Source organism: Pseudomonas sp. GM17 (assembly GCF_000282175.2).
Taxonomy (GTDB): domain Bacteria; phylum Pseudomonadota; class Gammaproteobacteria; order Pseudomonadales; family Pseudomonadaceae; genus Aquipseudomonas; species Aquipseudomonas chlororaphis.
The window spans coordinates 1,137,180-1,252,522 of record NZ_CP124732.1 but is presented as its reverse complement, the minus strand read 5'-3'; the positions used below and the strand labels follow the sequence as shown (position 1 = coordinate 1,252,522).

The window sequence follows — 115,343 nt, the reverse complement described above, 5'->3', positions numbered from 1 at the left end:
TCGGCTTCTTCGGCGCCCACTCGGTCGCCAGCAGCTGGATCGGCCGGCGCGCCCTCAAGGCCAAGGGCCAGGCCTCATCGCTGTACCTGTTCAGCTATTACGCCGGATCGAGCATCGCCGGGACGGCGGGCGGGGTGTTCTGGCACATGGCCGGGTGGAACGGCATCGGCCTGTTTATCAGCGCCCTGCTGTTGGTGGCGCTGCTGGTGGCGTTGAAGCTGGCCAAACTGCCGCCACTGGCCACTCGGTAGTTGCTAAACGAACATGCCGGCGACCACCCCCCGCGATCCATACGCAGGGGCCGGTCGCCGGCATGGCGATAGCTGAAGACTGTCGATCGGCTTACTTGACGATCTCCACCAGGTCGACGTCGATCTCACGCTTCATCAACCCCTTCTCGACCTCACCGGTCAGCCTGACCTGGGTCTTCTCGTTGAACGCCACTGGCGGCAGGTCTTCGTCGTCGATCTCGACAGTGATGGTGCCGCTGGCATCCTTGAATTCGTACTTGTCGTCATTGTTCAGCTTCTTGACCACATGGCCCTGCAACACCACCGGCGTATCGTCCGCGGCATCGTTGGCCGCCGCGACGCTGGTGACGGCCTGGGCGCCAGGACCGGTGTAGCCGACAGCCAGGGCGGCGGTGCTGAACAGCGGAGCGAGCAACAGAACGAGGTAACGGGTTTTCATGGCAGTGATCCAATGTGGGTTTCGATAGCGCCAGATTAACCAGTCAGGCTGAATTGAAACTTAATCCGCCAGGCCGTTTCCCGGGCGCAAAAAAAAGGCCCGGCGAATGCCGGGCCTGGTTATCGGGTCGCGATCACTGGTGATACTGCGCCGACAATTCGTGCACCGCGCGCAGGAAAGCGCCGGCGTGCTCCGGGTCGACTTCCGGGGTGATGCCGTGGCCAAGGTTGAACACATGGCCGCTGCCCTTGCCGTAGCTGGCGAGGATACGCCCGACTTCGGCACGGATCGCTTCCGGCTTGGCGTAGAGCACCGTCGGGTCCATGTTGCCTTGCAAGGCGACTTTGTTGCCGACCCGCCGGCGCGCTTCGCCGAGGTCGCAGGTCCAGTCCAGGCCCAGGGCGTCGGCACCGGCGTCGGCAATGCTTTCCAGCCACAGGCCGCCGTTCTTGGTGAACAGGATCACCGGCACCTTGCGCCCTTCATGCTCGCGGATCAGGCCGCTGACGATCTTGCGCATGTAGGCCAGGGAGAACTCCTGGTAGGCCGCCGCCGACAGGTTGCCGCCCCAGGTGTCGAAGATCTGCACCGCTTGCGCGCCGGCCTTGATCTGGCCGTTGAGGTAGCTGACGACCGACTGCGCCAGCTTGTCCAGCAGCAGGTGCATGGCTTGCGGGTTGTCGTAGAGCATCGCCTTGGTCTTGCGGAAGTCCTTCGACGAGCCGCCTTCGACCATGTAGGTGGCCAGGGTCCAGGGGCTGCCGGAGAAGCCGATCAGCGGCACGCGGCCGTTAAGCTCGCGGCGGATGGTGCTGACCGCGTCCATCACGTAACCCAGGTCCTTGTGCGGATCCGGGATCGGCAGGGCCTCGATATCGGCCAGGGTACTGACGACCTTCTTGAAACGTGGGCCTTCGCCGGTTTCGAAGTACAGGCCCTGCCCCATGGCGTCGGGGATGGTCAGGATGTCGGAGAAGAGGATGGCCGCATCCAGTTGTGGATAACGGTCCAGCGGTTGCAGCGTGACTTCGCAGGCGAACTCCGGGTTCATGCACAGGCTCATGAAGTCACCGGCGTTGGCACGGCTGGCGCGGTATTCAGGCAGGTAGCGCCCAGCCTGACGCATCATCCACACCGGGGTGACGTCTACGGGTTGCTTGAGCAGGGCACGAAGGAAACGGTCGTTCTTCAGGGCAGTCATGTCGGCATCCGGAAAAAAAGTGCGGGCATTTTCTCAGAGCGCGACGCAAAAGGCACGGCGAGAGCCGTGCCTTTTATCTATCGGGTCAATTTGTCGCGGACTACATCGGCTAATTCTGCGTTGATTCGGCCGGCCTCTTCGCAGGCAAGCCTCGCTCCTACAGGTCCGGTGGCATTCCTGTAGGAGCGAGGCTTGCCCGCGAATGGAGCGACGCCGATCAAGCAGATTTACACGCCCAGGTAGTCGAGGATCCCTTCGGCGGCGTTGCGGCCTTCGAAGATCGCCGTCACCACCAGGTCGGAACCGCGCACCATGTCGCCACCGGCGAAGATCTTCGGGTTGCTGGTCTGGTGCTTGTACTGGCCCTGTTCCGGCGCCACGACGCGGCCCTGGCTGTCGGTCTGGATGCTGAACTGCTCGAACCACGGCGCCGGGCTCGGACGGAAACCGAAAGCGATGACCACGGCGTCGGCCGGGATGACCTCTTCGGAACCCGGGATCGGCTCGGGGCTGCGACGGCCACGGGCGTCCGGCTCGCCGAGACGGGTCTCGACCACCTTCACGCCTTCGACCTTGTCTTCGCCGACGATGGCGATCGGCTGGCGGTTGTAGAGGAACTTCACGCCTTCTTCCTTGGCGTTCTTCACCTCTTTGCGCGAGCCCGGCATGTTCGCTTCGTCGCGACGATAGGCACAGGTCACCGCCTTGGCGCCCTGGCGGATCGACGTGCGATTGCAGTCCATCGCCGTGTCGCCGCCACCGAGGACCACGACCTTCTTGCCCTTCATGTCGACGAAGTCTTCCGGCGACTTTTCAAAGCCCAGGTTGCGGTTGACGTTGGCGATCAGGAAGTCCAGCGCGTCGTGCACGCCCGGCAGGTCCTCACCGGCAAAGCCGCCCTTCATGTAGGTGTAGGTGCCCATGCCCATGAATACCGCATCGTATTCTTCGAGCAGTTGCTCCATGGTCACGTCCTTGCCCACCTCGGTGTTGAGGCGGAACTCGATGCCCATGCCGCTGAAGACTTCGCGACGATTGCTCAGCACGGTCTTTTCCAGCTTGAACTCGGGGATGCCGAAGGTCAGCAGGCCACCGATTTCCGGGTTCTTGTCGAACACCACCGGGGTCACGCCACCGCGTACCAGCACGTCGGCGCAGCCCAGGCCCGCCGGGCCCGCGCCGATCACCGCGACCCGCTTGCCGGTCGGCTTGACCTTGGACATGTCCGGGCGCCAGCCCATGGCGAAGGCGGTGTCGGTGATGTACTTCTCCACCGAACCGATGGTCACCGCGCCGAAGCCGTCGTTGAGGGTACAAGCACCCTCGCACAGGCGATCCTGCGGGCACACCCGGCCGCAGACTTCCGGCAGGGTGTTGGTCTGGTGAGACAGCTCAGCGGCGGCGAGGATGTTGCCCTCGGCCACCAGCTTGAGCCAGTTGGGAATGAAGTTGTGCACCGGGCACTTCCATTCGCAGTACGGGTTACCGCAACCCAGGCAGCGGTGGGCCTGGTCGGCCGACTGCTGGGGTTTGAAGGGCTCGTAGATCTCCACGAACTCTTTCTTGCGTTGACGCAACAGTTTCTTCTTCGGATCCTTGCGCCCGACCTCGATGAACTGGAAGTCATTATTCAGACGTTCAGCCATAGTTAAAACCTCATCAAACTCTTCAGGCGCATATCACTGCGGGTTGGCACGGGTGCTGGAAAGCAACGATTTCAAGCTGGCAGCCTTCGGCTTGACCAACCAGAAGCGACGCAGGTAGTCATCGAGGTTCTCGGCCAGGTTACGGCCCCACTCGCTACCGGTTTCCTCGACGTATTCGTCCAGCACGCGCTGCAGGTGGCTGCGATAGGCTTCCATCGCTTCGCCGCTGATCCGCTGGATTTCCACCAGCTCGTGGTTGACCCGGTCAACGAAGGTGTTGTCCTGGTCGAGCACGTAGGCGAAACCGCCGGTCATGCCTGAGCCGAAGTTGTAACCGGTCTTGCCCAGCACGCAGACAAAACCACCGGTCATGTATTCGCAGCAGTGATCGCCAGTGCCTTCCACCACGGTGTGGGCACCGGAGTTGCGCACGGCGAAACGCTCGCCCGCGGTGCCGGCGGCGAACAGCTTGCCGCCGGTGGCGCCGTACAGGCAGGTGTTGCCGATAATCGCGCTGTCCTGAGTCTTGTAGGCGCTGCCTTGCGGCGGAACAATCACCAGCTTGCCGCCGGTCATGCCCTTGCCGACGTAGTCGTTGGCGTCGCCTTCGAGGTAGAGGTTCAGGCCGCCGGCGTTCCACACGCCGAAGCTCTGACCGGCAGTGCCCTTGAAGCGGAAGGTGATCGGCGCCTTGGCCATGCCTTGGTTGCCGTGGACCTTGGCGATTTCGCCGGAGATCCGCGCACCGATGGAACGGTCGCAGTTGCAGATGTCGAGCGCGAACTCGGCACCGCTGAGGTCGGCGATCGCAGGCTTGGCCATGGCGACCATTTTCTCGGCCAGCAGGCCCTGGTCGAACGGTGGGTTGCGGTCGACCTGGCAGAACTGCGGCTTGTCCGCCGGGATATGGTCGCTGCCCAGCAGCGGGGTCAGGTCCAGGTGATGCTGCTTGGCGGTCTGGCCTTCGAGGATTTCCAGCAGATCGGTACGACCGATCAGCTCTTCCAGCGAACGCACGCCCAGCTTGGCCAGCCACTCACGGGTTTCCTCGGCGACGTAGGTGAAGAAGTTCACCACCATCTCCACGGTACCGATGTAGTGGTCCTTGCGCAGCTTCTCATTCTGAGTCGCGACGCCGGTGGCGCAGTTGTTCAGGTGGCAGATACGCAGGTACTTGCAACCCAGGGCGATCATCGGCGCGGTGCCGAAGCCGAAGCTTTCGGCGCCGAGGATCGCCGCCTTGATCACGTCGAGGCCGGTTTTCAGGCCACCGTCGGTCTGCACCCGGACCTTGCCGCGCAGGTCGTTGCCGCGCAGGGTCTGGTGGGTTTCCGCCAGGCCCAGTTCCCACGGCGCACCGGCGTACTTGATCGAGGTCAGCGGCGAGGCGCCGGTGCCACCGTCGTAGCCGGAGATGGTGATCAAGTCGGCGTAGGCCTTGGCCACGCCAGCGGCGATGGTGCCGACGCCGGCTTCCGCCACCAGCTTCACCGAAACCAGCGCCTGCGGGTTGACCTGCTTCAAGTCGAAGATCAACTGCGACAAGTCTTCGATGGAATAGATGTCGTGGTGCGGCGGTGGCGAAATCAGGGTCACGCCCGGTACCGCGTAACGCAGCTTGGCGATCAGGCCGTTGACCTTGCCGCCCGGCAGCTGGCCGCCTTCGCCGGGCTTGGCGCCCTGGGCCACCTTGATCTGCAGCACTTCGGCATTGACCAGGTATTCCGGGGTCACGCCGAAACGGCCGGTGGCCACCTGCTTGATCTTCGAGCTCTTGATGGTGCCGTAGCGCGCCGGGTCTTCGCCGCCTTCACCGGAGTTGGAACGCGCACCCAGGCGGTTCATGGCTTCGGCCAGGGCTTCGTGGGCCTCCGGCGACAGCGCGCCCAGGGAGATGCCGGCGGAGTCGAAACGCTTGAGGATCGATTCCAGCGGCTCGACTTCGCTGATGTCCATCGGCGTGTCCAGGGTCTTCACCTTGAACAGGTCGCGGATCATCGATACCGGGCGGTTGTCCACCAGCGCGGTGTATTCCTTGAACTTGGCGTAGTCGCCCTGCTGCACGGCGGCTTGCAGGGTGTTGACCACATCCGGGTTGTAGGCGTGGTATTCGCCACCGTGGACGAACTTCAGCAGGCCGCCTTGCTGGATCGGCTTGCGCGGGCTCCAGGCTTCGGTAGCCAGGGCTTTCTGCTCGGCTTCGATGTCGACGAAACGCGCGCCCTTGATGCGGCTCGGCACGCCACGGAAGCTCAGCTCGCAGACTTCCTCGGACAGGCCGATGGCCTCGAACAGCTGCGCACCGCGGTAGGACGCGATGGTCGAGATACCCATCTTCGACAGGATCTTCAGCAGGCCCTTGGTGATGCCCTTGCGGTAGTTCTTGAACACCTCGTAGAGGTCGCCCAGCACTTCACCGGTACGGATCAGGTCGCCCAGCACTTCGTAGGCCAGGAACGGATAGACCGCCGAGGCGCCGAAACCGATCAGCACCGCGAAATGGTGCGGATCGCGCGCGGTGGCGGTTTCCACCAGGATGTTGGAGTCGCAGCGCAGGCCCTTCTCGGTCAGGCGGTGGTGCACCGCGCCGGTGGCCAGGGACGCGTGGATCGGCAACTTGCCCGGAGCGATATGGCGGTCGCTGAGGACGATCTGGGTACGACCGGCGCACACGGCTTCTTCGGCCTGGTCGGCGACGTTGCGGATCGCCGCTTCCAGGCCGAGGCTTTCCTCGTAGTTCAGGTCGATGACCTGACGCTCGAAGCCCGGACGGTCGAGGTTCATCAGCGAGCGCCACTTGGCGGGCGAGATCACCGGCGAGCTGAGAATCACGCGGGAAGCGTGCTCAGGCGATTCCTGGAAGATGTTGCGCTCGGCACCGAGGCAGATCTCCAGGGACATGACGATGGCTTCGCGCAGCGGGTCGATCGGCGGGTTGGTGACCTGGGCGAACTGCTGGCGGAAGTAGTCGTACGGCGTGCGCACACGCTGGGACAGCACGGCCATCGGCGTGTCGTCGCCCATGGAGCCGACCGCCTCGTAGCCTTGCTCGCCCAAGGGACGCAGCACCTGATCACGCTCCTCGAAGGTGACCTGGTACATCTTCATGTACTGCTTGAGCTGGTCGACGTCGTAGAACGCCGAACCGTGGTCGTTGTCTTCCATGGTCGCCTGGATGCGCAGGGCGTTCTTGCGCAGCCATTGCTTGTACGGATGGCGGGACTTCAGGCGGTTGTCGATGGCGTCGGTGTCGAGGATCTGCCCGGTTTCGGTGTCCACGGCGAAGATCTGGCCCGGGCCGACACGGCCCTTGGCGATCACGTCTTCAGGCTGGTAGTTCCAGACGCCGATTTCCGATGCCAGGGTGATGAAACCGTTCTTGGTGGTAACCCAGCGCGCCGGACGCAGGCCGTTACGGTCGAGCAGGCAGACGGCGTAGCGGCCGTCGGTCATGACCACGCCCGCGGGGCCGTCCCACGGTTCCATGTGCATGGAGTTGTATTCGTAGAACGCACGCAGGTCGGCGTCCATGGTCTCGACATTCTGCCACGCTGGCGGAATGATCATCCGCACGCCACGGAACAGGTCGATGCCGCCGGTGACCATCAGCTCGAGCATGTTGTCCATGCTCGAGGAGTCGGAACCCACGCGGTTGACCAGCGGGCCGAGTTCTTCCAGATCCATCAGGTCGTTGGTGAACTTGGTGCGCCGGGCCTGGGCCCAGTTGCGGTTGCCGGTGATGGTGTTGATCTCGCCGTTGTGGGCGAGGAAGCGGAACGGCTGCGCCAGCGGCCATTTCGGCAGGGTGTTGGTGGAGAAGCGCTGGTGGAACACGCAGATCGCGGTTTGCAGGCGCGGGTCACCCAGGTCCGGATAGAAGGCGGCGAGGTCCGCCGGCATCATCAGGCCTTTATAGATGATGGTCTTGTGGGAAAAGCTGCAGATGTAGTGGTCGGTATCGGCGGCGTTGGCTACCGACGAACGACGACGGGCACTGAACAGCTTGACTGCCATGTCCTGGTCGCTCAGGCCTTCGCCGCCGATGTAGACCTGTTCGATCTGCGGCAGGCGCTCCAGGGCCAGGCGGCCGAGAACGCTGGTATCGATCGGCACTTTGCGCCAGCCGATCAGTTGCAGGCCTTCGGCCAGGATCTCGCGGTTCATGTTCTCGCGAGCGGCTTCGGCCTTGGCCGGATCCTGGTTGAAGAAGACCATGCCCACGGCATATTGCTTGGGCAATTCGACACTGAAGGTTTCCTGGGCAATGGCTCGCAGGAACGCGTCAGGCTTCTGAATCAGCAGACCGCAACCGTCGCCGGTCTTGCCGTCCGCGTTGATCCCACCGCGGTGGGTCATGCAGGTCAGGGCCTCGATGGCCGTTTGCAAAAGGGTATGACTGGGTTCGCCCTGCATATGGGCTATCAGACCGAAACCGCAGTTATCCTTGAATTCATCTGGTTGGTACAGACCTGCTTTCATAGACACTTTCTCACCAGGCTGCCTCTTGTCGAGACAAATTTCTTTTCAATTCAACCAGTTACCATCCACGCCGAACGTACGCCGGCTTTGCGGGGGCAAAAGGGAGGTCATTGTACACACCGACACAGACGCTCACAAATTTGGCGACGAAATGTCGCAAATCTATGTCGCATTTATGAAAGGTTTAAAGCGATATGCTGTGCTAGTCAAAACTTTTTTAGTTCGGACCGCGACGACTCAAAAGCTACTGTGACGCAGACACCACAAGGCACGCGGCCTTGAAGGCAGCATGCGCATGCGGATTTTTTTGAGGTGCTGGGAGAGGCGGCCTGGGTAAGGCCGCCGAATCTTCAGCGAGTTGCTGCCAGTTCCTGTTGGACGCTGGCGACAGTGCGAGGCCAAGGTTTACCAGCCTGAACCTTCGCTGGCAAGGCCTTGATAGCGGTAACGGCTGCATCACGGCTGCTGAAGCTGCCGTAAGTGATCACATACAGCGGTTTGCCGTTGAGGACTTTCTTGAAATAACGGTACTGAGCGCCCTGCTCCTTGACGAAGCTCTGCGCCGCGGCTTCGGAACTGGTGCCCAGGATCTGCACGACGTAGTTACCTGGCGCCTGACCGGCGTACCAGCTACCGCCGGTAGCAGCCTTGGCTACGGTGACAGGTTTCTCGGCTGGCTTGGCAGCCGGTGCAGCCGCCGGCTTGCTGACCGGAGCAGGCGCAGGCTTGACCACTGGAGCCGGCTTGGCGGCAGCGACCTGGGTCGGCGCCGGGGTCGGACGGGCTTCAGGCGTCGGCGCCGGACCGGCCGGCACGCCGGCTGGCGGTGCAATGGTGGTCACGGTCGGCGGCGTGGCGCTGGAGCCTTCCACCGGCACGCCATCGTCACCCTCGGTGATCCCGCCGGCGGCTTCGGCCAGAGGGCCGCGCATCACCGGTTGCGACTGGCCGACCAATGGCAGCGGCATTGGCTGGGAAGAACCGGCGAACTCGACAGCCGGGCTGCCATTGCTGTTCGGTTGCGGTGTCTGGCCCAGCGGCAGCTGCGCCTGTTCGTTGGCTGGCGCACCGGTACTTGGTGCCTTGCTGCGACCCGGCATCAGCCAGGCAGCGGCAACGGCCACCACTACGACTGCGGATATCGCCAATACGTGTTTCTTCGGCATGTTGAACCCCATACTTGGACGCTTGACCGCTGAGCGGCTGGCAATCATGGCTTCGATCATTGCATCCCGGGCGACCTGGTTGATGTTGCCAGGCCAGCCATCGGAGCCTTCGTGAATATCACTGATCTGATCCGCGGAGAAAAGTTCGATACCCCGTCCTGCGCCTTCGAGACGCTGCGCCAGGTATTCGCGGGTTTCCTCTTCGGTGTAAGGCTGCAGTTCGATGACATGGAAGCGCTCTTCTTCCGCACTCAGCTGCTCCAGGCCGGCAATCAGCGACGACTCGCCGAACAGGAACACATGCGGGCGACCTTCCGGAGCACCGGCGGCAAGCGCCAGCAGCGCCTCGAGCGCCGACTCGTCGAGCTGCTCGGCGTCATCCACCAGCAGATAGACTTCCTGGCCGGTCAGGGCCAGTTGCACCACTTGCGCCAGGATCGGGCCGATTTCGGCCTGCTCGACATTCAGCGCCTGGGCCACCTGCCGCAGCACGCCCGCCGCGTCGCCGGCACCGCGGGCGGAAACCACCACGCTCTGTACCGACTGCTTGTTGGTACTGGCTACCAGCGCCTGACGCAGCAGCGTCTTGCCGCTGCCCTGCGGGCCGGTCACGACCAGCAGCAGCTGGCTGTAGCGCGCCAGGTGATGCAGTTGCCCCAGCACCGGCTTGCGCTGGGCGGGGAAAAACTTGAAGCCAGGCACCCGTGGAGCGAAAGGGTCATGGCTCAATTGATAGTGGCCGAGGAAAGCCTCGTCGGCATGCAAACTAGTCATGGGGATCTTATTAACCTTTAAGCTGAGCCAGGGCGCGGTAATCCGCTCCCAGCGTGGCCTGTAAAACCTCTTTCGGATAATCGTCGGTCACTACGGCTTCGCCCATGCGGCGCAACAGCACCAGACGCAAACGACCATCGATCACTTTCTTGTCAATTGCCATGTGTTCGAGAAAATCCGCTTCGGTCATTTCCTCGGGCGGAATGACCGGCAAGCCTGCGCGCTGGAACAGGCGAATGCCGCGGTCACGCTCCTCGGCGCTAATCCAGCCAAGGCGTGCGGACATCTCCAGTGCCATTACGGTGCCAGCGGCAACCGCTTCACCATGCAGCCAGACACCATAGCCCATGTGGGTTTCGATGGCGTGGCCGAAGGTATGCCCCAGGTTCAGCGTGGCGCGCACACCGGACTCACGCTCGTCAGCGCCCACCACGGCCGCCTTAGCCGCGCAGGAGCGTTCGATGGCATAGGTCAGCGCCTGCTGGTCCAGGGCTCGCAAGCGGTCGACGTTGTCTTCGAGCCAGGTAAGGAAGGGCTCGTCGCAGATCAGACCGTATTTGATGACTTCCGCCAGGCCGGCCGACAGCTCGCGAGGCGGCAGGGTATTGAGCGAGGCGGTATCGATCAGCACCACGTTCGGCTGATAGAAGGCACCGACCATGTTCTTGCCCAGCGGATGGTTGATACCGGTCTTGCCGCCCACCGACGAATCGACCTGGGACAACAAGGTGGTAGGAATCTGGATGAAATCGACGCCACGCTGGTAGCAGGCGGCGGCAAAGCCGGCCATGTCGCCGATCACCCCGCCGCCAAGGGCGATGATCGTGGTGCGGCGATCGTGGCGTGCGGTCAGCAGGCCATCGAAAATAAGCTGCAGGGTTTCCCAGTTCTTGAACGCTTCGCCGTCGGGAAGAACCACCGAGATCACCGAGAACTGGGCGAGGCTGCGTTTCAGACGCTCAAGGTACAGCGGCGCTACGGTTTCATTGGAAACGATCGCCACTTGTCGCCCGGCGATGTGCGGAGCCAGCAACTCGGGCCGGTCCAACAAACCTTCGCCAATATGAATCGGGTAGCTGCGCTCGCCTAGATCGACCTTAAGTGTCTGCATGTGTCCCCACAGTGAAGATGGAAGCTGGTGTCCTGCCTTGCATTAACGACTGGCATCGCCTGGCTTTCTGACGCCGCGCAATAGCCATGCGCCACAACCGCGAGCGATCATGGCAAGGCGCCGAGGATAGCGCATTTCCCGCTGCGCATTAACGGGGAGGCAGTTGCTGCAGGCGGTCCAGTATGTCCAGCACCACCATGCGCGGTGGCCGTTCATCGGTTTCAACCACCAGGTCGGCGATTTCCCGATAAAGCGGATCGCGAATTGCCAACAGGTCCCGCAGGGTCTTCGCCGGATCGGCCGTGCGCAGCAGCGGTCGATTGCGATCCCGTGCGGTGCGACCGACCTGCTGCTCCACCGAAGCATGCAGATAGACCACACGCCCCCCGGCATGCAGCGCCAGACGGTTGGCTTCGCGCATCACCGCGCCGCCGCCGGTCGCCAGGACCACGCCATCGGCGGAGCACAGCTCGGCGATCATGGCCTGTTCCCGATCACGAAAGCCCGGCTCACCTTCTTTATCGAAGATCCACGGGATATTGGCACCCGTGCGCAACTCAATTTCCTTATCGGAATCTTTGAATGGCAGGCGCAGCTCTTTGGCCAGCAAGCGACCAATGGTGCTTTTTCCAGCCCCCATTGGCCCAACAAGAATCAAATTTCGCACAGAATCAACGACTCACAGCAATCGCCTGGTTGTTCATGATACGCGGAGTGAGAAATACCAGCAGCTCGGATTTTTTCTCCGACACCACGTCACGCCGGAAAAGGCGGCCAAGATACGGCACATCGCCGAGAAATGGCACCTTATCTACAACCTTGCTTTGCGTATTGGAGAAAACTCCACCGATGACGATGGTCTCTCCATCGTTGATCAGGACCTTGGCGTTGACCTCGTTCTTCTTGATCGGCGGCACGTCCTGGACTTTGTTCAGGTAGTCCGGCTCGTCCTTGGTGACCTTGACCTCCATGATGATGCGGTTATCCGGGGTGATCTGTGGCGTCACCTCCAGGGACAGCGAGGCCTCCTTGAACGACACCGAGGTCGCCCCGCTGGAGGCGGCTTCCTGATAGGGGATTTCCGTGCCCTTGAGGATCTTCGCCGTCTCCTTGTCGGACGTGACGACCTTGGGCTGGGAGACGATTTCCCCGTTACCGGTCTTTTCCATGGCTGTGAGCTCAAGGTCCAGCAACACATTGTCGGTGATGAAGGCGATACCCAGGCCGGAGGTATTGGCGGTAGTGCCCAGGTCGACGAACGGTGAGTTGCTGCTGGTACTGCCCGGCGTGCCTATGGTGGAGGAACCGTTGGTGCCGTTGCTGACCCCCGAGACATTCCAGTTGCCCTGGTTCTGGATCGAGCCGCCCCAGCGCACGCCCAGGCTTTTGTCGTAGTCGACGTTGGCCTCGACGATCCGCGCTTCGATCATCACCTGGCGCACCGGGATATCCAGCTGGCTGACGATCCGCCGCAGCTCGTCCAGACGCTCCCGGGTCTGGTAGGCGATGATGTTGTTGGTCCGCTCATCGACAGTGATCGACCCGCGTTCGTCGGACCTGTCCTCGGCGCGGGTGACCGACTGGAACAGCTTGGCGATCTCCGCGGCCTTGGCGTAGTTGACCTGCAGCAGTTCGCGCCGCAATGGTTCCAGGTCGGCGATCTGCTTCTGCGACTCCAGTTCCTGGCGTTCGCGGGCAGCGATTTCATCGGCCGGCGCCACCAGCAACACGTTGCCCACCTTGCGCTTGTCCAGCCCCTTGGTCTTGAGCACCAGATCGAGGGCCTGGTCCCACGGCACATTCTGCAGGCGCAAGGTAATGCCGCCCTGCACCGTATCGCTGGCCACCAGGTTGAGGTTGGTGAAATCGGCGATCAGTTGCAGCACCGAGCGGACCTCGATGTCCTGGAAGTTCAGCGAGAGCTTTTCGCCGTTGTAGGCCGAGCGCTCGGCGTTGCGCTTCTGCAGGTCGCCCGAGGTCATCGGCCTGACGCTCACCGTGAGTTTGTTGTCCGTCTGGTAGGTCGAGTAATCGAAAGTGCCGCCGGGCTCGATGGTGACGATGGCCTTGCCGGACTCCGCCCGGGCGCTGACGAACTGCACGGGGGTGGCGAAATCCTTGACGTCCAGCCTGACCCGCAGGGGCTCGGGCAGGCGGGCCTTGGCGAAGGTGAGGACGAGCTTGCCGCCGCGCTCCTGTATATCCGGGCTCATTCCCGAGTCGGAGAGGTCGATCAGTACATTACCTTCGCCTTGCTCGCCGCGCTGGAAATCCACGCTGCGAATCGACCGCCCCACGGAAGCCACGGCCTTGGCCCGCCCGGACGCGACAGCCGGCTGCCCCGGCGCACTCAGCGCCGCCGTCGCCCCCTGGCCGATCACCACAAACAGCTGATTGCCGGCGACCCGAGTGCTGTAGGGCGCCAGCGCGACCAGATTGACGACGACCCGGGTACGCTGCCCCGATTCGACCACCGTCACGCTGCGCGCATTGCCATTGCCCAGGTCACGGCTCTTGTCTGCCAGCTGGCTGATAACACCGGGCAGATCGAGGGCGATCCGCGCCGGCTGGTCGGTGGTATAGCCGCGCGGCTCGGGCACCGGCCCATCGAAGGTGAGTTTCAACTCCAGGCGATCCCCCGGCAGCGCCGCGACATCCAGGGCCTTGAGGCTGGCCGCCATGGCCATCGGTGAAAGCAGCGCCATCCATAGCGCAATACCGAAGGCTGAAAAGATCCTGTTCATGATGCGAGTTCCACTATGAGTGTTCTTTTAATGGAATGGTCCGTGGTCGCTCCAGCCACGCTCCCGCTCCATCGGGAACAATCTCGACCACCTCGACCTGTGAATCGCTGATCGCGACAATCCGCCCGTCGTTACGCCCCAGGTAATCGCCGACCTTCAGCCGATGCACGCCACCGGCGCCACGCAACAGCGCAAAGAAGCCGGAAGCATTGGAAAGGGTGCCCACCATCTCGAACTGTTCGATGCTGAAGCCCTCGAGATACTGCTTGCTGCGGTTCGGATCCGGCTTGACCGCAGGCGAGCCTGCCCGACGTGCCGCCAGGTCCACCCTGACCGCAGGCTGAAACGGGCTGCGCAAGGGTGCGGCGTTATAGGTGATCGTTGGGTAAGACCCAAATGCCGGCATTGGTTCAATCTCGCCGGGCGACTGCAACCGCGCCTCGTTCATGTAGGCATCCAGATCACTGAAGTCGTCATCGTTGCCACAACCAGCCAGCCCGACAAATGCCAGCACCAGCAACAAGCCGTGAGCGCGCTTCATGGGCGTGGCACCTTGTAGCGGTAAGTCCTGGCCAGAATGTTCATGCGCAGGTTCGAACCGACCTGCGGCGTGACCGGTTTGATCTCGAAATCATGCAGGGTGACGATTCGCGGCAAACCGGCCACGCCGCTGACGAAAGTCGCCAGTGCGTGATAGCCGCCGGTAACCCTGATCTGGATTGGCAATTCGACGTAAAACGGCTGGACCACCTCCGGCAACAGCTTGATCTCTTCGAACTCCAGCCCGCTGCCAAGCCCGGTGCGGCTGATGTCTTCAAGCAGGCCCGGCACCTCGGTATCGCTGGGCAACTGGCGCAGCATGAGGTCAAAGGCGGTTTCCATGGCCTTCATCTGTTCGGTGTAAGGCCCGAGGTTGGCCACCAGGCGCGCCTTGCTGGCGAACTGCTGTTTCAGCACGGCCTCGTCCGCCCGGCGCTGGTCGAGTTGCAGCAACAGGTCCTTGAGGTACAGGTTGTATCCGAGGGCCAGTACCAGCAGCATGACCAGCGCCACGACCACGCCTTTGACCAGCGCCGGCCACGCCCCCATGTTGCTCATTTCCAGCTCGCCGAGATCGATCCGGCGCATCTGCGCCCACCCGCCGGACAGGTTCATTGCCCTTCCTCGCCCAGGGCGGGCCGGGTTTGATGGACGGTCAGCTGAAACACATTGACCTGGTCGGCGTTATCCGTCCCGGCGGCCTTGACCTCTGTCAGGCTCGGCGCATCGAACCAGTCCGAGGCGTCCAGGTTGCGCATCAGGTCCGAAACACGATGGTTCGATTCGGCCGCCCCGGTGATGGAAAGAGTCTGCCCGCTCATCCTGACATCGGTGAAATACACCCCGTCCGGCAGGGTGCGGGCCAATTGGTCGAACACCCGCGCGCTGGTGGAGCGATTGCCTTGCAGGTCCTGGATGATCTTCATCCGCTCCACCAGTTGCTCGCGATGCAGCTTCAGCTCGCCGATCTTGGCGATCCGCTGATCGAGCAAGGTGATTTGAGCGCCTACGTGATTGTTGCGCGCCAGTTGCCTGTCGATCGCCCGGTCGATGATCCTGTCGCCCGCGAACAACACACCCAGGGCCACCGCCACAGCCGCTGCCAGGGCCAGGAAAAAGTGGCGACGCCGCTGTTCGCGCCGCGCCTCGCGCCAGGGAAGAAGATTGATCCGCGCCATCAGTCGAAACTCCGCAAGGCCAGCCCGCAGGCGACCATCAAGGACGGGGCTTCGCTGACCAGGGCCGCGGCGTCGACCTTGGCGCCGATGCTCATGCCAGCGAAGGGGTTGGCGATCAGCGCAGGCAAGCCCAAGCGCTGCTCGATCAACGGGACAAGCCCCGGAACCGAGGCGCTGCCACCCGCCAACAGGATGGAGTCGACCTGGTGTTGCGGGGCGGAGGCCTGGAAAAACTGCAACGAGCGCGAAACCTGTTGCACAACCGCCTCCTGAAAAGGTTGCAGCACCTCACTGGCGTAATCGTCCGGCAGGCCACCCTGCTTCTTCGCCAGGCCGGCCTCTTCTTTCGACAGCCCGTAGCGACGCTGGATGTGTTCGGTCAGTTGGTGTCCGCCGAACAACTGCTCACGGGAATAGACGATCTGCCCTTCATGCACGATGCTCAGGGTGGTCAGGGTGGCGCCGATATCGACCAGCGCCACGGTCCGGGCAGCCGGCGAGCCGGCCGCCAGGGCGAACGAACGCTCCAGCGCGCAGACTTCCAGGTCCACCACTCGGGCCGCCAGCCCGGCGAGCTCGAGCGCCGCCTCGCGAACTTCGATGTGCTCCTTGCGGCAGGCCGCCAACAGCACATCGACGCGCTCGGGATTGCGGGCCGAATAGCCGAGGACGTCGAAATCGATGGCGGCCTCGTCCAGCGGATAGGGAATGTACTGGTCGGCGTCGACCTTGAGCTGGCTTTCCCGATCGTCGTCGGACAGCCCGGCCTCCATCTCGATGACCTTGCTGATCACCGCCGAGCCGGCCATCGCCAGCGCCGCGTGCTTCGCACCCGGCCGGGCCCTGGCCAGCAGGCGAGACAGGGCATGCCCGACCCCTTCAGGCTCGACGATGTTTTTTTCGACCACGGCGTTGGCCGGCAACGGCTCCACGCCATAGGCCTCGACCCGAAAACGGCCACCGACACGGCTCAATTCAAGAAGCTTGACCGAGGTGGAGCTGATATCGATCCCCAGAAGGGAACTCGCCTTTTTACTGAAGAGTCCTAGCACTACCAATTCCCTATGACTATCCGTGACTTACGGACTCTGGAATGTCCATTGCGTTCAATCACCACGTCTTGACAGACGGGCAAATGACGCCCTTGGCGGAAAAATGCTTATAATGCCCAGCGATTTTTCCGCGATTTATCTGCTGCGTGAGCCGATTCCTGACTGTGAATACCTGACGCCCAATTCATTCCTTTCTCTGGAAATCCAAAAGCCTTGATTCGTCTGCTGAAGTTTTTCGGGTGGTCCATCGTCGCTGTGTTCTGCGGGCTGCTCCTCGCTCTCTCCGGCGCGTTTCTCTATCTTAGTCCTGGGTTACCGTCGGTAGAGGCGCTCAGAAGTATCCAGTTGCAGATTCCCCTGCGGGTGTACAGCAGCGACGGCAAGTTGATTGCAGAATTCGGCGAAATGCGCCGCACTCCAATCCGTTTCGCCGACATTCCCCCCAACTTCATTAATGCGTTACTAAGTGCTGAAGACGACAATTTCGCCAACCACTACGGCGTCGATCCCAGCAGCCTGATGCGTGCCGCGACCCAACTGGTCAAGAGCGGGCACATCCAGTCCGGCGGCAGCACCATCACCATGCAGGTGGCAAAGAACTTCTTCCTGAGCAGCGAACGCAGCTTCTCGCGCAAGACCACCGAGATCCTCCTGGCCCTGCAAATCGAGCGCCAACTGACCAAGGACGAGATCCTCGAGCTGTACGTCAACAAGATCTACCTGGGTAACCGCGCCTACGGCATCGAGGCCGCGGCCCAGGTGTATTACGGCAAGTCGATTCGCGATGTCAGCCTGGCGCAGATGGCGATGATCGCCGGCCTGCCCAAGGCACCGTCGCGCTTCAACCCACTGGCCAACCCGGCGCGCAGTAAAGAGCGCCGCGACTGGATCCTCGGGCGGATGTACAAGCTCGGCAAGATCAGCGAGGCGGACTACACCGCGGCGATCAACGAGCCGCTGAACGCCAGCTATCACGTGCCGACGCCGGAAGTGAACGCACCGTACATCGCCGAGATGGCCCGCGCCGAGATGGTCGGTCGTTACGGCAGCGACGCCTATACCGAAGGTTTCCGCGTCACCACCACGGTACCGAGCGACCTGCAGGAACTGGCCAACACCGCCGTCCATGAAGGCCTGATCACCTACGACCAGCGCCATGGCTATCGCGGCCCCGAGTCGCGCCTGCCCGGCAAGACCCACGCTGCCTGGGCCCAGGAACTGACCAAGCAACGCAGCATCAGCGGCCTGGAACCGGCGATCGTCACCCAGGTCGACAAGAACGGCCTGCAGGTACTGACCCGCACCGGCGAAGAGCACGTAGGTTGGGACAGCATGAAATGGGCTCGCCCGTTCCTGAACACCAACAGCATGGGCGCCGCTCCCAAGCAGCCGAGCGATGTCGCCCAGGTCGGCGACCTGATTCGCGTGCAGCGCCAGGCAGACAACTCGCTCAAGTTCCGCCAGATCCCGGTCGTTCAGGGCGCACTGGTGTCCCTCGATCCGCAAAACGGCGCCATTCGCTCGCTGGTGGGCGGCTTCGCCTTCGAGCAGAGCAACTACAACCGGGCGCTGCAGGCCAAGCGCCAACCCGGTTCCAGCTTCAAGCCATTCGTCTATAGCGCCGCGCTGGACAATGGCTACACCGCCGCCAGCCTGGTGAACGATGCGCCGATCGTGTTCGTCGACGAGTACCTGGACAAGGTCTGGCGTCCGAAAAACGACACCAACACCTTCCTCGGCCCGATCCGCATGCGCGAGGCGCTGTACAAGTCGCGCAACCTGGTTTCGATCCGCCTCCTGCAAAGCCTGGGCGTGGACCGCACCATCGACTACATCAGCAAGTTCGGCTTCAACAAACAGGACCTGCCGCGCAACCTGTCGCTGGCCCTGGGCACCGCGACCCTGACCCCGATGGAGATCGCCACCGGCTGGAGCGTGTTCGCCAACGGCGGCTACAAGGTCACGCCGTACATCATCGACAAGATCGAAAGTCGCAACGGCGAAACCCTGTTCACCGCCAACCCGCCGAGCGTACCGGCTGGCGACACGGCCAGCAGCGGGATCGCGGCACCGGCGCAGCAGGGCTTCACGGTGGACAACGTCCCTGGCGAAACCCCGAGCCAGGCCCCTGTACAGGCACCCGCGGTGGCCGAACGCATCATCGATGGCCGCACCACCTACATCCTCAACAGCATGCTGGAAGACGTGATCAAGCTCGGCACCGGGCGGCGCGCCCTGGCCCTGGGCCGCACCGACCTGGCCGGCAAGACCGGGACCACCAACGAATCCAAGGACGCCTGGTTCTCCGGCTACAACGCCGACTACGTGACCACGGTCTGGACCGGTTTCGACCAGCCGGAAAGCCTGGGACGCCGCGAGTATGGCGGCACCGTGGCCCTGCCGATCTGGATGAACTACATGGGCGCCGCCCTCAAGGACAAGCCGGCCCATACCCAGGCCGAGCCGGAAGGCATTCTCAGCCTGCGGGTCGATCCGGTCAGCGGCCGCGCCGCGACACCGGGCACGCCGAACGCCTACTTCGAACTGTTCAAGAGCGAAGACACGCCGCCTTCGGTCAACGAACTGGGCAATGGCTACGCCCCTGGCAGCCCGCTGCCGGCGGACGAGTCGGCGCCGATCGATCTGTTCTAGAGAGCAGTCGCAAGCTGCAAGCTTCAAGCGGCAAGAAAGAGCAGAGCGGCGCCGCCTTTCTCTTGCAGCTTGAGGCTTGAAACTTCCCCATAAAAAAACCCGGCTCGAAGGCCGGGTTTTTTTATGGGCTGCTATTTAGCCGTTGAACACGTCATCCACGCTTTTGAGCGGGTAGTTCTTCGGATACGGCAGGGTCGCCACGCCGGTCTCGATCGCGGCCTTGGCCACGGCATCGGAGATCACGGTGATCAGACGGGCATCCATAGGCTTCGGAATGATGTACTCACGACCGAATTCCAGCTTGATGCCGCCGTAGGCGTCGCACACTTCCTGAGGCACCGGCAGCTTGGCCAGTTCGCGCAGGGCGTTGGCCGCGGCCACTTTCATTTCTTCGTTGATGCGCTTGGCGCGAACGTCCAGGGCACCACGGAAGATGAACGGGAAGCCCAGCACGTTGTTGACCTGGTTCGGGTAGTCCGAACGGCCGGTGGCCATGATCACGTCGCTACGGGTGGCGTGCGCCAGTTCCGGGGCGATTTCCGGATCAGGGTTCGAGCAGGCGAACACGATCGGGTTGGCAGCCATGGAGCTCAGGCCTTCGGCGCTCAGCAGGTTCGGGCCGGACAGGCCAACGAACACGTCGGCACCTTTGAGGGCGTCAGCCAGGGTGCGCTTGTCGGTCGTGTGGGCGAAGACCGCCTTGTACTGGTTCAGGTCGTCGCGCTCGGAGTGGATCACGCCGGTACGGTCGACCATGAAGATGTTTTCGATCTGGGCGCCCATGCTCACCAGCAGCTTCATGCAGGAGATGGCGGCGGCACCGGCGCCCAGGCAGACGATCTTCGCGTCCGACAGGGTTTTGCCAGCGATTTCCAGGGCGTTGATCATGCCGGCCGCGGTCACGATAGCGGTGCCGTGCTGGTCATCGTGGAATACCGGAATGTCGCACTGCTCGATCAGGGCGCGCTCGATCTCGAAGCACTCTGGCGCCTTGATGTCTTCCAGGTTGATGCCACCGAAAGTGATGGAGATGCGCTTGACGGTGTCGATGAAGGCTTGCGGGCTTTCGGAGTCGACTTCGATGTCGAATACGTCGATGCCGGCGAAGCGCTTGAACAGCACGCCCTTGCCTTCCATCACCGGCTTGGAAGCCAGTGGGCCGAGGTTACCCAGGCCGAGAATCGCGGTGCCATCGGAAATGACTGCAACCAGGTTGCCCTTGCCGGTGTATTTGTAGGCCAGTTCAGGATCGCGGGCGATTTCGCGTACTGGTTCGGCTACGCCGGGGCTGTAGGCCAGCGACAGGTCGCGGGCGGTAGCGGTGGCCTTGGTGAGCTCGACACTCAGTTTCCCTGGACGGGGATTGGCGTGATATTCGAGAGCGGCAGTTTTCAAATCAGACATGTGGGCATTCCGCTTTTTACTGTTGGACAGACGGACCGCCGAGGATACGCGTGTCGCAAAGTCCCTACAAGACTGACCAGTCACCCCTGTCAAGGCCCGCAGGCTACGACTTTGGGCCAAGAGCCACGGAACACAAGGGGTAGACTGTTCACAATCGAAATAAAAAATGTCTACAATTTTTTATTTATTGAACCAGCTGGAACATTCCGGGATGGGTCAACGGCAACATCCAGCGCGCCTGACCCGATTTCAAACCACCCTTGCGTGAACGGTCGAGCACCCAGCCGCGCGCCTCGATCTGCCGCCCCGGCAGGCGATCCAGCTGCACGCCATCGAATTGGCCAAGCAGATTGGGTGCAATGCGCAATACAACCGAATCCTGCAATTCGATCCAGACACCGCCCCGATTGCGTTGCACCTTGCTCACCCGACCACTGAGCAGCGCAAATCCGGAGGCCTTTATCTGATCCGCTTTCAGTACAGACGATTGCCGCCACAGCCCCAGCCGGGCCTGCCGGGCGCTACGCTCGGCGGCTTGCTGGCAGTTGAACAAATCGACGTTCGGCGCGACCGCCACCTGGTAACCCAGGCCCTCGGCAAGCAATTGCGCCTCAAGGTTGGCGCCATCGGCACCATAGACATGGGCCAGGGTCCGCCCATAGTGATCCCTGCTTTCCCGACCGGGAAGCAGGCCGACCCGACCGTTGCTGGCCTTCACCAGCGCCTGCAGGCGCTGACGGGCGGCAACCGCGAAGGGCTCGTCGGTGCGGCCTTTCTTGCCCAGTTCCGGCGCATTGAGGCCGATCATGCGCACGCTGCGGCCATCGACGAGACGCAAGGTGTCGCCATCGACCACCCGCTGGACCTGCACAGAGGCCAGCCCGGCCGGCGCCGGGCAGAACGCCTGGGCGCTGGAGAGCCAAATCGCGGACACAAAAAAGGCGCCCGCAAGGGACGCCTTTTTCATCAGCGAGGAGAAGCTGAAACAGCTTTCCAGACCGATCAGCCTTAGGCCTTTTTCGCGCCGAAAGCGCCGAAACGGTCGGCGAACTTCTGAACGCGGCCGCCGGTATCCAGAGTCTTCTGCTTACCGGTGTAGAACGGGTGGCATTCGTTGCAAACGTCGATCGCCAGCGGCTTAGCGAAGGTCGAACGAGTTTCGAACTTGTTGCCGCAGCTGCAGGTTACGGCAACTGCTGGGTATTCTGGATGGATATCGGCTTTCATGGTGTCTTCCTCAGGCTAGCGTGCCGCCACCCAACACTATTGTTGAATACCGCACGTAATTAGGCCGCGGATTCTACCAGACCTTTGCGATCACGCAAGCTGTCCCTTGCACCGACCGTCTGCTAGGCTCCGGGCCTTCTTCACCGCCCGTTCAATGAGATTTCCCCGCGTGCCCGACGCCATTTTGCGCCTCGCCCTGCCCTCCCCCCTGCGCCGCCTGTTCGATTACCGGGCCCCTGCCGGCGTACTGCGCACCCAGCTGCATCCGGGCATGCGCCTGCGAGTGCCATTCGGTCGCCGGGAAATGATCGGCATCCTGGTCGAGGTCACGGACAGCAGCGAAGTCCCGGCCGATAAACTCAAACCGGCACTGGCCCTGCTGGACGCCACCCCGCCGCTGCCGCCCGCGCTGTTCAAGCTGTGCCTGTGGACCGCGCAGTACTACCAGCACAGCCTCGGCGATACCCTGAGCTGGGCGCTGCCGGTCCTGCTGCGCCAGGGCGAGCCGGCCGAGGCCCGGCAGGAACGCTTCTGGTCGGTCAGCCCCGGCGCCAGTCTCGACGACCCTCGCATCGCCCGCGCCCCACGCCAGCGCGAAGCCCTGGCGACCCTGGCCCAGCACCCTCACGGCGTCGCCCATCAGTTACTGAGCAAGCTGATGCTGAGCAAGGACAGCCTGGACCTGTTGCTGGCCAAGGATCTGGTGCAGGTGGAAGTCCGCCGGCACGCTCCGGGCGAACGCCACGAACATTGGCTGGCCCAGCCGGAACTGCCGCTCAACAGCGAACAGCGCGCCGCCTATGAGGCCATCCGCTCCGGTTTCGACAGCTATCACGCCTTCCTGCTGGCCGGGGTCACCGGCAGCGGCAAGACCGAAGTCTATCTGCAGCTGATCCGCGAAACCCTGGAAGCCGGCAAGCAAGCGCTGGTGCTGATCCCGGAAATCAACCTCGGCCCGCAGACCCTGGCGCGCTTCGAACAACGTTTCAACGCCCGCATCGCCCTGCTGCACTCGGCGGTCAACGACCGCGAGCGCCTGGATGCCTGGCTGGCAGCCCGCGACGGTGAGGCCGACATTATTATCGGCACCCGCTCGGCGCTGTTCACGCCGATGAAGAACCCCGGGCTGATCATCATCGATGAAGAACACGACGGCTCCTATAAACAGCAGGAAGGCCTGCGCTACCACGCCCGCGACCTGGCCCTGGTCCGCGCCCGCCAGGAAAACATCCCTATCGTGCTGGGCTCCGCCACCCCGTCGATGGAAAGCCTGCACAACGCCTACACCGGCCGTTATGGCCTGTTGCGGCTGAACGAGCGGGCCGGTGGCGCCAAGCAGCCGCGCTTCCTGCGCCTGGATGTGAAGAGCCGGCCGCTGGACAGCGGCATTTCCGGCCCCATGCAACAAGCCATCGGCCAGACCCTGGCGGCAGGCCAGCAGGTGCTGGTGTTCCTCAATCGCCGTGGTTTCGCGCCGACCCTGCTGTGCCACGACTGCGGCTGGATGTCCGAGTGCGAACGCTGCGACGCGCGGATGACCGTGCACCAGCGCTACGGCGAGTTGCGCTGCCACCATTGCGGTCACTCCGAGCGCGTGCCGCGGCATTGCCCGAAATGCGGCAAGGTCGACCTGCGCCCGGTCGGCGCCGGCACCGAGCGCGCCGAGGAGCGGCTGGCAATCCTGTTCCCGGACTACCCGGTGCTGCGGGTCGATCGCGACAGCACCTCGCGCAAGGACGCGATGAACCAGTTGTTCGCCACCATCCAGAAGGGCCAGCCCTGCATCCTCGTTGGCACCCAGATGCTCGCCAAGGGACACCACTTCCCGCGGGTGACCCTGGTCTCGATCCTCGATGCCGACGGCGGCCTGTTCTCCGGCGACTTCCGCGCCAGCGAGCGCATGGCGCAGCTGATCGTCCAGGTGGCTGGCCGCGCCGGGCGGGCCGAAGAGCCAGGCAAGGTGATCATCCAGACCCACCTGGCCGACCACCCGCTGCTGGTGCAGCTGACCGAGCAGGGTTACTTCGCCTTTGCCGAACAGGCCTTGAGCGAACGCCGCGCCGCCGGCCTGCCGCCGTTCGCCCATCTGGCGCTGTTGCGCGCCGAGGCGCACAAGCCGGGACAGGCCGAAGGCTTCCTCGACGAAGCCTGCGGCGAGGCCGAGCGCTTGCTGGCCGAGATGAACCTGGGCGGTATCGAATTGCTGGGGCCGGTACCGGCGCCCATGGAGCGCCGCGCCGGGCGTTATCGCGCGCAACTGCTGTTACAGGCCAATGCCCGGGCTCCGCTGCACAAGCTGCTGAGTCACTGGCTGCTGGTGCTGGAACAGATGCCCAGCGGGCGCCAGGTACGCTGGTCGCTGGATGTTGACCCTGTGGACCTGTATTGATAGAAAAACCGCCATCTTGGGCAAGCACGCTTCTGTAGGAGCGAGCGGGCGGCGATCCGACTTGTACGCGATAAGGCCCGAACAGCCACCGCACAGCCGGCTATAGTTGGCAAGCCCGTCTTCGCAACGGATAATGCCCAGTTTTTCCACCTGCGCATCGAAGCGCCGCCGCGCCAGCGGTTGAAAGAGAAGACCATGAAAGACACCATTCGCCAGCTCATCCAGCAAGCCATCACCCAACTCGTCACCGAAGGTGTGTTGCCAGAAGGCCTGACGCCGGCGATCCAGGTAGAAAACTCCCGCGACAAGACCCACGGCGACTTCGCCAGCAACATCGCCATGATGCTGGCCAAGCCGGCCGGCATGAAACCACGCGACCTGGCGGAAAAGATCATCGCCGCCCTGCCCGCCGACGAACAGGTCAGCAAGGCCGAGATCGCTGGCCCCGGCTTCATCAACTTCTTCCAGAACACCCAGGCCCTGGCCACCCGCCTGGATGCCGCCTTGGCCGACGCCCACCTCGGCGTGCGCAAGGCCGGCGCATTGCAGCGCACCGTGGTCGACCTGTCGGCACCGAACCTGGCCAAAGAGATGCACGTCGGCCACCTGCGCTCGACCATCATTGGCGACGGGGTGGCGCGGGTCCTGGAGTTTCTCGGCGATACCGTGATCCGCCAGAACCATGTGGGCGACTGGGGTACCCAGTTCGGCATGCTGATGGCCTACCTGCAGGAAAACCCGATCACTAGCGACGAGCTGTCGGACCTGGAAAACTTCTACCGCGCCGCCAAGCAGCGCTTCGACGAATCCGAAGAGTTCGCCGACCGTGCCCGCGGCCTGGTGGTCAAGCTGCAGGCCGGTGACGCGGACTGCCTGGAACTGTGGACCAAGTTCAAGGACATCTCCCTGTCCCACTGCCAGAAGATCTACGAACTGCTGAACGTCAAACTGACCATGGCCGACGTGATGGGCGAAAGCGCCTACAACGACGACCTGATCAACGTGGTCAACGACCTCAAGGCCAAGGGCATGCTGGTCGAGAGCAACGGCGCCCAGTGCGTGTTCCTCGACGAGTTCAAGAACGCCGAAGGCGAGCCTCTGCCGGTGATCATCGTCAAGGCCGACGGCGGCTACCTGTACGCCACCACCGACCTGGCCGCCGTGCGCTACCGCAGCGGCAAGCTCAAGGCCGACCGCGCGCTGTACTTCGTCGACCAGCGCCAAGCCCTGCACTTCCAGCAAGTGTTCGCGGTGGCCCGCAAGGCCGGCTTCGTGACCCACCCGATGGACATGGAGCACATGGGCTTCGGCACCATGAACGGCGCCGACGGCCGTCCGTTCAAGACCCGCGATGGCGGTACAGTGAAGCTGATCGACTTGCTGACCGAAGCCGAAGAGCGCGCCTACAGCCTGGTCAAGGAAAAGAACCCGGAGCTGGCCGAGGCCGATCTGCGCAACATCGCCAAGGTGGTGGGCATCGACTCGGTGAAATACGCCGACCTGTCCAAGCACCGCACCAGCGACTACAGCTTCAACTTCGACCTGATGCTGAACTTCGAAGGCAACACCGCGCCTTACCTGCTGTACGCCTACACCCGCGCCGCCGGTGTGTTCCGCAAGCTGGGCAAGGACTTCAGCGAAGTGCAGGGGCAGATCACCCTCGAAGCCGCCCATGAGCTGGAGCTGGCGGCCAAGCTGGCGCAGTTCGGCGAAGTGCTGAACGGCGTGGCCGACAAGGGTACACCGCATATCCTGTGCACCTACCTGTACGACGTGGCCGGGCTGTTCTCCAGCTTCTACGAGAACTGCCCGATCCTCAGTGCCGAATCGCCGACGCAGATGCAGAGCCGCTTGCGCCTCACCGAGCTGACCCGTCGTACCCTCAAGCAAGGTCTGGAATTGCTGGGCCTGAAAGTTCTGGAGCAAATGTAAGTTGGCTGCCAAGAAAAAACCTGCACCCAAGCGTGGCGCCAGCCGTTACCAAGCTCCTGCGAAGCAACCGATTCCGGGTTGGTTGTGGATGGCCATCGGCCTGGCCGTGGGCGCCTTCATCGTGTTCCTGATGAAGCTGGAGCCAGGCAAGGGCGGTGACAGCGTCAAGCGCGAGCGGCTGGAGCAACAGAAAACCACCAAGATCGCCGAGGCCAACAAGACCCCGCCGAGCCCGCAGCAACCGGTGAAGCCGAAGTACGACTTCTATACCCTGCTGCCGGAATCGGAGGTGATAGTGCCGCCGGAAGCCGTGCCGGAAAAAACCCTGCCGACGCCGCAGACTGCGCCAGTGGTTCCGACCACCCCGGTGACCCCGGCGGAAGCGGCGAAGATCGATACCGCGCGAGCCCAGGCGGCCCTGGCCGGCATCACCCCGCCGCCCGCACCACCGGTGGCGCAGGTGGCGAAGGCCGCGCCGGTGACCAGGTTCTTCCTGCAGGCCGGTTCGTTCCGCAAGCAGACCGATGCCGACAAGGTCCGCGCGCAGATCATCCTGCTGGGGCAATCGGTGTCCGTCGAGTCCGGCACCGTCAAGGACGAGACCTGGTACCGCGTACTGGTCGGCCCGTTCAGCAACCGCGAACAGCTGACCACCGCGCAGAAGCAATTGGCCGGCGCCGGCTTCAGCAACCTGCTGTTACAACAGCGCCAGAGCCGCTAAAGCGGCTGATCGCGAGCAAGTCCGCTCCGCATCCCCTGCAGGAGCGGACTTGCCCGCGATGGCGTCCTCCCCCCGGCTTCCACTCTCCCGCCAAGAAATACCGCTCGTCCCACAACCCCCAGCGCAGTTGAAAAACCCCACGTCACCCCCATATGAGTTCCCATCAGGGCATTTTCGCCCCGCAGCGTGGAGACTCTCCCCTTGACCACCATCGTTTCAGTCCGCCGCTTCGGCAAAGTCGTCATGGGCGGCGACGGCCAGGTTTCCCTCGGCAACACCGTGATGAAAGGCAACGCGAAAAAAGTTCGCCGCCTGTATCACGGCCAGGTCATCGCCGGCTTTGCCGGGGCCACCGCTGACGCCTTCACCCTGTTCGAACGCTTCGAAGGCCAGCTTGAAAAGCATCAGGGGCATCTGGTACGCGCCGCCGTCGAACTGGCCAAGGAATGGCGTACCGATCGCTCCCTCAGCCGCCTCGAAGCCATGCTCGCGGTCGCCAACAAGGACGCCTCCTTGATCATCACCGGCAACGGTGACGTGGTCGAGCCGGAAGACGGCCTGATCGCCATGGGCTCCGGCGGCGCCTACGCCCAGGCCGCGGCCAGCGCCCTGCTGAAGAAAACCGACCTGTCGGCCCGCGAAATCGTCGAAACCGCCTTGGGCATCGCCGGCGACATCTGCGTATTCACCAACCACACCCAGACCATTGAGGAGCAGGATCTCGCGGAATAAGCCTGTTTCGGCCATCGCGCCACGGCATTCATTCTTGCTTGAGGACCGCCAATTACTATGCCCATGACTCCCCGCGAAATCGTCCACGAACTCAACCGCCATATCATCGGCCAGGACGATGCCAAGCGCGCCGTCGCCATCGCGCTGCGTAACCGCTGGCGCCGCATGCAACTGCCTGAAGAGCTGCGTGTCGAAGTGACCCCGAAGAACATCCTGATGATCGGCCCGACCGGCGTCGGCAAGACCGAGATCGCCCGGCGCCTGGCCAAGCTGGCCAACGCTCCGTTCATCAAGGTCGAAGCGACCAAGTTCACTGAAGTCGGTTATGTCGGCCGCGACGTTGAATCGATCATCCGCGACCTGGCCGATGCCGCGATCAAACTGTTCCGCGAACAGGAAATGACTCGCGTGCGCCACCGCGCCGAAGACGCCGCCGAAGAACGCATCCTCGATGCCCTGCTGCCGCCGGCGCGCATGGGTTTCAGCAACGAGGACGCCGCCCCGGCCCAGGACTCCAACACCCGCCAGCTGTTCCGCAAGCGCCTGCGCGAAGGCCAGCTGGACGACAAGGAAATCGAGATCGAAGTGGCTGAAGTCAGCGGCGTCGACATTTCCGCGCCACCGGGCATGGAAGAGATGACCAACCAGCTGCAGAGCCTCTTCGCCAACATGGGCAAGGGCCAGCGCAAGAACCGCAAGCTCAAGATCAAGGACGCGCTCAAGCTGATCCGCGACGAAGAAGCCAGCCGCCTGGTCAACGATGAAGAACTCAAGGCCAAGGCCCTGGAAGCGGTCGAACAGCACGGCATCGTGTTCATCGACGAAATCGACAAGGTTGCCAAGCGCGGTAACTCCGGTGGCGTCGACGTATCCCGCGAAGGCGTCCAGCGCGACCTGCTGCCACTGATCGAGGGCTGCACCGTCAACACCAAGCTGGGCATGGTCAAGACCGACCACATCCTGTTCATCGCTTCCGGCGCGTTCCACCTGAGCAAGCCAAGCGACCTGGTGCCCGAGTTGCAAGGCCGCCTGCCGATCCGCGTCGAGCTCAAGGCGCTGTCGCCGGAAGACTTCGAGCGGATTCTCAGCGAGCCTCACGCCTCCCTGACCGAGCAATACCGCGAGCTGCTGAAAACCGAAGGCTTGGTCATCGAGTTCCAGGCGGACGGTATCAAGCGCCTGGCGGAGATCGCCTGGCAGGTCAACGAGAAGACCGAGAACATCGGTGCCCGTCGCCTGCACACCCTGCTCGAGCGCTTGCTCGAAGAGGTGTCGTTCAGCGCCGGCGACCTGGCCAGCGCCCACAACGAAGAGCCGATCCGCATCGACGCCGCCTACGTCAACAGCCACCTGGGCGAATTGGCGCAGAACGAAGACCTGTCCCGCTACATCCTCTAAGCGGCAAGCCATAAGCTTCAAGCTGCAAGTTGACCGCCGTCATCTTGTAGCTTGCGGCTTGCAGCTTTAAGCTGCCCCCATGACCAGACTTCCCACCGCCATCAACCTGCACAAAGCCTCGAAGACCCTGACGCTGACCTACGCGCCAGACGAGGTCTATCACCTGCCCGCCGAATTCCTGCGGGTGCACTCCCCCTCCGCCGAGGTCCAGGGCCACGGCAAACCCATCCTGCAATTTGGCAAGATCGGCGTCGGCCTGACCAAGGTCGAACCGGCCGGTCAGTACGCACTGAAATTGACCTTCGACGACGGGCATGACAGCGGCCTGTTCACCTGGGACTACCTGTACCAGTTGGCGGTGCGTCAGGACGATCTGTGGAAGGATTATCTTGCCGAACTTCAAGCAGCCGGAAAGTCCCGCGATCCAAATGAGTCTATCGTCAAGCTGATGCTCTAGATCAGACCTCTGAAGCTTTAGAGGGCATTTTCTAGATTCATCTGTTTGAATGCTGGGCTGCATGGCCAATGATTGGCCTGCTTGCGAAAAAAATTAAACTCGGGTAACCAATGGAGCTGGCAAGTTCCCTGCAGTGTTCTCTGAACAAAAAAGCAGTAATGCAGAATCAACGGTCACCCGAGCAGTAGTACCTGGCATCTTTGCTGTGTGACTACACAGCAGGTCCGGTACTCGTCTCAGGACAATGGAGCGTCGTAGATGAGTAACAAGAATAACGATGACCTGAAACGCCAAGCCTCGGAAAACACTCTGGGCCTGAATCCGGTCATCGGTTTACGTCGGAAAGATCTGCTTACCTCTGCTCGTATGGTGCTGACCCAGGCCATCAGACAACCGCTGCACAGCGCCAAACATGTGGCCCATTTCGGTGTCGAATTGAAGAACGTGATGTTCGGAAAATCGACGCTGCAGCCGGAGAGCGATGACCGTCGCTTCAACGATCCGGCCTGGAGCCAGAACCCACTGTACAAGCGTTATCTGCAAACCTACCTGGCGTGGCGCAAGGAGCTTCACGACTGGATCGGCCAGAGCAACCTCTCCGAACAGGACATCAGTCGCGGCCACTTCGTCATCAACCTGATGACCGAAGCCATGGCGCCGACCAACACCGCCGCCAACCCCGCGGCGGTCAAACGCTTCTTCGAAACCGGCGGTAAAAGCCTGCTCGATGGCCTCTCCCATCTGGCCAAGGACCTGGTGCACAACGGCGGCATGCCGAGCCAGGTCAATATGGACGCCTTCGAGATCGGCAAGAACCTGGGCACCAGTGAAGGCGCAGTGGTGTTTCGCAACGACGTGCTGGAACTGATCCAGTACCGCCCGGTGACCGAACAGGTGCACGAGCGCCCGCTGCTGGTGGTGCCGCCACAGATCAACAAGTTCTATGTCTTCGACCTCAGCCCGGACAAGAGCCTGGCGCGCTTCTGCCTGCGCAACGGCTTGCAGACCTTTATCGTCAGTTGGCGCAACCCGACCAAGGCGCAGCGCGAGTGGGGCCTGTCGACCTACATCGAAGCGCTGAAAGAAGCGGTCGACGTGGTCACCGCCATCACCGGCAGCAAGGACGTGAACATGCTCGGTGCCTGCTCCGGCGGCATCACCTGCACCGCGCTGCTGGGGCACTACGCAGCCCTGGGCGAAAAGAAGGTCAATGCCCTGACCCTGCTGGTCAGCGTGCTCGATACCACCCTCGATACCCAGGTGGCGCTGTTCGTCGACGAGCAGACCCTGGAGGCCGCCAAGCGTCACTCCTATCAGGCCGGCGTGCTGGAAGGCCGCGACATGGCCAAGGTCTTCGCCTGGATGCGGCCCAACGACTTGATCTGGAACTACTGGGTGAACAACTACCTGCTGGGCAACGAGCCGCCGGTGTTCGACATCCTGTTCTGGAACAACGACACCACCCGGTTGCCCGCGGCCTTCCACGGCGACCTGATCGAAATGTTCAAAAACAATCCGCTGATCCGCCCCAACGCACTGGAAGTGTGCGGCACGCCGATCGACCTGAAGCAGGTCACCGCCGACATCTTCTCCCTGGCCGGCACCAACGACCACATCACCCCGTGGAAGTCCTGCTACAAGTCGGCCCAGCTGTTCGGCGGCAAGGTCGAATTCGTCCTCTCCAGCAGCGGGCATATCCAGAGCATCCTCAACCCGCCAGGCAACCCCAAGTCGCGCTACATGACCAGCGAAGAGATGCCGGCCAGCGCCGACCTCTGGCAGGAAAACTCGACCAAGCACACCGACTCCTGGTGGCTGCACTGGCAGGCCTGGCAGGCGGAGCGTTCGGGCAAACTGAAAAAGACGCCGAGCATTCTCGGCAACAAGGCGTATCCAGCGGCCGAGGCGGCGCCGGGTACTTATGTTCATGAACGTTAGCCGATAGCAAGCCTGTAGGATCGGGCCGCTTGCGAGCATGCTGCTGCGCAAGCGACTCTCTCCTACAGGCAACGATTCCACCAACAGGGCCAAGGCATGCCTCAACCGTTCATCTTTCGCACCGTCGACCTGGATGGCCAGACCATCCGCACCGCGGTACGCCCAGGCAAGCCTCACTTGACACCCTTGCTGATCTTCAATGGTATCGGCGCCAACCTGGAGCTGGTGTTTCCATTCGTCCAGGCTTTGGACCCGGACCTGGAAGTCATCGCCTTCGACGTACCGGGCGTGGGTGGCTCCTCGACGCCGAGCCGCCCCTACCGGTTTCCCGGCCTGGCCAAGTTGACCGCGCGCATGCTCGATTACCTCGACTACGGGCAGGTCAATGTGGTCGGGGTGTCCTGGGGCGGGGCACTGGCCCAGCAGTTCGCCTACGACTACCCCGAACGCTGCAAGAAACTGGTGCTGGCCGCCACCGCCGCAGGCGCCTTCATGGTGCCGGGCAAACCCAAGGTGCTGTGGATGATGGCCAGCCCGCGGCGCTACATCCAGCCCTCCCATGTGATCCGCATCGCCCCCCTGATCTACGGCGGCTCGTTCCGCCGTGATCCCAACCTCGCCGCCGAACATGCCAGCAAGGTCCGCTCGGCGGGCAAGCTGGGCTACTACTGGCAATTGTTCGCCGGCCTCGGCTGGACCAGCATCCACTGGCTGCACAAGATCCACCAGCCGACCCTGGTGCTGGCCGGCGACGACGACCCGCTGATCCCGCTGATCAACATGCGCATGCTGGCGTGGCGAATTCCCAATGCCCAGCTACACATCATCGACGACGGGCATCTGTTCCTGATTACCCGGGCCGAGGCCGTGGCGCCGATCATCATGAAATTCCTCGAGGAGGAACGGCAACGGGCAGTGATGCACCCGCATCCGACGCCGTTCAGCGGTACGTAGCAAAAAGCGTCTGCCGACAGGATCATCGCGCGCAGGATGGTTCAGGACCGACTATGGTGTTTGTCTTGGTGTGCTTGTTGATGGCTTGACGAAGGAGTGTTGAAGCATGCGAGACAAACCAACGGCGGGCTCGTTGCCCACGCCCGCCACCTACATCACTGCCCAGAGTGCCATCACCGGCCTGCGTGGCCGTGACTTGTTGTCGACTCTGCGCAGCGTGGCCACTTATGGCCTGCGCAACCCGGTGCACAGCGCCCGCCATGCCTTGGCGCTAGGTGGCCAATTGGGCCGTGTACTACTGGGCGAAACACTGCACAAACCCAACCCCCAGGACAGCCGGTTCGCCGATCCGACCTGGAGCCTGAACCCGTTTTACCGACGCGGCCTGCAGGCCTATCTCAGTTGGCAGAAGCAAATCAAAAGCTGGATCGACGACAGCGGCATGAGCACGGACGACCGGGCCCGCGCGCACTTTGCCTTCAACCTGCTCAACGATGCGGTGGCACCGTCCAACACCCTGCTCAATCCGCTGGCGATCAAGGAAATCTTCAACTCCGGCGGCAACAGCGTGATCCGCGGCATCGGTCATCTGGTCGACGACGTGCTGCATAACAACGGCCTGCCCAGCCAGGTCACCAAACAGGCCTTCGAGGTCGGCAGGAGCCTGGCCACCACCCCCGGTTCGGTGGTGTTTCGCAACGAGCTGCTGGAACTGATCCAGTACAAGCCGATGAGCGAAAAACAGTACGCCCGGCCCTTGCTGATAGTGCCGCCGCAGATCAACAAGTTCTATATCTTCGACCTCAGCCCCACCAACAGCTTCGTGCAGTTCGCCCTGAAAAACGGCCTGCAGACCTTCATCATCAGCTGGCGCAACCCCGATGTCCGGCATCGTGAATGGGGCCTGTCGAGCTATGTCGAGGCCGTGGAGGAAGCCATGAATGCCTGCCGGGCGATCACCGGCAGCCGTGACGTGAACCTGATGGGTGCCTGTGCCGGCGGCCTGACCATTGCCGCCCTGCAAGGCCACCTGCAAGCCAAGCGACAACTGCGTCGGGTCTCCAGCTCCACCTACCTGGTCAGCCTGCTGGATAGCCAGCTGGACAGCCCGGCGACCCTGTTCGCCGACGAACAGACCCTGGAGGCAGCCAAGCGCCGCTCCTATCAACGCGGCGTGCTTGACGGTCGCGACATGGCCAAGGTGTTCGCCTGGATGCGGCCCAACGACCTGATCTGGAATTACTGGGTCAACAACTACTTGCTGGGCAAAGAGCCGCCGGCATTCGACATCCTCTACTGGAACAACGACAACACCCGGCTGCCGGCTGCCTTTCATGGCGATCTGCTGGACTTCTTCAAGCACAACCCGATGAGTCATCCCGGGGCCTGGAAGTGTGCGGCACGCCAATCGACCTGCAAAAGGTCACGGTCGACAGCTTCAGCGTCGCCGGCATCAACGACCACATCACCCCCTGGGATGCGGTGTATCGCTCAACCCTGCTGCTGGGCGGCGACAAGCGCTTCGTGCTGTCCAACAGCGGGCATGTGCAGAGCATCCTCAACCCGCCGAGCAACCCCAAGGCCAACTACGTCGAAAACGGCAAGCTCAGCAGCGACCCGCGAGCCTGGTACTACGACGCCAAGCACGTCGACGGCAGTTGGTGGACACAATGGCTGGAGTGGATCCAGCAGCGTTCCGGCGCCCAGCGCGAAACCCTGATGACCCTGGGTAACCAGAATTACCCACCGATGGAGGCGGCGCCTGGCACCTACGTGCGCGTCCGCTGAATTTCCCCGCGCCGCGGCCCGAGGGTCGCGGCCTGACTGAACAACCAAGAAGACTGGATGAAAACCCGCGACCGGATACTCGAATGTGCCCTGCTGCTGTTCAATCACAAGGGCGAACCCAATGTCTCGACCATGGAAGTTGCCAACGAAATGGGGATCAGCCCCGGCAACCTCTACTACCACTTTCACGGCAAGGAGCCGCTGGTCCTCGGGTTGTTCGAGCGCTTTCAGAATGAGCTGGTGCCCCTGCTCGATCCGCCCGCCGATGTGCACCTGGCCCCCGAAGACTACTGGCTGTTCCTGCACCTGATCGTCGAGCGCCTGGCGCACTACCGCTTCCTGTTCCAGGACCTGTCCAACCTGGCCGGACGCCTGCCGAAGCTGGCCAAGGGAATTCGCAACCTGCTCAACGCCCTGAAGCGCACCCTGGCCTCGCTGCTGGCCAGGCTCAAGGCTTCAGGTCAACTGGTCAGCGATACCCAGGCACTGGGGCAACTGGTGGAACAGATCACCATGACCCTGCTGTTCTCGCTGGACTATCAGCGCATTCTCGATCGCGAGGGCGAGGTACGGGTGGTGGTCTACCAGATCATGATGCTGGTGGCGCCGCACCTGTTGCCACCGGCGAAACTGGCCACCGAGCAGATGGCCCTGCGTTACCTCGACGAGCACGATTGACCGGCGTCGCAAGAGCCCCACGAACAAAAACGCCCGACCTTTGCAGGCCGGGCGTTTTTGTATGCCCCGAAAAACTCAGGACTGACTGGTTGGCGTCGCGGGTGCTGGCGCGGCAGTCGGGGTGACGGCAGGGGTTGGCGCCACTGCGGAGTTCGCAGGGCTGACCGGTGCTGCCGGCTTGGCGGCAATCGCAGGCTTCGGTGCAGCGGCCTTGGGTGCTGCCGGTTTCTTCACTGCTGGTTTCTTCGCCACCGGTTTCGCAGCGGGCTTGGCCGCTGGCTTGGCGGCTACTGGCTTGGCGGCAGGTTTTGCAGCCGGCTTGGCCGCCGCAGTTTTGGCTGCCGGTTTCGCGGCAGGCTTGGCTGCTGCCTTGGCTGCCGGCTTGGCCGCTGCTTTAGCCAGAGGCTTGGCCGCCGGTTTGGCCGCTGCAGTCTTGGCCGCGATCGGAACCACCTTGGCGCCTGTGAGTTTTTCGATCTGTTTGGTCAGGGTGTCGACCTTGCTGTGCAGCGCCTTGACTTCATTGCGGCTAGGCACGCCCAGACGCGAAATGGCGCTGTTCAAACGTTTGTCGAATGCACCTTCCAGCTCGTCCCACTTGCCCAGCGCGCGGTCCTTGACGCCACTGATGCGCGATTTTGCCGAGCTCGCGGAGTCCTTGGCGGCGTCGACTTTCTTGCCGACAGCGCTTTTGGTGAGCTTCTCGGCTTTCTCGCCATCCTTGACCAGCGACTCGAAAAGCTTGCTGCCGTCAGTGTCGATTTTCGAGTACACGCCTAAACCAGCAAGCCAGATTTTACGGGAGTAGTCTTCGACCTTCCCGATCCACGAGCTGCCTTCTTTTTCAGTATTCTTTTTACCAGCCATCCCGTTCTCCTTAATGTTTACGCGCGACACGTTCGAGCAATGCCGTCAGCTCATCGAGCTTAGCAGAGAGTGTCTCAACGTCATGTTTAGACGGAATGCCGATGCGATTCAAGGCACTTGCGACGCGCGTGTCAAAAGCCTTCTCGACTTTATCCAGTTGCACTTCGACTTTGCCTCTGAGACTGGTGACATCCCCCTTCACACTATCAATCTGACTGTTGGCGGCCTCAAGTTGTTCAGTCACAACTTTTTTGCCTTTCTTTTCAACAGTTTGACCAGCCTTAACGAGCTCTTGAAAGTACTCGCTGCCCTCTTGGCCAACCTTGGTGTAGGCACCCAGGCCTGCCAGCCAGATCTTGCGGGCATAGGATTTGACTTCACTCAGAGTGGTTGATGCGGCATCAACTTTTTTCTTCAGAATTACTTTGGCCATAGTGCACCTCACGCGCAGAAGGTTTGAGGAACTGCCCGCAGGAAAGTGGGCTCAGGCACAAAGTAGTGAGAAAAATTAGAATCGGCACCCTAACCAATGTCATAAAAGAGTGGACGATTATTGGAAAAGCCAGCTCGCCAACGATGCTTTCCCAGGCGTCATGACAACACCCGAAATCGCCGGCAAGCCGACTTCCGCGAAAGCGCCTCAGACCAGGGCTTTATCCAGCGCCTTTTCGATTTCCGACTTGATCATGCCGCTCATGGCGGACATCAACAGGCCCAGCTCGACATCGACCCTGATCGAATCGTCGCCCACCTGCACCGCACCTTTGACCCCCGAACGCTTGAGGTTCAGGGTATCGCCCGACCACTGCGGCTCCAGGCCATACTGATCGGCCAGTTTCTGCGCCAACTGGTCAGCCTTTTCGCGGGCTGCCTCCTTACCCAGGCCGTGGGCACGCTCAACACTTATACGGGCCATTGAATGACTCCTGATTTATCGGGACTTGCCTTGAGCGTCTTGAGCTGCGCTGCGTCAAAACGCCCCGGCGCTTCACTATCTTACATTCAGCCTTGCCAAGACAAAGACCGCCACCGGGATTAGAATGTCCCGCATTCTCTTTTGGTGACAGCGATATGACTGATCAGCGCAAAGGCAGCGATGCCGAACCCACCACTCACTTCGGCTTCAAAAACGTTCCGGAAAGCCAGAAGGCGGAAAAAGTCGCTGAGGTGTTCCACTCGGTGGCCGCCAAGTACGACCTGATGAACGACGTACTGTCCGGTGGCATGCATCGCCTGTGGAAACGCTTTACGATCGAATTGTCCGGCGTTCGCCCCGGCAATCGGGTGCTGGACATCGCCGGCGGCACCGGTGACCTGACCCGCAAGTTTTCCCATCTGGTGGGCCCTACCGGCCAGGTGGTTCTGGCCGACATCAACGCCTCCATGCTCAAGGTCGGTCGCGACCGCCTGCTCGACAAGGGCGTGGCCGGCAACATCGAGTTCGTTCAGGCCGACGCGGAAAAACTGCCGTTCCCGGACAACCATTTCGACGTCGTGACCATCGCCTTCGGCCTGCGCAACGTGACCCACAAGGAAGATGCCCTGCGCTCGATGCTGCGGGTACTCAAGCCCGGTGGCCGCCTGCTGGTGCTGGAATTCTCCAAACCGACCAACGCCCTGATGTCCAAGGTCTACGACGCCTACTCGTTCGCCTTCATGCCACTGGCCGGCAAGCTGATCACCAACGACTCGGAAAGCTATCGCTACCTGGCCGAATCGATCCGCATGCACCCGAATCAGGAAACCCTGAAGTCGATGATGGTCGAGGCCGGTTTCGATCGCGTGACCTACCACAACATGACCGCGGGCATCGTCGCCCTGCATCGCGGCATCAAACCCTGATGTTGTTCAGCGGCCTGCTCGCCAGCGTCGAACACGGCCTCAACCGTGTACTGCGTCTCGACAGCACGGCTTTGCCACGCTTGCAGCCTTTGAACGGCAAGGTCATTGCCGTCGATTGCCGCAGCCCGAGCGTGCAGTTGTTCGTCATTCCCGGCGATGAGGGCTTGACCCTCGCCACACATTGGGCCGCCGACGCCGACTGCACCCTGCGGGCGCCGGCCTCGAGCCTGGTGCGCCTGGCCCTGAGCCAGGACAAGACCGCGGTGCTGCACGGTCCCGAGGTCGAGCTGGAAGGCGACAGCGGCGTGCTGCTGGAACTGGCGGCCGTCCTCCAGGACCTGGAGCTGGACTGGGAATACGAACTCTCGCGCTGGCTCGGCCCGGTGGCCACCCAGCTGTTCAGCGGCCATATCCGTAGCCGCGCGCGCTGGTATCGCCAGGGTTTCGCCAGCCTGAACCAGAACCTTGCCGAATATCTGGCCGAAGAGTCGCGCACCCTGGTGGGCCAGCGCGAAGCCGAAGCCCGTTTCAGCGAACTGGACCGGGTCAAGCTCGACCTGGAACGCCTCGAGGCGCGCTTCGAGCGCCTCTCCCGATCCCTTGACCCAAGCGATAACGCATGAAGCTGCTTGCCGTCCGCCGTTTGTTGCGCATCCAGCGCGTCGTGATCCGCTACCGCCTCGATGACCTGCTGTTCGCCCTGCCGCTGCCCTGGTTCCTCCTGGCGCTGCGCTACGCCTTGCCCTGGCGCTGGTTCCCGCGCAAGCCACTGGAGCTAAGCCGCGGCGCGCGCCTGCGCCTGGCCTTGCAGGACCTGGGACCGATCTTCATCAAGTTCGGGCAGATTCTCTCGACCCGCCGCGACCTGCTGCCCGAAGACATCGCCGACGAGCTGATGCTGCTGCAGGACCGCGTACCGCCCTTCGACTCGAAGAAGTCGGTGGCGCTGATCGAGGAGCAACTGGGCAAGAAAGTCAGCGAGGTGTTCAGCCGTTTCGATATCGAGCCCCTGGCCTCCGCCTCGGTGGCGCAAGTCCATGCCGCCCAGCTCAAGAGCGGCGAAGAAGTGGTGGTCAAGGTCATCCGCCCGGGCCTCAAGCCCGTCATCGCTCAGGATCTGGCCTGGCTGTTCATCCTCGCCCGCGCCGCCGAGAAGGTCTCGGCCGACGCCCGCCTGCTGCACCCGGTGGACGTGGTCAGTGACTACGAAAAGACCATCTACGACGAACTCGACCTGTTGCGCGAAGCGGCCAACGCCAGCCAGCTCAAGCGCAACTTCGAAGGCTCGCCATTGCTCTACGTGCCGCAGGTCTACTGGGACTGGTGCCGGCCGAAAGTGCTGGTCATGGAACGCATCTACGGGATCCAGGTGACCGACCTGGCCACCCTCGCCGACCAGCGCACCGACATGAAAATGCTCGCCGAGCGCGGCGTGGAGATCTTCTTCACCCAGGTGTTCCGCGACAGTTTCTTCCACGCCGACATGCACCCGGGCAACATCTTCGTCAGCACCGTGCAGCCCTGGAGCCCGCAGTACATTGCGATCGACTGCGGCATCGTCGGCAGCCTGACCCCGGAAGACCAGGACTACCTGGCCCGCAACCTGTTCGCGTTCTTCAAGCGCGATTACCGGCGCGTGGCTCAGTTGCACATCGATTCGGGCTGGGTGCCGGCAGAGACCAAACTCAACGAATTCGAAGCGGCGATCCGTACCGTTTGCGAGCCGATCTTCGAAAAACCGTTAAAGGATATTTCCTTCGGCCAGGTGCTGATGCGCCTGTTCCAGACCGCTCGCCGCTTCAACATGGAAGTGCAGCCGCAGCTGGTGCTGCTGCAAAAGACCCTGCTGAACATCGAAGGCCTGGGCCGCCAGCTGTACCCGGAGCTGGACCTGTGGAACACCGCCCAGCCGTTCCTCGAACGCTGGATGCGCGAGCGCGTCAGCCCGAAAGCCTTGCTGGGCAACCTGCACAGCCAGGTCGAGCAACTGCCGCACCTGGCCAACATGACCCGCGACCTGCTCGAACGCATGTCCCAGCCCCATGCCCAGGACCCTTCGCAGCCCTGGAAACGGCGCAAGGACGACTGGTTCCTGCGTCTTCTCGGCGCGGCGCACCTGGGCGGTGGCGCGATCCTCGCGGCCGGCGGACCGCTGAACGGGCTGGGTCACTGGCCGGCTGGAATCATGATTGCCGTGGGCTTGTATCTGGTCGTGCGCCGATAGCCAGCCGGGCTAGCGGCTGGCACACTGTTTCCCATCGCCGAGGCTCGACGAGCGCGTCGAGCCCTGTTGTCGGAGTCGAAGATGAAAGATTGGCTGGACGAGATCAAATGGGACGCTGACGGCCTGGTGCCAGCCATCGCCCAGGATCACAAGACCGGGCGCGTGCTGATGATGGCCTGGATGAACCGCGAGGCGCTGAGCCTGACCGCTGCCGAAAACCGTGCCATCTACTGGTCACGTTCGCGTGGCAAGCTATGGCGCAAGGGAGAAGAGTCCGGGCATGTGCAAAAGCTCCATGAAATGCGCCTGGACTGCGATGCCGACGTCATCATCCTGATGGTCGAACAGATCGGCGACATTGCCTGCCATACAGGCCGCCAGAGCTGCTTCTACCGCGTTTATGAAAACGGCGACTGGAAAACGGTCGATCCGGTACTCAAAGACCCGCACGCGATCTATCAAGCAGGACACTGAACATGAGCGATACCCTGACCCGTCTGGCCCAGGTGCTGGAAGAGCGCAAAGGCGCCGCCGCCGACACTTCCTATGTCGCCAGCCTGTACCACAAGGGCCTGAACAAGATTCTGGAAAAAGTCGGCGAGGAATCGGTGGAAACCATCATCGCCGCCAAGGACGCCGCCCACAGCGGCGACTGCAGCGATGTGATCTACGAAACCGCCGACCTGTGGTTTCACACCATGGTCATGCTCGCCCAGCTGGGGCAGCATCCGCAGGCCGTTCTCGATGAACTGGACCGGCGCTTCGGTTTGTCCGGACACGCCGAGAAAGCCTCGCGTCCGTCCGCCTGAACATCATTTAGAGAGGAAACGCAGCATGGGCATTTTTGACTGGAAACACTGGATCGTCATCCTGGTTGTCGTGGTGCTGGTGTTCGGCACCAAGAAACTGAAAAACCTCGGCACCGACGTCGGCGAATCGATCAAGGGCTTTCGCAAGGCCATGAACGACGACGAAAAACCCGCCGAGCCTGGCGTGCCACCGACCGCCCAGCCTGCTCCGCCGGTCCAGCCGCAAAGCGCTCCGTTGAACCAGCCGCACACCATCGACGTGCAGGCGCAAAAAGTCGAAGAGCCGACCCGCAAAGACTCGTGAGCACTGACTAATGTTTGGTATCAGCTTCTCTGAACTGCTGCTCGTCGGCCTAGTGGCCCTGCTGGTGCTCGGCCCCGAGCGTCTGCCGGGCGCCGCGCGCACGGCAGGCCTGTGGATCGGCCGCTTGAAGCGCAGCTTCAATGCGATCAAGCAGGAAGTTGAACGGGAAATCGGTGCCGATGAAATTCGTCGGCAACTGCACAACGAACACATCCTGTCGCTGGAACAGGAAGCGCGGAAGATCCTCAATCCGACCCAGCAACAGCCGACACCGGTCGAGCCCGTGGCCGAGCAGAGCATTCATGCGCCCGCCGCGGCGCCTGAAGCGCCAGCCAGCGCGACCACGGCGAACCCCACTGCCGCAACTACACCGGCCGAACCGGCTGCGCCCGTGACAACGCCTGTCACGCCAGCCCCCCACGACCCTACTTTGCCGCCGCGAGCCCCATGAGCGATATTCCGGAAAACGACCAACATATGCCGCTGGTGTCGCACCTCACCGAGTTGCGCACCCGGTTGCTGCGCTGCGTGGCGGCGATCTTCCTGATCTTCGGCGGGTTGTTCGCCTTCACCCAGCAGATCTACACCATCGTCTCCACGCCGCTGCGCCAGTACCTGCCGGCGGGCGCAACGATGATCGCCACCGACGTGGCGTCGCCGTTCCTGACGCCGCTCAAGCTGACGATGATGGTCTCGCTGTTTCTGGCGATCCCGGTGATCCTGCACCAGATCTGGGGCTTTATCGCCCCCGGCCTGTACAAGCATGAAAAGCGCATCGCCGTACCGCTACTGGTCTCCAGCATCCTGTTGTTCTACATCGGCATGGCCTTCGCCTACTTCCTGGTGTTCCCGCTGATCTTCAAGTTCTTCGCCGCGGCCACCCCGGCCGGCGTGGAAATGATGACCGACATCACCAGCTACCTCGATTTCGTCATGACCCTGTTCTTCGCCTTCGGCGTGGCGTTCGAGATCCCGGTGGCGGTGGTGCTGCTGGTGTGGATCGGCGTGGTCAACGTCGCCTACCTGAAGAAGATCCGTCCGTACGTGATCATCGGCTGCTTCGTGGTCGGCATGATCCTGACCCCGCCGGACATTTTCTCCCAGACCTTGCTGGCAGTACCGATGTGGCTGCTGTTCGAGATCGGCATCCTGTTCGGCAGCCTGATCAGCAAACGCGGCGACCAGCCGGCTGAAGATCACAACGACCAGCCGCCAGCGACCCAAGCGTGAACCTGCTGCTTCTTGAAGAGGCCGACTTCATCGCGGCCGACCGGGTGATCCTGCGCGATCGCCGCCTGACCCACATGCAGGAAGTCCATCGTGCCGCGGTGGGCGACATCCTGCGGGTCGGCCGTATCGGCGGCCTGATGGGCTCGGCCGAACTGCTGCGCCTGGAGCCCGGGGAGGCCGAACTGCGAGTCAGCCTCGACCAGCCGCCGCCGACCAAGCTGCCCCTGACCCTGGTACTGGCCCTGCCCCGTCCGAAAATGCTCCGCCGGGTGCTGCAAACCGTCGCCGCCATGGGTGTGCCCCGGCTGGTGCTGGTGAACAGCTACCGGGTCGAGAAAAGCTTCTGGCAAACCCCTTTCCTCGAACCCGAGGCGATTCGCGAGCAACTGATTCTTGGCCTGGAACAGGCCCGCGACAGCGTGCTGCCGGACGTGGTCATCGAAAAACGCTTCAAACCTTTCGTCGAAGACCGTCTGCCAGCGCTGGTCGAAGGTACCCTCGGCCTGGTCGGCCATCCCGGCCAGTACCCGGCCTGCCCTCGCGGCCTGGATGAGCCGGTGACCCTGGCCATCGGCCCGGAAGGCGGCTGGATCCCCTACGAAATCGACCTGCTGGGCAAGTCCGGCCTGCAACCGGTGCAGCTCGGCGAGCGCATCCTGCGGGTCGAAACCGCCGTCACCGCCCTTCTCGCCCGCCTCTTCTAAATTAGCCTCACTACTCGCAGGAGCGAGGCTTGCCCGCGATAGCGCTGTGCCTGACACGGCACCATCACCGGCAAGCCTCGCTGCTGTTGCACGGATGCTTCAGATTAATCTGATGCAGCCGATAGCCTTGGTACAAAACCTATTAATAGCCCAAGGGAGTTCGCGGCATGTACCGTTGGTTAGCCCAGAGTCTGGGAAATGTGAGCGTCAACCTCAAACTCGGCGTTGGCTTCGGCCTGGTGCTGCTACTGACCCTGTTGATCACCGCGACCGGCTGGCTGGGCCTGGGCAATGTGATCGAGCGCGGCGACAAGCTGGGCTACATCTCCAGCCTCAACGAGCTGACAAAGGACCTGCGCAACGCGCGCCTGGACTATGAAATGCGCCGTGGCGAACAAGGCCCGGGGCCGGTCAGCGAGCTGCTGACCAAGCTCGACGACGGCTTGCAACGCGCACGCAAGATGCTGGAAATGCCTGAAAGCATCGCCATGATCGACCAGCAGATCGCCGCCGTCAGCGAGTACAAGCTGGCCTTCGCCGACATGACCCGCGCCACCGCCAGCCGTGAAGCCGCCCGCGCCAAACTGGGCGCCACCGCCGATAACGCCGTGGCCCGGGTGGCCGAAGTGGAGAAATCCATGCTGCAGGGCGACAGCGTGGCGCAATTCAACAGCGTCATCGACCTGAGCAAGCTGATCCAGCAGGCGCGCTTCCAGGTCCGCGGCTACACCTACAGCGGCAAGGCCGAGGCCGAGCAGCCGGCGCTGGACGCCATCGACAACGCCCTGAACAACCTCGCCAGCCTGCCGGCCAAGCTGCCGGAACAGCACCTGGCCAACCTGCAACAGGCCACCGACGCCCTGAAAGGCTATCGCTCGGCGGTCAGCGACTTCCGCGACTCCCAGGTGGCCAGCGCCGCCGCCCTCAAACGCATGGCGGCCCAGGGCGACCGTCTGATGGAAGTCAGCAAGCAGCTGACCGCCGCACAAACCCACAAACGCGACAGCGACGCTGCCCAGGCCAGAAGCACCCTGGCCATCGTTACCGCGCTGGCCCTGCTGTTCGGCCTGGTCGCCGCCTGGAGCATCACCCGGCAGATCGTCATCCCGCTGCGCCAGACTCTCAAGGTGGTCGAGCGTGTCGCCTCGGGCGATCTCAGCGAGAACCTGCAGGTCGAGCGGCGCGACGAGCTCGGCCAGCTGCAACGGGCCATGCAACGCATGACCCTGAGCCTGCGCGAGCTGATCGGCGGCATCAGCGATGGCGTGACCCAGATTGCCAGCGCCGCCGAGCAGCTGTCGGCGGTGACCGAACAGACCAGTGCCGGGGTCAACAGCCAGAAAGTCGAGACCGACCAGGTCGCCACTGCCATGAATGAAATGGCCGCCACGGTCCAGGAAGTCGCGCGCAACGCCGAAGAAGCCTCGGAAGCCGCGGTCGCTGCCGATCAGCAGGCCCGCGAAGGCGACAAGGTGGTCGGCGAGGCCATCACACAGATCGAGCGCCTGGCCGCCGAGGTCGGCAACTCCACCGCCGCCATGGGCCACCTGAAGCAGGAAAGCGACAAGATCGGCAGCGTGCTCGACGTGATCAAGTCGGTCGCCCAGCAGACCAACCTGCTGGCCCTCAACGCCGCCATCGAAGCCGCCCGCGCGGGCGAAGCCGGTCGCGGTTTCGCCGTGGTCGCCGACGAGGTACGCAGCCTGGCGCAGCGCACCCAGAAGTCCACCGAGGAGATCGAGGAGCTGATCGTCGGCCTGCAGAACGGCACCCAGGAAGTGGCCAACATCATGGACAACAGCCGCAGCCTGACCGACAGCAGCGTCGAACTGACCCGCCGTGCCGGTGGCTCGCTGGAAAACATCACCCGCACCGTCTCGGCGATCCAGGCGATGAACCAGCAGATCGCCGCCGCGGCCGAACAGCAGAGCGCAGTGGCCGAGGAAATCAACAGAAGCGTGCTGAACGTGCGCGACGTGTCCGAGCAGACCTCGGCAGCCAGTGAAGAGACAGCGGCCTCCAGCGTCGAGCTGGCGCGCCTGGGGACCCATTTGCAGGCCCTGGTCGGGCGCTTCCGGGTTTGATCCGCACCCTGTAGCCGCTGCCGCAGGCTGCGATCGCCCCGAAGGGGCGCAGCGATCTCAAGGCCGTCAGATGTTCGGCCTGAGATCGGGAACCAAGGCCCTTCGGGCCTTATCGCAGCCTTCGGCAGCGGCTACAGGGCGTATTGCCAAGCAGGGTATCGGGGTGGATTACAGGACCTGACGCAAAAACGCCTGGGCCCGCGGGTCTTTGGGCGCATCGAAGAACGCCGCTGGCGAGGCGTCTTCCAGCAGTTTGCCGTGATCGAAAAACAGCACCCGATCCGCCACCTCCCGGGCGAAGCCCATTTCGTGGGTCACGCAGACCATGGTCATGCCTTCCAGGGCCAGGGTCTTCATCACATCCAGCACTTCGCCGACCATTTCCGGGTCCAGCGCCGAAGTCGGCTCGTCGAACAGCATGACCTTGGGTTCCATGGCCAGCGCCCGGGCGATGGCCACGCGCTGCTGCTGGCCGCCAGAGAGCCGCGACGGGAATTCGTTGGCCTTCTGCGCGATACCGACCTTCTCCAGCAACGCCAGGGCCTTGGCCTCGCGCTCCTGCTTGCCGCGCTTGCGCACCACCTTCTGCGCCAGGCAGAGGTTTTCCAGCACGGTCATGTGCGGGAACAGGTTGAAGTGCTGGAACACCATGCCGACTTCGCGGCGATAGGCATTCACATCGATCTTCGGGTCGGCCAGTTGCAGGCCGTCGATGCTCACCGAGCCGGAATCGAACTGTTCCAGGCCGTTGAGGCAACGCAGGAAGGTCGATTTACCGGAGCCGGACGGACCGATCACCACCAGCACTTCGCCCTTGGCCACGCGGGTGGTGACGTTATCCACCGCGCGGACCACCTGGCCCCGGGTGTCGAAGACTTTTACCAGATCGCGAACTTCAATCACTTTGCGCGAGCCTCCGCTCAAGCCGGCTGGCCATCTTCGACAGCGGCAGGTTGATCAACAGGTACAGGGCCGCCACGCAGAACAGGATCTCGAACGGCGAGAACGAGGTGGTGATGACTTCACGTCCGCTCTTGAGCAGCTCGGTGATGGCGATCACCGACACCAGCGAGGTGTCCTTCACCAGGCTGATGAACTGCCCGGCCAGCGGCGGCAGCACGCGCTTGAAGGCCTGTGGCAGCACCACATGGCGCATCGACTGGCTGGCGTTCAGGCCCAGGGAACGGGCCGCTTCATTCTGGCCGCGAGCGATCGACTGCACGCCGGCGCGGACGATTTCCGCCACATAGGCACCGGTGAACAACGAGAGCGCGGCGATCCCGGCGAACTCGCGGGACAGGTTCAGCACCGTGCCGATGAAGAAATAGAAAATGAAGATCTGCACCAGCAGCGGCGTGCCGCGTACCAGTTCGACATAGATAGTCGACAGATCGCGCAGGGTCGGGTTGTTCGACAGTCGGCAAAGCCCGGTCGCCAGGCCGATGAGCAACCCCAGCACCCCGGACACCACCGACAGCCACAAGGTGGTCCACAGGCCCAGCAACAGCGGTCCGGCCGCCCAGTGACGGATCACGCCAATCACATCGCCTTCGGCCACATCGTCGCCACGGGCAACTTGCAGGCTGTTCTCGTCGACCGTCAGCTGTTGCTCGTCGCCCGCGTCGTTGCGCAGCGTGACTTCGGCCTTGCCGCCTTTGCGCACCAGCTCGCTGACGGTGGAGATGTCCGCCGCCCGCTGCGATTCCTCGGCCTGGTAGGCGAAGTACTGTGGTACGCGGTTCCAGCGCCACTCGTAGGACATCAGCGAGGTGGCGTAGTACAGCGCGCCGGCCAGGCCGATCAGCACCAGCACGGTCAGTACGTGCCAGGGCCATTGGGCTTTTTTATGTTTGATCACTTTGCAGGTTCCAGCCGTTTGCAGCGGGGAGGTTCGGTACTGCCGATCAGGACGCCATCGCGAGCCGGCTCGCTCCTACAGGAATTGCATGAATCCGTAGGAGCGAGGCTTGCCCGCGAATGGGGGCGACTCGGTCTGTCTGACCGAGTGCTATTCCATGTCCTTGAGCCACTCGGTGTTCTTGAACCACTTGTCATGGATGCGATCGTAGGTGCCGTCTTCGTGGATCTGGTGCAGGAAGTTGTTGATGAAGTTGAGGCTGTCGTAGTCACCCTTCTTCAGGCCGAACGCCAGGGGCTCGTAGGTGAACGGCTTGTCGAGGAACGTAAGCTTGCCGTTACCGACCTTGCTCAGCGCCACCACGTTGTACGGGGCGTCGTAGATGAAGGCGTCGGCCTTGCCGTTGACCACGTCGAGCACGGCTTCCTGCTCGTTGTCGTAGCCGTGGTACTTGGCCTTGGCGATCAGCTTCTTGGCGACCATTTCGCCGGTGGTGCCCAGCTTGGAGGTGATGCGGTAGTCGGCGGTGTTCAGGTCTTTATAGGACTTGATGGTGCCTTCCAGCTCCTTGCGGATCAGCAGGGTCTGGCCGACCACGATGAAGGGTTCGCTGAAGTTCAGGCGCAGGTTGCGTTCCTGGGTCAGGGTCATGCCGCTGCCGATCATGTCGAACTTGTCGGTCAGCAGGGCCGGGATGATGCCGTCGTAGCCGGTGGAAACCAGCTCCAGCTTGACGCCCATGGCCTTGGTCATGGCCTTGAGGATATCGACCTCGAAACCGATGATCTCGCCGCGCTTATTGGTCATCTCGAACGGCATGTAGGTCGGGTCCATGCCGACTTTCAGCGTGCCGCGCTTGACCGCATCATCGATGGCGCCAGCCTGGGCTGCATTAACCGCCAGCATTGCCGTGACGCCGAGCAGCAGCATCGAGAGATACTTCTTCATCTTCAAGTCCCCTGAACCCATTTTATTGTGAGGTGAACCCGCGGCCGGTTTTCCCTTGGAAAACCGGCAGATACGGACACCATGGGCCCGCTCGCGGCAATTCGGGGTGCGATGCTAACTCACCCGCCTATTTGCACAAGGGCTTGACCAGGATTTGTTGTTACAGAGCGGACGACAAAAAACGGACCCCACAAACAACAACGCCCTTGAGAGCACTCTCAAGGGCGTTGTCATCAGGCCGGTTGGGCGATTGTCGTTGGCGGTCGCAACGGCAACAACGGTGCATGAGGATCTTCATCCACCGATTGCCGCCAGGCGCTCAGCCAGTCGGCATGGCCTTCGCTCCAGACCTGCTCGTGCAGGCGGGCCAGGGCCACCGGATCGCTCAGCAGCGCCAGGCGCTCGCCGTTGTTCAGCGCCGCCGGCCCGACTTTCAGGGCATGGCGGACACGTTCGATACGCAGCCACTCGATCGGCTCGGCCAGGCCGTGCCGGGACGTCGCCAGGGCACAGGCCAGGGCGTTCTGCTGCGGATCGACCACTGCCCGGATGAAACCGTCGTTCAGCGCATGCCAACGGTTTTCATGGGTGTACTGGTCGGTGGACAGCAGTTCCTGGGGCGGCGCGTATTCCTCGGGGATCAGGAACAGGCTTTCGTCACGGGACTTCAGGCCCAGGCCGACGCGGCTGGAAATCACCGACACCGGGATCGACAGCATCAGCGAACCGACGATCGGCACCAGCCACCAGAGGAAGCTCGGGTTCAGCCAGATCACCAGCAGCGCCCAGCAGAAGCCCAGCAGGGTCTGCGGACCATGGCGGCGCACCGCTTCGCTCCACGGCGTGGAGTCGTCGTCACGTTGTGGCGAGTTCCAGGTCGCGGCCCAGCCCAGGAACGCGGCCAGCACGAAACGGGTGTGGAAGATCATGCGTACCGGCGCCAGCAGCATGGAGAACAGCATCTCCAGCAGCATCGACAGGGTCACCTTGAACTTGCCGCCGAACTCTTTCGCACCCTTGGCCCAGATCAGGATGATGCTCAACAGCTTCGGCAGGAACAGCAGCACGATAGTGGTCGAGAACAGCGCGATCGCCTTGTCCGGATGCCATTGCGGCCACAGCGGATACAGCTGGCGCGGCTCCAGAAAGTACTGCGGCTCCATCAGCGTGTTGACCGCCAGCAGCGCCGTCGACAGCACCAGGAAGAAGAACCACAACGGCGCCGACAGGTAGGACATCACCCCGGTGAGGAACACCGCACGGTGCACCGGGTGCATGCCCTTGACCAGGAACAGGCGGAAGTTCATCAGGTTGCCGTGGCACCAGCGCCGGTCGCGCTTGAGCTCGTCCAGCAGGTTCGGCGGCAGCTCTTCATAGCTGCCCGGCAGATCGTAGGCAATCCACACGCCCCAGCCGGCGCGACGCATCAGCGCCGCTTCGACGAAGTCGTGGGACAGGATCGCACCGGCGAAGGCGCCTTTACCGGGCAACGGCGCCAGGGCGCAGTGCTCGATGAACGGCTTCATGCGGATGATCGCGTTATGGCCCCAGTAGTGGGATTCGCCCAGCTGCCAGAAGTGCAGGCCGGCGGTGAACAGCGGGCCGTAGACGCGGGTGGCGAACTGCTGCATGCGCGCATACAGGGTGTCCATGCCCGAGGCTTTCGGCGCGGTCTGGATGATCCCGGCGTCCGGCGTGGCTTCCATCAGGCGCACCAGGCTGGTCAGGCATTCGCCGCTCATCACGCTGTCGGCGTCGAGCACCACCATGTACTTGTAGTCGCCACCCCAACGGCGGCAGAAGTCGTCGAGGTTACCGCTCTTGCGCTTCACCCGACGGCGGCGACGGCGATAGAAGATCTTGCCGAAACCCTTGGTTTCGCGGCAGACGTCCAGCCAGGCCTGTTGCTCGGCCACGCAGATATCGGTCTCGTTACTGTCACTGAGCACGAAGAAGTCGAAGCGGTCCAGGTCACCAGTGGCCGCGACCGACTCGAAGGTCGCCCGCAAGCCGGCGAATACCCGCGGCACGTCTTCATTGCAGATCGGCATCACCAGCGCGGTACGGGCATCCTTGGGGATCGGCTCGTTACCGGCGCTTTTGCCGGAAATGCGGTATTTGTCATGCCCGGTGAGCAGCTCGAGGAAGCCCATCAGCGCGGTCCAGAAACCGGCCGAGACCCAGCAGAACAGAATGCCGAACATGATCAGGATGCTGGTCTGCAGGGCATACGGCAGTACCTGGGTGGCAGTCTGCATCAATGGCTGATGCATGACTTCTTCCAGGTCGACGAACGACCAGCCCTGGTACGGCATGATGCCTTTCATGTACCAGCCGGCGACGATGGTCTGGCCAAGCATCAGCAGCAACAGGATGTAGCGACGGATCGAACCGACGGTGCGCCAGCGGGCGGCCGGCAGCACGTTCTGATCTTTCGGTGGCTGCGGCGGATTGGTCCGACCGGTCAGGCGCCGCCAGCCACGCACCAGGATATTGGTGCGCCATGGCTCGGGAACCACCTTGGTCCGACGGATCGGCGGCGTGGCCTTGAGGCACACGCGACCGCTGGCGTCGAGCGCCAGCATCTCGGCATCGATCAGTTCCTCGGCGGAGCCCAGGGTCAGCCGGCGGCCCACCGAGGCCTGGGCGGCATCGGCAGGCGCGTCGAACGTCGACGACGACAGGCGTTCGTGCAGTTCACTGAAGGACTTGCAGCCCGCGAGTTCCGCGCGCTGCTCATCGGTCATTGGCAGGTGCGCCAGATACTCGGCAAGAGTCTCTGGCTGTACTTGAGCGTTACTCATCGGCAGGCAACTGGTAGCTCCAGGTCTCGGTCAGGACTTGCTCGGTCGGGACAGATTCCGGTGTGGCTGGGGCCGCCTCGGCAGCAGCAGGCTGCTTGGCGTCTTTGTGGTTCTTGGCGTCCTTGGCCGGCTTGGCGTCGGCTTGCTTGGCATCCGCCTCTTTCTTCTCCTGCTGCTTGGCGGCGACTTTGTCGGCCTTGGCAATGGAGGCGCTGGAGGCTGGCGACACGGCCTTGGCCGGCTCGACAGGGGTGGCGTTCTTGACCAGGGCCGCGCGCATCTCGGTGGATTTGCTCGGGTCCTTGATCTTCATCCGCAGGGTCAGGCGCCAGCCCTTGGTTTCAGGGTTGTAGCGCACGCTGTTTTCCACCAGCTCGGCGTTGTCGCCGACGCTGACCTGGCTGCGCACCTCGGTGTCTTCCGGCAATGCCGCCAGGGATGGACCTTCGAAGTCCACCAGGTAGGCCACGCTGCCGTCCGGTTGGCGGATCAGGTTGGATTGCTTGACGTCACCGGTGGAGCGCAGGGTCTGCTCGACCCAGGAGCTGTCCGGCGAATGCAGGGAAGCTTCGTCCATGGTCCAGTGCAGGCGATAGGCGAAATCGAACGGCTGGCCTGGCTCAGGCTGCTTTTCCGGACTCCAGAACGCCACGATGTTGTCGTTGGTTTCGTCCGCGGTCGGGATCTCTACCAGATCGACGGTGCCTTTGCCCCAGTCGCCCTTCGGCTCGATCCAGGCGCTTGGACGCTTGTCGTAGCGGTCGTCGAGGTCTTCGTAGTGGCTGAAGTCGCGGCCACGCTGCAGCAGACCGAAACCACGCGGGTTTTCCACCGAGAAGTTGCTCACGGCCAGGTGTTTCGGGTTGTTCAGCGGACGCCAGATCCACTCGCCGTTGCCGGCATGGATCGACAGGCCGCTGGAATCGTGCAGCTCGCGACGGTAGTTGAGGACTTTCGACGGCTGGTTGGCGCCGAACAGGAACATGCTGGTCAGCGGGGCGATGCCCAGCTTGCCGACCTTGTCACGCAGGAACATCCGGGCCTTGACGTCGACGATGGTGTCGCTGCCCGGACGCAGGGTCAGGCGATAGGCACCAGTGGCGCGCGGCGAATCCAGCAGGGCGAAGATCACCAGGTGCTTGTCGGTCGGCTTGGGTTGCTGGATCCAGAATTCGGTAAAGCGCGGGAATTCCTCACCGGACGGCAGCGCGGTGTCGATGGCCAGGCCACGGGCCGACAGACCATAGACGTGCCCTTTGCCGACGACGCGGAAGTAGCTCGCGCCGAGCATGGTCATGATTTCGTCCTGCTTGTCCGCCTTGTTGATCGGGTACAGCACGCGAAAGCCCGCATAACCGAGCTGCTCGGTGGCCTTGGGATCGAACTTGAGGTCGCCGAAGTCGAAGCGAGTCGAGTCGTATTTGATCTCTTCGACGGTGTTCGTGGTGATTTCGTTGATTTTCACCGGCGTGTCGAAATGCATGCCCTGATGATAGAAGGACAGCTTGAATGGGGTTTTCTGCTTGGCCCACTCGGCCTTTTCAGGCAGGAAGCGGATTTTCTGATAGTCCGCGAACTTCATCTCACGAAATTCGTTCGGCAGGTTACTGCGCGGAGCCTCGTACTTCTGCCCGGCCAGATCCTTAGCCTTGGCCGATACATCATCCAGATTGAATGCCCAGAGTTGGCCGGCGCTAAGCAGGCAAAGCAGTGCAGAGCCCGTCACCAGTGCGTTTCGTAACCGTTTGGCAGACAATTTTGGTGCATTACAGGGACTAACAATCACGAGCAACCCTCGCCGAAAACAGATCAAAAAACCAACGGCCAGCTATCTATATGCCAGGTTGGCGAGCATTGTTCCGACTCCGATGGGGCTAAATGATTCCCCAAACGGTCCCGAACAAGTCTCTACCTAAGTCAAAAACGGACCAACGAACGCTGATCCCCGTAGCGCGCGATTATCTAGTAGCCCGCGTGACAACGCATCAGGGGCGACCAAGTATTTATCGCGAAAAACGCCTATTTTCGGCCGGTTCCGGCCGAAAAAGATGTTTCAAGCACTTTCAGGTCTGTAACAGGAAGGTTACCGGGCCATCATTGACCAGATGGACCTGCATATCCGCCCCGAAGCGCCCTGATGCTACTTTGCCATGCAACTGTTGCGCCTTGCATAACAGATAATCAAAAAGTTCTTCACCGAGGGCCGGCGGTGCCGCCGTGGAAAAGCTCGGGCGCAGGCCGTTCTTGGTGTCCGCGGCCAGGGTGAACTGCGAGACCAGCAGCAAACCGCCGTCCACATCGGCCAGGGACAGGTTCATCTTGCCCTCGGCATCACTGAATACCCGATAGTTAAGCAGCTTGTGCAGCAGTTTGTCGGCACTGGCCCGAGTGTCCTCGGGCTCCACCGCCACCAGCACCAGCAAACCCTGGTCCACCGCCCCGACGATTTCCCCCGCCACTTCGACCCGCGCGCCGCGCACGCGCTGCAACAGCCCCTTCATGCTTCTTCGGGCGGCAGGTCGAGCAGGCGCCGGGCCATCTGATCAGCGGCACGCACCAGCGCATCGGTGATGCCCGGTTCGGACGCAGCGTGACCGGCATCGCGGATCACCTGCAGCTCGCTGTTCGGCCAGGCCTGGTGCAACTCCCAGGCATTGTCCAGCGGGCAGATCACGTCGTAACGACCATGCACGATCACGCCCGGCAAGTGGGCGATCTTGCCCATGTCGCGAATCAGCTGGTTCGGCTCGAGGAACGCATGGTTGGTGAAGTAGTGGCATTCGATCCGGGCAATCGACAGCGCGCGCTGCGGCTCGGAGAAACGATCGACCACCAGCGGATTCGGCCGCAGGGTCGCGGTCCGCCCTTCCCAGATCGACCAGGCCTTGGCCGCATGCATCTGGGCGATCTGGTCGTTGCCGACGAGACGCTTGTGGAAGGCGCTGAGCAGGTCGTCGCGCTCGTCCAGCGGGATAGGTGCCACGTAATCCTGCCAGTAGTCGGGGAACAGACGGCTGGCGCCGGCCTGGTAGAACCATTCGATTTCCTGCGGACGGCACAGGAAGATCCCACGCAGAATCAGGCCATGAACACGCTCAGGATGGGTTTGCGCATAAGCCAGGGCCAGGGTCGAACCCCAGGAGCCGCCGAACACCACCCATTTTTCGATGCCCAGGTGCAGTCGGATCCGCTCGAGGTCGGCGACCAGGTCCCAGGTGGTGTTGTTTTCCAGGCTGGCGTGCGGGGTGGAGCGCCCGCAACCGCGCTGGTCGAAGGTGATGATGCGGTACAGGTTCGGATCGAAGTAACGGCGACTCTGGGCATCGCACCCGGCTCCCGGGCCACCGTGGATGAACACCACCGGCAAGCCTTCCGGGGATCCGCTCTCATCGACATACAGTACATGGGGTTCGTCGACAGCCAGATCGTGCCGGGCATAGGGTTTGATCTGCGGGTACAAAGTCTGCATTGCGCGCTCCGTAAGGGGTCGAGGTCATCCCTGGGGGGACTTCAATTATTCTGCCGTCCGGCATCATAAACCCGAATTACGCAATGAGCATGTCCTTGGAAAAAATGCGGTTGTTTCCCCCGGAAAGCCAGACGCACCTGTAGCCGCTGCCGAAGGCTGCGCTCGACTGCGCAGCAGGCGCAGGATCTTGAGATCGCTGAAGGCCTTCGGTCTTATCGCAGCCTGCGGCAGCGGCTACAGGGCTTCCTGTCGGTTTCAGCGCCCGTAACGCTTCTGCCCCCAGGCCAGCAGCCCTTGCAGCAGCTGCTTGAGCACCACCTGGGTCGGCGCCGCCAGATCGTCGCGGTAGCGGAACGGCTCGAACTCTTCCATATAGGTGCTCTGCGCCAGTTCCAGCTGCACGGCATGGATATTCTCGGCCGGGTTGCCGTAGTGCCGGGTGATATGGCCGCCCTTGAAACGGCCGTTGAGCACATGGCTGTAGTCGGCATGGCGGGCGCAGATCGCTTCCAGCTGGCTGGCCAGTTCGGCATCGCAGCTGGCGCCATTGAAGGTGCCCAGGTTGAAGTCCGGCAGCTTGCCTTCGAACAGATGCGGGATCAGCGAACGGATCGAATGCGCATCGAACAGCAAGGCATAGCCGAACTCGGCCTTCAACCGTGCCAGCTCCTGCTGCAAAGTCCCGTGATAAGGCGTCCAGACCTTCTCCAGGTAAGTCGCCCGTTCCTGCTTCGACGGCTCCAGCCCCTCACGGAACAGCGGCACGCCATCGAACAGCGTGGCCGGGTACAACCCGGTGGTGGCCCCGACATAGAGAGGCTTGTCGTCGGATGGGCGATTGAGGTCGATGACGAAACGCGAATACTCGGCCGCCAGGGTGCTGGCGCCCAGCTCCTCGGCGAACGCGTAGAGCTGGGGAATGTGCCAGTCGGTATCCGGCAGGCTTTGCGCTTCGGGGATCAGCCCGGCCTCGACCGCCGGTGTCAGGCGCAGGCCGGCGTGAGGCATGCTGATCAGCAGCGGCACCCGGCCTTGTTTGAAGTTCAGAACCTTATCCACAACCCTTCTCCTATAAATCCACTTCAACGCCGTGGCGCACGACGCGTTTTTCCAGGTCACCGCCCAGCCAGTAAGCCAGGTCGGCGGGACGATCGATCTGCCAGGCGACGAAGTCCGCCACCTTGCCGACCTCCAGCGAACCGTGGGTCTGCTCCATGCCCAGCGCGGTGGCCGCATGCAGAGTCACGCCGGCCAGGGCCTCTTCCGGGGTCATACGGAAACAGGTGCAGGCCATGTTCAGCATCAGGCGCAGGGACAGCGCCGGTGAAGTGCCGGGGTTGAGGTCGCTGGCCACGGCGATCTTCACCCCGTGCTTGCGCAGCGCGTCCATCGGCGGCAGCTGGGTTTCGCGCAGGAAATAGAACGCGCCCGGCAGCAGCACGGCGACGGTGCCGGCCTCGGCCATGGCAATGGCGTCCTCCTCGGTCATGAACTCCAGATGGTCGGCCGACAGCGCGTGATAACGCGCCGCCAGGCTGGAGCCATGCAACGACGACAGCTGCTCGGCGTGCAGTTTCACCGGCAGGCCAAGCTTGTGCGCGGCGATGAACACCCGCTCCACCTGCTCCGGCGAGAACGCCAGGTATTCGCAGAACGCATCCACCGCGTCCACCAGGCCCTCGGCCGCCAGGGCCGGGAGCATTTCGTGGCAGATGTGCTCGATGTAGTCGTCCGAGCGCTCGGCGTATTCCGGCGGCAAGGCGTGGGCCGCCAGGCAGGTGCTGCGCACACTGACCGGCAGCTCGGCGCCCAGGCGCCGGATCACCCGCAGGATCTTGCGTTCGCTGGCCAGGTCCAGGCCGTAGCCGGACTTGATCTCGACGCTGGTCACGCCGTCGCGCAGCAGGCTTTTCAAGCGCTTGCGGGCGCTGTCGAACAGTTCGTCCTCGCTCGCCGCGCGGGTGGCCCGCACGGTGCTGGCGATACCGCCACCGGCGGCGGCGATTTCGGCGTAGCTCACCCCTTGCAGGCGTTGCTCGAATTCGCCGCTGCGGTTGCCGCCGAATACCGTGTGAGTGTGGCAGTCGATCAGGCCCGGGGTGACCCAGGCCCCCGCCAGGTCATGCAGCTCGGCATAGTTACCAGCCGGGACCTGATCGCGCGGACCGATCCACTCTATGAGCGCTCCTGACGTCACGATGGCGGCATCCTCGATGATCGAGTAAGCACCTTGCGCCATGCTTGCGACGTGACAGTGTTGCCAGAGAGTTTTCATCCGAGGACTCCGTTAGTTATCGATGGGACAAAGAAGGGTCGCGGTGCACCTGGACCGCCTGACCGGCGGCCGGCTTGACCCACAACAGATAAGCGATCACCAGCAGCACGATCCACACCGCCCCCACCGCCAGCGCCGCCTGGGTTTGCGGGAAATAACCCAGCACGCCGAAGACGAACAGCATGAACACGATGGCGGCTGCCGGCGCCCAGGGCCAGAACGGCACCGGGAATTTCAGTTGGGCGACCTGCTCGGCGCTCATCGAGCGACGCATGGCCACCTGGGTGACCAGGATCATCAGCCAGACCCAGACCGTGGCGAAAGTAGCGATCGATGCAATCAGCAGGAACACGTTTTCCGGAATCAGGTAGTTCAGCAGCACACCGCCCAGCAGCGCGGCGCCCATGACCACCACAGTCATCCACGGCACGCCGTGTTTCGACAGTTGGGCAAAGCCTTTGGGCGCCTGCCCTTGCTGGGCCAGGCCGTACATCATGCGTCCGGCGCCGAAGATGTCGCTGTTGATCGCCGACACCGCCGCCGAGATCACCACGATATTGAGGATGGTCGCCGCCGAGCCGATGCCCAGGTTGTCGAAGATCTGCACGAACGGGCTGCCCTGGCTGCCGATCTGCGGCCATGGATAGATGGCCATCAGTACGAACAGGGTCAGCACATAGAACAGCAGGATGCGCATCGGCACCGCGTTGATCGCCTTGGGGATGACCCGCTGCGGGTCCTTGGCTTCACCGGCGGTGATACCGATGATCTCGATGCCGCCAAAAGCGAACATCACCACCGCGAACGAAGCGATCAGGCCGCCGATGCCGTGGGGCATGAAGCCGCCGTGGGCCCAGAGGTTGGCCACCCCGGTGGCCTGCTCGTTGCTGGCCGAACCGATACCGAACAACATGATGCCGAAGCCGGCGAGGATCATCGCGACAATCGCGCCGACTTTCAGCAGCGACAGCCAGAACTCCATTTCGCCGAAGACCTTGACGTTGCACAGGTTGAGGCCGCCGATCAGGAACACGATGCCGAGCACCCAGACCCAGCGCGCCACTTCCGGAAACCAGAAGCCCATATAGATGCCGAAAGCCGTGACGTCGGCCAGGCAGACGATGATCATTTCAAAGGCATAGGTCCAGCCGAGGATAAAGCCCGGCAGTGGTCCCAGGTAATTGCTGGCGTAGTGGCCAAACGAGCCGGACACCGGGTTGTGCACGGCCATCTCGCCCAGCGCGCGCATCACCATGAACACCGCGGCGCCACCGATCAGGTAGGCCAGGAGGACCGCGGGACCGGCCATCTGGATGGCCGAGGCAGAACCATAGAACAGCCCGGTGCCGATCGCCGACCCCAGCGCCATGAAGCGAATATGTCGGGCGGACAGCCCGCGTTTCAATCCTTGAGCTTGCTGTTGCATTTCTCGTTCCTAATTATTTTTATCGGAGAAAACCCAAACCGTAGCCGCTGCCGAGGTACGAGGCTGCGATGGGCTGCGCAGCAGCCCCCGACGGCGGTCCTGCGGACCGCTTCGCAGCTTCGTACCTCAGCAGCGGCTACGGGCATGGTCGTTACAGGCTCGGCAGCAACTTGGCCGGCAGCAGCTCGTTCAGGCAACGGGACGCCAGCAGTTCGCCCGCGGCATTGATGTCCGGGGCGAAGAAGCGGTCCTTCTCGTAGAACGGCACTTTGCTACGCAGGGTGGCACGGGCCTTTTCCAGCTTGGTCGAGGTCTTCAGGCCATCACGCAGGTCCAGGCCCTGGCAGGCCGCCAGCCATTCCACGGCGAGGATGCCACGGGTGTTTTCGGCCATTTCCCACAGGCGCTTGCCAGCGGCGGGCGCCATGGACACATGGTCTTCCTGGTTGGCGGAAGTCGGCAGGCTGTCCACCGAGTGCGGATGGGCCAGCGCCTTGTTTTCGCTGGCCAGGGCCGCGGCGGTCACCTGGGCGATCATGAAGCCGGAGTTGACCCCGCCATTGGCCACCAGGAACGGCGGCAGCTGGGACATGTGCTTGTCCATCATCAGCGAGATGCGGCGCTCACTCAGGGAACCGATTTCGGCGATGGCCAGGGCCATGTTGTCGGCGGCCATGGCCACCGGCTCGGCGTGGAAGTTGCCACCGGAGATCACATCGCCCTCGGCGGCGAACACCAGTGGGTTATCCGACACGGCGTTGGCTTCGACCACCAGCACCTCGGCGGCCTGGCGGAACTGGGTCAGGCAGGCGCCCATGACTTGTGGCTGGCAGCGCAGGGAGTACGGGTCCTGCACCTTGTCGCAGTTCTGGTGCGACTTGGAGACTTCGCTGCTGTCGCCCAGCAGGTCGCGGTAAGCCGCGGCGGCGTCGATCTGGCCTTTCTGGCCACGGGCGGCATGAATCCGCGCATCGAACGGCGAACGCGAGCCCAGCACCGCCTCGACGGTCAGGCCGCCGCAGGCCAGGGCACCGGCGAACAGGTCTTCGCCTTCGAACAGGCCGCGCAGGGCAAACGCGGTGGAAACCTGGGTGCCGTTGAGCAGCGCCAGGCCTTCCTTGGCCGCCAGGGTCAGCGGCTTGAGGCCGGCCACGCTCAGGGCTTCGGTGGCGTCCAGCCATTGGCCTTTATAACGGGCCTTGCCTTCACCCAGCAGCACCAGGGACATATGCGCCAGCGGCGCGAGGTCGCCGGAAGCGCCCACCGAACCCTTGAGCGGGATATGCGGGTAGACCTCGGCGTTGACCAGGGCAATCAGCGCGTCGATCACCTGGCGGCGGATACCGGAAAAACCACGGCTCAGGCTGTTGACCTTGAGCACCATGACCAGGCGCACCAAGGCGTCGCTGATCGGCTCGCCGACACCGGCGGCATGGGACAGCACCAGGGAGCGCTGGAGGTTTTCCAGGTCTTCGCTGGCGATACGGGTCGAGGCCAGCAGGCCGAAACCGGTGTTGATGCCGTAGGCGGTGCGGTTCTCGGCAAGGATCTGCTCGACACAGGCGACACTGGCGTCGATCTGTGCCGAGGCGCTGTTATCAAGGCTGAGGGTTACCGGCTGTTGGTAGACGGCACGCAGTTGGGCCAGGGTCAATTGGCCGGGAATCAGATTTAGCGCAGTCACATTTATGCTCCTTTTGAGAGTTTGTTATTAACTACCAGTCGCTCCGGAAGCTTCCGTTGTCCGTCGCAGCCCGCCGTTTGTGAGCGAGTGGCGCCTTGGCACGCTGGTTTTTCGTGGAAACCGTTGTCTTGGAAAATCCTGTTCTTGCAGGGCGCGCTTCAGTGCACGCCCGGTAAAACCTCCTGCAGCAAGGCCGGAGCCTTGAGCAGCGCCGCCGCGCTGGCGATGTCCGGGGCCAGCCAGCGATCCTGGTCATAGGCCGGAACCCGCTGGCGCAGGAGCTTCCAGGCCGCCTCGGTGCCGGCACCGAAACGCTGTTCCTTGAGAAATTCGAAGGCCTGGGCCGCCAGCAGGTATTCGATGGCGAGGATCTGGGTGCAGTTTTCCAGCGCGCGGGAAAGCTTCAGCGCGGCGTTGGTGCCCAGGCTCAGGTGGTCTTCCTGCAGGCCGGAGGTGACGTAGTTGTCGAGCACCGCCGGTTGCGCCAGCTGGCGGTTTTCCGCGCACAGCGAGGCAGCGACGTACTGGACGATCATCATTCCGGAGTTGACCCCGGGGTTGCTCACCAGGAACGCCGGCAAACCGCTGACATGGGGGTTGATCAGGCGGTCCAGGCGGCGCTCGGCGATCGAGCCGATCTCGGCCATGGCGATCGCCAGCAGGTCCGCCGCCAGTGCCACCGACTGGCCGTGGGGGTTGGCCTGGGACATCACCCGGTAGTTGTCCGGAGTGCCCAGCACCATCGGGTTGTCGGTGACCGAGTTGAGCTCGGTTTCGACCTGCTGCGTCGCGTGCGCCAACTGATCGCGGGCGGCGCCGTGAACCTGCGGGATGGAACGGATGCTCAGGGCATCCTGGGTGCGGATGCCTTTGCTGGTGGCAATCACTTCACTGCCGTCGAGCAAGGCGCGCAGGTTGATGCCGACCTGCTGCATGCCGGGGTGCGGCTTGAGCGCAATGATCTCGGCATCGAAGGCGGCGATCTGCCCGCGCTGGGCCTCGAAGCTCATGGCGCCGATCACGTCGGCCCACTGCAGCAGGCGCGTGGCGTCGGCCAGGGCCAGGCAGCTCAGGCCGGTCATGCACGGCGTACCGTTGACCAGGCACAGACCGTCCTTGGCCCCCAGTTGCACCGGCTTCAGGCCTTCCGCCGCCAGCGCCTGCTCGGCCGATACGACCTGCCCGCGATAGCTGACCTGGCCGACGCCGAGCAAGGCGATGCTGATATGGGCCATGTGGGTCAGGTAACCCACCGAGCCCTGGGACGGCACCTGCGGGGTGATGCCGCGATTGAGCAGGGCCAGCAGCGCCTCGACCACCCGGCGATGCAAGCCGGACTTGCCGTGGCTGTAGTTGACGACAGCCGCGCACATGATCGCCCGGGTCTGCTCGTCGGCCAGCGGCGCGCCCACGCCACAGGCATGGCTGAGCAGGGTGTTGCGCGACAGCTGGCTGAGCTGTTCGTCCTGCAGCGAAACGTTGCACAGCGCGCCAAGGCCGGTGTTGATGCCATAGGCGCGTTCGCCGCTGACGACGATGCGCTGGACAATGGCCTGGGCATTCTCGATACGCGCCCAGGCCTGGGCCGACAGCTCGAGCTGCGCGCCATGCCGGGCTACGGCGACCACATCCTGCCAACGCAACGGGGCATCGGCGATAACGATTTTTTCAGCCTGCGACATCTTCGACCTCACGGGTACAACCTGAACATTGATGCAGCTTTACCGCCGCCTTCGCGGGCAAGCCTCGCTCCTACAGGGGAAGAGGCCCGCCCCAAGCCTTTAAACCACCGCCGCGCGTCGCTGCACGAAACGGTCGACATACTCGTCCGCCGGCGAATGCAGGATCTCTTTCGGCGTGCCGACCTGGATCAGCCGGCCATCCTTGAGGATCGCAATGCGGTTGCCGATGCGCACGGCCTCGTCGAGGTCGTGGGTAATGAAGACGATGGTCTTGTGCAGGGTCTTTTGCAGCTCCAGCAGCTGGTCCTGCATCTCGGCGCGGATCAGCGGGTCGAGGGCGCTGAAGGCCTCGTCCATCAGGATGATGTCGGTGTCCGCCGCCAGGGCGCGGGCCAGGCCGACACGCTGGCGCATGCCGCCAGACAGCTGGTGCGGGTACTTGTTCTCGTAGCCCTTGAGGCCCACGGTGTTGATCCAGTGCAGCGCGCGCTCGGTGCAGACTTCCTTGCTCTCGCCCCGCACCTTGAGGCCGTAGGCGGTGTTTTCCAGCACGGTCTTGTGCGGCAGCAGGCCGAAGCTCTGGAACACCATGCTGATCTTGTGCCGGCGAAATTCGCGCAGGGCTTCCATGTCGTATTGCAGGATGTCCACGCCATCCACCAGGATCGCGCCGCTGGTCGGGTCGATCAGGCGGTTGAAGTGGCGCACCAACGTCGACTTGCCGGAGCCGGACAGGCCCATGATCACGAAGATCTCGCCGGTGCCGATGCTCAGCGACAGGTCGTTGACCCCGACCACGCAGCCGGTCTCGGCCAGCACCTGGTCCTTGGTCTTGTTCTGGCGAATCATGTTCAGCGCGTCGGCCGAACGGTTGCCGAAAATCTTGAAGACGTTCTTGACTTCGATCTTGCTCACGATTGCGTCGTTCATTTGCTCACCTCATGGCGTGGACGACCATAGGCTTGGGTAATACGGTCGATGACCACGGCCAGAATCACGATCGCCAGGCCGGCTTCCAGGCCACGGCCGACGTTGAGGGTCTGGATGCCCACCAGCACGTCTTCGCCCAGGCCACGGGCACCGATCATCGAGGCGATCACCACCATCGACAGGGCCATCATGGTGGTCTGGTTGATCCCGGCCATGATGCTCGGCAGGGCCAGCGGCAGTTGCACGCCGAACAGTTGCTGCCAGCGGTTGGCGCCGAAAGCGTTGATCGCCTCCATGACTTCGCCGTCGACCTGGCGAATGCCCAGGTCGGTCAGGCGGATCAGCGGCGGCGCGGCGTAGATCACGGTGGCGAAGATCGCCGGCACCTTGCCCAGGCCGAACAGCATCAGCACCGGGATCAGGTACACGAAGCTCGGCATGGTCTGCATGATGTCCAAGAGCGGCATCAGCACCGAACGCAGGCGATTGCTGCGCGCCGAGAGGATCCCCAGGGGAATGCCGATCAGCACCGAAATGAAGGTCGCCACCAGCATCAGCGCCAGGGTCTGCATCAGCTTGTCCCACAGGCCGACCGCGCCCACCAGAAACAGCAGGCCGACGATCACCGCGGTGGTCACCAGCTTGCGGGTCGAATGCCAGGCGATGCCGCCGACGATCGCCAGCATCAGCCACCAGGGCGCCAGGCGCAGCAGGCCTTCGAGGTTGACGATGGCCCACAGCAGGGTGTCGGAGATGTGGCGGAACACATCGCCGTAGTTGGTCACCAGCGAATCGACCCAACTGTTGACCCAGTCGGCGATGGAAAACGTGAAGCTTTCAGGAAACATAGAGAGGCTCTCGATCAAATGGGTTGCGGCAAGGCTCCCGGCTGCGCTTCAGGCAGCCGGGAAGGCTCTACCTACAAGGCCGCGTCGATTTTCTTGGCTGCGTCGTCGCTCACCCATGCGTGCCAGACTTCAGGATGTTCCTTGAGGAAAATTTTCGCCAGCTTCGGCGATTCGATACGTTCCTTCGCCATGCGGCCCAGGTTCTGGTTGAGCAGGTCGATCGGCAGGTTGACCTTTTCCAGCACGGCCACCAGCTCAGGCGCTTCCTCGTGGAAGGTCTTGGACAGGCCGACCTTGATGGTCACGCTCTTGTCCACGCCCGGCTTTTCTTCCAGCTTCACCAGGTCGACCTGGCCCATCAGCGGGGTTGGCGACCAGTAGTAGAACAGGATAGGTTCGCCACGCTTGTAGCTCGACAGCACCGCGGCATCCAGCGCCGGGCCGGTGCCTGGGCGGAAGTTGGTGTAGCTGCTTTCCAGGCCGTAGCTTTTCAGCATCTCGCTGTTGTCCAGCTCGCAGGTCCAGCCGGCCGGGCAGTTATAGAAACGGCCCTTGCTCGGCTCTTCCGGGTCCTTGAATACGCTGGCGTACTTGCCCAAATCGGCGATGTTCTTCAGGTCCGGGGCCTTGGCTTCCAGCTTGCGCTTGGCATCGCCTTCGATCACGTAGCGCGGCACGTACCAGCCTTCGATGGCGCCCACCACCGGGGCGCCGACGCCGACCACCTTGCCGGCCTTCTCGGCCTTGTTCCAGACCTCGCTGCGACCGACCCATTCCTCGGCGAAAACCTGGATGTCATTGCTGCTCAGGGCGTTCTCCATGGTGATGGAGTTGCCTGGCAGGCTGTCGGTCTTGCAGCCGTAGCCTTTTTCCAGGACCACTTGCAGCACGTCGGTCAGCAACATGCCGCTTTCCCAGTTCAGGCCGGCGAATTTCACCGGTTTGCCGGACTCGCACCAGCCGGCCGCCTGGGTAGCGCCAGCGCTGGCCAGCAGGCCCATGGAAAGCAAAGTGGTCAGCAGGGTCTTATTCATTTTCATTGTGTGACGCTCCCAATCATTGAAATGGATTACGGCAGTCAAGAGGCATCCAGCCCGTCCACGTCCAATCAGGTCTAGACCGCAGTAGCGCGGCCTGCCCCACTCAGCTTTTGTTCTGTGATCGAGTCCTGCTCTACCGGCAGGATCAGGCGATCGGGTACGGCGCCATGCCATTTCTTCGCGCAGACGTAATACAGCGCCGCGGGAACCACCAGGCCGACGATCCAGGAGATATCCACGCCACCCAGGGTTTCCACCAGCGGGCCGGTGTAGAACTTGGTGGCGATGAACGGCAGCTGCACCAGCACACCGATCACATAGACGCTGATACCGAGGATGTTCCAGCGGCCGTAGCGACCGTTCGGATCGGCCAGCGCCGGCACGTCATAGTGCTCGCGGGTGATGCAGTAGTAATCCACCAGGTTGACCGCGCTCCACGGGGTGAAGAAGGCCAGCAGGAAGAGGATGAAAGACTTGAACGCACCGAGGAACGAGTGCTGGCCGAGCAAGGCGATCAGGGTCGCAGTACCGACGATGACCAGCACGAACACCAGGCGTTGCAAGCGCGTCACTTCCAGGTGGCCACGAAAGCCACTGATGATGGTGGCGATGCACATGAAGCTGCCGTAGGAGTTCAACGTCGAGATGGTGACCTTGCCGAAGGCGATGCTGAAGTACAGCAGCGCGGCGGTGGCACCGCTGCCACCCAGACCGACGATATAGGCCACTTCGTGACCGGCGAACTGCCCGTCGGCCATGGCCGCGGCGAACACGCCGAGGATCATCGCCACCTGCGCGCCGATCACCGAGCCCGCGCCAGCGGCGAGGAAGGTTTTCACCGAAGAGGTCTTGCTCGGCAGATAGCGCGAATAGTCGGCCACGTAGGGGCCGAAGGCGATCTGCCAGGACGCGGCGAGCGACACCGCGAGCAGGAAGCTGCTCCAGCTGAAGTGGCGGATTTCCAGGAGTGCGCCAACGTCGGTCTGGCTCATCAGGCGACTGAACAGATAAACGAAGGCGATCACGCCAATAACGCTGGCGGCGCGACCGATGAAATGGATCACCCGGTAGCCGAGCACCGTGACCAGCACGATGACGCTGGCGAAGATCAGGATGCCGACACTGTCGCTGACCCCGAACAGCTGGCCCAGCGCCTGGCCGGAAAGCACCGTGCCGGTGGCAGTGAAGCCCAGATACATCAGGCAGACCAGGACGATCGGAATGGCCGCGCCATACACCCCGAACTGAACACGACTGGAGATCATCTGCGGCAGGCCAAGCTTGGGCCCTTGCGCCGCATGCAACGCCATCACACCGCCGCCCAGCAGTTGCCCGATGAGCAGGCCGATCAGCGACCAGAACACATCACCGCCCAGCACCACCGCCAGAGCGCCAGTGACGATGGCGGTGATCTGCAGGTTAGCCCCCAACCACAGGGTGAACTGGCTGTAGAGCTTACCGTGGCGTTCGGCTTCGGGGATGTAGTTGATCGACCGCCGCTCGATCAGGGGTTTGGAGCTATCGCTGGCCGTGGACATCGTTATTGTTCTCCCGGGAGATTCTTGTCATGTCAAAGCACTGCTACATGGACCGAGCCGCCGCACTGCAGCGTGCGGCAGCTCCTTCCCTGATCCTGGCGGCGATCCGCCGGGAGCTTACTTGCCAGTGATCATCGGCAGGTTCAGGCCCTGTTCCTTGGCGCAGTCGATGGCGATCTGGTAACCGGCATCGGCGTGACGCATGACACCGGTACCCGGGTCGTTATGCAGCACACGGGCGATACGTTCGGCCGCTTCGTCGGTACCGTCGCAGACGATCACCATCCCGGAGTGCTGGGAGAAGCCCATGCCGACGCCGCCGCCGTGGTGCAGGGAAACCCAGGTCGCGCCGCTGGCGGTGTTCAGCAGGGCGTTGAGCAGTGGCCAGTCGGACACGGCGTCGGAACCGTCCTGCATCGATTCGGTTTCGCGGTTCGGGCTGGATACCGAGCCGGAGTCCAGGTGGTCGCGACCGATGACGATCGGCGCCGACAGCTCGCCGCTGCGCACCATTTCGTTGAACGCCAGGCCGAGCTTTGCGCGCAGGCCCAGGCCAACCCAGCAGATACGCGCCGGCAGGCCCTGGAAGCTGATGCGCTCGCGCGCCATATCCAGCCAGTTGTGCAGGTGAGCGTCGTCCGGAATCAGTTCCTTGACCTTGGCGTCGGTCTTGTAGATGTCCTGCGGGTCGCCCGACAGCGCGGCCCAGCGGAACGGACCGATGCCGCGGCAGAACAGCGGACGGATATAGGCCGGTACGAAGCCTGGGAAGTCGAAGGCGTTCTCGACGCCTTCTTCCTGGGCCATCTGACGGATGTTGTTGCCGTAGTCGAAGGTCGGGATGCCCTGCTTCTGGAAGTCGAGCATGGCCTTGACGTGCACGGCCATCGATTGCTTGGCCGCCTTGACCACCGCGGCAGGCTCGGTCTTGGCGCGCTCGCGGTACTGCTCCCAGGTCCAGCCGGCTGGCAGGTAGCCGTTGAGCGGGTCGTGGGCGCTGGTCTGGTCGGTGACCATGTCCGGACGCACGCCGCGACGGACCATTTCCGGGAGGATTTCAGCCGCGTTGCCGCACAGGGCGATGGAGATCGCCTTGCCTTCGGCGGTGTACTTGGCGATACGCGCCAGGGCGTCGTCCAGGTCTTTGGCCTGCTCGTCGACATAGCGGGTCTTGAGGCGGAAATCGATGCTGGTCTGCTGGCATTCGATGTTCAGCGAGCAGGCGCCTGCCAGGGTCGCGGCCAGAGGCTGGGCGCCACCCATGCCGCCGAGGCCGGCGGTCAGGACCCAGCGGCCCTTGAGGTCATCGTTGTAGTGCTGGCGACCGGCTTCGACGAAGGTTTCGTAGGTGCCCTGGACGATGCCCTGGCTGCCGATGTAGATCCAGCTGCCGGCGGTCATCTGGCCATACATGGCCAGGCCCTTGGCATCCAGTTCGTTGAAGTGTTCCCAGGTCGCCCAGTGCGGCACCAGGTTGGAGTTGGCGATCAGCACGCGCGGGGCATTGCTGTGGGTCTTGAACACGCCGACCGGCTTGCCGGATTGCACCAGCAGGGTCTCGTCGTCATTCAGGTTGGTCAGGCTCTCGACGATCTTGTCGTAGCACTCCCAGTTGCGCGCGGCGCGGCCGATGCCACCGTAAACCACCAGCTCTTTCGGGTTCTCGGCGACTTCCGGGTCGAGGTTGTTCATCAGCATGCGCAGCGGCGCTTCTGTCAGCCAGCTCTTGGCGGTCAGCTTGTTGCCGCGGGCAGCGCGAATTTCGACGTTCCGGTATTTCGTAGGTTTATTCTCAGTCACGAAAAAACTCCTCAGCGATCAATCCAAACCAACCCAGGCAGTGGGCGAGCGTGCCTGCGCGCAGGGCGCTGCGCAGCAAGCGAATCAGGGGACGCAGCGAAGAGTCTTCAGTGACTCATACGCATACGTCTTTACTTGTACATACAAGCATATGCAATCGATCGGCCAACTCGTTGAATGAGCCTTCAAGAAAATCGTGAAACCGATGAAGAGGCCCTTGGATCAAGGGTTTCAGCGTCGATTATTTTTTCACGGGGATTATGGCTAGAGGCGGGAAAGCTGTTACTTCGCCAGGGCTTTGCGCCACGCTGGGGCGTTCGGTAACAAATTGGTGCGCGAGGGAAACAACATCAGGGAGGGAGAGAAACAGGTGGGCTTGTAGCCGCTGCCGAAGGCTGCGATCAACTCCGAAGGAGACGCGCTCTTGCAGGCCGGAAGGCTCTTCGAGTCGAGCGCGACCCCGGCCTATCGCAGCCTGCGGCAGCGGCTACAGGTCAGATGGCTGTCAGTTCGATCACGCAGCAAGCGCCGCTGACGGTGACTTCCCGCAAGCCGGGGTTACCGAGCAGTTGCAGGCAGTCATGGCGCTCAAGCAAGGCGGCGACACCGCCACCCAGGTCGGCGCGCATTTCCTCGGCCACGCTGAATACCAGCACCGTGCCGGCCTGGGTGAAGAAGCGCTGACCACCCGACAGCCATTGCAAGCGAGCGCTGTAGCGGTCCGGCGCGTAGATCAGGTTGAAGTCGCGAATCGGCCCGTCGATCAGGGTGCACGCGACCTGGCTGGCGCCACTGAAGGCAAAGGGGTCCAGCGGTAACAGTACGCGGGTGTCCTCGCCGTCCACCGTCAGGGTCATGCCCGCGCCTTGCAGCACGGTAATGATCCGCTGGTAGCCGGCGAAGCTGGAGAAGCCACCGGACTCGCCGATATCGGCGATCGACAGCCGCCAGCCGAAACCTTCCAGGCCGACGCCGGCGTCCCGGGTGATCTCTTCGGTACTGCCGCCACCGTTCTTCCATGGCATGCGCGGGTAGTTGGCCGCGCGCAAAACGTTCAACTGAGTCATTGATGCCCCTTACTTATGAAACCGCCCTTCCAGGCTGTGACGAGAACCCGGGTGGATCAGGCGCGCGGCGGTTACCGGCTGGCGGCCGGACCAGGTCCGGCGGCGAATCAGCAGGCACGGCTCGCCGCGCTCGATCTGCAGCAGCTTGCACTCTTCCGGCTCGGCCAGAATCGCCTCGACCACATGCTCGCCTTCGGTCAGCGGTGCGACCTGGTTCAGGTAGGCGTAGGGGGTCTGCAGGGTGAAGTCCTGCTTGAGGTAGTCCGGTGCCACCAGCGCGTTGACGAAGCGGTCCTCGATCTGCACCGGGATATCGTTCTCGAAATGCACGATCAGCGAGTGGAAGACCCTCTGCCCTTCGCGCATTTCCAGGGCCACGGCGCGCTCGGAACCGGCCGCCTCTTCACCCAGGGTAATGACTTTGCAAGTGTGGCGATGACCGCGCGAGGCGATCTCGTCGGCAATGTTGTGCACCTCGAACAGCGCCGACTGGCTTTTCGGTTCGGCGACGAAAGTCCCCACGCCCTGCATGCGCACCAGCAGGCCTTCGGCGGTCATCTCGCGCAGGGCGCGGTTGATGGTCATGCGGCTGAAACCCAGCTGGCTGACCAGCTCGCTTTCCGAGGGCACGCGGTAATGCGGCGGCCAGTTTCCACTCTCGATCTGCTGGGTGATCATCTGCTTGACGCGGGCGTACAGGGGCGCCGGACTATCGCCCAGATGGGCGGCCAGCGGGGAGTTGGCGGGCGGAGTCGGCACGGGAAATCCTTGTTGGCTGAAGAAAGAGGCTAGCTTGCCGGAGTTTACCGAGCAGGCAAACGTCTGTATATGTATATACAAATAACACACGACGGGGTGCTTGAACCATGTCCGCCTTCTTTGCCGAACGCGCACTGCTGCCTAACGGATGGGCCAACAACGTACGTCTCGAGGTCAGCGCCGACGGCCTGTTGACCCACATCCAGGCCGATGCCAGCGCAGAAGGCGCCGAGCGGCTACAAGGCCCGCTGCTGCCGGGCATGCCCAACCTGCACTCCCATGCGTTCCAGCGGGCGATGGCCGGGCTGGCGGAAGTGGCCGGCAACCCCAACGACAGCTTCTGGACCTGGCGCGACCTGATGTATCGCCTGGTGGGCAAGATCAGCCCGGACCAGCTGGGCATCATCGCCCGTCAGCTGTACATCGAAATGCTCAAGGCCGGTTACACCTCGGTCGCCGAATTCCACTATGTGCATCACGACACCAACGGCCAGCCCTACGCCGACCCGGCCGAACTGTCCCTGCGCATCAGCCAGGCCGCCAGCGCCGCCGGCATCGGCCTGACCCTGCTGCCAGTGCTGTACAGCCACTCCGGTTTCGGCGGCCAGGCGTCCAACGAAGGCCAGAGCCGCTTCATCAACAGCACGGAAAACTACCTCAAGCTGCAAAGCCGCCTGCAACCGCTGCTGGCCCGGCAACCGGCCCAGCAGTTGGGGCTGTGCTTCCACTCGTTGCGCGCGGTCACCCCGCAGCAGATCAGCGAAGTGCTGGCCGCCAGCGACAAGCAGTGCCCGGTGCATATCCACATTGCCGAACAGCAGAAGGAAGTCGATGACTGCCTGACCTGGAGCGGGCGCCGGCCGCTGCAATGGCTGTATGAAAACACCGCGGTCGATCAGCGCTGGTGCCTGGTCCATGCCACCCACGCGAATGCCGAAGAAGTCAGCCTCATGGCGCAAAGCCGAGCAATTGCCGGCCTGTGCCTGACCACCGAAGCCAACCTCGGCGACGGGATTTTCCCAGCGGTGGATTTTCTCGCACAGGGCGGCCGCATGGGCATCGGTTCCGACAGCCATGTGTCGCTGAGCGTGGTGGAAGAATTGCGCTGGGCGGAATACGGCCAGCGCCTGCGCGATCAACGCCGCAACCGCCTGTATCGCAACGACCAGCCGATGGTTGGCCGGACCCTGTACGACGCCGCGCTGGACGGCGGCGCCCAGGCCCTGGGGCAGCCGATCGGCGCCCTGGAAGTGGGCAAGCGTGCCGACTGGCTGGTGCTTGACGGCAGCGATCCTTACCTGGCCACCGCCGAGGGCGACGGCATTCTCAACCGCTGGCTGTTCGCCGGCGGCGATCGCCAGGTGCGCGATGTGCTGGTCAACGGTCAGTGGGTAGTGCGCGACGGACGTCACGCAGGCGAAGAAGAAAGTAATCGGGCCTTTACCCAGGTGCTGCGCGACCTGCTCGGCTGAAGCCCGTCACCGCGGGAACCAGCACGCTGGCTCCCGCATGGATTCACTTCGAGGTCTTGGCCATCGCCTTGTCCGACACGCGCCAGATCAGGCGGGTGGTGTCATAACCCTGCTGGCGCGCCCTGCTCAGCAGGTCCTCGCGAACCGCCTCGCTGACATTCGGCCGGCGCGACAACAGCCACAGGTATCGACGATCCGGGTTGCCGACAATGGCGGTCTTGTAGTCGTCGCTCACATACAGCACCCAGTAGTCGCCCTTGGCCAGGCCCGGTATCAACCGGGAAAACCAGGTATCGAATTCGACCCACAGCTTGTCGGTTTTATCCGGCGCCTGCGGCGTTGCCGTGCCCCGCACCTCTTCCCATTGCCAGTTGGCGGTCAGGCAGCGATTGAGCACCGCCATATTGCCTTCGGGCAGCAAGGTGTAGCGGGCTTCGGATTGCGCGCAGTTACGCTGGAAATACATCGGCAAACGCGCCAGCTCGTACCAGGTCCCTTGGTAACGCTTGAGATCGACGTGATTCGCGGTCTTGGGCGCCAGTGAATCGTCCCGGGAAGTGGCGCAGCCGGCCAACAACAGGCCGGCCAGAAGAGTGACTAGCAAACGCATCATTATTTTTCTCCCGTGGGCACGTGGCCCCGGTTTTTTTACTTCAGGCCTTGCCCGGAAAACATCAGCACTTTGTCACCGGCGTACTGCACGCTGATAAAGCTGTTCTTGTCACCCCAGGTGCAGCTGGACATGCCCAGCGCGCCGGAACAATCGGTTGGTTTGCCCAGCAGTTTTTCAACTTCGGCCTTGGGCATGCCGGCCGACAGCTTGGAATAGTTTTCCTGATTGATCTTGCCGCATGCAGCCAACAGCACGCAGAACGACAACAGAGCGAGAGAACGCAGGGACATGGTGAAACTCCTGGGCGAACGGGGGGATGGCATGCTGCCAACCAGAAGCTTAGAAGAGAAAAGCCCCATCTGGTTCCCCAGCCAGACGCCTATTTATTGTGACGCAGCGCCCAGCATTTCCTCCGGAATCAACCACTTTGCGGGGGCAAAACGCATTTCGTCGGGCAGACGTCGGCGTGCCTCATTTTTCATGATGGCCAGTCGACATAAAAGCAGCGCAAAAGCTGCCGTTATGGCAAATTGACGCCCCCTCGCTGACCACCCTTTCGCGGTAGTTCACCTAATGACCAGAAACATGAAATTCAGCCATAAGATCCTGCTTGCCGCCGCTCTTGTGGTCGCCGTTGCGTTCGCCTGTTTTATCCTGTTCAACGACTATCGACAGCGCGAGGCCCTGCACAGCAGCAACGAGTCCTCCATGCAGGAACTCGGCAGCCTGACCAGCAGCAACATCCAGACCTGGCTGGAAAGCCGCATCCAGTTGCTGCACACCCTGGCCCAGCAGATCGCCGTGGACGGCAGCGGCGCCGACGACCTGAAACGCAGCGTCGGCCTCCCCGCCTACGCCAGCAACTTCCAGCTCAGCTACTTCGGCGGCCAGGACGGCGCGATGTTCTCGGTCCCGGCGGGCAACCGCGCGCCCGACTACGACCCCCGTGCCCGCGGCTGGTACAAGGCGGCCAACACGGCCCAGCAGACCATCGTCACCGAACCCTACATCGCCGCCTCCTCCGGCAAGCTGGTGATCACCGTCGCCACCCCGGTGCAGCACCAGGGCAGCTTCATCGGCGTCGCCGGGGCCGATATCGACCTGTCCAACGTCAGCGCCATCATCAACTCGCTGAATTTCGGCGGCCATGGCCAGGCGTTCATCGTCAGCGCCGGCGGCAAGATCCTGATCCACCCGGACAGCAAGCTGGTGCTCAAGAACCTCAGCGACGCCTACTCCAATGGCGCCCCGCAGGTCGGCCCGGGCCTGAAGGAAGTCGAGCTGGGCGGCAAGACCCAGCTCATCTCCTTCACCCGCGTCAACGGCGTGCCGGCGGCGGACTGGTACGTGGCGCTGGTGCTGGACAAGGACACCGCGTTCTCGATGCTCAGCGAATTCCGCACCTCGGCGATCATCGCCATGCTGATTGCCGTAGTGATCATCATCAGCCTGCTGGGCATGCTGATCCGCGTGCTGATGCAGCCGCTGCACCTGATGGGCCGCGCCATGCACGACATCGCCGAGGGCGAAGGCGACCTGACCAAGCGCCTGACCATCCATGGCCACGACGAGTTCGGCACCCTGGGCGTGTCGTTCAACCGTTTCGTCGAACGGGTTCACGGTTCGATCCGCGAAGTCGCCTCGGCCACCGGCCAGGTCAACGAAGTCGCCCTGCGGGTGGTCAGCGCCTCGAACTCGTCGATGTTCAACTCCGGCCAGCAGGCCTCGCGCACCAGCAGCGTCGCTGCGGCCATCAACCAGCTCGGCGCCGCCGCCCAGGAAATCGCCCAGAACGCCGCCCTGGCGTCGCAGCACTCCAGCGATGCGCGCAACCTGGCCAGCGAAGGCCAGGCCGTGGTCGACCAGACCATCGCCGCCATGCAGCAGCTGTCGGCGAAGATCAGCGACTCCTGCGGCCATATCGAAACCCTGAACAGCAACACGGTGAACATCGGGCAGATCCTCGAAGTCATCACCAGCATCTCCCAGCAGACCAACCTGCTGGCCCTCAACGCCGCCATCGAAGCCGCCCGCGCCGGGGAGGCCGGCCGTGGTTTCGCGGTGGTCGCCGATGAGGTGCGCAACCTCGCCCACCGCACCCAGGACTCGGCGCAGCAAGTGCAGAAGATGATCGAGGAACTGCAGGTCGGCGCCCGCCAGGCGGTGGACACCATGACCGAAAGCCAGCGCGAGAGCGCAAGCAGCGTCGGCATCGCCAACCAGGCCGGCCAGCGCCTGGGCAGCGTGACCCAGCGCATCGGCGAGATCGACGGCATGAACCAGTCCGTGGCCACCGCCACCGAGGAGCAGACCGCCGTAGTGGAGTCGATCAACGTCGACATCACCGAGATCAACACCCTCAACCAGGAAGGCGTGGAAAACCTGCAGGCGACCCTGCGCGCCTGCGCCGACCTGGAGCAGCAAGCGGCGCGGTTGCAGCAGTTGGTGGGTAGCTTCAGGATTTAACGATCAGCAACACTCAACTCGTCTGGCGCGGCGCATATAGGACTGAATAAAGACTAAACTCAGTCCTGCTTCCCCAGACGAGATGCTCCCATGAAGCTTTCTTCTCAGATCAAACCGATCAGTTACCTGAAAAGCCATACCGCCGAGATCGTCAAAACCATCACCGAAAGCCGTGAGCCCATGGTCATTACCCAGAACGGCGAGGCAAAACTGGTGGTCATGGATGTGAAAAGCTTCGAGCAGCAGGAAGAAACCATGGCGCTGCTGAAGATCCTCGCCCTCGGTAATCGTGAGATCGATGAAGGCCAATTCCGCGATGCCCAGGACGTGTTCGACGAACTGGACCAGGCCGACCAACCGTGACATTCAAGGTAGTGCTTCTGCATTCGGCGGAAACCGACCTCATCGAGTTGCGTACCTACCTCACCCAGCGGCTCTCCACCGCTACCTGGCACAACAGCTACAGCAGCCTGAAACAAGCCATTCGCCAACTGGCCACCCTGCCCTACGCCGGGGCGATTCCCGAAGAACTCGAACAACTGCATGTCGGCCACTACCGACAGATACTCTCGGGGATGAATCGAATCATCTATGAAGTACGAGACGCTACCGTCTACATCCATGTCATCGCCGATACCCGCCAAGACCTGCAAACCTTGCTGATGAAGCGGTTACTGCGCGCCAGGCGCTAAGTATTCATGGGTCTTGAAGCCCTATCGCGGGCAATCGAGCGTCGACCGGCCGCTCCGACAGAAGAACCCAAGCATCCTTAGGAGCGAGGCTTGCCCGCGATAGCTTTTGATGCCACGCAGCAGATTTAGAAGCTGGAACCCGGCTCGCGCAGGAATGCCAGTTCCTCCGGCGTCGATTCACGCTCGAGAATCTGGTTGCGATGAGGGAAGCGCCCGAAGCGGGCGATGATTTTCTGATGCCGTTCGGCGTAGTCCAGCAGATCGGCGAACACCGGTTGGTCGGCCAGCGGCTGCTCGTCGTGCAAGGCGGCGAACCTGGAGATCGCTTCGTTCTGCACCGCCAGGTTCTCGCAATGCTCGAACACCAGGTAGACGAAGCTGCGTTGCATCGGCGCCAACTGGCGGTCGAAATCCGCGGCAATACCCTGGGCCACCAGCGCCTGGGCACGTAGATCGCCGGCAAAGCTCTTGGGGGTTTCGCGATACAGCATGCGCGGCAGCTGGTCGAGCAGCAGCACCAGGGCCAGCCAACCTTGCGGGCGTTGCGCCCACTCGGTCAACCCGCCGGCCAAGGCCTGCTCCACCAGATCCCCGAAACGCTCGCGTGCCTCGAGGTCCTGGCTGTCGCGCTTGCCAAACCACAGCCTGCCCTTTTCAGCCTTGATATCCGCGGGTTTCTCGGCCGAACCGAACCACCAGTCGAGCAAGGGCTGCCAGGGCGCGACCATGGGTTATTCCTTGTGGTAGGCGGTGACGCGGGCGACTTCTTCCTTCGAGCCGAGGAACACCGCTACGCGCTGGTGCAGGCCTTCAGGCTGGATGTCGAGAATGCGCTGGTGACCGTCGGTGGAAGCGCCGCCCGCCTGTTCCACCAGGAACGACATCGGGTTGGCTTCGTACATCAGGCGCAGCTTGCCCGGCTTGGATGGCTCGCGGCTGTCGCGTGGGTACATGAACAGGCCACCGCGGGTCAGGATGCGGTGCACGTCGGCGACCATCGCGGCCACCCAGCGCATGTTGTAGTTCTTGTTCAGCGGGCCTTCTTCGCCTGCCAGCAATTCGCTCACGTAACGCTGCACCGGCGCTTCCCAGTGACGCTGGTTGGACATGTTGATGGCGAATTCCTGGGTGCTTTCAGGAATGGTGATGTCTTCGTGGGTCAGCACGAAGCTGCCCATTTCACGGTCCAGGGTGAAGCCCTTGACGCCGTCGCCCAGGGTCAGCACCAGCATGGTCTGCGGGCCGTAGATGGCGTAACCGGCGGCAACCTGCTGAGTGCCTGGCTGCAGGAAGGCCTTTTCATTGAGCGGTTCGTTCTGGCTCAGGTATTCGTTCGGGCAACGCAATACCGAGAAGATCGTGCCGACCGGGGCGTTGATGTCGATGTTCGACGAGCCGTCCAGCGGGTCGAATACCAGCAGGTACGCGCCTTTCGGGTATTTGCCCGGGATTTGGTAGGCATTGTCCATTTCCTCGGACGCCATGCCGGCCAGGTGACCGCCCCATTCGTTGGCTTCGAGCAGGATCTCGTTGGAGAGCACGTCGAGCTTCTTCTGCACTTCGCCTTGGACGTTTTCAGTGCCCATGCTGCCCAGAACACCGCCCAGGGCGCCTTTGGACACGGCATGGCTGATCTCCTTGCAGGCACGCGCCACCACTTCGATCAGGAAGCGCAGATCGGCAGGAGTGTTGTTGCTGCGGGTCTGCTCAATCAAATAGCGACTCAGGGTAACGCGGGACATGGACGGCTCCGGAGGAATGGGGGGCTAAAAACCCGCGCAGTTTAACGCGAGTCGGGGTGCATTTCCTCCTATGAGACGAGATCCGCCACAGAGAGTTCATGCATGGGGTTGAGCGTAGCCCGAAATCCGATCCGTAGCCGTTGGCGCAGGCTGCGATAGCCTGCGCCCTTTAGACGCTACGGGGACCGCCGAGCGGCCTATTCCAGAGCCTTCCAGATCTGTGTGGCGTACTCGCGAATGGTCCGGTCCGAAGAGAACCAGCCCATGCGTGCGCTGTTGAGCACCGCCGAACGCCACCACTGATTGCTGTCGCGCCAGCGCTCTTCGACATGCAACTGGGCATTCCAGTAGGAGTCGAAATCGGCGCACACATGGAAGCGGTCATAGTCGACCAGCGAATCGATCAGCCCGGAGTAACGGGCCGGATCGTCCGGCGAAAATACCCCGCCACGAATCGCCTGCAGCACATCGTTGAGACGATGGGAGGCGGCGATGTCCGGCACCGCGCTGAATTCGCCATTGCGTTTACGTGCCTCCACCTGCTGGGCGCTGAGGCCGAAGATGAACATGTGCTCGGCGCCGACCCGCTCGCACATCTCGACGTTGGCGCCGTCCAGGGTGCCGATGGTCAGCGCGCCATTGAGGCCGAACTTCATGTTGCTGGTGCCCGAGGCCTCGAAACCGGCGGTGGAAATCTGCTCCGACAGGTCCGCCGCCGGGATGATGCTTTCGGCCAGGCTGACGTTGTAATTGGGCAAGAACACCACCTTGAGCAGGCCGCGCACGGTCGGGTCGTTGTTCACCGTGCGGGCGATGTCGTTGCTCAGCTTGATGATCAGTTTGGCCTGGTGGTAACTGGCCGCGGCCTTGCCGGCGAAGATCTTCACCCGCGGTACCCAGTCGATTTCCGGCTCGGCGCGAATCGCCTGGTACAGCGCCACCGTGTGCATCAGGTTGAGCAGTTGGCGCTTGTACTCATGGATCCGTTTGACCTGGACGTCGAACAGCGCCGCCGGATTGACCGCGATGCCCAGACGCTCATGGATGATCGCCGCCAGCGCGCGCTTGCTGTGCAGGCGCTGTTCGGCGAACTGCTTGCGAAAGGCCGGCTTCTCGGCGAAGGGTTCGAGCTTGAGCAACAGCTCCTCGGGGTTGTCCAGCAGCTCCGGGCCCACGGCTTCGACCAGCATCGCCGTCAGCTTGGGGTTGGCCTGGTACAGCCAGCGGCGGAAGGTGATGCCGTTGGTCTTGTTGTTGATCCGCTCCGGATACAGCTTGTGCAGCTCGGAAAACACCGTGCTGCGCATCAGTTGGGTGTGCAGGCCAGACACGCCGTTGACGCTATGGGAACCGAGAAACGCCAGGTTGCCCATGCGCACCCGGCGGCCGTTGTCTTCTTCAATCAGCGACACCGCGCGCAGCACGTCGAAGTCGTGGATGCCCTTGGCCCGCAGCGAATCGATGTGCTGGGCGTTGATCAGGTAAATGATCTGCATGTGCCGCGGCAGCATGCGTTCCATCAGGCCCACCGGCCAGGTTTCCAGGGCCTCGGGCAGCAGCGTGTGGTTGGTGTAGGCCAGGGTCTCGACGGTGATCTGCCAGGCCGCTTCCCAGGCGATGCCGTGCAGGTCCACCAGCTGGCGCATCAGTTCGGCCACGGCAATCGACGGGTGCGTGTCGTTGAGCTGGATCGCCGCATGCTCGCCGAGGCTGAGCACCGAATCGTGCATGTTCTTGTGTCGGCGCAGCAGATCCTGCAAGGACGCGGAGACAAAGAAGTATTCCTGGCGCAGGCGCAGTTCCTGGCCGGCTTCGGTACTGTCCGCCGGGTAGAGCACCCGGGAGATACTCTCGGCCCGGGCCACCTCGGCCACCGCGCCCAGGTGGTCGCCGGCGTTGAAGCGTTCCAGGTGCAGGTCTTCCATGGCCCGGGCGCGCCACAGGCGCAAGGTGTTGACGCTGGCGCCGCGCCAGCCGACCACCGGGGTGTCGTAGGCCACCGCGCGCACGGTTTCCGCCGGCCACCAGACCTGCCGGGCGTGGCCAGCCTCGTCGGTGACGGTCTCGACGCTGCCGCCGAAGCCGATCGAATAGATCACTTCGGGGCGCTCGAACTCCCAGGGGTTGCCGAAGTCCAGCCAGTGCTCGGTCTGCTCCTGCTGCCAACCATCGACGATGGCCTGGCGGAACAAACCGTGTTCATAACGAATGCCGTAGCCGTGGCCAGCGATGCCCAGGGTCGACATGCTTTCCATGAAGCACGCCGCCAGGCGGCCGAGGCCACCGTTGCCCAGCGCCGCATCCGGCTCCAGCAGGCGGATGCGTTCCATATCGACGCCCAGGTCGTTCAGCGCATCGCGCGCTACGTCCAGCAGCCCGAGGTTGCTCAGGCTGTCGTAGAGCAGGCGACCGATGAGGAACTCCAGGGACAGGTAGTAAACGCGTTTCTGGCCCTTGCGGTAGATCTGCCGCGTATGGTCCATCCAGTGCTCGACCATGTGATCGCGCGCCGCCAGGGCGATGGCTTCGAACCAGTCATGGTCGAAGGCGTGGTCCGGGTCTTTGCCCACCGCGTAGGTGAGTTTGGTCAGGACGGCGTCGCGAAAAGCGGCCACCTCAGCGTCACGAACTTGCAGTTCCTGAGTCATGAATACGACCTCGAGCGAGATAGACAGTGAGCATGGAATTGTCTGAGCCTAGTCGGTCTGACAGGAGCCAAAGACTCTGGTTCGGTGCGTCTTGCGATTGCCCGAGCAGAGGCGGCGTCTCCCGCGGCAGCTGGCAAAAATGATGCAGATGCCGTGCCGACCCTCGCACTCCCCTTGGGCAGGCGCAAATTCCGTTAAATGGTTGTTCAAAAATCCACCAGTACCGGTATGATCGCGCGCCCTGATACACACGCTGGAAACAAGCCTGATGAAGTCCAACCTGATCGCCGCCGCGGAAATCGACCGACTCGATACCTGGGCCAAGTATTCCGCGCCCATGTGCGGCTCCTGCATGTCCAGCTGCTGCACCCTGCCGGTGGAGGTCAAGATCAAGGATCTGATCCGCATCGGCATCGTCGACGAATTCGAACGCGGCGAGCCGGCGAAGAACATCGCCAAGCGCCTGCAGAAGGAAGGCATCGTCGAGCGCTACAACCAGAAGTCCGAGATCTTCACCCTGCAGCGCATGAGTAACAACGACTGCCTGTATCTGGATCGTAAGAGCCGCCTGTGCACCATTTATGACAAGCGCCCGGACACCTGCCGCAACCACCCGAAGATCGGCCCGCGCCCAGGCTATTGCGCGTACAAGCCCAAGCCGGTGGAGCGCCCGACCAACACCAGCAGCCGGACCCTGGAACGCTTCTGAGCCTCGACCTGCGCCTGCAACCCCGTTCCCCGCGTAACCCTGCCGCCCTGTAGCCGCTGCCGAGCCTTGGCGAGGCTGCGATCGGCTGCAAAGCAGCCGCAATCCGGGCCACCGCAGAGTTTCAGATCTACCGCTTGACGACCGCTACGCGGCCGATCGCAGCCTCGCAGGCTCGGCAGCGGCTACAGGACCCGAGCTTTTTCACAGACCAAAAAAAACGCCCCCGGCCTTTCGACCGGGGGCGTTTTCATTCAACCTGAACTAAAGGATCAGTTCTTGGCTTTCTTGGCAGCGCGGGTACGCTCGCCTTCGTCCAGGATCTTCTTGCGAAGACGGATGGACTTAGGAGTCACTTCGCACAGTTCATCGTCCTGGATGAATTCCAGAGCCTGTTCCAGGGTGAAACGAACCGGCGGAACCAGGGCGATGGTTTCGTCCTTGCCCGAAGCACGCATGTTGTCGAGCTTCTTGCCTTTGGTTGGGTTCACACCCAGGTCGTTGTCACGGCTGTTCAGACCAACGATCTGACCGTTGTAGATTTCCTGGCCGTGCTCGACGAACAGCTTGCCGCGCGCCTGCAGGGTTTCCAGGGAGTAGGTCAGGGCCTTGCCAGTCTCGACCGAAACCAGTACGCCGTTCTGACGACCGGACATGTGGCCGGACTTCATCGGAGCGTAGCGATCGAAGATCGAGGTCAGGATGCCTGCACCGTTGGTCAGGGTCAGGAACTGGTTACGGAAACCGATCAGACCACGGGCTGGAATGTTGTATTCCAGGCGTACACGGCCCTTGCCATCCGGAACCATGTTGCTCAGGTCGCCCTTACGCAGACCCATTTCTTCCATGACCTTGCCCTGGGATTCTTCAGGGATGTCGATGGTGACGTTTTCGAACGGTTCCTGCTTCACGCCGTCGACTTCACGGATGATCACTTCAGGACGGCCAACGCCCATTTCGAAACCTTCGCGACGCATGGTTTCGATCAGTACCGACAGGTGCAGCTCACCACGGCCGGAAACCTTGAACTTGTCGGCCGAGTCGCCTTCTTCAACGCGCAGTGCAACGTTGTACAGCAGCTCTTTGTCCAGACGTTCCTTGATGTTACGGCTGGTCACGAACTTGCCTTCTTTACCGCAGAATGGCGAGTCGTTGACCTGGAAGGTCATGGAAACGGTCGGCTCGTCGACGGTCAGCGGCTTCATCGCTTCGACAGCGGTCGGATCGCACAGGGTGTCGGAGATGAACAGCTCGTCGAAACCGCTGATGCAGACGATGTCGCCGGCAGCGGCTTCTTCAACGTCCACACGGTGCAGACCGTGGTGACCCATCAGCTTCAGGATACGGCCGTTGCGCTTCTTGCCGTCGACGTCGATAGCGACGACCGGGGTGTTCGGCTTGACGCGACCGCGAGCGATACGGCCAACACCGATCACACCCAGGAAGCTGTTGTAGTCCAGAGCCGAGATCTGCATCTGGAACGGACCGTCACGGTCAACGGCCGGAGCCGGAACGTTGTCGACGATCGACTGGTACAGCGGGGTCATGTCTTCGGCCATGTCGGTGTGGTCCAGACCGGCAATACCGTTCAGGGCCGAGGCGTAGACGACTTTGAAGTCCAGCTGCTCTTCGGTGGCGCCCAGGTTGTCGAACAGGTCGAAGATCTGGTCCAGAACCCAGTCAGGACGCGCGCCTGGACGGTCGACCTTGTTGATGACCACGATCGGACGCAGGCCGGCTTCGAACGCCTTCTTGGTCACGAAACGGGTTTGCGGCATAGGGCCGTCTTGAGCGTCGACCAGCAGCAGAACGGAGTCGACCATCGACATTACGCGTTCAACTTCACCACCGAAGTCGGCGTGGCCCGGGGTGTCCACGATGTTGATGTGGTAGCCGTTCCAGTTGATGGCGGTGTTTTTCGCCAGGATGGTAATACCGCGCTCTTTTTCCTGGTCGTTGGAGTCCATCACGCGCTCGTCGTTGAGCTCGTTGCGCTCCAGGGTGCCGGATTGACGCAGGAGTTTGTCTACCAGGGTGGTTTTACCGTGGTCAACGTGAGCAATGATGGCGATGTTGCGTAGATTTTCGATCACTTGTGTATCTCGATCAGAGGATTCGGTGTGCTGACAACTGCTGGCAGCGATTAACAATAGAGTCCGGCAAGGCCGTTACAGCTTGACGGTGGCGTCGGGGGGCCGGTGACGCAAGCCACAGGCAAACAGCCCCGGGCACTTAGCTCGGTCTATAAACGCGCACATTGGCATGTCCCTCACTGAGCAGATGGTGAGCATGCAGGCGACTCATGACGCCTTTGTCGCAATACAGCAGGTACTGGCGAGTAGGGTCCAGTTCCTTGAAGCGTGCATTCAATGCATAGAACGGCAGCGCTTTTATCTCGATGCCAGAAAGTGTCAGCGGGTCGTCTTCCTGAGCATCCGGATGACGGATGTCGATCACGATCTGGCCCGCCAGCGCCTCGCTGACTTCTTCGATCTGCAAATCCTGGCCCAGTTCGTCGATCACCCGATCGATCGGCACCAGTTTGGCCCGCTCGATCGCACGCTCGAGCACCGCCATGTCGAATTCTTTCTCTTCATGCTCCACGCGATGGCGCTTGGCATGGGTCTTGGGGTTCACCGAGATGACCCCGCAGTACTCCGGCATGTGCTTGGCGAAATCGGCGGTGCCGATTTCGTTGGCCAGGTCGATGATGTCCTGCTTGTGGCTGGCGATCAGCGGGCGCAGTACCAGCTTGTCGGTCACGCAATCGATGACCGAGAGGTTCGGCAGGGTCTGGCTCGACACCTGGGAAATCGCCTCGCCGGTGACCAGCGCGTCGATGTGCAAGCGGTCGGCGATGCTCGACGCGGCACGCAACATCATACGCTTCAAAATGACGCCCATATGACTGTTGTCGACTTTGCCGAGGATTTCGCCGAGCACTTCCTCGAACGGCACGCTGACAAACAGCACGCGCTGGGAGCTGCCGTACTTCTTCCAGATATAGTGCGCGACTTCCATCACGCCCAATTCGTGGGCACGCCCGCCCAGGTTGAAGAAGCAGAAGTGGCTCATCAGGCCGCGACGCATGATCTGGTAGGCCGCCACCGTGGAATCGAAACCGCCGGACATCAAAACCAGGGTCTGCTCCAGGGCGCCCAGCGGGTAACCGCCGATGCTGTTGTGCTGGCTGTGGATCACGAACAACCGTTGGTCGCGAATTTCCATCCGCACTTCGATTTCCGGCTCTTTCAGGGAAATCCCGGCGGCGCCGCACTGTCGGCGCAGCTGGCTGCCGACGTATTTCTCCACGTCCATGGAGCTGAATTCATGCTTGCCGGCACGCTTGCAGCGCACGGCGAAAACTTTCCCCGACAGCGCCTCGCCAAAGTGCTGCTTGCACTTGGCGACGATGTCGTCGAAGTCGCCCAACGGGTACTCATCGACCTGCAGGAAATGCGCGATGCCCGGCATGCAGCTCAGGCGCTCGGTCATCTCCTTCAAGGCTTTCGGCTCGCTGACGGCGGTTTCCAGCTCGAGGTTGTCCCACACACCATTGACCACCACAGCCGGGTCCAGATCGCGGAGCACGGCACGGATGTTCTTGGCCAGCTGACGGATGAAACGCGTCCGTACCGGGCGGCTCTTGATGGTGATTTCCGGGAAAACTTTAACGATTAGTTTCATGAAAACAGCGCGCGCTGGGCCAGCCGAAAAAGGGGGGCGCGGATTATAGCGGAAATTGCTCAAGGTTTAACCAATTAATGTGCACTCGGTTTTTCGTGCACCAAAACAGGTCATGACCAGATAAAAACGCAACATTGCGGTGCGCCGGTTTGCCAATCTGGCCCAAATAGCGCCCGGAATGCGTGAGTTTGGGGCATAAAACCCAACTCGGGGCACTGGCATGCAATTTGCTCCCTTGTGAGGCAGGTTGCCATGGCAGAGTATCTGCGCCGGCATCACCCACATTCTAAGGGCACACCAACACTCGCCCGAAGCCACCCGGAGGACACTATGTCGAAGTCGGTTCAACTCATCAAAGATCATGACGTCAAATGGATTGATCTGCGCTTCACTGACACCAAAGGCACTCAGCACCACGTGACCATGCCGGCCCGTGATGCGCTGGATGACGATTTCTTCGAAATCGGCAAAATGTTCGACGGTTCCTCCATCGCTGGCTGGAAAGGCATCGAAGCCTCCGACATGATCCTGATGCCGGTTGACGAAACCGCCGTCCTGGACCCGTTCACCGAAGAGCCGACCCTGATCCTGGTCTGCGACATCATCGAACCTTCGACCATGCAGGGCTACGATCGCGACCCACGCGCCATCGCCAAGCGTGCCGAGGAGTACCTGAAGTCCACCGGTATCGGCGACACCGTATTCGTAGGTCCAGAGCCTGAGTTCTTCATCTTCGACGAAGTGAAGTTCAAGTCCGACATCTCCGGCTCCATGTTCAAGATCTTCTCCGAGCAAGGCTCGTGGATGTCCGACCAGGACGTGGAAGGCGGCAACAAAGGCCACCGTCCAGGCGTCAAGGGCGGCTACTTCCCGGTTCCTCCGTTCGACCACGACCACGAAATCCGTACCTCCATGTGTAATGCCATGGAAGAAATGGGCCTGGTCATCGAAGTTCACCACCACGAAGTGGCGACTGCCGGCCAGAACGAAATCGGCGTGAAGTTCAACACCCTGGTCAACAAGGGCGACGAAGTTCAGACCCTCAAGTACTGCGTACACAATGTGGCCGACGCCTACGGCCGCACCGCGACCTTCATGCCTAAGCCTCTGTACGGCGACAACGGCTCGGGTATGCACGTGCACATGTCCATCTCCAAAGATGGCAAGAACACCTTCGCTGGCGAAGGTTATGCCGGCCTGTCCGACACCGCCCTGTACTTCATCGGCGGCATCATCAAGCACGGTAAGGCCCTGAACGGTTTCACCAACCCTTCGACCAACTCCTACAAGCGTCTGGTCCCAGGCTTCGAAGCTCCGGTCATGCTGGCCTACTCGGCTCGCAACCGTTCCGCTTCGATCCGTATCCCTTACGTGTCGAGCCCTAAAGCCCGCCGTATCGAAGCGCGCTTCCCGGATCCGGCTGCCAACCCATACCTGGCCTTCGCTGCCCTGCTGATGGCCGGCCTGGACGGTATCCAGAACAAGATCCACCCTGGCGACGCGGCTGACAAAAACCTGTACGACCTGCCGCCTGAAGAGGCGAAAGAGATCCCACAAGTTTGCGGCAGCCTGAAAGAAGCCCTGGAAGAGCTGGACAAAGGTCGTGCGTTCCTGACCAAAGGCGGCGTTTTCAGCGACGACTTCATCGACGCTTACATCGCCCTGAAAAGCGAAGAAGAAATCAAGGTCCGTACCTTCGTACACCCACTGGAATACGAGCTGTACTACAGCTGCTGATCCGGTAGCGCCGCCCCACGCGGCGTGACATGCTACGTAACAAGAAAAAAGGCCTCCCTCGGGAGGCCTTTTTTATTGCCCGCCCATCGCCCCGGAGCATTCCCCCGGGCTATTCATCCATGGATAATCCGCGCCTCTGGCGCCCTCTGTCCGGCGCCTCGACGAAGGGATTCGTATGCAGTGGACTCGTTCTCTCGGCCTGATCGCCTGCCTGGCGTTCGGCAGCACCCAGGCCGCTCCTTTCTATGCCGGCAAGTCACTGGCCCACCCGCTGATCACCGGCCTGGCGGAAAGCTCGGCGACCCTGGCCTTTATCAAGCAGGGCGGCGGCGTCAAAGGTTACTACTCGGTCGACCCGGACGAGAGCCAGCCGCAGCTGCTCGACGACTTCGGCGATGCAACCATCGAGTCGGTGTTCAACATCGCCCTGGACGATGAGTCCCTGACCCGCCTGGTGCTGTTCAAACAGCGCGGCCAATACCGCGTGCATGCCTATCGCTATAACGAAAGCGACCACCTCTACCAGCGCCTGGAAAAACTGCAACCCGCCCTGGAGCGCATCGCCAAAGACCGCAAGAAACTCGATGCCCCGACGGTGAAACAGGCCCTGCGCCAACTGACACCGCTGAACTACAGCTACTTCTACGAAGACTCGGGTATCGAGGAATTCGACCGGCTCGACCATTCGGCCGGCACCCTGGTGGGTTACTTCGACCAGAACGGGCAGCCCATCACCGCCCATCCGCCCGGAGCTGAGCAGTACAGCTACAAAAAGACCTTTGCCGAAAAGGACGGACGCTTTCTCACCGCCACCTACTGGCGCGGCGAAACGCCTGCGCTGGAGGGCGAGCCCCTGCTGTACAACTACCGGGCCAGCCGCATCGCCTGGGAAACCGAACCGCGGCGCTTTACTGGCAGCGAGGACGGGGCCTGCGTGGAATACTCCGACTCCGGCGGTGCCGTCGCCGCCCAGGGTGCCTATGCCCACGGCCAACGCACCGGCGAATGGAGTTTTTCCAGCCCGGACTATGGCTGGACCCACGGCCGTTTTGTCGATGGCAAGCGCCAGGGGCAGTGGACCGAAACCTACCGCTGGCAATCCGCAACGGGCGAGTATCGGGACGATCTGCGTGAGGGACGCTGGGTGCTGTCCTACGACGAAGGAGGCGAATCCGCTGTCACTGGCTTCCAGACCTATGTCCATGGCGTGCTCAACGGTCCGAGCGAAGAGAAGGTGGACGGCTTCACCGAAAGCGGAAGCTACCGCAACGACAAACGCGAAGGGCCATGGGTTACCCAGGCAGGTCGCGGCAACTTCGAGAACGACCTGAAAAGCGGACCCTGGATACTCAAGACGGACAAGGGCCATAGCCAGAGCGTGAACTTCGTCGCCGATAAAAAAGAGGGCGAGTTGCGCGAAACCGACGCCAACGGCGTGCTGGTCCTGATCGAGCATTACCAGGCAGATGTGCTGTCCGGTACCCGCGAAGGCTATAGCCCCAGCGGCAACCTGCAGTACTCGCAGCAATATGAGAATGGCAAACGGGAAGGTCGCTCACTGGGTTACAGCGAAGACGGCAAGCTGATCAGCGATATTTCCTGGCACAACGATCGGTACGAAGGCCCTCACCTGACCTTCCTGCGCGACGGGACGCCGGCCACGGTCGGGCGCTTCGAGGGAGGGCGCTTTGTCGGCCTGATGAAACAATACGATCAGGACGAAGTGCTTTATGAAGAAGCCAACTGGTGCCGCTTCGACAAGCTCGGCTCAACCGTCGAACGCTGCGGAAAACAACGGCGGTTCACCCACGGAAAGCTGTCCTGGGAAACGGACTTTCTCTTTGGCAGCCCCCAAGGCTCCATCGAGTACAACTATGAAACAGGCCAAAAGATCCGCGAGAAGATCATCGGCGACAATGACCAGATCACTCAGCGCACCTACTACGACAATGGGCAGGTCGAGTGCCAGAAAAACTCGGTGGGTTTCACCTGGATGACCATCAACCAGCAACAAGTGAAAAGTCATGAGTCCAACGGCCAACTGGTCGGCGAACAGCTGTGCTATCACCGCAACGGCGCGATCAAGAGCCGCGAGCTGATCGACAACGGCTTGAGCGCCTGCCGGATCGTCTATGACGAAAGCGGCCAGCGACTCTCTTCCAGCCCGACCAATTGCGGGGCGCCCGCGACTGCCGCGGCCGACCAATGAACCACCTTGCACCCGGCGCTTGCCAGGCACTGCGGTTTTGCGTGCATCATGGCCGCCGACTTGTCCCCAAGAAGCCGAGACTGCCCATGACTTCGCGATTCTGCCTTGCCCTGTTGACCCTGTTGCTGGCCGGTAATGCCTGCGCCGCCCCCGCCACCCTCGGCCCTCTGCTGGCCACCCTCGAAGAACGCCTGGCCATTGCCGACCAAGTGGCCCTGAGCAAATGGGACAGCCACAAACCGGTGGAAGACCGCCCGCGCGAGCGTGAGGTGATTGCCGGCGCGGTGGCCCAGGCGCCGGCCTACAAACTCGACGGCGCGGCGGTGGAGCAGTTCTTCGCCGCGCAGATCGAGGCCAACAAGCTGGTGCAGTACGCCCATCTGTCCGAATGGACCTTGCAAGGCCAGGCGCCGGACACGCCGCGCCCGGACCTGGTGGGGCAGATCCGCCCGCAACTCGACCGGTTACAAAAACGCCTGCTGCAGCAACTGGCGGATTTCAGCCCCTACCGCAACGACCCGCAGTGCCCGCAATGGCTGGCCCAGGCCACCCACGGCGGCGACCGCCCGGCGCTGCGCCAACTGGCGCTGGTCCGCGCCACCGCCGAGCTTTGTATGTCCAAAGGTTGAAGTGACGAACCTGGGCCCGGTTCGCGGCTCTATGCTGGAGGCAGTTTCATCTTTGCAGCCGCCGACCCAAGCGCCCAGGAAAGCCGCCATGCGTGTGCACTGTCTCTACCTGCTGTTGCTGACCGCCCTGCCGGTCGCCGCGCAGATCTACCGCTACACCGACGCCCACGGCAATACCGCCTACAGCGATCAGCCGCCGGCCGACGTGCCTGGTCAGGCCGTCGAGCTGGCGCCGCTGAATCGCATTGAGGCACCCCGGCCGACCACACCGCCCGGCGTCGAGCCAGTGCAAACACCTCCCTCCAGCGCACTGGCCTACACCACCCTGGAGCTGAGCGGCGTACCGAACGGCGGAGTGATCCGCGCCAACAACGGCTCCTTCAATGTCGAGGTCCGCCTGCAACCGTCCCTGCACAACGAACATCGCCTGCGCCTGCTGCTGGACGACCAACCCTATGGCCAGCCCGGCAACCTGCCGAGCCTGCAACTGGTGAACATCGACCGCGGCGAGCACCGCCTGGCGGTGCAGGTGCTCGATGGCGAGCGGGTGGTGCAGCAAAGTCCGACGCTGACCTTCACCCTGCAACGGGTTCATCGGCCCTGAGGTTTTGGCGCGCCGAAATCTGCGGGTACAGGCGCCGCTCATGCTCAAGTAACCAACGTTTGCGCCAGAGCCCGCCGCCATAACCGGTGAGCGAACCGTCGGAACCTATCACCCGGTGACAGGCAATCACGATGGCGATCTGATTGGCGCCATTGGCCCGGGCCACGGCCCGCACGGCGGAGGCCGAACCGATGCTGCTCGCCACCTCGGCATAACTATGGCTAGTGCCCGGAGTGAAACAACGCCGAGCGGTAGATCAGGCGCGCTCGATCACCATGGCCACACCCTGGCCCACGCCCACGCACAGGCTGACCACGGCGTAACGCTGGTGGTTGCGTTGCAGGGTACGGCAGGCGCTCAACACCAGCCGGGCCCCGGACGCGCCCAGTGGGTGGCCGATGGCGATGGCGCCGCCATTGGGGTTGACCCGCGGATCGTCGAAATCCAGGTCCAGGGCCTTGAGGCAAGCCAGCACCTGTGGCGCGAATGCCTCGTTGATCTCGATCAGGTCGAGCTGCTCCAGGCCGATGCGGGCCCGCTGCAGCGCCAGCAGAATCGCCCTGTGCGGGCCGATACCCATGAACTGCGGCTCCACGCCGACCGACGCCGACGAGAGGATGCGCGCCATGGGCGCGACCCCATGTTCCCTCCCGATCTCACGGCTGCCGAGCAGCAACACCGCCGCGCCATCGTTGATCCCCGAAGCGTTGCCGGCGGTCACCACGCCCTCCGCGAACAGCGTCGGCAAGCGCGACAGGGCCGCCAGGTCGGAGCGAGGGCGCGGGTGTTCGTCATCGCAGACGGTCAAGGCCGGGCCCTTGCGCCCGGCCGCCAGCTCGACGGCCATGATCTCTCCGTCCAGCACTCCGGCCTGCAAGGCCGCCTGGTAGCGCGCCTGGGAAGCGGCGGCGAAGCGATCGGCGTCCTCGCGGCTGATGGCATAGAGTCGGGCCAGGTTATCGCCGGTCTCGGGCATGCTGTGGTTGCCGTAGCGTTCGACCAGCCGCGGGTTGGCGAAGCGTGCGCCAATGGTGCTGTCGGCCACCTCCTGGGTCCGGCTGTAGGCACTCTCGGCCTTGGCCATGATGAAGGGCGCCCGGGACATGCTCTCGACCCCGCCGGCCAGGTACAGTCGGCCCTCGCCGCAGGTGATCGCCCGGGCCGCGTCGATCACTGCCGACAGGCCGCTGGCACACAGGCGGTTGACCGTCTGCCCGGGCACGCGCCAAGGCAGCCCGGCGCTGAGCAAGGCATTGCGCGCCAGGTTGCGGCTATCCTCGCCGGCCTGGTTGGTACACCCGAGGATCACCTCTTCCAGCACCTCGGCCGGTAGCCCCGAGGTTTCCAGCAAACGCGCCAGCAAAGGCCCCACCAGGTCGTCCGGGCGCACGCTGGCGAGGCTGCCGCCATGCCGGCCGAAGGGGGTTCGCAAGCCGCTGTAGATATAGGCATCAAGCATGAAAGGACTCTCGCAGCAGTAGGGATCGGCAGGCCTCAGGCCGGCAGCGGGTTTTCCGGCTGGCGCAGGGACAGGCCCAGCAGGGCCCGACGGCGCAACCAGCCGCTGGGGCGATAACGCGCGTCGCCCGTGAGGGCGTGCAGGCGCTCGAGGATCTGCAGCAGGCGCTCGGGGCCCAGTTGGTCGCCCCACTCCAGCGGCCCCAGCGGATAGCCGAGACCCAGGCGTACCGCGGCGTCGATATCGGCCACCGAGGCGATGCCCTGCTGGGCGATGTCGCAGGCCAGGTTGACGATGGACGCCAGGGTGCGCTGGACGATGAAGCCGCAGCTGTCGCGGATCAGCGTCACCGTGCCGCCGTCGGCGCTGAATAGTGTGTGGGCGGCGTGCTGCATGTCTTCACGGGTCGCCGGGTTGAGCATCAGGCAGCGCTGGCTGTCGAGCGCGGTCAGGGTGTCGATCGCCACGGTGCGCGACGGGTCCATGGCATGACGCAGGGCCGCTTCGCTGGCGTCATCGCCCAGTGGCGCCACCAGGCACAAGGCCGAGGTGGAAGGTCGCAGGCCGTTCTCGACCCGGGCCCCCAGGCGTTCGAGCAGGTCCAGCAGACGCAGCCGGCCGACCTCGTCGTCGGCGGCGATCCACACCGGCGGCAGCACCGCGCAAGAGGGCACGGCCTGTGGCGGGCGCCGCGTATCGCCTGGCTCGTCGTAGAGGTAGAAGCCCTGCCCGCTCTTGCGCCCCAGGTGCCCACCCGCCAGCATCAGCCGCAGCACGGGGTGAGGCCGATAACGCGGCTCCTCATAGAACTGCCGGTAGACCGACTCCATCACCGGCACGCTGACATCCAGGCCGATCAGGTCGAGCAGCTCGAACGGCCCCATGGCGAAACCGGCGCTGTCGCGCAGCAGCGCATCGATCCGCCATGCAGGGGCCACGCCCTCGCTGAGGATGCGCAACGCCTCGGTGCCAAAGGCCCGTCCGGCATGATTGACGATAAAGCCGGGAGAGTCCTTGGCCCGCGCCGGGTAGTAGCCAATGGCGCGGACCAGCTCCTGCAAGCGCGCGCCGACGCGGGTGGCAAGGCCGTCGATCACCTCGACAATGCGCATCCGCGGCACCGGATTAAAGAAGTGCAGCCCGGCGACGCGTTCCGGATAGCGGCACACCGAGGCAATCGCGGTGATCGACAGCGACGAGGTATTGCTCGCCAGGATCGCATCCGGGGCCAGCACCTCCTCCAGTTGCCGAAACAACTGCTGCTTGGCCGCCAGGTCCTCGACTATCGCCTCGATCACCAGTTGGCAGTCATGCAGCGCTTGCAGGCTGTCGACCACTTCCAGATTGAGCATGGCCGCCGCGGCGTCCTGCGGGGTGATGCGGGCCTTCTCGATCTGCTGGGCAAAGATCGTCGCCAGCTGCTCCCGGGCCGTGCCCGCGGCACCCGGGCGCACATCGAACAAAAATACCTTGAGCCCGGCCATGGCCATGACCTGGGCGATGCCCCGGCCCATGGCGCCGGTGCCGACCAGGCCGATGCGTTGCAATGGTTGTGTGGTCATTTCCCCTGGTACTCCGGTTTGCGTTTCTCAAGAAAGGCCTGCATGCCTTCGCGTTGGTCATGGGAGCCGAACAGCAGCTGGAACGCCTTGCGCTCCAGCACCAACGCCTGCTCCAACGGCAGGTCCATGCCGGCCAGCACCACCTCCTTGATCTGCGCCACGGCCAGCGGCGGCATGCCGGCGATGCTGGCGGCCAGGGCCAGGGCCCGCGGCAGGGTCTCGCTGTCCGCCACCACCTCGCTGACCAGGCCCAGGCGCAGCGCCTCGTCGGCCGGGACCTGGCAACCGGTAAGCAGCAGGCGCAGCGCCTGGAACTTGCCGATGGCGCGCAGCAGGCGCTGGGTGCCGCCCGCCCCGGGCATCACCCCGACCTTGATTTCCGGCTGGGCAAAACGCGCCGAGTGGCCGGCGACGATCAGGTCGCAATGCATCGCCAACTCACAGCCACCGCCCAGGGCGTAGCCATTCACCGCGGCGATGACCGGCTTGCGGCACGCCGAGATGGCTTGCCAGTGGCGCTCGGCATGCCGGGCATAGAGCTGCAGCGCGCTGGCGTTCACCAGCTCGCTGAGGTCGGCGCCGGCGGCAAACACCGTATCGCCGCCAGTGAGTACCACGACCCGGGTATCCGGGCAGGTGTCCAGACGGCGAAAGCGCTCGGCCAGCTCCTCGCGCAGCGCCATGTTCAGCGCGTTGAGCGCCTGCGGGCGGTTCAGCCGCAGCAGCGCCACGCCCGGTGCGGGGCGCTCCAGCAGGACCAGGGGTTGGGGGCTAACGGACTCGGGATTCATGGAGTCTCCTGATGCAGATAGGAACCTGAGAAGCGCGCCAGAGGCCCGGTCGGGACTCTGGGCGCAGCCCTTCACTCGCGGACGATGCCGTGCTCGAACAGGTTTTCGATCGTCTGGTTGTCGAGGCCCAGGCCTTCGAGAACCTCGCGGGTATTCGCGCCCAATGCCGGCGGAGCACTGCGATAGCTGGCCGGGGTCCGCGACAGCTTCACCGGCGAGCCGACGCCGCGGTAGTCGCCGATCTCCACCAACAGGCCGCGATGCCGGGTATGCGGGTGCGCGACCACCTTGTCGATCGAGGCAATCGAGCCGCAGGGCACGCCCAGGCGGATCAGCCGTTGCGCCAGGGCCGTGCCGTCGTGCTCGGCCAGGCGCGCCTCCAGCGCCTGCTTCAGCGCCTCGCGGTTGACCGAGCGACAGCCGTTGTCGGCAAAGCGCGGGTCGTCCAGCAAGGCGCCGGCGTCCAGCTGTTCGCACAACTTGGCGAACTGCCGGTCATTGCCGACCGCCAGGAAGATCGGCTCGGTGCCGGTGCGGTAACTGTCGTAGGGCGCGATATTCGGATGGGCGTTGCCGGTGCGCTGCGGGGTCTTGCCAGCGGCGAAATAGTTGGCCAGATGCGGGTGCAGCAGGGACACGCCGCAGTCGTACAGAGTGATGTCGAGGGACTGCCCCAGGCCGCTGCGGTGGCGTTCGTTGAGCGCCAGGAGAATCCCCGCCAGGGCATTCAGCCCGGTGACCATATCGACGATCGGCAGGCCGATGCGCAGCGGGCCGCTGTCGGCTTCGCCGTTCACGCTCATCAGCCCGGCCATCGCCTGGATCACCGCGTCGTAGCCGGGCAACCCGCCCAGCGGGCCGTCACTGCCAAAACCGGAAACCGCGCAGTGGATCAGGGTCGGGAAACGCTGGCTCAGCACCTCGGCATAACCGATGCCCCAACGCTCCAGGGTGCCGGGCTTGAAGTTCTCCATCAGCACGTCGGCGTCTTCCAGCAGGCGCATCAGCAGCTGGATGCCCGCGGGTCGGGACAGGTCCACGGCGATCCCCTGTTTGTTGCGGTTCACGCCCCTGAAATACGAAGCGTCGGCGCCCTCGAAAGGCGGGCCCCAGCCGCGGGTCTCGTCACCGCTCAGGGGCTCCAGCTTGATCACTTCGGCGCCGTGGTCGGCCAGGGCCTGGGAGCAGTAGGGTCCACCCAGCACGCGGCTGAGGTCGATGACTTTAAGGCCGGCCAGGGCCCCTTTTGAATGGTTCATGGCAATTCTCTGACAAAAATGGGCAAGGCCGTTCAGGCCGGCAACAGCTGCATCGCATCGGCTTTCGACAGCGCGCTTTCATTGGCCAGGAGCGTCAGCAGCTCAGGCTCAATCGATGCCTCCGGACGCAGCGGATCGCGGGGCAGCAGCTTGTGCTGGAGCAGCAGATGGGCCAGGGCCAGGCGCCGGTAATCGGGGGCCTGGCGGCTCGCTTCCCAGGCCATGAAGATCGCCGTGGCAGTGTGATAAAGGGCACTGCCGGCCAGGCGCACCTGGTCATCGCGGCGCTCTTGCGCGACCTTCTCGATGGCCACGACCGCACGTTGCAGGACCGTCTCGAACAGGCGCTGGCTGGCCGCCGGCAGGTCGGCCTCGGCGAGCAGGCCGGCGAGGTAGTGCCGCAGCGGCTCCAGGGCCTGCTCGCGGGTCACGGCGCGGGCGATGTCCAGCGCGACGATGTTGCTGGTGCCTTCCCAGATCGAGCCCAGGTGGGCATCGCGCACCAGCCGCGCATCGCTCCACTCCTCGATGTAGCCAACCCCGCCGCGTACTTCCATAGCGTCCCCGGTGACCCGGCGCGCATCGCGGCAGGCGCGGAACTTGATCAGCGGGGTGAGGATGCGCACGCACTTGCGCGCCGCCTCGTCGCCGGCATCGGCCTTGGGCAGCAGCGTGGCGATCTGCATGAACATCGAACGGGCCTGCTCGGCGGGCAGCATCATTTTCAGCAGCTGGCGCTGCATCAGCGGCATCTCGATCAGATGGCGGCCGAAGGCCCGGCGCTGGCGGGCGACATACAGCGCCTCGTTGACCCCGCGACGCATCAGCCCGGCGGCCCGCACCCCGTTGGACAGGCGCGACATGTTGATCATGTCGGCCATCTGCTGGAAGCCGCGGCCGACCTCACCGATCAGGTAGGCGGTGGCGCCGTCCAGGCTGATTTCACCGCTGGCCATGGAGCGGCTACCCAGCTTGTCCTTCAGGCGCAGGATCCGGTAGGCGTTGCGCGAGCCATCGGGGCAGACCTTCGGCAGCAGGAACAGGCTGACCCCCTTCATGCCCTCTGGAGCATCTTCCGGACGGGCCAGGACCATGGCCAGGTCGGCGTCCGGGTTGGAGCAGAACCACTTGTCGCCGAACAGCCGCCACTCGCCGTTCTCCAGGCGCGCGCGGGTTTCAGTGCGCGACACGTCGGAGCCGGCCGCCTGTTCGGTCATGAACATCGCGCCCTGGAACAAGCGGTCGAAATCCCGCGACACCAGGGACGGCAGGTAGCGCGCCACCAGCTCCGGCGAGCCGAACTTGCGCAAGGTACGGGTCAACGAGTCGGTCATGCTCACCGGGCAGCACAGGCCGAACTCGGCCTGCACGAAAAGGAAGGTCAGGGCGTACTTGACCAGCGGCAGCACCGGCTCGGCGCAATGACTCATGGAGGCCAGGCCCAGCTCGGCATAGGCGGCGCGCTCCAGGGCGATGAAATCCGGGTGCTTGTAAATGCTCTGCAGGTCTTCGCCACGGCGGGTGCGCGGCCGCAGTTGCGGCGGGTTCTTGTCCGCCGAGAGTGCCAGCACATCCAGCTCGCCACCGGCCCGCGCACCGAGCTGGCGCAGGCTCGGCAACCACTGGGCGTACAGTTGCGGCGCCAGGTAGACCTTGAGCAGGGCCGCCAGCCCGGCGTCGCAATCGAACAGGTTCAGGCCTCGGCTATCGGGGATATTCAGGGTGTCTTGGGCAGGTTCAGGCAGGGCAGTCATGGCGTCTCTCCAGGCTCTTGTGCCCCGAGACTAGAGTCGCCATCGATAAGTATCTAATACAAAATCAATCCACTACGATAAGAAAACCAGATCGTAAAGCGAGGACGTCAGCATGGATCTCAAACAGCTTCGTTACTTCGTCGCGGTCGCCGAAGAGCTGCATTTCGGCCGGGCCGCCGCTCGCCTGTTCATCTCTCAGCCGGCCCTGAGCTTCGACATCAAGAAGCTCGAGAGCCAGCTGGACGTGCAGTTGCTGAGCCGCAACAACAAGTCGGTGAGCCTGACCAACGCCGGCCAGGTGCTGCTCGACGAAGCCCGCTACCTGCTGCTGCGGGCCGAGCAGGCGCGGCGCCTGACCCTGCGTTCGGCCCAGGGTTTCGTCGGTCGGCTGAGCATCGGTTTCGTCAACTCGATCCTGCATCGCGGCCTGCCGCAGGCGGTGAGGACCTTCGAGCAGGATCATCCGGACACCGAGATCGTGCTGATGGAGATGAACAGCGCCGAGCAGGCCCAGGCGCTGCAGCGCGGGCAGATCGATATCGGCTTCGTGCACTGGAGCCACTTTCCCGAGAGCATCCGCGGCGAGCCGGTCCTCGCCGAGCCCTTCCTCTGCTGCATGCCCCAGGGCCACCGGCTGGCGGGCGAGTCGCGCATCGATCTGGCGGAGCTGGCCAACGACGACTTCATCCTGTTCCCACGCAATGTCTCGCCGCACTACCACGACCTGATCATCGCGCGCTGCGTGGCAGCCGGGTTCAGCCCGCGTATCCGCCACGAAACCCGGCTGTGGCAAACGGTGGTGGCGATGGTGGCGTATGAAATGGGCGTGGCCCTGGTCCCGCAGACCCTGGCCGGCACCTGGAAAGAGGGTGTGCATTACTGCGAAATCAGCGGCGACGGGGCGTTGTCCGAGGTCCACGCTATCCGCCATGCCGACAAACCGTCGGCCGCCGCGGAGAGTTTCCTGAGTGTCCTCAAGGCCCTGCAAAAGCCCGTGGCGCCGGGACTTTGAGGGCTGTCGACCATACGAAATCCCATATCACACAATAAGATTTAATCATTATTTTTTTCATTCCTGCCTGTATAGGCTCCGTGCCGTCGGACCTTGCAAGTACGTGATGCGCCCATTCGTGCAATGAGTATCCGGAGCCGTCGTCAGACGAACCTCCCGCGGCGCAAATAACAATAACAACATGCAGGAATTGAATATGAATGCCGCCCAGCACGCTGCCGCGCACAAGAAAGCCCGCAAGGCAGGAATCGCTTCGTTCATCGGCACCACCATCGAATGGTATGACTTCTACGCCTACGGAATCGCCGCCGCGCTGGTCTTCGGCAAGGTGTTCTTCCCCGCCGACTTGCCTGCGGGCACCGCCACCCTGCTGTCGTTTTTGACCCTCTGGGCCGGCTTCATCGCCCGCCCCATCGGCGGCATCATCTTCGGCCACCTGGGCGACAAGATCGGGCGCAAGACCACCCTGGTGATCACCCTGATCATGATGGGCGTGGCCACCACCTGCATCGGCCTGCTGCCGACCTACCTGCAGATCGGTATCTGGGCGCCGATTGCCCTGGTGGTGCTGCGCATCATCCAGGGCATCGCGGTGGGCGGCGAATGGGGCGGCGCCATCCTCATCGCCAGCGAAAGTGCGCCCAAGGGCAAAGGCATTCTGTATGCGGCCTTCGCCCAGCAGGGCTCGCCGGCTGGCAACCTGCTGGCAACCCTGGTGTTCTTCGGCCTCAGCGCCCTGCCCGCGCCGGACTTTTTGCTGTGGGGCTGGCGCATTCCGTTCCTGCTCTCGGCGGCACTGGTCCTGGTGGGCATGGTGATTCGCCTCAAGCTCGAAGAATCGGACGACATGAAGCGCCTGATCCAGCAGAAAAAGACCGTCAAGCTGCCGATCCTGGAGGTCCTGCGCAAACACTGGCAGATCGTGCTGCTGGGGGCCGGCGTACTGCCGATCATCCATGTCACCTACTTCAAGAGCACCTTTGCCCTGTCCTGGGCCACCAAGGAGCTGGGCTACAGCCAGAGCACCTTTCTCAGCGTGATCGTCATCGCCCTGGTGGTGCAGTTCATCACCCAGCCCCTGGGCGCGGTGCTGGTTTCCAGGATGGACATGCGCAAGGCCGTGGTGCTGATGCTGCTGCCGGAGTTCTTCCTGATGCCGGCGATGTTCTTCGCCGTGGAAACCGGCGTCTACTGGATCGCCGTGCTCGGCATGTGCCTGGCCACCGTGCCGCACTCGATGTTCTATGGCGCCGTCGGCGGCATCCTGGCCCGCGCCTTCCCGACCAGGGTGCGCTATAGCGGCCTGTCGATTTCCTACCAGCTCTGTTCCTTGCTGGTGGGCGGCGCCACGCCGGTCCTGGCCCAGGGCATTCTCAACAACACCGGGAGCATTCTCGGCGTGGCCATCGCCTCCGCTGGCTATGCCCTGGTGTCCCTGGTGTGCATGCTCCTGCTGCTCAAGCGCATCGGCCACAACGCCGCCGACCTGTCCACCGCCGAGCAGGCGGACGCCGACGAACTGGCCCGGGAACCCCGCGCCGCACCGCTGACCGAGGCACCCGCCACGCTACCACCGGGCATCGACAAGGACGCCCAGCCCGCCCACTGATCAGCCATCCGCCGCACACTTCCAGGCCCGCCAGCACGCGGGCCTTTTTGCGTGCGCGGCGAATTCTGGACCGGCGCGCGGCTAGCCATTCTTTAGCGCAGCCTCGGATAAATCGCACTATATTGGTGCATCAAGCTGCACCTGCACCCATCCGCAGCCCATTTTGGTTCGAAAGTACCCAGCGCAGCCGGCAAAGCGCTGCGAAACAGAACTTTAAACGTCTGTTTCAGGGCTCGAGCGCTTCTTTTCGGAGCCTTGGTTTGGTTTTTGCATTTTCTCGATACCAGCGCCTTGTTCGCGCGCGCAATCCTGGGCCGGCCCGGGATTGCCTTGTTTCAAAAGAGGTCAACATTTACCCATGACCATCAGCGATCAACTGCACCGCTTGCTACTCGACAACCTGACCACCGCGACCATCCTGCTCAACGCCGACCTGCGCCTTGAGTACATGAACCCGGCGGCGGAGATGTTGTTGGCCATCAGTGGCCAGCGCAGCCATGGGCAATTCATCAGCGAACTGTTCACCGAGTCGGCCGAAGCCCTGAGCTCCCTGCGCCAGGCGGTGGAACAGGCGCACCCGTTCACCAAGCGCGAAGCCATGCTCACCGCGCTGACCGGCCAGACCCTGACCGTGGACTACGCGGTGACGCCGATCCTGAGCAATGGCGACACCCTGCTATTGCTGGAAGTCCACCCCCGTGACCGCCTGCTGCGGATCACCAAGGAAGAGGCCCAGCTGTCCAAGCAGGAAACCAGCAAGATGCTGGTGCGCGGCCTGGCCCACGAGATCAAGAACCCCCTCGGTGGGATTCGCGGCGCCGCCCAGTTGCTGGCCCGCGAACTGCCGGACGAGAACCTCAAGGACTACACCAACGTCATCATCGAAGAGGCCGACCGCCTGCGGAATCTGGTGGACCGCATGCTCGGTTCCAACAAGCTGCCGTCGCTGGCCCTGTGCAACGTGCACGAAGTGCTGGAGCGCGTGAGCAGCCTGGTGGAAGCCGAAAGCCAGGGCTGCATCACCCTGGTGCGCGACTACGACCCGAGCATTCCCGATGTGTTGATCGACCGCGAACAGATGATCCAGGCGGTGCTCAACATCGTGCGCAACGCCATGCAGGCCATCAGCAGCCAGAACGAGCTGCGCCTGGGCCGCATCAGCCTGCGCACCCGCACCATGCGCCAGTTCACCATCGGCCACGTGCGCCACCGCCTGGTGACCAAGATCGAGATCATCGACAACGGCCCGGGGATCCCCGCGGAACTCCAGGAAACCATCTTCTTCCCCATGGTCAGCGGCCGTCCGGACGGTACCGGGCTGGGCCTGGCCATTACCCAGAACATCATCAGCCAGCACCAGGGCCTGATCGAGTGTGACAGCCATCCCGGCCACACCACGTTCTCGATCTTTCTGCCACTGGAACAAGGAGCCCCATCGACATGAGCCGTAGTGAAACCGTGTGGATCGTCGATGACGACCGTTCTATCCGTTGGGTTCTGGAGAAAGCCTTGCAACAGGAAGGCATGACCACCCAGAGCTTCGATAGCGCCGATGGTGTGATGAGTCGCCTGGCCCGCCAGCAACCGGACGTGATCATTTCCGACATCCGCATGCCCGGCGCCAGTGGCCTGGACCTGCTGGCGCGGATCCGCGAGCAGCACCCGCGCCTGCCGGTGATCATCATGACCGCGCACTCCGACCTGGACAGCGCTGTCGCCTCCTATCAGGGCGGCGCCTTCGAGTACCTGCCCAAGCCGTTCGATGTCGACGAAGCGGTGTCCCTGGTCAAGCGCGCCAACCAGCACGCCCAGGAGCAGCAGGGCCTGGAAGTGATCCCCGCGCTGGCCCGCACCCCGGAAATCATCGGTGAAGCGCCGGCGATGCAGGAGGTGTTCCGCGCCATCGGTCGCCTCAGCCACTCCAACATCACCGTGCTGATCAACGGTGAGTCCGGTACCGGTAAAGAGCTGGTGGCCCATGCCCTGCACCGCCACAGCCCGCGGGCGGCTTCGCCGTTCATCGCACTGAACATGGCGGCGATCCCCAAGGACCTGATGGAATCCGAGCTGTTCGGCCATGAAAAAGGCGCCTTCACCGGCGCGGCCAACCTGCGGCGCGGGCGCTTCGAACAGGCCGACGGCGGCACCCTGTTCCTCGACGAGATCGGCGACATGCCGGCCGACACCCAGACCCGCCTGCTGCGGGTGCTGGCCGACGGCGAGTTCTACCGGGTCGGCGGGCATACGCCGGTCAAGGTCGATGTGCGCATCATCGCCGCGACCCACCAGAACCTGGAAACCCTGGTGCACGCCGGCAAGTTCCGCGAGGACCTGTTCCACCGCCTGAACGTGATCCGCATCCATATCCCGCGCCTGTCGGACCGTCGCGAAGACATTCCGACCCTGGCCAAGCACTTCCTCAGCCGCGCCGCCCAGGAGCTGGCCGTCGAGCCCAAGCTGCTGAAAAGCGAGACCGAGGAATACCTGAAGAACCTGCCGTGGCCCGGCAACGTGCGCCAGCTGGAGAACACCTGCCGTTGGATCACCGTGATGGCTTCGGGTCGCGAGGTGCATATCAGCGACCTGCCGCCGGAACTGCTGAGCCTGCCCCAGGATTCGGCGCCGGTGACCAACTGGGAGCAGGCCCTGCGCCAGTGGGCCGACCAGGCCCTGGCACGCGGCCAGTCGAGCCTGCTGGACAGCGCGGTGCCGAGCTTCGAGCGGATCATGATCGAGACCGCCCTCAAGCACACCGCCGGCCGCCGCCGCGACGCCGCCGTGCTGCTGGGCTGGGGCCGCAACACCCTGACGCGCAAGATCAAGGAGTTGGGGATGAAGGTCGACGGCGGGGATGACGACGACAGCGACGAGGGCTGAGCCGCATAACCCCCTGTAGCCGCTGCCGCAGGCTGCGATAAGGCCGAAGGCCTTCAGCGATCTTGAGATCCTGCGCGCCCTTCGGTCGCGATCGCAGCCTTCGGCAGCGGCTACAGTGCAAGGCATTCGGGCTGTGCCGAATGACAGATCCAATCGCGGGCAAGCCTCGCTCCTACAGATGAAGGGGTTCTGTAGGAGCGAGGCTTGCCCGCGAAGCTTTTTGTGCACCGCAATGGTGAGCCTGCACTGCCCGAATGCGCGGCTGGACGTGGGACTTCCCCGTGGGCGATCTCGATTTTTCTCGCAAAAACATCTCCACACAACGGCGAAAGCCCCGTAAACCGGGGCTTTCAGATTTTCTTGAAAATTCGCTTAACCGTTTAAGCCGAAATTGGCACGCCCCCTGCAAAGACAAGATCATGAGTGCAGTCACTCACCCGTTTTGGGGACCTTGGTACAGGCAGGCCGAGAATCCCCTTCTTTACACCCGGAACCCATACCGCTCGCAGCGACGGGTTCCACCCGGTTTGGGGAACCCTGGTACAGGCAGGCCAGGGATTCCCTCTTTAACTCCCGGGCTCATTACGCTCACAGCGACGAGCCCCACCCGTTTCGGGAACCTTGGTACAGGCAGGCCGGGGATTCCCTCTTTACACCGGGCCCAGCGCAATCAGCGCGGCCCTCACGCTTTTGGGAACCTTGGTACAGGCAGGCCGGGGCTTCCCCTCTTTACACCGGGCCCGGCGCAATCAGCGCCCAGCCCTCACGCTTTTGGGGACCTTGGTACAGGCAGGCCGGGAATCCCCTCTTTTATTCCTCGCGCAGCCGGATCTCCAGGCGCCAGCGCCCGTCGACCTCGCTGCCCGACCACTCGGCGTGCAGCGCTCTTGCTGCGACCACGTTCAGCAGCAACCCTTCCTTAGCCGCCCGCACTCGCCAGTTGGCATCCTTGTCGTTGATCTTCAACTGGCCCTTTTGCACCCGCCCCTCGGCCTCGAACAACAGCGCCACGGACCCGTCGATGTGCTCGCCATGGACCTTGGGCTCGTTGTTGAACCACACCACCAGGGCATTGGGCTGGACCTGCACTTCCTGCAACTCGGTGGGGTCCGGGGTCGTCAGGCGACCGATCATCAACCCGACCATCACGCCAAGGATCGCCAGCGAGCCGAATACCCGCAGCATTAGCTTCGGCCGGACGTCCGCTTCAGGCGTAGAATGCGGCCTGTCTTTTTCTTCGGAGCCGTGCATGTTTCACGTCATCCTTTTTCAACCAGAAATTCCGCCGAATACCGGCAACGTAATCAGGCTGTGCGCCAATAGCGGCTGCCACCTGCATTTGATCGAACCGCTGGGTTTCGAAATGGACGACAAGCGCCTGCGCCGGGCCGGCCTCGACTACCACGAGTACGCCACCCTGCAGCGCCATGCCGACCTCGCCAGCTGTCTTGAAAGCCTAGGCCATCCGCGCCTGTTCGCCTTCACCACCAAGGGCTCGCGACCTTTCCACGACGCCAGCTTCGCCGAGGGCGATGCCTTCCTGTTCGGCCCGGAAAGCCGTGGCCTGCCCGCCGAGGTACTGGACGCCCTGCCCGCCGAACAACGCCTGCGCCTGCCCATGCGCGAAGGCTGCCGCAGCCTGAACCTGTCCAACACCGTGGCGGTGGCTGTCTACGAAGCCTGGCGCCAGCTGGGATTCAAGTAGGAGCGAAGCTTGCTCGCGATGAACGATAACGCAGTGCTTCAGACGTTTCGCGTCGGCCCCATCGCGGGCAAGCCTCGCTCCTACCCGAATGTTTCGCCCGAGCATGAAAAAAGCGCCTTTAACGGCGCTTTTTTCATGCTCGGGCAAAGCTCTTACTGAACGGTGCCTTCACCGGCCGCCTGCAGGCGTTGCAGCTCTTGCGCGTACAGCGCGTCGAAGTTCACCGGAGCCAGCATCAGGGCCGGGAACGAACCGCGGGTCACCAGGCTGTCCAGCGCTTCGCGAGCGTACGGGAACAGGATGTTCGGGCAGAACGCGCCCAGGGTGTGGCTCATCGAAGCGTCGTCCAGGTTCTTGATCAGGAAGATACCGGCCTGTTGCACTTCGGCGATGAACGCCACTTCGTCGCCGTTCTTCACGGTGACCGACAGGGTCAGCACGACTTCGTGGAAACCCTCTTCCAGCGCCTTCTGACGGGTGTTCAGGTCCAGGCCGACGCTCGGCTCCCACTGCTGGCGGAAGATCGCCGGGCTTTTCGGAGCTTCGAAAGACAGGTCACGCACATAGATACGCTGCAGCGAGAATTGCGGTGCGGATTCGTCTTCGGTCGCAGCGGTGTTCTGTTGGTCAGTCATCTCAGATCCTTCTTGATCTCGGGGTCATGTAGGGTTTGCTGAACTTGGGTGGTCAGTCAGGCCGCGAGCAGCGCGTCGAGCTTGCCGGCGCGCTCCAGGGCGAACAGATCGTCACAACCGCCCACATGGGTGCTGCCGATCCAGATCTGCGGCACGGACGTACGCCCGGCCTTCTGGGCCATTTCGGCGCGAACCTGCGGCTTGCCGTCGACCTTGATCTCTTCGAAGGCTACGCCTTTGTTCTCGAGCAGGTACTTGGCCCGCGAGCAGTAGGGGCAGTAATCGCTGGAATAGACGACGACGGCAGCCATATCACTTCACCAGCGGCAGGTTGTCGGCTTTCCAGCTGCCAACGCCGCCGGACAGCTTGGCGGCGGTGAAGCCGGATTTCATCAGCTCGCGAGCGTGGGTGCCGGCGTGCTGACCCAGGGCATCGACCAGAATGATGGTCTTGGCCTTGTGCTTTTCCAGCTCGCCCACGCGGGCGGCCAGTTTGTCTTGAGGGATGTTCAACGCGCCGACGATATGGCCCGCGGCGAAGTCCTTGGTCGGACGGATATCGATCACCACGCCCTGCTCGCTGTTCACCAGCGCGGTCAGTTCACGGGTGCTGAGGCTACGGCCGCCGCGGCTCAACTCGTGAGCGATCAACAGAGCCAGCAAGATGACGAAGGCGCCGACGAGCAAGTAGTGTTCAGTGGCGAATTGAATCAGGTGAGCAACCATCAAGGAGGTTCCAGGGCGTTAAAATGTCGGCCAGTATACACAGCCCTCCGGGTCGGCCAAACCCCGCCCGGCGGTGACGCCACCGGAACTTCGCTTTAAACTGCCACTCCCTTTTTCCAACATTCTCCCAATCCAGCCACGAGTGGAATCTATGACTACCACGCCTAAACCTTTGGTCCTGATGATTCTGGATGGCTTCGGTCACAGCGAGAGCCACGAATCCAACGCTATCTATGCAGCCAAGAAGCCGGTCCTCGACCGCCTGTGCGCCAGCGTGCCGAACGGCCTGATCTCGGGTTCGGGCATGGATGTCGGCCTGCCGGACGGCCAGATGGGCAACTCCGAAGTCGGCCACATGAACCTCGGTGCCGGCCGCGTGGTGTACCAGGATTTCACCCGTGTCACCAAAGCCATCCGCGATGGCGAGTTCTTCGAGAATCCGACCATTTGCGCCGCCGTGGATAAAGCCGTGGCCGCCGGCAAGGCCGTGCATATCCTCGGCCTGCTGTCCGATGGCGGCGTGCACAGCCACCAGGACCACCTGGTGGCCATGGCCGAACTGGCCTTCAAGCGTGGCGCCGAGAAGATCTACCTGCACGCCTTCCTCGACGGCCGCGACACCCCGCCGAAAAGCGCCACTTCGTCGATCGAACTGCTGGATGAAACCTTCAAGACCCTGGGCAAGGGCCGCATCGCCAGCCTGATCGGCCGCTACTTCGCCATGGACCGCGACAACCGCTGGGACCGCGTGGCCCAGGCCTACAACCTGATCGTCGACGGCAAGGGCGAATTCAACGCCGCCACCGCCCAGGAAGGCCTGCAGGCCGCCTACGAGCGTGGCGAGAGCGACGAATTCGTCAAGGCCACCACCCTCGGCGAGCCGGTGAAAGTCGAAGACGGCGACGCCGTGGTGTTCATGAACTTCCGCGCCGACCGCGCCCGCGAGCTGAGCCGGGTATTCGTCGAGGACGGTTTCAAGGAATTCGAGCGCGCCCGCCAGCCGAAACTGGCCGGTTTCGTCATGCTGACCCAATACGCGGCAAGCATTCCGGCCCCTTCGGCCTTTGCCCCGGGCAGCCTGGAAAACGTGCTGGGCGATTACCTGGCGAAAAACGGCAAGACCCAGCTGCGCATCGCCGAAACCGAAAAATACGCCCACGTGACCTTCTTCTTCTCCGGCGGCCGCGAAGAGCCGTTCCCGGGCGAAGAACGCATCCTGATCCCGTCGCCGAAAGTCGCCACCTACGACCTGCAGCCGGAGATGAGCGCGCCGGAAGTCACCGACCGGATCGTCGACGCCATCGAAAACCAGCGCTACGACGTGATCGTGGTCAACTACGCCAACGGCGACATGGTCGGCCACAGCGGCGTGTTCGACGCGGCAGTCAAGGCCGTCGAATGCCTGGACCTGTGCGTCGGCCGCATCGTCGATGCCCTGGAAAAGGTCGGCGGCGAAGCCCTGATCACCGCCGACCACGGCAACGTCGAGCAGATGTCCGACGCCTCCACCGGCCAGGCCCACACCGCCCACACCAGCGAGCCGGTGCCGTTCATCTATGTGGGCAAGCGCGACCTGAAAGTCCGTGAAGGCGGAGTCCTGGCCGACGTGGCGCCGACCATGCTGAAACTGCTGGGCCTGCCGCAGCCCGCGGAAATGACTGGCACTTCGATATTGGTCTGATATCAAAAAGACCGAATAATGGGCCGCAAACGGCTTTTTATGACGAACGCCTCAAAGCAGTTGGCTTTGAGGCGTTTTTTTTGCAGCGAGGGGCGGGCATACTAGGCCGTCCCTTTCCCTGGTGTCGCCCGCCTCTATGCTTCGCGCCCTGATTACCCTTGCTCTGATCTGCCTGCTCCAACCGGCCTTCGCCGACGAGCGCGCGCAAACCCAACAGCAGTTGGACGCCACGCGTCAGGATATTGCCGAGCTGAAAAAGCTGCTGGGCAAGCTGCAGGAAGAAAAGTCCGGCGTGCAGAAAGACCTGCGCGGCACCGAAACCGAGATGGGCAAGCTGGAAAAGCAGGTCGATGCCCTGCAGAAAGAGCTGAAGAAAAGCGAATCCGAGCTGCAGCGACTCGATGAGGAGAAAAAAAAACTCCAGAGCGCGCGCATTGAACAGCAACGACTGATCGCCATCCAGGCCCGCGCGGCCTACCAGAACGGCCGCCAGGAGTACCTCAAGCTGCTGCTCAACCAGCAGAACCCGGAAAAATTCGCCCGCACACTCACCTATTACGACTATCTGAGCCAGGCCCGCCTGGAGCAGCTGAAGAATTTCAACGAGACCCTGCGCCAGCTGGCCAATGTCGAAAAGGAAATCTCCCTGCAGCAAGCCCAGCTGCTGGTGCAGAAAAGCAGCCTCGACACCCAGCGTGAAGAACTCGACAAGGTCCGCAAGGAACGCCAGGTGGCCCTGGCCAAGCTCAATGACGACGTGAAGGCCCGTGGCGACAAGCTCAAGGCCCGCGAACAGGACCAGGCCGATCTGGGCAAGGTCCTGAAAACCATCGAGGAAACCCTGGCCCGCCAGGCCCGCGAGGCAGAGGAAGCGCGACAGAAAGCGCTGATCGCCCAGCAGGAAGCCGAAAAAAAGCGTTTGCGTGAGGCCCAGGCCAATGCCGACGAGAGCCCGAGCAAGCCGCCCCGAGCGACGCCCGGCCCCTTGGTTTCCAGCGCAGGCGCCTCCTATGGAGGCCCTTTTGCTTCATCCCGGGGAAAACTTCCATGGCCGGTTGATGGTCGACTGCTGGCGCGCTTTGGCGAAAGCCGCGGCGACGATGCCCGGACCAAGTGGGACGGGGTGATGATCAGCGCCTCGGCCGGCAGCCAGGTGCATGCCGTCCACGGCGGCCGCGTCGTGTTCGCCGACTGGTTGCGCGGCGCCGGCCTGCTGGTGATCCTCGACCATGGCAACGGCTACTTGAGCCTCTACGGACACAACCAGACGCTGCTTAAAGAAGCGGGCGATGTGGTCAAGGCCGGCGAGTCCATCTCCACTGTGGGTAGCAGTGGCGGACAGGGCGCGCCTGCACTGTACTTTGCTATTCGCCAGCAGGGTCGCCCAAGCGACCCGGCACAATGGTGCCGCGCGCAAGGATAAGCGCGCCATCTCATTCAGGAGTTCGTTCGACATGCTGCATTTGTCCCGCCTCACCTCGCTGGCCCTGACGATCGCTCTGGCGATCGGTGCGCCCCTGGCGTTCGCCGCCGAAACCGCTCAGTCGGCAGCCGCCACGACCACCAAGGCGCCATTGCCGCTCGAAGAGCTGCGCACCTTCGCCGAGGTCATGGACCGGATCAAGGCCGCCTATGTCGAACCCGTCGACGACAAGACCCTGCTGGAAAACGCCATCAAGGGCATGCTCAGCAACCTCGACCCGCATTCGGCCTACCTGGGCCCTGAAGACTTCGCCGAGCTGCAGGAAAGCACCAGCGGCGAGTTCGGCGGCCTGGGCATCGAAGTCGGCGCCGAGGACGGCATCATCAAGGTGGTGTCGCCGATCGACGACACCCCGGCGTCCAAGGCCGGCATCCAGGCCGGCGACCTGATCGTCAAGATCAATGGCCAGCCGACCCGCGGCCAGAGCATGACCGAAGCCGTGGACAAGATGCGCGGCAAGATCGGCCAGAAAATCACCCTGACTCTGGTCCGCGACGGCGGTGCGCCGTTCGACGTGACCCTGGCCCGCGCCACCATCCAGGTGAAGAGCGTGAAGAGCCAGCTGCTGGAGTCGGGCTACGGCTACATCCGCATCACCCAGTTCCAGGTCAAGACCGGCGAGGAAGTCTCCAAGGCCCTGGCCAAGCTGCGCAAGGACAATGGCAAGAAACTCAACGGCATCATCCTCGATTTGCGCAACAACCCGGGCGGCGTGCTGCAATCGGCGGTGGAAGTGGTCGACCACTTCATCACCAAGGGCCTGATCGTCTACACCAAGGGCCGCATCGCCAACTCCGAGCTGCGCTTCTCCGCCACCGGCAAGGACGAAAGCGAAGCGGTGCCGATGGTGGTACTGATCAACGGTGGCAGCGCCTCGGCTTCGGAGATCGTCGCCGGCGCCCTGCAGGACCAGAAACGCGCGGTGCTGATGGGCACCACCAGCTTCGGCAAGGGCTCGGTGCAAACCGTGCTGCCGCTGAACAACGACCGTGCGCTGAAGATCACCACCGCGCTGTACTTCACGCCGAACGGCCGTTCGATCCAGGCCCAGGGCATCGTGCCGGACATCGAGGTGCGCCGCGCCAAGATCACCAGCGAAGCGCAGGACAACGAGTACTTCAAGGAAGCCGACCTGCAAGGTCACCTGGGCAATGGCAACGGCGGCGCCGACAAGCCGACCGCTTCCGGCAGCAAGCCCAAGCCGATGCCACAGGACGACGACTACCAGTTGGCCCAGGCCCTCAGCCTGCTCAAGGGCCTGAGCATCACCCGCAGCAAGTGATGGAAGCCATCGCGAGCAAGCCCGCCGCCTCCTCTGCAGGAGCGAAGCTTGCTCGCGATAGCGCCCTGATGACCGCCACACCCCGCCAAGGCTTTACCCGAACCCTATGCTTCAAATCCCCATGATCAACCAACGCCAACCCCTCCCACGGTTGTCGTGGAGGCTCATGACCGGGCTTCTGTGCCTCCTCGCCTTCACCTCGACCCAGGCCGCCGAGCCCGCCCCGCGCAAGGCCTACCTAAGCCTGATCATCGACGACCTCGGGCAGAACCTGCCCCGCGATCGCCGCGTACTCGCCCTGCCCGGCCCGGTGACCACGGCGATCATGCCCGACACGCCCCACGCCGCCGAGTTCGCCCGCGAAGCCCATCGCGCCGGCAAGATCGTCATCCTGCACATGCCCATGGACCCGGCCACCGGGCCCTTCGCCTGGCACCCCGAGCTGCCCATCGAAGAGCTGGAAAAGCGCCTCAACGCCGCCTTCAAGGCCGTGCCCTACACCAGCGGCATCAACAACCACATGGGCAGCCGCATGACCTCCCAGCCCCAGGCCATGGCCTGGCTGATGGGCGAATTGCAGCGCCGCCACAAGTTCTTTGTCGACAGCCGCACCAGCGCCAAGACCGTGGCCGCCGCCGAGGCGCAGAAGATCGGCCTGGCCAGCGTGTCCCGAGATGTGTTCCTCGACGACGAACGCACCGAAGCGGCGATCGGCACCCAGTTGCAGACTGCGATCAACCTGGCACGCAAGCAGGGTTCGGCGGTGGTGATCGGCCATCCCTACCCGCAGACCCTGGCGGTGCTCGAACGCGAACTGCCCAAGCTCAAGGCCCAGGGTATCGACTGGATCGATATCAAGTTGATGATCAGCGTGCGCAGCAACAAGGCCATGGCCGGGCACGGCAAGGATGGGGTTTACCGGTGAGGCCAACATACCCTGTAGCCGCTGCCGCAGGCGGCGATCAGGCGCGTAGCGGCCGCTAATGCGGCCAGCACATAATCCTGGGTGACATGGAATATCGTTGGCGACGGCTGCGCCGTCGATCGCAGCCTGCGGCAGCGGCTACAGGGGAGCAATCAGAGATAACGCCCCATGATTTCTTCCACCACGCCTTCCTCGCGCAGTTGATCCAGCGCGGCCTGCAGCCGGGCGACGGTCTCGTCCGGGACTTCTTTGTTCAGCGCCAGGTACAACTGGGCGCTGTGGAAGCGCAGCACAGTCTTGAGCCCGGTCACACCTTCCTGCCTGGCCAGATAGCGCCCGGCGGGATCGCCAGTGGCCCATAGATCGATCTGGCCGCCAACCAGCTTCCTGGCGTTGTCCTGGTCCCTCAGCACCACCAGCGGCTTGAGTCCTTGCTTGGCCAGGGTCTCGGCAATGGCGTCGCCCTTGTAGGCGCCAATCCGGTATTTGCGCGCCTGCTCCAGAGATTGCAGGGCGATCTTGCTATCGCCCCGGGCCAGCATGATCCAGTCATCCGGGCCGATGGGGCCGACCCATTTGAACAGCGGCTCCCGGTCCGGCAGCCGCGCCATGACAAACACGCCATACCCCGGCTGCTCCAGGGCGAGCTTGTAGATGCGCTCCCAGGGAAAACGCAGGGTCAGGCTGTAATTGATCCCGGCACGCTTGAACATTTCGCGGACGATATCCACAGCGATGCCGTTGATATTCTCGCCCTGGGCGAAGTTCTTGCCGTTCTTGGCCATGTTGTAGGGGGGGAAGTTTTCCGTCAGCAGCACCAGGGAGGTGCCTGGCGTTTGCGCTGCGCGAGCGCCTGCGGCGAAGAGGACCGAAGCGCTGGCAAGAACAAGAAGAAGACGTTTGAACATGACGGGCTACCGGAATCCATGGCGTGCCCAAGAGTGCCGCGAGCCCGCCATGCTGTCCAGTGGCTACCGCACGACGATGCCGCGGTGCGCCATATAAGCCTTGGCTTCCGGAACCGTGTACTCGCCGAAGTGGAAGATACTTGCCGCCAGTACCGCGCTGGCGTGGCCTTCGAGGATGCCGTCGGCCAGGTGCTGCAGGTTGCCGACACCGCCCGAGGCGATCACCGGAATGCCCAGGGCATCGCTGATGGCGCGGGTCACACCCAGGTCGAAGCCATTCTTCATGCCGTCCTGGTCCATGCTGGTCAGCAGGATCTCGCCGGCACCCAGGCCTTCCATCTTCTTCGCCCACTCCACCGCGTCCAGCCCGGTAGGTTTGCGCCCGCCGTGGGTGAAGATCTCCCAGCGCGGAGTTTCGCCCGGCCCGGAAACCTTCTTCGCATCGATGGCGACGACGATGCACTGCGAGCCGAAATGCTGCGCCGCTTCGCCGACGAACTCGGGGTTGAACACCGCCGCGGTATTGATCGAGACCTTGTCCGCCCCGGCATTGAGCAGGTTGCGGATGTCCTGCACGGTGCGCACGCCACCGCCCACGGTCAGCGGGATGAATACCTGGCTGGCCATGCGCTCGACGGTATGCAGCGTGGTGTCGCGGCCATCGACGCTGGCGGTGATGTCGAGAAAGGTAATCTCGTCCGCGCCCTGCTCGTCGTAGCGACGGGCGATTTCCACCGGGTCGCCGGCATCGCGGATGTTCTCGAACTTGACGCCCTTGACCACCCGGCCGTTGTCCACGTCCAGGCAAGGGATGATGCGTTTAGCCAGCGCCATGGTGAGTCCTCAGCCTTGGTACGAATCGCAGAAGGCTTGCGCCTCGGCGACGTCGAGGGTGCCTTCGTAGATCGCGCGGCCGGTGATGGCGCCAATGATCCCCGGAGCCTTGGCGTCCAGCAGGGCCTTGATGTCGCCCAGGTTGTGGATACCGCCGGAAGCGATCACCGGGATCTTGGTGGCAGCGGCCAGGGCGGCGGTGAAGGGTACGTTGCAGCCCTGCATCATGCCGTCTTTGGCGATGTCGGTATAAACGATGGCGGACACGCCGTCGGCTTCGAAGCGCTTGGCCAGGTCGATGACCTGCACGCTGCTGACCTCGGCCCAGCCGTCGGTGGCGACGAAACCGTCCTTGGCGTCCAGGCCGACGATCACCTTACCCGGGAAGGCGCGGCAAGCTTCGGCGACGAACTCCGGCTCTTTCACCGCCTTGGTGCCGATGATCACGTAGCTCACGCCGGCCTTGACGTAGTGCTCGATGGTTTCCAGCGAGCGGATGCCGCCACCGATCTGGATCGGCAGGTTCGGGTAGCGCTTGGCGATGGCGGTGACCACTTCGCCGTTGACCGGCTGGCCTTCGAAGGCGCCGTTCAGGTCGACCAGATGCAGACGGCGGCAGCCGCCCTCCACCCACTTGGCAGCCATGCTCACCGGGTCATCGGAGAACACCGTGGAATCTTCCATGCGGCCCTGGCGCAGACGTACACAGGCACCGTCTTTAAGATCGATAGCGGGGATAATCAGCATCTGGCAAACCTTCAAATTCGATTGTTCAGCTTCACTCGGAAATCAGTTTTTCTCGAGCGCCCACAGGTCGCTTTCGATGCTTTCGAACCGCTCTTTGAGCTGGGCCTGCACATCGAAAATCGCCCTGTTGTAATAGTGCGGAGCAATTTCGCGGGTAAAGAGTTCAAGAATCTCGGCCGCCTCGAACGAGCCCAGGTCGAGCTCGAAGCGATCTTCCATGAAGCGCTGGATCTTGTGATTGGCCTCACTCTCCTGCTCGGGCGTGAGGGTCAGGATCGGCGCCTTCTTCTTGACCGCCATTTACCAGCGACCGTCCCACGCCGCGAAGTTCTGCAGCAATTGCAGGCCATGGGTATGGCTTTTCTCCGGGTGGAACTGCACGGCGAAGCGCGAGCCCTCGGCCAGTGCCGCGGCGAAATCGACGCCGTAGTGGCCGCTACCGACCACCTGCCGCGCGTTGCCGGCGGCGATGTAGTAGCTGTGCACGAAGTAGAAGCGCGCCAGGTCCGGGATGTTGTGCCACAGCGGATGGCTCACCGCCTGTTTCACTTCGTTCCAGCCCATGTGCGGGACTTTCAGGTGCTCGCCGTCCTCATGCAGGCCCTTGCCGAAGAACTTCACCTGGCCGGGGAACAGGCCGATGCAGTCGACGCCGTCGTTCTCTTCGCTGCGGTCGAGCAAGGCCTGCATGCCCACGCAGATGCCGAGGAACGGACGGTCCTGGCTGACTTCACGCACCAGCGCGTCGAAGCCCAGGCAACGGATCTCCGCCATGCAGTCGCGAATCGCGCCGACGCCGGGGAAGACCACCCGGTCGGCTTCGCGAATCACATTGGCATCGCTGGTGATCAGCACCTTGCCGGCGCCAACGTGCTCGAGGGCCTTGGCCACCGAGTGCAGGTTGCCCATGCCGTAATCGATAACCGCGACCGTCTGCATTACAGCACGCCCTTGGTCGAAGGCATCTGCCCGGCCATGCGGTCATCCAGCTCCACGGCCATGCGCAGCGCGCGGCCGAAAGCCTTGAACACGGTTTCGATCTGGTGGTGGGTGTTGTGCCCGCGCAGGTTGTCGATGTGCAGGGTGACGTTGGCGTGGTTGACGAAGCCCTGGAAGAATTCCTGGAACAGGTCGACATCGAAGCCGCCCACGGTGGCGCGGGTGTAAGGCACGTGCATCTGCAGGCCAGGGCGGCCGGAGAAGTCGATCACCACGCGCGACAGCGCTTCATCGAGCGGCACGTAGGCGTGGCCGTAGCGACGGATGCCCTTCTTGTCGCCGATGGCTTTGGTGAAGGCCTGGCCCAGGGTGATACCGACATCCTCCACGGTGTGGTGGTCGTCGATATGCAAGTCGCCTTTGCTTTCGATATCCAGGTCGATCAGCCCGTGACGGGCGATCTGGTCCAGCATGTGCTCAAGGAAGGGAACCCCGATATCGAATCGGGCCTTTCCGGTGCCATCCAGGTTGATCGAGGCTTTGATCTGGGTTTCCAGAGTGTCGCGCTCGACGGACGCCTTACGTTCGGCCATCACCAGCTCCGCAAAATCATTGGGCGAAAAAGGCGAACATTATAGGCCGGACGGCGGCTAAACAGGAACACGCAGGACAAGATCCTGACGGGCTGAAGCCAATAAAGCCGGGGCTGTACCTGTCATGACAAGCAATATGAAATCGATGGCCGCTACCGAAGCCTCCCGAAAGCCCACGACCGATCGCAAATCTTCTGTAGGAGCGAGGCTTGCCCGCGAACAGGATCGCGCGGTGCATCAGGTATACCCCCGCTATCGTTCGCTCATCGCGGGCAAGCCTCGCTCCTACAGAAAAAGATCGATGCGCCTGGCAGCAGTACCAGGCGCAATCACTTAGTGGAACAACACCGCGGTCTTCTGCAGGGTGACCCACACGCCCCACGCCAGCGGAATACCCACCACCAGCCAGGCGGCGACCGCCAGCGGCACGCTGCCGGACGAAGCTTTCCACTCCAGCACGGTGGTGCTGTCCGCGCCCTTGTCATGGCCCAGCGCCTGTTCGGCGGCCAGCTCGGCGTCGCTCATGAAGTACTTGTCGGCCACCGGGCGCACCAGCAGGTTGCACAGGAAACCCAGCACCAGCAGGCCGGCGAGGATGTACAGGGTGATGTCGTAGGCCGCGGCACGCTCGACACCGATGCTCAACTGGTATTCACGCAGGTAGTTCACCAGCACCGGCCCCAGTACGCCCGCCGCCGCCCAAGCGGTCAGCAGGCGGCCGTGGATCGCGCCCACCATCTGGGTGCCGAACAGGTCCGCCAGGTAGGCCGGAACCGTGGCGAAACCGCCGCCGTACATCGACAGGATGATGCAGAACGCCGCCACGAACAGCGCGACGTTGCCCAAGTGCCCGAGGTTCGGGATCAGCGCATACAGGGCAAAACCCAGGGCGAAGAACACGAAGTAGGTGTTCTTGCGCCCCAGGTAGTCGGAGAACGACGCCCAGAAGAAGCGACCACCGATGTTGAACAGGCTCAACAGACCGGTGAAGCCGGCGGCGATCGCGGCGATCGACGCCAGTTGCGCGGCATCCAGCTGACCGAAGGCCAGTTCATTGCCCAGCAGCTTGCCGGCGAAGACTTCCTGCAACAGCGGCGAAGCCATGCCGAGGATGCCGATACCCGCGGAAACGTTCAGGCACAGCACCAGCCATACCAGGCGGAACTGCGGAGTTTTCCAGGCCACATTCACATGCACGTGACGGTGGGTGATCATCGCGTTCGCGGCTTTTTTCGCCGGCGGGGTCCAGCCCTCGGGCTTCCAGCCGGTCGGCGGCACGCGGTACGACAGCGCGCCACCGATCATGAACACGAAGTAGATCGCCGCCATCACCAGGAAGCTCTGCCAGACGCCGACGCCGGTTGGCGAAGCGAAGTGGCTCATCAGTGCCGCCGCCAGCGGCGCACCGACCATCGCACCACCGCCGAAGCCCATGATCGCCATGCCGGTGGCCATGCCGCGCTTGTCCGGGAACCATTTGATCAGGGTCGACACCGGCGAGATGTAGCCCAGGCCCAGGCCGATACCGCCGATCACGCCGGAGCCGAGCCACATCAGCCAGATCTGGTGGGTATAGATACCCAGCGCCGAAATCAGCAGGCCGCCGCACCAGCACAGCGCCGATACCACACCGGCCTTGCGCGGGCCGGCGTGTTCCAGCCAGCCGCCCCAGATCGCCGCGGAGCAGCCGAGGAAAATGAAGAACAGGGTATAGATCCAGCCGAGCATCGAGATCGGCCAATCGCACTGGGACGAAAAGACCTGCGCGATAAAGCTCATGTCCGGGGCGCAGGCCACCGGGGCGGTCACGCCCAGGGCCTTGGACAGCGGCAACCAGAACACCGAGAAGCCGTAGGCCATGCCGATGCACAGGTGGATGGCCAGGGCGGCCGGTGGAACCAGCCAACGGTTGAAACCGGGCTTGGCGATGATGCGTTCTTTGGACAAGAACGCCGGCTGGGCGGCAATCGCGCCCGCCTCGGTGCTAGTGCTCATGAGTGTTTCCCCCAATTATTGGAATTATTCGCCGGCCACTCTCCACTCACGACCTTTGCACGCAGACGTGGCCGTTTTATCGAGTGAAGCTCCATAGAGTGCGACTTTTGGTCGCGGAAGGGCAGATGAACTGCGAGAGATTACCATTTGCTCGTGACAGAAAAAGCAAACTGCCATCACCTTTTCAGCGTCATCTGCTCCGCAAGACGGCAATAACGCTTCTGTAGGAGCCAGGCTTGCCGTCGATGGGTGTTATGCGGTGTGTCAGGCAGAACGCTTCGCGGGCAAGCCTCGCTCCTACAGAAGCCTGCCCCTCGCC

At 63.1% G+C, this 115,343-nt stretch carries 100 protein-coding genes and 3 pseudogenes (1 of these 103 only partly in view); 42 read left to right on the top strand and 61 right to left on the bottom strand.

Annotated elements, in window-relative coordinates:
* Positions 1-251, top strand: the final stretch of a protein-coding gene (locus PMI20_RS05615) for an MFS transporter (RefSeq protein WP_492571467.1). It extends 961 nt beyond the left edge of the window; 251 of the gene's 1,212 nt are visible here — the last part of the coding sequence; its start codon lies beyond the left edge, outside the window; its stop codon occupies positions 249-251.
* Between the two features lie 91 nt (positions 252-342).
* Here the strand turns inward: PMI20_RS05615 and PMI20_RS05610 are convergent, their stop codons facing one another.
* From PMI20_RS05610 to PMI20_RS05555, 12 genes are all read right to left on the bottom strand, one after another.
* Positions 343-690, bottom strand: coding sequence for a YgiW/YdeI family stress tolerance OB fold protein (locus PMI20_RS05610; protein WP_007925834.1), 348 nt, complete (start codon positions 688-690; stop codon positions 343-345).
* A gap of 133 nt (positions 691-823) precedes the next feature.
* The gene (gene hemE, locus PMI20_RS05605; protein ID WP_007925835.1) at positions 824-1,891 is read right to left on the bottom strand and encodes a uroporphyrinogen decarboxylase; all 1,068 of its coding nucleotides are present in this window, start codon (positions 1,889-1,891) and stop codon (positions 824-826) included.
* A 227-nt stretch (positions 1,892-2,118) separates the two neighbouring features.
* Positions 2,119-3,537: a glutamate synthase small subunit GltD family protein gene (locus tag PMI20_RS05600; RefSeq protein ID WP_007925837.1), complete on the bottom strand. Its 1,419-nt coding sequence runs from the start codon at positions 3,535-3,537 to the stop codon at positions 2,119-2,121.
* Positions 3,538-3,570: 33 nt separating this feature from the next.
* On the bottom strand, positions 3,571-8,016 hold the full coding sequence (gltB, locus tag PMI20_RS05595) for a glutamate synthase large subunit (protein WP_007925839.1): 4,446 nt from the start codon (positions 8,014-8,016) through the stop codon (positions 3,571-3,573).
* A 350-nt stretch (positions 8,017-8,366) separates the two neighbouring features.
* Positions 8,367-9,956 carry an SPOR domain-containing protein gene (locus PMI20_RS05590; RefSeq protein WP_007925840.1) on the bottom strand — a complete coding sequence of 530 codons (1,590 nt, stop codon included), beginning with the start codon at positions 9,954-9,956 and terminating at the stop codon, positions 8,367-8,369.
* A gap of 10 nt (positions 9,957-9,966) precedes the next feature.
* Positions 9,967-11,067, bottom strand: coding sequence for a 3-dehydroquinate synthase (aroB, locus tag PMI20_RS05585; protein ID WP_007925843.1), 1,101 nt, complete (start codon positions 11,065-11,067; stop codon positions 9,967-9,969).
* A 148-nt stretch (positions 11,068-11,215) separates the two neighbouring features.
* Positions 11,216-11,734: a shikimate kinase AroK gene (gene aroK / locus PMI20_RS05580; protein ID WP_009041824.1), complete on the bottom strand. Its 519-nt coding sequence runs from the start codon at positions 11,732-11,734 to the stop codon at positions 11,216-11,218.
* A 4-nt stretch (positions 11,735-11,738) separates the two neighbouring features.
* Complete coding sequence (locus tag PMI20_RS05575; protein WP_007925845.1) at positions 11,739-13,811, bottom strand: type IV pilus secretin PilQ; 2,073 nt, start codon at positions 13,809-13,811, stop codon at positions 11,739-11,741.
* 13 nt (positions 13,812-13,824) lie between these two features.
* Entirely contained in the window at positions 13,825-14,352 is a 528-nt protein-coding gene (locus PMI20_RS05570; protein ID WP_007925846.1) for a pilus assembly protein PilP, read from the bottom strand.
* Positions 14,349-14,966 carry a type IV pilus inner membrane component PilO gene (locus PMI20_RS05565; protein WP_007925847.1) on the bottom strand — a complete coding sequence of 206 codons (618 nt, stop codon included), beginning with the start codon at positions 14,964-14,966 and terminating at the stop codon, positions 14,349-14,351. Before PMI20_RS05565 ends, PMI20_RS05570 begins: the two co-directional genes overlap by 4 nt.
* Positions 14,963-15,529, bottom strand: a complete 567-nt coding sequence (locus tag PMI20_RS05560) for a PilN domain-containing protein (protein WP_007925848.1) — start codon at positions 15,527-15,529, stop codon at positions 14,963-14,965. The genes PMI20_RS05565 and PMI20_RS05560 overlap by 4 nt, the downstream gene beginning before the upstream one ends.
* Positions 15,529-16,581 carry a pilus assembly protein PilM gene (locus PMI20_RS05555; protein ID WP_007925849.1) on the bottom strand — a complete coding sequence of 351 codons (1,053 nt, stop codon included), beginning with the start codon at positions 16,579-16,581 and terminating at the stop codon, positions 15,529-15,531. Before PMI20_RS05555 ends, PMI20_RS05560 begins: the two co-directional genes overlap by 1 nt.
* Positions 16,582-16,797: 216 nt before the next feature.
* Between PMI20_RS05555 and PMI20_RS05550 the strand changes: the two genes are divergently transcribed.
* Positions 16,798-19,233: a penicillin-binding protein 1A gene (locus PMI20_RS05550; protein WP_172963018.1), complete on the top strand. Its 2,436-nt coding sequence runs from the start codon at positions 16,798-16,800 to the stop codon at positions 19,231-19,233.
* Between the two features lie 135 nt (positions 19,234-19,368).
* Here PMI20_RS05550 and PMI20_RS05545 read toward each other — a convergent pair whose 3' ends face one another.
* The 3 genes from PMI20_RS05545 to rpmE form a co-directional block, all read right to left on the bottom strand.
* A complete protein-coding gene (locus PMI20_RS05545) occupies positions 19,369-20,637 on the bottom strand; it encodes a malic enzyme-like NAD(P)-binding protein (RefSeq protein WP_007925851.1) in 1,269 nt (422 codons plus the stop codon).
* A gap of 184 nt (positions 20,638-20,821) precedes the next feature.
* Positions 20,822-21,604 (bottom strand): thermonuclease family protein, encoded by a 783-nt coding sequence (locus tag PMI20_RS05540; RefSeq protein ID WP_007925853.1) that lies wholly within the window; start codon positions 21,602-21,604, stop codon positions 20,822-20,824.
* 41 nt (positions 21,605-21,645) lie between these two features.
* On the bottom strand, positions 21,646-21,864 hold the full coding sequence (gene rpmE / locus PMI20_RS05535; RefSeq protein ID WP_007925855.1) for a 50S ribosomal protein L31: 219 nt from the start codon (positions 21,862-21,864) through the stop codon (positions 21,646-21,648).
* Positions 21,865-22,033: 169 nt separating this feature from the next.
* Between rpmE and PMI20_RS05530 the strand changes: the two genes are divergently transcribed.
* From PMI20_RS05530 to PMI20_RS05485, 10 genes and pseudogenes are all read left to right on the top strand, one after another.
* The gene (locus tag PMI20_RS05530) at positions 22,034-24,253 is read left to right on the top strand and encodes a primosomal protein N' (protein ID WP_037034702.1); all 2,220 of its coding nucleotides are present in this window, start codon (positions 22,034-22,036) and stop codon (positions 24,251-24,253) included.
* 195 nt (positions 24,254-24,448) lie between these two features.
* Complete coding sequence (gene argS / locus PMI20_RS05525; protein ID WP_007925862.1) at positions 24,449-26,185, top strand: arginine--tRNA ligase; 1,737 nt, start codon at positions 24,449-24,451, stop codon at positions 26,183-26,185.
* A 1-nt stretch (position 26,186) separates the two neighbouring features.
* Positions 26,187-26,906: an SPOR domain-containing protein gene (locus PMI20_RS05520; RefSeq protein WP_007925864.1), complete on the top strand. Its 720-nt coding sequence runs from the start codon at positions 26,187-26,189 to the stop codon at positions 26,904-26,906.
* 201 nt (positions 26,907-27,107) lie between these two features.
* Complete coding sequence (gene hslV / locus PMI20_RS05515; protein WP_007925866.1) at positions 27,108-27,638, top strand: ATP-dependent protease subunit HslV; 531 nt, start codon at positions 27,108-27,110, stop codon at positions 27,636-27,638.
* A 57-nt stretch (positions 27,639-27,695) separates the two neighbouring features.
* Positions 27,696-29,036: an ATP-dependent protease ATPase subunit HslU gene (gene hslU, locus PMI20_RS05510; protein ID WP_007925868.1), complete on the top strand. Its 1,341-nt coding sequence runs from the start codon at positions 27,696-27,698 to the stop codon at positions 29,034-29,036.
* A gap of 79 nt (positions 29,037-29,115) precedes the next feature.
* Complete coding sequence (locus tag PMI20_RS05505) at positions 29,116-29,493, top strand: gamma-butyrobetaine hydroxylase family protein (protein ID WP_007925870.1); 378 nt, start codon at positions 29,116-29,118, stop codon at positions 29,491-29,493.
* 258 nt (positions 29,494-29,751) lie between these two features.
* Positions 29,752-31,431 (top strand): class II poly(R)-hydroxyalkanoic acid synthase, encoded by a 1,680-nt coding sequence (gene phaC, locus PMI20_RS05500; RefSeq protein ID WP_007925871.1) that lies wholly within the window; start codon positions 29,752-29,754, stop codon positions 31,429-31,431.
* 96 nt (positions 31,432-31,527) lie between these two features.
* The gene (gene phaZ, locus PMI20_RS05495) at positions 31,528-32,385 is read left to right on the top strand and encodes a poly(3-hydroxyalkanoate) depolymerase (protein WP_007925872.1); all 858 of its coding nucleotides are present in this window, start codon (positions 31,528-31,530) and stop codon (positions 32,383-32,385) included.
* A gap of 106 nt (positions 32,386-32,491) precedes the next feature.
* A pseudogene (phaC, locus tag PMI20_RS05490) lies at positions 32,492-34,173 on the top strand (class II poly(R)-hydroxyalkanoic acid synthase).
* Positions 34,174-34,230: 57 nt separating this feature from the next.
* A complete protein-coding gene (locus tag PMI20_RS05485; RefSeq protein WP_007925874.1) occupies positions 34,231-34,851 on the top strand; it encodes a TetR/AcrR family transcriptional regulator in 621 nt (206 codons plus the stop codon).
* 75 nt (positions 34,852-34,926) lie between these two features.
* On the opposite strand, the gene PMI20_RS05480 is transcribed toward PMI20_RS05485, so the two are convergent.
* The 3 genes from PMI20_RS05480 to PMI20_RS05470 all read right to left on the bottom strand — a co-directional run bounded on the left by PMI20_RS05480 (position 34,927) and on the right by PMI20_RS05470 (position 36,634).
* On the bottom strand, positions 34,927-35,718 hold the full coding sequence (locus PMI20_RS05480; protein ID WP_007925876.1) for a phasin family protein: 792 nt from the start codon (positions 35,716-35,718) through the stop codon (positions 34,927-34,929).
* Between the two features lie 10 nt (positions 35,719-35,728).
* Positions 35,729-36,151: a phasin family protein gene (locus PMI20_RS05475; protein ID WP_007925877.1), complete on the bottom strand. Its 423-nt coding sequence runs from the start codon at positions 36,149-36,151 to the stop codon at positions 35,729-35,731.
* Between the two features lie 207 nt (positions 36,152-36,358).
* On the bottom strand, positions 36,359-36,634 hold the full coding sequence (locus PMI20_RS05470) for a polyhydroxyalkanoic acid system family protein (RefSeq protein WP_007925878.1): 276 nt from the start codon (positions 36,632-36,634) through the stop codon (positions 36,359-36,361).
* Positions 36,635-36,789: 155 nt separating this feature from the next.
* Between PMI20_RS05470 and ubiE the strand changes: the two genes are divergently transcribed.
* The 11 genes and pseudogenes from ubiE (at position 36,790) to PMI20_RS30880 (ending at position 44,915) form a co-directional block, all read left to right on the top strand.
* Complete coding sequence (gene ubiE / locus PMI20_RS05465) at positions 36,790-37,560, top strand: bifunctional demethylmenaquinone methyltransferase/2-methoxy-6-polyprenyl-1,4-benzoquinol methylase UbiE (protein ID WP_007925879.1); 771 nt, start codon at positions 36,790-36,792, stop codon at positions 37,558-37,560.
* A complete protein-coding gene (locus PMI20_RS05460) occupies positions 37,560-38,183 on the top strand; it encodes a ubiquinone biosynthesis accessory factor UbiJ (protein ID WP_007925880.1) in 624 nt (207 codons plus the stop codon). Before ubiE ends, PMI20_RS05460 begins: the two co-directional genes overlap by 1 nt.
* Positions 38,180-39,784, top strand: coding sequence for a ubiquinone biosynthesis regulatory protein kinase UbiB (gene ubiB, locus PMI20_RS05455; protein WP_007925881.1), 1,605 nt, complete (start codon positions 38,180-38,182; stop codon positions 39,782-39,784). The genes PMI20_RS05460 and ubiB overlap by 4 nt, the downstream gene beginning before the upstream one ends.
* Positions 39,785-39,865: 81 nt before the next feature.
* The gene (gene hisI, locus PMI20_RS05450) at positions 39,866-40,258 is read left to right on the top strand and encodes a phosphoribosyl-AMP cyclohydrolase (protein WP_007925882.1); all 393 of its coding nucleotides are present in this window, start codon (positions 39,866-39,868) and stop codon (positions 40,256-40,258) included.
* 2 nt (positions 40,259-40,260) lie between these two features.
* Positions 40,261-40,593, top strand: coding sequence for a phosphoribosyl-ATP diphosphatase (locus tag PMI20_RS05445; protein ID WP_007925883.1), 333 nt, complete (start codon positions 40,261-40,263; stop codon positions 40,591-40,593).
* A 25-nt stretch (positions 40,594-40,618) separates the two neighbouring features.
* On the top strand, positions 40,619-40,897 hold the full coding sequence (locus tag PMI20_RS05440; protein WP_007925884.1) for a twin-arginine translocase TatA/TatE family subunit: 279 nt from the start codon (positions 40,619-40,621) through the stop codon (positions 40,895-40,897).
* Between the two features lie 10 nt (positions 40,898-40,907).
* On the top strand, positions 40,908-41,348 hold the full coding sequence (tatB, locus tag PMI20_RS05435; RefSeq protein ID WP_007925885.1) for a Sec-independent protein translocase protein TatB: 441 nt from the start codon (positions 40,908-40,910) through the stop codon (positions 41,346-41,348).
* Positions 41,345-42,127 carry a twin-arginine translocase subunit TatC gene (gene tatC / locus PMI20_RS05430; RefSeq protein ID WP_007925886.1) on the top strand — a complete coding sequence of 261 codons (783 nt, stop codon included), beginning with the start codon at positions 41,345-41,347 and terminating at the stop codon, positions 42,125-42,127. The genes tatB and tatC overlap by 4 nt, the downstream gene beginning before the upstream one ends.
* A complete protein-coding gene (locus PMI20_RS05425; protein ID WP_007925887.1) occupies positions 42,124-42,831 on the top strand; it encodes a 16S rRNA (uracil(1498)-N(3))-methyltransferase in 708 nt (235 codons plus the stop codon). The genes tatC and PMI20_RS05425 overlap by 4 nt, the downstream gene beginning before the upstream one ends.
* A 167-nt stretch (positions 42,832-42,998) precedes the next feature.
* Positions 42,999-44,060, top strand: a pseudogene (locus tag PMI20_RS30885) (methyl-accepting chemotaxis protein); the annotation flags it as partial.
* Complete coding sequence (locus PMI20_RS30880) at positions 44,043-44,915, top strand: methyl-accepting chemotaxis protein (RefSeq protein WP_502945117.1); 873 nt, start codon at positions 44,043-44,045, stop codon at positions 44,913-44,915. The pseudogene PMI20_RS30885 and the gene PMI20_RS30880, both read left to right, overlap by 18 nt.
* Positions 44,916-45,083: 168 nt before the next feature.
* On the opposite strand, the gene PMI20_RS05415 is transcribed toward PMI20_RS30880, so the two are convergent.
* The 19 genes from PMI20_RS05415 to hutC form a co-directional block, all read right to left on the bottom strand.
* On the bottom strand, positions 45,084-45,818 hold the full coding sequence (locus tag PMI20_RS05415) for an amino acid ABC transporter ATP-binding protein (RefSeq protein WP_007925893.1): 735 nt from the start codon (positions 45,816-45,818) through the stop codon (positions 45,084-45,086).
* The gene (locus PMI20_RS05410) at positions 45,811-46,770 is read right to left on the bottom strand and encodes an amino acid ABC transporter permease (protein WP_502945116.1); all 960 of its coding nucleotides are present in this window, start codon (positions 46,768-46,770) and stop codon (positions 45,811-45,813) included. The genes PMI20_RS05415 and PMI20_RS05410 overlap by 8 nt, the downstream gene beginning before the upstream one ends.
* A 153-nt stretch (positions 46,771-46,923) precedes the next feature.
* Entirely contained in the window at positions 46,924-47,721 is a 798-nt protein-coding gene (locus tag PMI20_RS05405) for a transporter substrate-binding domain-containing protein (protein ID WP_007925896.1), read from the bottom strand.
* A gap of 233 nt (positions 47,722-47,954) precedes the next feature.
* Positions 47,955-50,525, bottom strand: a complete 2,571-nt coding sequence (gene mdoH, locus PMI20_RS05400) for a glucans biosynthesis glucosyltransferase MdoH (RefSeq protein WP_037034706.1) — start codon at positions 50,523-50,525, stop codon at positions 47,955-47,957.
* Complete coding sequence (locus PMI20_RS05395; protein ID WP_007925899.1) at positions 50,518-52,311, bottom strand: glucan biosynthesis protein G; 1,794 nt, start codon at positions 52,309-52,311, stop codon at positions 50,518-50,520. Before PMI20_RS05395 ends, mdoH begins: the two co-directional genes overlap by 8 nt.
* Before the next feature lie 277 nt (positions 52,312-52,588).
* Positions 52,589-53,026: a D-aminoacyl-tRNA deacylase gene (gene dtd, locus PMI20_RS05390; protein ID WP_007925900.1), complete on the bottom strand. Its 438-nt coding sequence runs from the start codon at positions 53,024-53,026 to the stop codon at positions 52,589-52,591.
* Complete coding sequence (pip, locus tag PMI20_RS05385; protein ID WP_007925901.1) at positions 53,023-53,994, bottom strand: prolyl aminopeptidase; 972 nt, start codon at positions 53,992-53,994, stop codon at positions 53,023-53,025. The genes dtd and pip overlap by 4 nt, the downstream gene beginning before the upstream one ends.
* A gap of 255 nt (positions 53,995-54,249) precedes the next feature.
* On the bottom strand, positions 54,250-55,053 hold the full coding sequence (gene hutG / locus PMI20_RS05380; RefSeq protein WP_007925902.1) for an N-formylglutamate deformylase: 804 nt from the start codon (positions 55,051-55,053) through the stop codon (positions 54,250-54,252).
* A gap of 10 nt (positions 55,054-55,063) precedes the next feature.
* The gene (gene hutI / locus PMI20_RS05375; protein WP_007925904.1) at positions 55,064-56,269 is read right to left on the bottom strand and encodes an imidazolonepropionase; all 1,206 of its coding nucleotides are present in this window, start codon (positions 56,267-56,269) and stop codon (positions 55,064-55,066) included.
* Positions 56,270-56,285: 16 nt separating this feature from the next.
* On the bottom strand, positions 56,286-57,695 hold the full coding sequence (locus PMI20_RS05370) for an L-histidine transporter HutT (RefSeq protein ID WP_007925907.1): 1,410 nt from the start codon (positions 57,693-57,695) through the stop codon (positions 56,286-56,288).
* Positions 57,696-57,846: 151 nt separating this feature from the next.
* A complete protein-coding gene (gene hutH / locus PMI20_RS05365) occupies positions 57,847-59,379 on the bottom strand; it encodes a histidine ammonia-lyase (RefSeq protein ID WP_007925908.1) in 1,533 nt (510 codons plus the stop codon).
* 158 nt (positions 59,380-59,537) lie between these two features.
* A complete protein-coding gene (gene hutH, locus PMI20_RS05360) occupies positions 59,538-61,061 on the bottom strand; it encodes a histidine ammonia-lyase (RefSeq protein WP_007925910.1) in 1,524 nt (507 codons plus the stop codon).
* Positions 61,062-61,160: 99 nt separating this feature from the next.
* A complete protein-coding gene (locus PMI20_RS05355) occupies positions 61,161-61,991 on the bottom strand; it encodes a quaternary amine ABC transporter ATP-binding protein (protein ID WP_007925912.1) in 831 nt (276 codons plus the stop codon).
* Complete coding sequence (locus tag PMI20_RS05350; RefSeq protein ID WP_007925913.1) at positions 61,988-62,839, bottom strand: ABC transporter permease; 852 nt, start codon at positions 62,837-62,839, stop codon at positions 61,988-61,990. Before PMI20_RS05350 ends, PMI20_RS05355 begins: the two co-directional genes overlap by 4 nt.
* A gap of 71 nt (positions 62,840-62,910) precedes the next feature.
* Positions 62,911-63,879: an ABC transporter substrate-binding protein gene (locus PMI20_RS05345; RefSeq protein ID WP_007925914.1), complete on the bottom strand. Its 969-nt coding sequence runs from the start codon at positions 63,877-63,879 to the stop codon at positions 62,911-62,913.
* Between the two features lie 74 nt (positions 63,880-63,953).
* Complete coding sequence (locus PMI20_RS05340; protein WP_007925916.1) at positions 63,954-65,417, bottom strand: purine-cytosine permease family protein; 1,464 nt, start codon at positions 65,415-65,417, stop codon at positions 63,954-63,956.
* Between the two features lie 117 nt (positions 65,418-65,534).
* The gene (hutU, locus tag PMI20_RS05335) at positions 65,535-67,217 is read right to left on the bottom strand and encodes a urocanate hydratase (RefSeq protein ID WP_007925917.1); all 1,683 of its coding nucleotides are present in this window, start codon (positions 67,215-67,217) and stop codon (positions 65,535-65,537) included.
* A gap of 494 nt (positions 67,218-67,711) precedes the next feature.
* The gene (locus PMI20_RS05330) at positions 67,712-68,284 is read right to left on the bottom strand and encodes a HutD/Ves family protein (protein ID WP_007925918.1); all 573 of its coding nucleotides are present in this window, start codon (positions 68,282-68,284) and stop codon (positions 67,712-67,714) included.
* 9 nt (positions 68,285-68,293) lie between these two features.
* Positions 68,294-68,962, bottom strand: coding sequence for a histidine utilization transcriptional repressor HutC (gene hutC / locus PMI20_RS05325; protein ID WP_238437480.1), 669 nt, complete (start codon positions 68,960-68,962; stop codon positions 68,294-68,296).
* A gap of 188 nt (positions 68,963-69,150) precedes the next feature.
* Between hutC and PMI20_RS05320 the strand changes: the two genes are divergently transcribed.
* Positions 69,151-70,515, top strand: coding sequence for a formimidoylglutamate deiminase (locus PMI20_RS05320; protein ID WP_007925920.1), 1,365 nt, complete (start codon positions 69,151-69,153; stop codon positions 70,513-70,515).
* A gap of 43 nt (positions 70,516-70,558) precedes the next feature.
* On the opposite strand, the gene PMI20_RS05315 is transcribed toward PMI20_RS05320, so the two are convergent.
* Positions 70,559-71,128, bottom strand: a complete 570-nt coding sequence (locus PMI20_RS05315; protein ID WP_007925922.1) for a lipocalin family protein — start codon at positions 71,126-71,128, stop codon at positions 70,559-70,561.
* Between the two features lie 35 nt (positions 71,129-71,163).
* Positions 71,164-71,418, bottom strand: a complete 255-nt coding sequence (locus PMI20_RS05310) for a hypothetical protein (protein WP_007925924.1) — start codon at positions 71,416-71,418, stop codon at positions 71,164-71,166.
* A gap of 283 nt (positions 71,419-71,701) precedes the next feature.
* Between PMI20_RS05310 and PMI20_RS05305 the strand changes: the two genes are divergently transcribed.
* The 3 genes from PMI20_RS05305 (at position 71,702) to PMI20_RS05295 (ending at position 74,286) form a co-directional block, all read left to right on the top strand.
* Positions 71,702-73,594 carry a methyl-accepting chemotaxis protein gene (locus tag PMI20_RS05305; RefSeq protein WP_007925926.1) on the top strand — a complete coding sequence of 631 codons (1,893 nt, stop codon included), beginning with the start codon at positions 71,702-71,704 and terminating at the stop codon, positions 73,592-73,594.
* Positions 73,595-73,684: 90 nt separating this feature from the next.
* A complete protein-coding gene (locus tag PMI20_RS05300; protein WP_007925927.1) occupies positions 73,685-73,957 on the top strand; it encodes a type II toxin-antitoxin system Phd/YefM family antitoxin in 273 nt (90 codons plus the stop codon).
* Positions 73,954-74,286, top strand: coding sequence for a type II toxin-antitoxin system RelE/ParE family toxin (locus PMI20_RS05295; RefSeq protein ID WP_007925929.1), 333 nt, complete (start codon positions 73,954-73,956; stop codon positions 74,284-74,286). Before PMI20_RS05300 ends, PMI20_RS05295 begins: the two co-directional genes overlap by 4 nt.
* A gap of 125 nt (positions 74,287-74,411) precedes the next feature.
* Here the strand turns inward: PMI20_RS05295 and PMI20_RS05290 are convergent, their stop codons facing one another.
* From PMI20_RS05290 to PMI20_RS05280, 3 genes are all read right to left on the bottom strand, one after another.
* Positions 74,412-75,014 (bottom strand): DUF924 family protein, encoded by a 603-nt coding sequence (locus PMI20_RS05290; protein ID WP_007925931.1) that lies wholly within the window; start codon positions 75,012-75,014, stop codon positions 74,412-74,414.
* A gap of 3 nt (positions 75,015-75,017) precedes the next feature.
* Positions 75,018-76,028: a class 1 fructose-bisphosphatase gene (locus PMI20_RS05285; RefSeq protein WP_007925933.1), complete on the bottom strand. Its 1,011-nt coding sequence runs from the start codon at positions 76,026-76,028 to the stop codon at positions 75,018-75,020.
* 197 nt (positions 76,029-76,225) lie between these two features.
* Positions 76,226-78,676, bottom strand: a complete 2,451-nt coding sequence (locus tag PMI20_RS05280; protein WP_007925935.1) for a glycogen/starch/alpha-glucan phosphorylase — start codon at positions 78,674-78,676, stop codon at positions 76,226-76,228.
* Positions 78,677-78,941: 265 nt separating this feature from the next.
* Here PMI20_RS05280 and PMI20_RS05275 point away from each other — a divergent pair, with 265 nt between their 5' ends.
* Positions 78,942-79,385, top strand: a complete 444-nt coding sequence (locus PMI20_RS05275; protein WP_023970087.1) for a YkgJ family cysteine cluster protein — start codon at positions 78,942-78,944, stop codon at positions 79,383-79,385.
* 269 nt (positions 79,386-79,654) lie between these two features.
* On the opposite strand, the gene typA is transcribed toward PMI20_RS05275, so the two are convergent.
* Both typA and thiI read right to left on the bottom strand, forming a co-directional pair.
* Positions 79,655-81,475 carry a translational GTPase TypA gene (gene typA / locus PMI20_RS05270; protein ID WP_009041779.1) on the bottom strand — a complete coding sequence of 607 codons (1,821 nt, stop codon included), beginning with the start codon at positions 81,473-81,475 and terminating at the stop codon, positions 79,655-79,657.
* A gap of 139 nt (positions 81,476-81,614) precedes the next feature.
* Positions 81,615-83,069, bottom strand: a complete 1,455-nt coding sequence (thiI, locus tag PMI20_RS05265; RefSeq protein WP_007929954.1) for a tRNA uracil 4-sulfurtransferase ThiI — start codon at positions 83,067-83,069, stop codon at positions 81,615-81,617.
* Positions 83,070-83,399: 330 nt separating this feature from the next.
* Here thiI and glnA point away from each other — a divergent pair, with 330 nt between their 5' ends.
* The 4 genes from glnA (at position 83,400) to PMI20_RS05245 (ending at position 88,248) form a co-directional block, all read left to right on the top strand.
* Positions 83,400-84,806, top strand: a complete 1,407-nt coding sequence (glnA, locus tag PMI20_RS05260) for a glutamate--ammonia ligase (protein WP_007929953.1) — start codon at positions 83,400-83,402, stop codon at positions 84,804-84,806.
* A gap of 175 nt (positions 84,807-84,981) precedes the next feature.
* Positions 84,982-87,015 carry a toxin-antitoxin system YwqK family antitoxin gene (locus tag PMI20_RS05255; protein WP_007929952.1) on the top strand — a complete coding sequence of 678 codons (2,034 nt, stop codon included), beginning with the start codon at positions 84,982-84,984 and terminating at the stop codon, positions 87,013-87,015.
* A gap of 86 nt (positions 87,016-87,101) precedes the next feature.
* Positions 87,102-87,644, top strand: coding sequence for a chorismate mutase (locus tag PMI20_RS05250; protein WP_007929951.1), 543 nt, complete (start codon positions 87,102-87,104; stop codon positions 87,642-87,644).
* An 88-nt stretch (positions 87,645-87,732) separates the two neighbouring features.
* Positions 87,733-88,248, top strand: coding sequence for a DUF4124 domain-containing protein (locus PMI20_RS05245; protein WP_007929950.1), 516 nt, complete (start codon positions 87,733-87,735; stop codon positions 88,246-88,248).
* Here the strand turns inward: PMI20_RS05245 and PMI20_RS05240 are convergent.
* From PMI20_RS05240 to PMI20_RS05215, 6 genes and pseudogenes are all read right to left on the bottom strand, one after another.
* Positions 88,220-88,477: pseudogene (locus tag PMI20_RS05240) on the bottom strand (methylated-DNA--[protein]-cysteine S-methyltransferase); the annotation flags it as partial. The gene PMI20_RS05245 and the pseudogene PMI20_RS05240 overlap by 29 nt on opposite strands.
* A 27-nt stretch (positions 88,478-88,504) precedes the next feature.
* Positions 88,505-89,707 carry a 3-oxoadipyl-CoA thiolase gene (locus PMI20_RS05235; RefSeq protein ID WP_007929949.1) on the bottom strand — a complete coding sequence of 401 codons (1,203 nt, stop codon included), beginning with the start codon at positions 89,705-89,707 and terminating at the stop codon, positions 88,505-88,507.
* A gap of 35 nt (positions 89,708-89,742) precedes the next feature.
* On the bottom strand, positions 89,743-91,269 hold the full coding sequence (locus PMI20_RS05230; protein ID WP_007929948.1) for a 3-hydroxyacyl-CoA dehydrogenase: 1,527 nt from the start codon (positions 91,267-91,269) through the stop codon (positions 89,743-89,745).
* A complete protein-coding gene (locus tag PMI20_RS05225) occupies positions 91,266-92,060 on the bottom strand; it encodes an enoyl-CoA hydratase (protein WP_007929947.1) in 795 nt (264 codons plus the stop codon). The genes PMI20_RS05230 and PMI20_RS05225 overlap by 4 nt, the downstream gene beginning before the upstream one ends.
* A gap of 71 nt (positions 92,061-92,131) precedes the next feature.
* On the bottom strand, positions 92,132-93,319 hold the full coding sequence (locus PMI20_RS05220) for a CaiB/BaiF CoA transferase family protein (RefSeq protein ID WP_007929946.1): 1,188 nt from the start codon (positions 93,317-93,319) through the stop codon (positions 92,132-92,134).
* 32 nt (positions 93,320-93,351) lie between these two features.
* The gene (locus PMI20_RS05215; RefSeq protein ID WP_007929945.1) at positions 93,352-95,073 is read right to left on the bottom strand and encodes an acyl-CoA dehydrogenase family protein; all 1,722 of its coding nucleotides are present in this window, start codon (positions 95,071-95,073) and stop codon (positions 93,352-93,354) included.
* Positions 95,074-95,185: 112 nt separating this feature from the next.
* Between PMI20_RS05215 and PMI20_RS05210 the strand changes: the two genes are divergently transcribed.
* The 4 genes from PMI20_RS05210 (at position 95,186) to ntrC (ending at position 100,571) form a co-directional block, all read left to right on the top strand.
* On the top strand, positions 95,186-96,085 hold the full coding sequence (locus PMI20_RS05210) for a LysR family transcriptional regulator (protein ID WP_007929944.1): 900 nt from the start codon (positions 95,186-95,188) through the stop codon (positions 96,083-96,085).
* Between the two features lie 196 nt (positions 96,086-96,281).
* Positions 96,282-97,694, top strand: coding sequence for an MFS transporter (locus PMI20_RS05205; protein WP_007929943.1), 1,413 nt, complete (start codon positions 96,282-96,284; stop codon positions 97,692-97,694).
* A gap of 358 nt (positions 97,695-98,052) precedes the next feature.
* Positions 98,053-99,138: a nitrogen regulation protein NR(II) gene (gene glnL, locus PMI20_RS05200; protein ID WP_007929942.1), complete on the top strand. Its 1,086-nt coding sequence runs from the start codon at positions 98,053-98,055 to the stop codon at positions 99,136-99,138.
* The gene (gene ntrC / locus PMI20_RS05195) at positions 99,135-100,571 is read left to right on the top strand and encodes a nitrogen regulation protein NR(I) (protein ID WP_007929941.1); all 1,437 of its coding nucleotides are present in this window, start codon (positions 99,135-99,137) and stop codon (positions 100,569-100,571) included. The genes glnL and ntrC overlap by 4 nt, the downstream gene beginning before the upstream one ends.
* Positions 100,572-101,381: 810 nt before the next feature.
* On the opposite strand, the gene PMI20_RS05190 is transcribed toward ntrC, so the two are convergent.
* The gene (locus tag PMI20_RS05190) at positions 101,382-101,822 is read right to left on the bottom strand and encodes a hypothetical protein (protein ID WP_037035760.1); all 441 of its coding nucleotides are present in this window, start codon (positions 101,820-101,822) and stop codon (positions 101,382-101,384) included.
* On the opposite strand from PMI20_RS05190, the gene trmL reads away from it, so the two are divergent.
* A complete protein-coding gene (gene trmL / locus PMI20_RS05185) occupies positions 101,821-102,276 on the top strand; it encodes a tRNA (uridine(34)/cytosine(34)/5-carboxymethylaminomethyluridine(34)-2'-O)-methyltransferase TrmL (RefSeq protein ID WP_007930832.1) in 456 nt (151 codons plus the stop codon). The genes PMI20_RS05190 and trmL overlap by 2 nt on opposite strands.
* 9 nt (positions 102,277-102,285) lie before the next feature.
* Positions 102,286-102,435, top strand: coding sequence for a hypothetical protein (locus tag PMI20_RS05180; RefSeq protein ID WP_155500330.1), 150 nt, complete (start codon positions 102,286-102,288; stop codon positions 102,433-102,435).
* Here PMI20_RS05180 and secB read toward each other — a convergent pair.
* Genes secB through PMI20_RS05165 form a run of 3 tightly spaced genes read right to left on the bottom strand, consistent with a single transcriptional unit; the run spans position 102,429 to position 103,637 of the window.
* A complete protein-coding gene (secB, locus tag PMI20_RS05175; protein ID WP_007930826.1) occupies positions 102,429-102,911 on the bottom strand; it encodes a protein-export chaperone SecB in 483 nt (160 codons plus the stop codon). The two genes, PMI20_RS05180 and secB, sit on opposite strands and share 7 nt — an antisense overlap.
* 56 nt (positions 102,912-102,967) lie before the next feature.
* Positions 102,968-103,222, bottom strand: a complete 255-nt coding sequence (gene grxC, locus PMI20_RS05170) for a glutaredoxin 3 (protein ID WP_007930824.1) — start codon at positions 103,220-103,222, stop codon at positions 102,968-102,970.
* A 1-nt stretch (position 103,223) separates the two neighbouring features.
* On the bottom strand, positions 103,224-103,637 hold the full coding sequence (locus tag PMI20_RS05165; protein WP_007930821.1) for a rhodanese-like domain-containing protein: 414 nt from the start codon (positions 103,635-103,637) through the stop codon (positions 103,224-103,226).
* A gap of 151 nt (positions 103,638-103,788) precedes the next feature.
* Between PMI20_RS05165 and gpmI the strand changes: the two genes are divergently transcribed.
* The 4 genes from gpmI to PMI20_RS05145 all read left to right on the top strand — a co-directional run bounded on the left by gpmI (position 103,789) and on the right by PMI20_RS05145 (position 109,008).
* Positions 103,789-105,318 (top strand): 2,3-bisphosphoglycerate-independent phosphoglycerate mutase, encoded by a 1,530-nt coding sequence (gpmI, locus tag PMI20_RS05160; RefSeq protein WP_007930819.1) that lies wholly within the window; start codon positions 103,789-103,791, stop codon positions 105,316-105,318.
* 136 nt (positions 105,319-105,454) lie between these two features.
* Complete coding sequence (locus tag PMI20_RS05155; RefSeq protein WP_007930818.1) at positions 105,455-106,741, top strand: murein hydrolase activator EnvC family protein; 1,287 nt, start codon at positions 105,455-105,457, stop codon at positions 106,739-106,741.
* Positions 106,742-106,772: 31 nt separating this feature from the next.
* Positions 106,773-108,083, top strand: coding sequence for a S41 family peptidase (locus PMI20_RS05150; RefSeq protein WP_007930816.1), 1,311 nt, complete (start codon positions 106,773-106,775; stop codon positions 108,081-108,083).
* A gap of 166 nt (positions 108,084-108,249) precedes the next feature.
* The gene (locus tag PMI20_RS05145; RefSeq protein WP_007930815.1) at positions 108,250-109,008 is read left to right on the top strand and encodes a divergent polysaccharide deacetylase family protein; all 759 of its coding nucleotides are present in this window, start codon (positions 108,250-108,252) and stop codon (positions 109,006-109,008) included.
* A 152-nt stretch (positions 109,009-109,160) separates the two neighbouring features.
* Here PMI20_RS05145 and PMI20_RS05140 read toward each other — a convergent pair whose 3' ends face one another.
* The 7 genes from PMI20_RS05140 to PMI20_RS05110 all read right to left on the bottom strand — a co-directional run bounded on the left by PMI20_RS05140 (position 109,161) and on the right by PMI20_RS05110 (position 115,024).
* Positions 109,161-109,916, bottom strand: a complete 756-nt coding sequence (locus PMI20_RS05140) for a substrate-binding periplasmic protein (protein WP_037033848.1) — start codon at positions 109,914-109,916, stop codon at positions 109,161-109,163.
* Between the two features lie 63 nt (positions 109,917-109,979).
* A complete protein-coding gene (hisF, locus tag PMI20_RS05135; RefSeq protein WP_007921812.1) occupies positions 109,980-110,750 on the bottom strand; it encodes an imidazole glycerol phosphate synthase subunit HisF in 771 nt (256 codons plus the stop codon).
* A 9-nt stretch (positions 110,751-110,759) separates the two neighbouring features.
* Positions 110,760-111,497: a 1-(5-phosphoribosyl)-5-[(5-phosphoribosylamino)methylideneamino]imidazole-4-carboxamide isomerase gene (gene hisA / locus PMI20_RS05130; protein ID WP_007921811.1), complete on the bottom strand. Its 738-nt coding sequence runs from the start codon at positions 111,495-111,497 to the stop codon at positions 110,760-110,762.
* A gap of 42 nt (positions 111,498-111,539) precedes the next feature.
* Positions 111,540-111,797: a DUF2164 domain-containing protein gene (locus PMI20_RS05125; protein WP_007921810.1), complete on the bottom strand. Its 258-nt coding sequence runs from the start codon at positions 111,795-111,797 to the stop codon at positions 111,540-111,542.
* Positions 111,798-112,436, bottom strand: a complete 639-nt coding sequence (gene hisH / locus PMI20_RS05120; protein WP_007921808.1) for an imidazole glycerol phosphate synthase subunit HisH — start codon at positions 112,434-112,436, stop codon at positions 111,798-111,800.
* A complete protein-coding gene (hisB, locus tag PMI20_RS05115; RefSeq protein WP_007921806.1) occupies positions 112,436-113,029 on the bottom strand; it encodes an imidazoleglycerol-phosphate dehydratase HisB in 594 nt (197 codons plus the stop codon). The genes hisH and hisB overlap by 1 nt, the downstream gene beginning before the upstream one ends.
* A gap of 333 nt (positions 113,030-113,362) precedes the next feature.
* Positions 113,363-115,024: an OFA family MFS transporter gene (locus tag PMI20_RS05110; RefSeq protein WP_007921804.1), complete on the bottom strand. Its 1,662-nt coding sequence runs from the start codon at positions 115,022-115,024 to the stop codon at positions 113,363-113,365.
* Positions 115,025-115,343 lie beyond the last annotated feature (319 nt).

Coding starts and splice junctions, on each gene's coding strand:
- PMI20_RS05610 (WP_007925834.1), bottom strand. CDS start 690: ATGAAAACCCGTTACCTCGTTCTGTTGCTCGCTCCGCTGTTCAGCACC.
- hemE (WP_007925835.1), bottom strand. CDS start 1,891: ATGACTGCCCTGAAGAACGACCGTTTCCTTCGTGCCCTGCTCAAGCAA.
- PMI20_RS05600 (WP_007925837.1), bottom strand. CDS start 3,537: ATGGCTGAACGTCTGAATAATGACTTCCAGTTCATCGAGGTCGGGCGC.
- gltB (WP_007925839.1), bottom strand. CDS start 8,016: ATGAAAGCAGGTCTGTACCAACCAGATGAATTCAAGGATAACTGCGGT.
- PMI20_RS05590 (WP_007925840.1), bottom strand. CDS start 9,956: ATGACTAGTTTGCATGCCGACGAGGCTTTCCTCGGCCACTATCAATTG.
- aroB (WP_007925843.1), bottom strand. CDS start 11,067: ATGCAGACACTTAAGGTCGATCTAGGCGAGCGCAGCTACCCGATTCAT.
- PMI20_RS05575 (WP_007925845.1), bottom strand. CDS start 13,811: ATGAACAGGATCTTTTCAGCCTTCGGTATTGCGCTATGGATGGCGCTG.
- PMI20_RS05570 (WP_007925846.1), bottom strand. CDS start 14,352: ATGAAGCGCGCTCACGGCTTGTTGCTGGTGCTGGCATTTGTCGGGCTG.
- PMI20_RS05565 (WP_007925847.1), bottom strand. CDS start 14,966: ATGAACCTGTCCGGCGGGTGGGCGCAGATGCGCCGGATCGATCTCGGC.
- PMI20_RS05560 (WP_007925848.1), bottom strand. CDS start 15,529: ATGGCGCGGATCAATCTTCTTCCCTGGCGCGAGGCGCGGCGCGAACAG.
- PMI20_RS05545 (WP_007925851.1), bottom strand. CDS start 20,637: ATGTCTGATTTGAAAACTGCCGCTCTCGAATATCACGCCAATCCCCGT.
- PMI20_RS05540 (WP_007925853.1), bottom strand. CDS start 21,604: ATGAAAAAGGCGTCCCTTGCGGGCGCCTTTTTTGTGTCCGCGATTTGG.
- rpmE (WP_007925855.1), bottom strand. CDS start 21,864: ATGAAAGCCGATATCCATCCAGAATACCCAGCAGTTGCCGTAACCTGC.
- argS (WP_007925862.1), top strand. CDS start 24,449: ATGAAAGACACCATTCGCCAGCTCATCCAGCAAGCCATCACCCAACTC.
- hslU (WP_007925868.1), top strand. CDS start 27,696: ATGCCCATGACTCCCCGCGAAATCGTCCACGAACTCAACCGCCATATC.
- PMI20_RS05505 (WP_007925870.1), top strand. CDS start 29,116: ATGACCAGACTTCCCACCGCCATCAACCTGCACAAAGCCTCGAAGACC.
- phaC (WP_007925871.1), top strand. CDS start 29,752: ATGAGTAACAAGAATAACGATGACCTGAAACGCCAAGCCTCGGAAAAC.
- phaZ (WP_007925872.1), top strand. CDS start 31,528: ATGCCTCAACCGTTCATCTTTCGCACCGTCGACCTGGATGGCCAGACC.
- PMI20_RS05485 (WP_007925874.1), top strand. CDS start 34,231: ATGAAAACCCGCGACCGGATACTCGAATGTGCCCTGCTGCTGTTCAAT.
- PMI20_RS05480 (WP_007925876.1), bottom strand. CDS start 35,718: ATGGCTGGTAAAAAGAATACTGAAAAAGAAGGCAGCTCGTGGATCGGG.
- PMI20_RS05475 (WP_007925877.1), bottom strand. CDS start 36,151: ATGGCCAAAGTAATTCTGAAGAAAAAAGTTGATGCCGCATCAACCACT.
- PMI20_RS05470 (WP_007925878.1), bottom strand. CDS start 36,634: ATGGCCCGTATAAGTGTTGAGCGTGCCCACGGCCTGGGTAAGGAGGCA.
- ubiE (WP_007925879.1), top strand. CDS start 36,790: ATGACTGATCAGCGCAAAGGCAGCGATGCCGAACCCACCACTCACTTC.
- PMI20_RS05460 (WP_007925880.1), top strand. CDS start 37,560: ATGTTGTTCAGCGGCCTGCTCGCCAGCGTCGAACACGGCCTCAACCGT.
- ubiB (WP_007925881.1), top strand. CDS start 38,180: ATGAAGCTGCTTGCCGTCCGCCGTTTGTTGCGCATCCAGCGCGTCGTG.
- hisI (WP_007925882.1), top strand. CDS start 39,866: ATGAAAGATTGGCTGGACGAGATCAAATGGGACGCTGACGGCCTGGTG.
- PMI20_RS05445 (WP_007925883.1), top strand. CDS start 40,261: ATGAGCGATACCCTGACCCGTCTGGCCCAGGTGCTGGAAGAGCGCAAA.
- PMI20_RS05440 (WP_007925884.1), top strand. CDS start 40,619: ATGGGCATTTTTGACTGGAAACACTGGATCGTCATCCTGGTTGTCGTG.
- tatB (WP_007925885.1), top strand. CDS start 40,908: ATGTTTGGTATCAGCTTCTCTGAACTGCTGCTCGTCGGCCTAGTGGCC.
- tatC (WP_007925886.1), top strand. CDS start 41,345: ATGAGCGATATTCCGGAAAACGACCAACATATGCCGCTGGTGTCGCAC.
- PMI20_RS30880 (WP_502945117.1), top strand. CDS start 44,043: ATGCAACGCATGACCCTGAGCCTGCGCGAGCTGATCGGCGGCATCAGC.
- PMI20_RS05405 (WP_007925896.1), bottom strand. CDS start 47,721: ATGAAGAAGTATCTCTCGATGCTGCTGCTCGGCGTCACGGCAATGCTG.
- mdoH (WP_037034706.1), bottom strand. CDS start 50,525: ATGAGTAACGCTCAAGTACAGCCAGAGACTCTTGCCGAGTATCTGGCG.
- dtd (WP_007925900.1), bottom strand. CDS start 53,026: ATGAAGGGGCTGTTGCAGCGCGTGCGCGGCGCGCGGGTCGAAGTGGCG.
- pip (WP_007925901.1), bottom strand. CDS start 53,994: ATGCAGACTTTGTACCCGCAGATCAAACCCTATGCCCGGCACGATCTG.
- hutI (WP_007925904.1), bottom strand. CDS start 56,269: ATGAAAACTCTCTGGCAACACTGTCACGTCGCAAGCATGGCGCAAGGT.
- PMI20_RS05370 (WP_007925907.1), bottom strand. CDS start 57,695: ATGCAACAGCAAGCTCAAGGATTGAAACGCGGGCTGTCCGCCCGACAT.
- hutH (WP_007925910.1), bottom strand. CDS start 61,061: ATGTCGCAGGCTGAAAAAATCGTTATCGCCGATGCCCCGTTGCGTTGG.
- PMI20_RS05355 (WP_007925912.1), bottom strand. CDS start 61,991: ATGAACGACGCAATCGTGAGCAAGATCGAAGTCAAGAACGTCTTCAAG.
- PMI20_RS05350 (WP_007925913.1), bottom strand. CDS start 62,839: ATGTTTCCTGAAAGCTTCACGTTTTCCATCGCCGACTGGGTCAACAGT.
- PMI20_RS05345 (WP_007925914.1), bottom strand. CDS start 63,879: ATGAAAATGAATAAGACCCTGCTGACCACTTTGCTTTCCATGGGCCTG.
- PMI20_RS05340 (WP_007925916.1), bottom strand. CDS start 65,417: ATGTCCACGGCCAGCGATAGCTCCAAACCCCTGATCGAGCGGCGGTCG.
- PMI20_RS05330 (WP_007925918.1), bottom strand. CDS start 68,284: ATGACTCAGTTGAACGTTTTGCGCGCGGCCAACTACCCGCGCATGCCA.
- hutC (WP_238437480.1), bottom strand. CDS start 68,962: ATGATCACCCAGCAGATCGAGAGTGGAAACTGGCCGCCGCATTACCGC.
- PMI20_RS05320 (WP_007925920.1), top strand. CDS start 69,151: ATGTCCGCCTTCTTTGCCGAACGCGCACTGCTGCCTAACGGATGGGCC.
- PMI20_RS05315 (WP_007925922.1), bottom strand. CDS start 71,128: ATGATGCGTTTGCTAGTCACTCTTCTGGCCGGCCTGTTGTTGGCCGGC.
- PMI20_RS05310 (WP_007925924.1), bottom strand. CDS start 71,418: ATGTCCCTGCGTTCTCTCGCTCTGTTGTCGTTCTGCGTGCTGTTGGCT.
- PMI20_RS05305 (WP_007925926.1), top strand. CDS start 71,702: ATGACCAGAAACATGAAATTCAGCCATAAGATCCTGCTTGCCGCCGCT.
- PMI20_RS05300 (WP_007925927.1), top strand. CDS start 73,685: ATGAAGCTTTCTTCTCAGATCAAACCGATCAGTTACCTGAAAAGCCAT.
- PMI20_RS05290 (WP_007925931.1), bottom strand. CDS start 75,014: ATGGTCGCGCCCTGGCAGCCCTTGCTCGACTGGTGGTTCGGTTCGGCC.
- PMI20_RS05285 (WP_007925933.1), bottom strand. CDS start 76,028: ATGTCCCGCGTTACCCTGAGTCGCTATTTGATTGAGCAGACCCGCAGC.
- PMI20_RS05280 (WP_007925935.1), bottom strand. CDS start 78,676: ATGACTCAGGAACTGCAAGTTCGTGACGCTGAGGTGGCCGCTTTTCGC.
- thiI (WP_007929954.1), bottom strand. CDS start 83,069: ATGAAACTAATCGTTAAAGTTTTCCCGGAAATCACCATCAAGAGCCGC.
- glnA (WP_007929953.1), top strand. CDS start 83,400: ATGTCGAAGTCGGTTCAACTCATCAAAGATCATGACGTCAAATGGATT.
- PMI20_RS05255 (WP_007929952.1), top strand. CDS start 84,982: ATGCAGTGGACTCGTTCTCTCGGCCTGATCGCCTGCCTGGCGTTCGGC.
- PMI20_RS05250 (WP_007929951.1), top strand. CDS start 87,102: ATGACTTCGCGATTCTGCCTTGCCCTGTTGACCCTGTTGCTGGCCGGT.
- PMI20_RS05245 (WP_007929950.1), top strand. CDS start 87,733: ATGCGTGTGCACTGTCTCTACCTGCTGTTGCTGACCGCCCTGCCGGTC.
- PMI20_RS05235 (WP_007929949.1), bottom strand. CDS start 89,707: ATGCTTGATGCCTATATCTACAGCGGCTTGCGAACCCCCTTCGGCCGG.
- PMI20_RS05230 (WP_007929948.1), bottom strand. CDS start 91,269: ATGACCACACAACCATTGCAACGCATCGGCCTGGTCGGCACCGGCGCC.
- PMI20_RS05225 (WP_007929947.1), bottom strand. CDS start 92,060: ATGAATCCCGAGTCCGTTAGCCCCCAACCCCTGGTCCTGCTGGAGCGC.
- PMI20_RS05220 (WP_007929946.1), bottom strand. CDS start 93,319: ATGAACCATTCAAAAGGGGCCCTGGCCGGCCTTAAAGTCATCGACCTC.
- PMI20_RS05215 (WP_007929945.1), bottom strand. CDS start 95,073: ATGACTGCCCTGCCTGAACCTGCCCAAGACACCCTGAATATCCCCGAT.
- PMI20_RS05210 (WP_007929944.1), top strand. CDS start 95,186: ATGGATCTCAAACAGCTTCGTTACTTCGTCGCGGTCGCCGAAGAGCTG.
- PMI20_RS05205 (WP_007929943.1), top strand. CDS start 96,282: ATGAATGCCGCCCAGCACGCTGCCGCGCACAAGAAAGCCCGCAAGGCA.
- glnL (WP_007929942.1), top strand. CDS start 98,053: ATGACCATCAGCGATCAACTGCACCGCTTGCTACTCGACAACCTGACC.
- ntrC (WP_007929941.1), top strand. CDS start 99,135: ATGAGCCGTAGTGAAACCGTGTGGATCGTCGATGACGACCGTTCTATC.
- trmL (WP_007930832.1), top strand. CDS start 101,821: ATGTTTCACGTCATCCTTTTTCAACCAGAAATTCCGCCGAATACCGGC.
- PMI20_RS05190 (WP_037035760.1), bottom strand. CDS start 101,822: ATGCACGGCTCCGAAGAAAAAGACAGGCCGCATTCTACGCCTGAAGCG.
- secB (WP_007930826.1), bottom strand. CDS start 102,911: ATGACTGACCAACAGAACACCGCTGCGACCGAAGACGAATCCGCACCG.
- grxC (WP_007930824.1), bottom strand. CDS start 103,222: ATGGCTGCCGTCGTCGTCTATTCCAGCGATTACTGCCCCTACTGCTCG.
- PMI20_RS05165 (WP_007930821.1), bottom strand. CDS start 103,637: ATGGTTGCTCACCTGATTCAATTCGCCACTGAACACTACTTGCTCGTC.
- gpmI (WP_007930819.1), top strand. CDS start 103,789: ATGACTACCACGCCTAAACCTTTGGTCCTGATGATTCTGGATGGCTTC.
- PMI20_RS05155 (WP_007930818.1), top strand. CDS start 105,455: ATGCTTCGCGCCCTGATTACCCTTGCTCTGATCTGCCTGCTCCAACCG.
- PMI20_RS05150 (WP_007930816.1), top strand. CDS start 106,773: ATGCTGCATTTGTCCCGCCTCACCTCGCTGGCCCTGACGATCGCTCTG.
- PMI20_RS05145 (WP_007930815.1), top strand. CDS start 108,250: ATGACCGGGCTTCTGTGCCTCCTCGCCTTCACCTCGACCCAGGCCGCC.
- PMI20_RS05140 (WP_037033848.1), bottom strand. CDS start 109,916: ATGTTCAAACGTCTTCTTCTTGTTCTTGCCAGCGCTTCGGTCCTCTTC.
- hisF (WP_007921812.1), bottom strand. CDS start 110,750: ATGGCGCTGGCTAAACGCATCATCCCTTGCCTGGACGTGGACAACGGC.
- hisA (WP_007921811.1), bottom strand. CDS start 111,497: ATGCTGATTATCCCCGCTATCGATCTTAAAGACGGTGCCTGTGTACGT.
- PMI20_RS05125 (WP_007921810.1), bottom strand. CDS start 111,797: ATGGCGGTCAAGAAGAAGGCGCCGATCCTGACCCTCACGCCCGAGCAG.
- hisH (WP_007921808.1), bottom strand. CDS start 112,436: ATGCAGACGGTCGCGGTTATCGATTACGGCATGGGCAACCTGCACTCG.
- hisB (WP_007921806.1), bottom strand. CDS start 113,029: ATGGCCGAACGTAAGGCGTCCGTCGAGCGCGACACTCTGGAAACCCAG.
- PMI20_RS05110 (WP_007921804.1), bottom strand. CDS start 115,024: ATGAGCACTAGCACCGAGGCGGGCGCGATTGCCGCCCAGCCGGCGTTC.